This window comes from Paeniglutamicibacter sulfureus, from assembly GCF_039535115.1.
GTDB classification, from domain to species: Bacteria; Actinomycetota; Actinomycetes; order Actinomycetales; family Micrococcaceae; genus Paeniglutamicibacter; species Paeniglutamicibacter sulfureus.
The window spans coordinates 4,173,102-4,286,174 of sequence record NZ_BAAAWO010000001.1 but is presented as its reverse complement, the minus strand read 5'-3'; the positions used below and the strand labels follow the sequence as shown (position 1 = coordinate 4,286,174).

Annotated in this window: 105 protein-coding genes, 3 tRNA genes, 1 pseudogene and 1 riboswitch (1 of these 110 cut by a window edge); of the genes and pseudogenes, 32 read left to right on the top strand and 77 right to left on the bottom strand. The window is 64.7% G+C overall.

The features are described from left to right. Window positions 1-4: 4 nt before the first annotated feature. From ABD687_RS19405 to rpsB, 5 genes are all read right to left on the bottom strand, one after another. Entirely contained in the window at window positions 5-937 is a 933-nt protein-coding gene (locus ABD687_RS19405; protein WP_377700367.1) for a phosphatidate cytidylyltransferase, read from the bottom strand. Beyond that, the gene (gene frr, locus ABD687_RS19400) at window positions 937-1,494 is read right to left on the bottom strand and encodes a ribosome recycling factor (RefSeq protein ID WP_264268109.1); all 558 of its coding nucleotides are present in this window, start codon (window positions 1,492-1,494) and stop codon (window positions 937-939) included. Before frr ends, ABD687_RS19405 begins: the two co-directional genes overlap by 1 nt. 97 nt (window positions 1,495-1,591) lie before the next feature. Beyond that, window positions 1,592-2,335: a UMP kinase gene (pyrH, locus tag ABD687_RS19395; protein ID WP_310288787.1), complete on the bottom strand. Its 744-nt coding sequence runs from the start codon at window positions 2,333-2,335 to the stop codon at window positions 1,592-1,594. 206 nt (window positions 2,336-2,541) lie between these two features. After that, window positions 2,542-3,381 (bottom strand): translation elongation factor Ts, encoded by an 840-nt coding sequence (gene tsf / locus ABD687_RS19390; RefSeq protein WP_264268111.1) that lies wholly within the window; start codon window positions 3,379-3,381, stop codon window positions 2,542-2,544. Window positions 3,382-3,521: 140 nt separating this feature from the next. Then, on the bottom strand, window positions 3,522-4,406 hold the full coding sequence (gene rpsB, locus ABD687_RS19385) for a 30S ribosomal protein S2 (protein ID WP_264268112.1): 885 nt from the start codon (window positions 4,404-4,406) through the stop codon (window positions 3,522-3,524). Between the two features lie 465 nt (window positions 4,407-4,871). On the opposite strand from rpsB, the gene ABD687_RS19380 reads away from it, so the two are divergent. Then, complete coding sequence (locus tag ABD687_RS19380) at window positions 4,872-5,363, top strand: M23 family metallopeptidase (RefSeq protein WP_302262688.1); 492 nt, start codon at window positions 4,872-4,874, stop codon at window positions 5,361-5,363. Here ABD687_RS19380 and ABD687_RS19375 read toward each other — a convergent pair. The 13 genes from ABD687_RS19375 to dusB all read right to left on the bottom strand — a co-directional run bounded on the left by ABD687_RS19375 (window position 5,360) and on the right by dusB (window position 19,318). Next, window positions 5,360-6,550 (bottom strand): glycosyltransferase, encoded by a 1,191-nt coding sequence (locus ABD687_RS19375; protein WP_310288790.1) that lies wholly within the window; start codon window positions 6,548-6,550, stop codon window positions 5,360-5,362. The genes ABD687_RS19380 and ABD687_RS19375 overlap by 4 nt on opposite strands. Window positions 6,551-6,824: 274 nt before the next feature. Continuing rightward, window positions 6,825-6,898, bottom strand: a tRNA-Ile gene (locus ABD687_RS19370). Between the two features lie 124 nt (window positions 6,899-7,022). Further along, a complete protein-coding gene (locus ABD687_RS19365) occupies window positions 7,023-8,210 on the bottom strand; it encodes a glycosyltransferase (RefSeq protein WP_302262690.1) in 1,188 nt (395 codons plus the stop codon). 90 nt (window positions 8,211-8,300) lie between these two features. Beyond that, a complete protein-coding gene (locus ABD687_RS19360; protein WP_310288793.1) occupies window positions 8,301-9,212 on the bottom strand; it encodes a DMT family transporter in 912 nt (303 codons plus the stop codon). Beyond that, the gene (locus ABD687_RS19355) at window positions 9,200-9,853 is read right to left on the bottom strand and encodes a CDP-alcohol phosphatidyltransferase family protein (protein WP_310288794.1); all 654 of its coding nucleotides are present in this window, start codon (window positions 9,851-9,853) and stop codon (window positions 9,200-9,202) included. Before ABD687_RS19355 ends, ABD687_RS19360 begins: the two co-directional genes overlap by 13 nt. 129 nt (window positions 9,854-9,982) lie before the next feature. Further along, a complete protein-coding gene (locus ABD687_RS19350) occupies window positions 9,983-10,864 on the bottom strand; it encodes a phage holin family protein (protein WP_264268117.1) in 882 nt (293 codons plus the stop codon). Between the two features lie 162 nt (window positions 10,865-11,026). Beyond that, window positions 11,027-11,099, bottom strand: a tRNA-Asn gene (locus ABD687_RS19345). Between the two features lie 89 nt (window positions 11,100-11,188). Continuing rightward, window positions 11,189-12,871 (bottom strand): ABC-F family ATP-binding cassette domain-containing protein, encoded by a 1,683-nt coding sequence (locus ABD687_RS19340; protein ID WP_264268118.1) that lies wholly within the window; start codon window positions 12,869-12,871, stop codon window positions 11,189-11,191. 202 nt (window positions 12,872-13,073) lie between these two features. Further along, the gene (locus tag ABD687_RS19335; protein WP_310288801.1) at window positions 13,074-14,498 is read right to left on the bottom strand and encodes a lipase maturation factor family protein; all 1,425 of its coding nucleotides are present in this window, start codon (window positions 14,496-14,498) and stop codon (window positions 13,074-13,076) included. Between the two features lie 238 nt (window positions 14,499-14,736). Next, window positions 14,737-14,812, bottom strand: a tRNA-Asn gene (locus ABD687_RS19330). Window positions 14,813-14,879: 67 nt separating this feature from the next. Further along, window positions 14,880-16,757 carry a DNA primase gene (dnaG, locus tag ABD687_RS19325; protein WP_264268120.1) on the bottom strand — a complete coding sequence of 626 codons (1,878 nt, stop codon included), beginning with the start codon at window positions 16,755-16,757 and terminating at the stop codon, window positions 14,880-14,882. 72 nt (window positions 16,758-16,829) lie between these two features. Then, a complete protein-coding gene (locus ABD687_RS19320; protein ID WP_310288806.1) occupies window positions 16,830-18,113 on the bottom strand; it encodes a deoxyguanosinetriphosphate triphosphohydrolase in 1,284 nt (427 codons plus the stop codon). Window positions 18,114-18,121: 8 nt separating this feature from the next. Next, the gene (gene dusB / locus ABD687_RS19315) at window positions 18,122-19,318 is read right to left on the bottom strand and encodes a tRNA dihydrouridine synthase DusB (RefSeq protein WP_302262695.1); all 1,197 of its coding nucleotides are present in this window, start codon (window positions 19,316-19,318) and stop codon (window positions 18,122-18,124) included. Between the two features lie 129 nt (window positions 19,319-19,447). On the opposite strand from dusB, the gene ABD687_RS19310 reads away from it, so the two are divergent. Beyond that, window positions 19,448-20,461 carry an LLM class flavin-dependent oxidoreductase gene (locus ABD687_RS19310; protein WP_310288809.1) on the top strand — a complete coding sequence of 338 codons (1,014 nt, stop codon included), beginning with the start codon at window positions 19,448-19,450 and terminating at the stop codon, window positions 20,459-20,461. A 79-nt stretch (window positions 20,462-20,540) separates the two neighbouring features. Here the strand turns inward: ABD687_RS19310 and ABD687_RS19305 are convergent, their stop codons facing one another. From ABD687_RS19305 to ABD687_RS19275, 7 genes are all read right to left on the bottom strand, one after another. Next, window positions 20,541-21,785, bottom strand: coding sequence for a hypothetical protein (locus tag ABD687_RS19305; RefSeq protein ID WP_310288812.1), 1,245 nt, complete (start codon window positions 21,783-21,785; stop codon window positions 20,541-20,543). 124 nt (window positions 21,786-21,909) lie between these two features. Next, window positions 21,910-22,344 (bottom strand): GntR family transcriptional regulator, encoded by a 435-nt coding sequence (locus tag ABD687_RS19300; protein ID WP_310288814.1) that lies wholly within the window; start codon window positions 22,342-22,344, stop codon window positions 21,910-21,912. A gap of 207 nt (window positions 22,345-22,551) precedes the next feature. Continuing rightward, on the bottom strand, window positions 22,552-23,469 hold the full coding sequence (locus tag ABD687_RS19295; protein ID WP_264268126.1) for a GNAT family N-acetyltransferase: 918 nt from the start codon (window positions 23,467-23,469) through the stop codon (window positions 22,552-22,554). Window positions 23,470-23,473: 4 nt separating this feature from the next. Beyond that, window positions 23,474-24,859: a glycine--tRNA ligase gene (locus ABD687_RS19290; RefSeq protein WP_264268127.1), complete on the bottom strand. Its 1,386-nt coding sequence runs from the start codon at window positions 24,857-24,859 to the stop codon at window positions 23,474-23,476. Between the two features lie 237 nt (window positions 24,860-25,096). After that, window positions 25,097-25,690, bottom strand: a complete 594-nt coding sequence (locus tag ABD687_RS19285; protein WP_310288817.1) for a carboxymuconolactone decarboxylase family protein — start codon at window positions 25,688-25,690, stop codon at window positions 25,097-25,099. 177 nt (window positions 25,691-25,867) lie between these two features. Next, a complete protein-coding gene (locus tag ABD687_RS19280; RefSeq protein ID WP_377700369.1) occupies window positions 25,868-26,857 on the bottom strand; it encodes a DMT family transporter in 990 nt (329 codons plus the stop codon). Beyond that, on the bottom strand, window positions 26,854-27,834 hold the full coding sequence (locus tag ABD687_RS19275; RefSeq protein WP_310288822.1) for a DMT family transporter: 981 nt from the start codon (window positions 27,832-27,834) through the stop codon (window positions 26,854-26,856). The genes ABD687_RS19280 and ABD687_RS19275 overlap by 4 nt, the downstream gene beginning before the upstream one ends. 144 nt (window positions 27,835-27,978) lie before the next feature. Between ABD687_RS19275 and ABD687_RS19270 the strand changes: the two genes are divergently transcribed. Next, a complete protein-coding gene (locus ABD687_RS19270) occupies window positions 27,979-28,206 on the top strand; it encodes an RNA-binding S4 domain-containing protein (protein ID WP_264268130.1) in 228 nt (75 codons plus the stop codon). Between the two features lie 34 nt (window positions 28,207-28,240). Here ABD687_RS19270 and ABD687_RS19265 read toward each other — a convergent pair whose 3' ends face one another. The 3 genes from ABD687_RS19265 to ABD687_RS19255 form a co-directional block, all read right to left on the bottom strand. After that, the gene (locus ABD687_RS19265) at window positions 28,241-28,591 is read right to left on the bottom strand and encodes a GntR family transcriptional regulator (RefSeq protein WP_310288825.1); all 351 of its coding nucleotides are present in this window, start codon (window positions 28,589-28,591) and stop codon (window positions 28,241-28,243) included. Next, complete coding sequence (locus ABD687_RS19260) at window positions 28,588-29,649, bottom strand: hypothetical protein (protein WP_310288829.1); 1,062 nt, start codon at window positions 29,647-29,649, stop codon at window positions 28,588-28,590. Before ABD687_RS19260 ends, ABD687_RS19265 begins: the two co-directional genes overlap by 4 nt. Before the next feature lie 106 nt (window positions 29,650-29,755). Further along, on the bottom strand, window positions 29,756-30,412 hold the full coding sequence (locus ABD687_RS19255; protein ID WP_310288832.1) for an alpha/beta hydrolase: 657 nt from the start codon (window positions 30,410-30,412) through the stop codon (window positions 29,756-29,758). 92 nt (window positions 30,413-30,504) lie between these two features. Between ABD687_RS19255 and ABD687_RS19250 the strand changes: the two genes are divergently transcribed. Then, entirely contained in the window at window positions 30,505-31,365 is an 861-nt protein-coding gene (locus ABD687_RS19250; protein WP_310288834.1) for an SGNH/GDSL hydrolase family protein, read from the top strand. Between the two features lie 140 nt (window positions 31,366-31,505). Here the strand turns inward: ABD687_RS19250 and metX are convergent, their stop codons facing one another. Both metX and ABD687_RS19240 read right to left on the bottom strand, forming a co-directional pair. Further along, window positions 31,506-32,678, bottom strand: coding sequence for a homoserine O-acetyltransferase MetX (metX, locus tag ABD687_RS19245; RefSeq protein WP_264268598.1), 1,173 nt, complete (start codon window positions 32,676-32,678; stop codon window positions 31,506-31,508). Window positions 32,679-32,680: 2 nt separating this feature from the next. Continuing rightward, entirely contained in the window at window positions 32,681-34,024 is a 1,344-nt protein-coding gene (locus ABD687_RS19240; RefSeq protein ID WP_302262706.1) for a bifunctional o-acetylhomoserine/o-acetylserine sulfhydrylase, read from the bottom strand. A 74-nt stretch (window positions 34,025-34,098) separates the two neighbouring features. Continuing rightward, window positions 34,099-34,214: riboswitch (SAM riboswitch) on the bottom strand. A gap of 165 nt (window positions 34,215-34,379) precedes the next feature. On the opposite strand from ABD687_RS19240, the gene ABD687_RS19235 reads away from it, so the two are divergent. Beyond that, window positions 34,380-35,024, top strand: a complete 645-nt coding sequence (locus tag ABD687_RS19235; protein ID WP_264268137.1) for a VOC family protein — start codon at window positions 34,380-34,382, stop codon at window positions 35,022-35,024. Window positions 35,025-35,125: 101 nt separating this feature from the next. Here ABD687_RS19235 and ABD687_RS19230 read toward each other — a convergent pair whose 3' ends face one another. Together ABD687_RS19230 and ABD687_RS19225 are read right to left on the bottom strand one after the other, a co-directional pair. After that, on the bottom strand, window positions 35,126-36,880 hold the full coding sequence (locus tag ABD687_RS19230) for an IS1634 family transposase (RefSeq protein WP_302262431.1): 1,755 nt from the start codon (window positions 36,878-36,880) through the stop codon (window positions 35,126-35,128). Between the two features lie 324 nt (window positions 36,881-37,204). Then, window positions 37,205-37,963, bottom strand: a complete 759-nt coding sequence (locus tag ABD687_RS19225) for a CPBP family intramembrane glutamic endopeptidase (protein ID WP_310288838.1) — start codon at window positions 37,961-37,963, stop codon at window positions 37,205-37,207. 118 nt (window positions 37,964-38,081) lie between these two features. On the opposite strand from ABD687_RS19225, the gene ABD687_RS19220 reads away from it, so the two are divergent. Next, entirely contained in the window at window positions 38,082-38,927 is an 846-nt protein-coding gene (locus tag ABD687_RS19220; RefSeq protein ID WP_310288840.1) for a phosphotransferase family protein, read from the top strand. Window positions 38,928-39,038: 111 nt separating this feature from the next. Here ABD687_RS19220 and arfB read toward each other — a convergent pair whose 3' ends face one another. From arfB to ABD687_RS19180, 8 genes are all read right to left on the bottom strand, one after another. Next, entirely contained in the window at window positions 39,039-39,461 is a 423-nt protein-coding gene (arfB, locus tag ABD687_RS19215) for an alternative ribosome rescue aminoacyl-tRNA hydrolase ArfB (RefSeq protein WP_264268140.1), read from the bottom strand. Between the two features lie 157 nt (window positions 39,462-39,618). Beyond that, window positions 39,619-40,119, bottom strand: coding sequence for a thiol peroxidase (gene tpx / locus ABD687_RS19210; RefSeq protein ID WP_264268141.1), 501 nt, complete (start codon window positions 40,117-40,119; stop codon window positions 39,619-39,621). Window positions 40,120-40,164: 45 nt separating this feature from the next. Continuing rightward, a complete protein-coding gene (gene hutI, locus ABD687_RS19205; RefSeq protein WP_310288843.1) occupies window positions 40,165-41,364 on the bottom strand; it encodes an imidazolonepropionase in 1,200 nt (399 codons plus the stop codon). Beyond that, complete coding sequence (locus tag ABD687_RS19200) at window positions 41,361-42,608, bottom strand: formimidoylglutamate deiminase (RefSeq protein ID WP_310288845.1); 1,248 nt, start codon at window positions 42,606-42,608, stop codon at window positions 41,361-41,363. The genes hutI and ABD687_RS19200 overlap by 4 nt, the downstream gene beginning before the upstream one ends. Next, on the bottom strand, window positions 42,605-43,888 hold the full coding sequence (locus tag ABD687_RS19195; RefSeq protein WP_310288849.1) for an allantoate amidohydrolase: 1,284 nt from the start codon (window positions 43,886-43,888) through the stop codon (window positions 42,605-42,607). Before ABD687_RS19195 ends, ABD687_RS19200 begins: the two co-directional genes overlap by 4 nt. 5 nt (window positions 43,889-43,893) lie before the next feature. Then, the gene (locus ABD687_RS19190) at window positions 43,894-45,237 is read right to left on the bottom strand and encodes a YjiH family protein (RefSeq protein WP_264268145.1); all 1,344 of its coding nucleotides are present in this window, start codon (window positions 45,235-45,237) and stop codon (window positions 43,894-43,896) included. A gap of 35 nt (window positions 45,238-45,272) precedes the next feature. Further along, complete coding sequence (gene hutU / locus ABD687_RS19185) at window positions 45,273-46,952, bottom strand: urocanate hydratase (RefSeq protein ID WP_310288852.1); 1,680 nt, start codon at window positions 46,950-46,952, stop codon at window positions 45,273-45,275. 94 nt (window positions 46,953-47,046) lie between these two features. After that, entirely contained in the window at window positions 47,047-47,733 is a 687-nt protein-coding gene (locus ABD687_RS19180) for an IclR family transcriptional regulator (RefSeq protein WP_310288854.1), read from the bottom strand. 213 nt (window positions 47,734-47,946) lie between these two features. On the opposite strand from ABD687_RS19180, the gene hutH reads away from it, so the two are divergent. Continuing rightward, window positions 47,947-49,530, top strand: a complete 1,584-nt coding sequence (gene hutH, locus ABD687_RS19175; protein ID WP_264268148.1) for a histidine ammonia-lyase — start codon at window positions 47,947-47,949, stop codon at window positions 49,528-49,530. A gap of 338 nt (window positions 49,531-49,868) precedes the next feature. On the opposite strand, the gene ABD687_RS19170 is transcribed toward hutH, so the two are convergent. From ABD687_RS19170 to ABD687_RS19160, 3 genes are all read right to left on the bottom strand, one after another. Further along, the gene (locus tag ABD687_RS19170; protein ID WP_264268149.1) at window positions 49,869-50,147 is read right to left on the bottom strand and encodes a hypothetical protein; all 279 of its coding nucleotides are present in this window, start codon (window positions 50,145-50,147) and stop codon (window positions 49,869-49,871) included. A 124-nt stretch (window positions 50,148-50,271) separates the two neighbouring features. Then, window positions 50,272-50,907 (bottom strand): HpcH/HpaI aldolase family protein, encoded by a 636-nt coding sequence (locus ABD687_RS19165; protein WP_310293376.1) that lies wholly within the window; start codon window positions 50,905-50,907, stop codon window positions 50,272-50,274. A 31-nt stretch (window positions 50,908-50,938) separates the two neighbouring features. Beyond that, window positions 50,939-51,226 (bottom strand): hypothetical protein, encoded by a 288-nt coding sequence (locus tag ABD687_RS19160; RefSeq protein ID WP_264268151.1) that lies wholly within the window; start codon window positions 51,224-51,226, stop codon window positions 50,939-50,941. On the opposite strand from ABD687_RS19160, the gene ABD687_RS19155 reads away from it, so the two are divergent. Both ABD687_RS19155 and ABD687_RS19150 read left to right on the top strand, forming a co-directional pair. Beyond that, window positions 51,225-51,881, top strand: coding sequence for a LysE family translocator (locus tag ABD687_RS19155; RefSeq protein WP_264268152.1), 657 nt, complete (start codon window positions 51,225-51,227; stop codon window positions 51,879-51,881). The genes ABD687_RS19160 and ABD687_RS19155 overlap by 2 nt on opposite strands. Before the next feature lie 20 nt (window positions 51,882-51,901). Next, window positions 51,902-52,507 carry a HutD/Ves family protein gene (locus ABD687_RS19150; protein WP_264268153.1) on the top strand — a complete coding sequence of 202 codons (606 nt, stop codon included), beginning with the start codon at window positions 51,902-51,904 and terminating at the stop codon, window positions 52,505-52,507. A gap of 32 nt (window positions 52,508-52,539) precedes the next feature. Here ABD687_RS19150 and ABD687_RS19145 read toward each other — a convergent pair whose 3' ends face one another. Both ABD687_RS19145 and ABD687_RS19140 read right to left on the bottom strand, forming a co-directional pair. Then, on the bottom strand, window positions 52,540-52,803 hold the full coding sequence (locus tag ABD687_RS19145; protein ID WP_264268154.1) for a hypothetical protein: 264 nt from the start codon (window positions 52,801-52,803) through the stop codon (window positions 52,540-52,542). A 117-nt stretch (window positions 52,804-52,920) separates the two neighbouring features. Then, window positions 52,921-53,823, bottom strand: a complete 903-nt coding sequence (locus ABD687_RS19140; RefSeq protein ID WP_310288860.1) for an N-acetylglucosamine kinase — start codon at window positions 53,821-53,823, stop codon at window positions 52,921-52,923. Between the two features lie 241 nt (window positions 53,824-54,064). Between ABD687_RS19140 and ABD687_RS19135 the strand changes: the two genes are divergently transcribed. Both ABD687_RS19135 and ABD687_RS19130 read left to right on the top strand, forming a co-directional pair. Beyond that, the gene (locus ABD687_RS19135) at window positions 54,065-54,469 is read left to right on the top strand and encodes a hypothetical protein (protein WP_264268156.1); all 405 of its coding nucleotides are present in this window, start codon (window positions 54,065-54,067) and stop codon (window positions 54,467-54,469) included. 70 nt (window positions 54,470-54,539) lie between these two features. Continuing rightward, window positions 54,540-54,773 (top strand): peroxiredoxin family protein, encoded by a 234-nt coding sequence (locus tag ABD687_RS19130; protein WP_310288864.1) that lies wholly within the window; start codon window positions 54,540-54,542, stop codon window positions 54,771-54,773. A gap of 903 nt (window positions 54,774-55,676) precedes the next feature. On the opposite strand, the gene ABD687_RS19125 is transcribed toward ABD687_RS19130, so the two are convergent. Further along, the gene (locus ABD687_RS19125) at window positions 55,677-56,063 is read right to left on the bottom strand and encodes a hypothetical protein (RefSeq protein ID WP_264268158.1); all 387 of its coding nucleotides are present in this window, start codon (window positions 56,061-56,063) and stop codon (window positions 55,677-55,679) included. On the opposite strand from ABD687_RS19125, the gene ABD687_RS19120 reads away from it, so the two are divergent. The 3 genes from ABD687_RS19120 to ABD687_RS19110 all read left to right on the top strand — a co-directional run bounded on the left by ABD687_RS19120 (window position 56,032) and on the right by ABD687_RS19110 (window position 62,479). After that, on the top strand, window positions 56,032-58,275 hold the full coding sequence (locus ABD687_RS19120; RefSeq protein ID WP_310288867.1) for a biotin carboxylase: 2,244 nt from the start codon (window positions 56,032-56,034) through the stop codon (window positions 58,273-58,275). The genes ABD687_RS19125 and ABD687_RS19120 overlap by 32 nt on opposite strands. A gap of 166 nt (window positions 58,276-58,441) precedes the next feature. Next, the gene (locus ABD687_RS19115) at window positions 58,442-59,668 is read left to right on the top strand and encodes a serine hydrolase domain-containing protein (RefSeq protein ID WP_302262718.1); all 1,227 of its coding nucleotides are present in this window, start codon (window positions 58,442-58,444) and stop codon (window positions 59,666-59,668) included. Window positions 59,669-59,713: 45 nt separating this feature from the next. After that, a complete protein-coding gene (locus ABD687_RS19110) occupies window positions 59,714-62,479 on the top strand; it encodes an aminotransferase class I/II-fold pyridoxal phosphate-dependent enzyme (RefSeq protein ID WP_302262719.1) in 2,766 nt (921 codons plus the stop codon). 51 nt (window positions 62,480-62,530) lie between these two features. Here ABD687_RS19110 and ABD687_RS19105 read toward each other — a convergent pair whose 3' ends face one another. The 5 genes from ABD687_RS19105 to ABD687_RS19085 all read right to left on the bottom strand — a co-directional run bounded on the left by ABD687_RS19105 (window position 62,531) and on the right by ABD687_RS19085 (window position 66,620). Beyond that, a complete protein-coding gene (locus ABD687_RS19105; protein ID WP_264268162.1) occupies window positions 62,531-63,019 on the bottom strand; it encodes a universal stress protein in 489 nt (162 codons plus the stop codon). A gap of 60 nt (window positions 63,020-63,079) precedes the next feature. After that, on the bottom strand, window positions 63,080-64,261 hold the full coding sequence (locus ABD687_RS19100; RefSeq protein ID WP_264268163.1) for a TerC family protein: 1,182 nt from the start codon (window positions 64,259-64,261) through the stop codon (window positions 63,080-63,082). 242 nt (window positions 64,262-64,503) lie between these two features. Then, window positions 64,504-65,046, bottom strand: coding sequence for a ferritin (locus tag ABD687_RS19095; protein WP_264268164.1), 543 nt, complete (start codon window positions 65,044-65,046; stop codon window positions 64,504-64,506). Between the two features lie 253 nt (window positions 65,047-65,299). Further along, the gene (locus tag ABD687_RS19090) at window positions 65,300-66,151 is read right to left on the bottom strand and encodes an alpha/beta fold hydrolase (RefSeq protein WP_264268165.1); all 852 of its coding nucleotides are present in this window, start codon (window positions 66,149-66,151) and stop codon (window positions 65,300-65,302) included. Between the two features lie 244 nt (window positions 66,152-66,395). Further along, window positions 66,396-66,620 carry a helix-turn-helix domain-containing protein gene (locus ABD687_RS19085; RefSeq protein ID WP_264268599.1) on the bottom strand — a complete coding sequence of 75 codons (225 nt, stop codon included), beginning with the start codon at window positions 66,618-66,620 and terminating at the stop codon, window positions 66,396-66,398. Between the two features lie 265 nt (window positions 66,621-66,885). Here ABD687_RS19085 and ABD687_RS19080 point away from each other — a divergent pair, with 265 nt between their 5' ends. Continuing rightward, window positions 66,886-68,256 carry an NAD(P)-binding protein gene (locus ABD687_RS19080; RefSeq protein ID WP_310288875.1) on the top strand — a complete coding sequence of 457 codons (1,371 nt, stop codon included), beginning with the start codon at window positions 66,886-66,888 and terminating at the stop codon, window positions 68,254-68,256. Between the two features lie 136 nt (window positions 68,257-68,392). Here the strand turns inward: ABD687_RS19080 and ABD687_RS19075 are convergent, their stop codons facing one another. Continuing rightward, window positions 68,393-69,634 carry a serine hydrolase domain-containing protein gene (locus ABD687_RS19075; RefSeq protein ID WP_310288877.1) on the bottom strand — a complete coding sequence of 414 codons (1,242 nt, stop codon included), beginning with the start codon at window positions 69,632-69,634 and terminating at the stop codon, window positions 68,393-68,395. Between the two features lie 375 nt (window positions 69,635-70,009). On the opposite strand from ABD687_RS19075, the gene ABD687_RS19070 reads away from it, so the two are divergent. The 3 genes from ABD687_RS19070 to ABD687_RS19060 all read left to right on the top strand — a co-directional run bounded on the left by ABD687_RS19070 (window position 70,010) and on the right by ABD687_RS19060 (window position 71,646). Then, window positions 70,010-70,270: a GlsB/YeaQ/YmgE family stress response membrane protein gene (locus ABD687_RS19070; protein WP_264268168.1), complete on the top strand. Its 261-nt coding sequence runs from the start codon at window positions 70,010-70,012 to the stop codon at window positions 70,268-70,270. A gap of 155 nt (window positions 70,271-70,425) precedes the next feature. Beyond that, window positions 70,426-71,325, top strand: a complete 900-nt coding sequence (locus tag ABD687_RS19065) for a diacylglycerol/lipid kinase family protein (RefSeq protein ID WP_302262724.1) — start codon at window positions 70,426-70,428, stop codon at window positions 71,323-71,325. Between the two features lie 45 nt (window positions 71,326-71,370). Then, window positions 71,371-71,646 (top strand): carbohydrate-binding protein, encoded by a 276-nt coding sequence (locus tag ABD687_RS19060; protein ID WP_310288882.1) that lies wholly within the window; start codon window positions 71,371-71,373, stop codon window positions 71,644-71,646. Window positions 71,647-71,846: 200 nt separating this feature from the next. Here the strand turns inward: ABD687_RS19060 and ABD687_RS19055 are convergent, their stop codons facing one another. The 4 genes from ABD687_RS19055 to ABD687_RS19040 form a co-directional block, all read right to left on the bottom strand. Then, window positions 71,847-72,509, bottom strand: coding sequence for a GntR family transcriptional regulator (locus ABD687_RS19055; RefSeq protein ID WP_264268172.1), 663 nt, complete (start codon window positions 72,507-72,509; stop codon window positions 71,847-71,849). A 106-nt stretch (window positions 72,510-72,615) separates the two neighbouring features. Then, entirely contained in the window at window positions 72,616-73,608 is a 993-nt protein-coding gene (locus ABD687_RS19050) for a transketolase family protein (RefSeq protein WP_264268173.1), read from the bottom strand. Next, window positions 73,605-74,411, bottom strand: coding sequence for a transketolase (locus ABD687_RS19045; protein WP_310293378.1), 807 nt, complete (start codon window positions 74,409-74,411; stop codon window positions 73,605-73,607). The genes ABD687_RS19050 and ABD687_RS19045 overlap by 4 nt, the downstream gene beginning before the upstream one ends. 119 nt (window positions 74,412-74,530) lie before the next feature. Next, window positions 74,531-75,871 (bottom strand): MFS transporter, encoded by a 1,341-nt coding sequence (locus tag ABD687_RS19040; RefSeq protein WP_310288890.1) that lies wholly within the window; start codon window positions 75,869-75,871, stop codon window positions 74,531-74,533. Window positions 75,872-76,099: 228 nt separating this feature from the next. Between ABD687_RS19040 and ABD687_RS19035 the strand changes: the two genes are divergently transcribed. After that, the gene (locus ABD687_RS19035; RefSeq protein WP_310288892.1) at window positions 76,100-76,873 is read left to right on the top strand and encodes an SDR family NAD(P)-dependent oxidoreductase; all 774 of its coding nucleotides are present in this window, start codon (window positions 76,100-76,102) and stop codon (window positions 76,871-76,873) included. A 135-nt stretch (window positions 76,874-77,008) separates the two neighbouring features. Here the strand turns inward: ABD687_RS19035 and ABD687_RS19030 are convergent. The 3 genes and pseudogenes from ABD687_RS19030 to ABD687_RS19020 all read right to left on the bottom strand — a co-directional run. Next, window positions 77,009-77,149 (bottom strand): annotated as a pseudogene (locus tag ABD687_RS19030) (glycine C-acetyltransferase); the annotation flags it as partial. Then, window positions 77,137-78,177: a class II fructose-bisphosphate aldolase gene (gene fbaA / locus ABD687_RS19025; protein WP_310288895.1), complete on the bottom strand. Its 1,041-nt coding sequence runs from the start codon at window positions 78,175-78,177 to the stop codon at window positions 77,137-77,139. The pseudogene ABD687_RS19030 and the gene fbaA, both read right to left, overlap by 13 nt. 30 nt (window positions 78,178-78,207) lie before the next feature. Then, window positions 78,208-79,284: a LacI family DNA-binding transcriptional regulator gene (locus ABD687_RS19020; RefSeq protein WP_344761011.1), complete on the bottom strand. Its 1,077-nt coding sequence runs from the start codon at window positions 79,282-79,284 to the stop codon at window positions 78,208-78,210. Between the two features lie 114 nt (window positions 79,285-79,398). On the opposite strand from ABD687_RS19020, the gene ABD687_RS19015 reads away from it, so the two are divergent. The 5 genes from ABD687_RS19015 to ABD687_RS18995 all read left to right on the top strand — a co-directional run bounded on the left by ABD687_RS19015 (window position 79,399) and on the right by ABD687_RS18995 (window position 83,926). Beyond that, window positions 79,399-80,421, top strand: a complete 1,023-nt coding sequence (locus ABD687_RS19015; RefSeq protein WP_310288899.1) for a substrate-binding domain-containing protein — start codon at window positions 79,399-79,401, stop codon at window positions 80,419-80,421. 78 nt (window positions 80,422-80,499) lie between these two features. Next, complete coding sequence (locus ABD687_RS19010) at window positions 80,500-81,495, top strand: ABC transporter permease (protein ID WP_310288901.1); 996 nt, start codon at window positions 80,500-80,502, stop codon at window positions 81,493-81,495. Continuing rightward, on the top strand, window positions 81,492-82,292 hold the full coding sequence (locus ABD687_RS19005) for an ATP-binding cassette domain-containing protein (protein WP_310288904.1): 801 nt from the start codon (window positions 81,492-81,494) through the stop codon (window positions 82,290-82,292). Before ABD687_RS19010 ends, ABD687_RS19005 begins: the two co-directional genes overlap by 4 nt. Beyond that, window positions 82,289-83,215 (top strand): PfkB family carbohydrate kinase, encoded by a 927-nt coding sequence (locus ABD687_RS19000; protein ID WP_310288907.1) that lies wholly within the window; start codon window positions 82,289-82,291, stop codon window positions 83,213-83,215. The genes ABD687_RS19005 and ABD687_RS19000 overlap by 4 nt, the downstream gene beginning before the upstream one ends. A 9-nt stretch (window positions 83,216-83,224) precedes the next feature. Continuing rightward, window positions 83,225-83,926 carry a nucleoside/nucleotide kinase family protein gene (locus ABD687_RS18995; protein ID WP_310288911.1) on the top strand — a complete coding sequence of 234 codons (702 nt, stop codon included), beginning with the start codon at window positions 83,225-83,227 and terminating at the stop codon, window positions 83,924-83,926. A gap of 159 nt (window positions 83,927-84,085) precedes the next feature. Here the strand turns inward: ABD687_RS18995 and ABD687_RS18990 are convergent, their stop codons facing one another. Together ABD687_RS18990 and tdh are read right to left on the bottom strand one after the other, a co-directional pair. Continuing rightward, window positions 84,086-85,285 carry a glycine C-acetyltransferase gene (locus ABD687_RS18990; protein WP_310288914.1) on the bottom strand — a complete coding sequence of 400 codons (1,200 nt, stop codon included), beginning with the start codon at window positions 85,283-85,285 and terminating at the stop codon, window positions 84,086-84,088. 49 nt (window positions 85,286-85,334) lie between these two features. Further along, complete coding sequence (gene tdh, locus ABD687_RS18985) at window positions 85,335-86,381, bottom strand: L-threonine 3-dehydrogenase (protein ID WP_310288917.1); 1,047 nt, start codon at window positions 86,379-86,381, stop codon at window positions 85,335-85,337. A gap of 130 nt (window positions 86,382-86,511) precedes the next feature. Between tdh and ABD687_RS18980 the strand changes: the two genes are divergently transcribed. Then, window positions 86,512-87,420 carry a LysR family transcriptional regulator gene (locus ABD687_RS18980; RefSeq protein ID WP_302262727.1) on the top strand — a complete coding sequence of 303 codons (909 nt, stop codon included), beginning with the start codon at window positions 86,512-86,514 and terminating at the stop codon, window positions 87,418-87,420. A 75-nt stretch (window positions 87,421-87,495) separates the two neighbouring features. Here ABD687_RS18980 and ABD687_RS18975 read toward each other — a convergent pair whose 3' ends face one another. The 3 genes from ABD687_RS18975 to ABD687_RS18965 are packed head-to-tail and all read right to left on the bottom strand — an operon-like array spanning window position 87,496 to window position 89,260. Continuing rightward, window positions 87,496-88,440, bottom strand: coding sequence for an aminoglycoside phosphotransferase family protein (locus ABD687_RS18975; RefSeq protein WP_310288919.1), 945 nt, complete (start codon window positions 88,438-88,440; stop codon window positions 87,496-87,498). After that, on the bottom strand, window positions 88,437-88,832 hold the full coding sequence (locus tag ABD687_RS18970; protein WP_310288922.1) for a VOC family protein: 396 nt from the start codon (window positions 88,830-88,832) through the stop codon (window positions 88,437-88,439). The genes ABD687_RS18975 and ABD687_RS18970 overlap by 4 nt, the downstream gene beginning before the upstream one ends. Continuing rightward, the gene (locus ABD687_RS18965) at window positions 88,829-89,260 is read right to left on the bottom strand and encodes an ArsR/SmtB family transcription factor (RefSeq protein WP_310288925.1); all 432 of its coding nucleotides are present in this window, start codon (window positions 89,258-89,260) and stop codon (window positions 88,829-88,831) included. Before ABD687_RS18965 ends, ABD687_RS18970 begins: the two co-directional genes overlap by 4 nt. Before the next feature lie 201 nt (window positions 89,261-89,461). Between ABD687_RS18965 and ABD687_RS18960 the strand changes: the two genes are divergently transcribed. Continuing rightward, entirely contained in the window at window positions 89,462-90,517 is a 1,056-nt protein-coding gene (locus ABD687_RS18960) for an SH3 domain-containing protein (protein ID WP_310288927.1), read from the top strand. A 125-nt stretch (window positions 90,518-90,642) separates the two neighbouring features. Continuing rightward, window positions 90,643-92,427 (top strand): HNH endonuclease signature motif containing protein, encoded by a 1,785-nt coding sequence (locus tag ABD687_RS18955; RefSeq protein WP_310288930.1) that lies wholly within the window; start codon window positions 90,643-90,645, stop codon window positions 92,425-92,427. A 159-nt stretch (window positions 92,428-92,586) separates the two neighbouring features. On the opposite strand, the gene gatB is transcribed toward ABD687_RS18955, so the two are convergent. From gatB to gatC, 3 genes are read right to left on the bottom strand one after another with little or no spacing between them, the layout of a single operon-like run. Next, on the bottom strand, window positions 92,587-94,101 hold the full coding sequence (gatB, locus tag ABD687_RS18950; protein ID WP_264268184.1) for an Asp-tRNA(Asn)/Glu-tRNA(Gln) amidotransferase subunit GatB: 1,515 nt from the start codon (window positions 94,099-94,101) through the stop codon (window positions 92,587-92,589). A gap of 2 nt (window positions 94,102-94,103) precedes the next feature. After that, the gene (gatA, locus tag ABD687_RS18945; protein WP_302262733.1) at window positions 94,104-95,651 is read right to left on the bottom strand and encodes an Asp-tRNA(Asn)/Glu-tRNA(Gln) amidotransferase subunit GatA; all 1,548 of its coding nucleotides are present in this window, start codon (window positions 95,649-95,651) and stop codon (window positions 94,104-94,106) included. 3 nt (window positions 95,652-95,654) lie between these two features. Next, window positions 95,655-95,951: an Asp-tRNA(Asn)/Glu-tRNA(Gln) amidotransferase subunit GatC gene (gatC, locus tag ABD687_RS18940; protein ID WP_217389748.1), complete on the bottom strand. Its 297-nt coding sequence runs from the start codon at window positions 95,949-95,951 to the stop codon at window positions 95,655-95,657. A 20-nt stretch (window positions 95,952-95,971) separates the two neighbouring features. Between gatC and ABD687_RS18935 the strand changes: the two genes are divergently transcribed. After that, window positions 95,972-96,391, top strand: coding sequence for a hypothetical protein (locus ABD687_RS18935; protein ID WP_310288937.1), 420 nt, complete (start codon window positions 95,972-95,974; stop codon window positions 96,389-96,391). 406 nt (window positions 96,392-96,797) lie between these two features. On the opposite strand, the gene ABD687_RS18930 is transcribed toward ABD687_RS18935, so the two are convergent. Next, complete coding sequence (locus ABD687_RS18930; protein WP_302262734.1) at window positions 96,798-97,436, bottom strand: HD domain-containing protein; 639 nt, start codon at window positions 97,434-97,436, stop codon at window positions 96,798-96,800. Window positions 97,437-97,548: 112 nt separating this feature from the next. On the opposite strand from ABD687_RS18930, the gene ABD687_RS18925 reads away from it, so the two are divergent. Continuing rightward, window positions 97,549-98,574 carry a GlxA family transcriptional regulator gene (locus tag ABD687_RS18925; protein WP_302262736.1) on the top strand — a complete coding sequence of 342 codons (1,026 nt, stop codon included), beginning with the start codon at window positions 97,549-97,551 and terminating at the stop codon, window positions 98,572-98,574. Window positions 98,575-98,880: 306 nt separating this feature from the next. Here the strand turns inward: ABD687_RS18925 and ABD687_RS18920 are convergent, their stop codons facing one another. Then, window positions 98,881-99,405, bottom strand: a complete 525-nt coding sequence (locus ABD687_RS18920; RefSeq protein WP_302262737.1) for a GNAT family N-acetyltransferase — start codon at window positions 99,403-99,405, stop codon at window positions 98,881-98,883. Window positions 99,406-99,764: 359 nt separating this feature from the next. Here ABD687_RS18920 and ABD687_RS18915 point away from each other — a divergent pair, with 359 nt between their 5' ends. Continuing rightward, complete coding sequence (locus tag ABD687_RS18915; RefSeq protein WP_302262738.1) at window positions 99,765-100,553, top strand: glucosamine-6-phosphate deaminase; 789 nt, start codon at window positions 99,765-99,767, stop codon at window positions 100,551-100,553. A gap of 110 nt (window positions 100,554-100,663) precedes the next feature. Here the strand turns inward: ABD687_RS18915 and ABD687_RS18910 are convergent, their stop codons facing one another. From ABD687_RS18910 to ABD687_RS18875, 8 genes are all read right to left on the bottom strand, one after another. Next, the gene (locus tag ABD687_RS18910; RefSeq protein ID WP_425566788.1) at window positions 100,664-101,875 is read right to left on the bottom strand and encodes an IS30 family transposase; all 1,212 of its coding nucleotides are present in this window, start codon (window positions 101,873-101,875) and stop codon (window positions 100,664-100,666) included. 490 nt (window positions 101,876-102,365) lie between these two features. Beyond that, window positions 102,366-103,415 carry an inositol monophosphatase family protein gene (locus ABD687_RS18905; protein WP_409373468.1) on the bottom strand — a complete coding sequence of 350 codons (1,050 nt, stop codon included), beginning with the start codon at window positions 103,413-103,415 and terminating at the stop codon, window positions 102,366-102,368. A 142-nt stretch (window positions 103,416-103,557) separates the two neighbouring features. After that, complete coding sequence (gene ligA, locus ABD687_RS18900; RefSeq protein WP_377700311.1) at window positions 103,558-105,912, bottom strand: NAD-dependent DNA ligase LigA; 2,355 nt, start codon at window positions 105,910-105,912, stop codon at window positions 103,558-103,560. Window positions 105,913-105,998: 86 nt separating this feature from the next. Next, the gene (locus ABD687_RS18895) at window positions 105,999-107,087 is read right to left on the bottom strand and encodes a PP2C family protein-serine/threonine phosphatase (protein WP_310288946.1); all 1,089 of its coding nucleotides are present in this window, start codon (window positions 107,085-107,087) and stop codon (window positions 105,999-106,001) included. Next, window positions 107,088-108,371: an adenylate/guanylate cyclase domain-containing protein gene (locus tag ABD687_RS18890; RefSeq protein WP_377700312.1), complete on the bottom strand. Its 1,284-nt coding sequence runs from the start codon at window positions 108,369-108,371 to the stop codon at window positions 107,088-107,090. Further along, a complete protein-coding gene (locus tag ABD687_RS18885) occupies window positions 108,364-108,978 on the bottom strand; it encodes a hypothetical protein (RefSeq protein ID WP_310288948.1) in 615 nt (204 codons plus the stop codon). The genes ABD687_RS18890 and ABD687_RS18885 overlap by 8 nt, the downstream gene beginning before the upstream one ends. Before the next feature lie 162 nt (window positions 108,979-109,140). Continuing rightward, complete coding sequence (locus ABD687_RS18880) at window positions 109,141-110,091, bottom strand: biotin--[acetyl-CoA-carboxylase] ligase (protein WP_310288949.1); 951 nt, start codon at window positions 110,089-110,091, stop codon at window positions 109,141-109,143. Between the two features lie 98 nt (window positions 110,092-110,189). Next, on the bottom strand, window positions 110,190-111,050 hold the full coding sequence (locus ABD687_RS18875; protein WP_310288951.1) for an SDR family oxidoreductase: 861 nt from the start codon (window positions 111,048-111,050) through the stop codon (window positions 110,190-110,192). A gap of 195 nt (window positions 111,051-111,245) precedes the next feature. Here ABD687_RS18875 and ABD687_RS18870 point away from each other — a divergent pair, with 195 nt between their 5' ends. Both ABD687_RS18870 and ABD687_RS18865 read left to right on the top strand, forming a co-directional pair. Continuing rightward, a complete protein-coding gene (locus ABD687_RS18870; protein WP_310288953.1) occupies window positions 111,246-112,859 on the top strand; it encodes an acyl-CoA carboxylase subunit beta in 1,614 nt (537 codons plus the stop codon). After that, on the top strand, window positions 112,856-113,073 hold the 5' portion of the coding sequence (locus ABD687_RS18865; RefSeq protein ID WP_310288956.1) for an acyl-CoA carboxylase epsilon subunit. Its footprint extends 19 nt past the window's final position; 218 of the gene's 237 nt are visible here — the first part of the coding sequence; it begins with the start codon at window positions 112,856-112,858; its stop codon lies beyond the right edge, outside the window. The genes ABD687_RS18870 and ABD687_RS18865 overlap by 4 nt, the downstream gene beginning before the upstream one ends.

Sequence of the window (113,073 nt, the reverse complement as noted above, 5' to 3'; positions counted from 1 at the left end):
CGGCCTACAGCGCGCCGGGCATCAGCAAAATGGTGAGGATATACGTCACCGGGATGGCGAAGAGCACCGAATCCAGCCGGTCCATGACCCCGCCGTGGCCCGGCAGGATGTTGCTCATGTCCTTGATGCCCAGTTCCCGCTTGACCATCGACTCGGCCAGGTCCCCGGCCGTTGCGGCGACAACCGTCGCAACCGCCAGCGGGATGCCCACCCCCCAAGGGGCATCCAGCAGGAACACCGCCGCAGCGATGCCCACCACCGTGGCCCCGGCAACCGACCCGGCAAAGCCCTCCCAGGACTTTTTGGGGCTGATCTTCGGAGCCATCGGGCGCTTTCCGAACAGCACGCCCACCAGATACCCGAACGTATCGTTGGAGACCACCAGCAACAACATCGTTGTCACCAGCAAGTGCCCGTCCGGTTCGTTCAGCAGCAGCACGGCAAAGCTCAGCAGCAGCGGCACCCACGTCAAGACGAAGATGCTTGCAACGATCGAGGGCACGGATTTGGCCGGCCCCTCGATGATGCGCCACAGGAAGACCAGCAGGGCGCTGGCGGTAAACGCCATGCCCAAGGCCTCGAGACCGCCGTAGTAGGCGGAGAACGGCAGGGCCACCCCGGCCACGGCCAGGGGAACCAGCGGGGTGTCGATTCCCCCGCCGATCAGTGCCCGTGAAACTTCCCAGCTGCCCACGACTCCGAAGATCGCCACCGTGGCGACGAACGCCAGCGGCAACCAAAACAGCCCGGTCAGCACCACGGCCAACAGCACCAGCCCGACGACGATTGCCGCGGGGAGGTCGCGTCCTGCCCGCGAGGGCTGGGTGCGCGTCGACTTGCGGCTTCGCCGGGTCATGGCATCAAGCCCTCCGGGATCCGGCGTCGGCTCCGGAGGGGAACCTGCGGCTCCTTCGCTCGGCTCGGTGGGATTGGCCATTAGACTTCCAGCAGCTCGGCTTCCTTGCGCTTGAGCAAGTCGTCGATGCTTTCGGCGTGCGACTTGGTCAGTGCGTCAAGTTCCTTTTCGGCGCGGGCGCCTTCGTCCTCGCCGACTTCGCCGTCCTTGACCAGCTTGTCAATGCCGTCCTTGGCCTTCCGGCGCAGGTTGCGCAGGGCCACCTTGGCGTCTTCGCCCTTGCCGCGAACGACCTTGACGTATTCCTTGCGGCGTTCCTGGGTCAACACCGGCATGATCACGCGGATGGTCTTGCCGTCGTTGGACGGGTTCGCGCCAACCTCGGAGTCGCCGAGCGCCTTTTCGATTTCACGCAGGGCGGTCACGTCGTAGGGGCTGATCAGGATGGTGCGGGCATCCGGGGTGGCGAAGGATGCCAGCTGCTGCAGCGGGGTCGGGGAACCGTAGTAGTCCACCATGACCTTGGCGTACATTCCCGGGTGCGCACGGCCGGTGCGGATCGCGGAGAAGTCTTCCTTCGCGTTCTCGATGGTGCTGTCCATCTTGTCGGATACCTCGAAGAGGATTTCCTCAATCACGGTCTACTCCTTTGAATCGGCTCCCAATCGATGGGTGGCCGGGTAATTTTGGGCTTGTGAACAATCCTATGCCACGGGAGGGCATGGCGCGGGGCACCTAGATGGTGACGCGGGTGCCGATCTTCTCGCCGAGGATGGCGCGGGTGACGTTTCCGTCGCCTTCCATGCCGAAGACCATCATTTCCAGCTTGTTGTCCTTGCACATGGTCATGGCGGTCTGGTCCATGACGCGGATGTCCTTGATGAGGGCCTCTTCGTAGGTGAGGTGCTCAAGCTTGGTGGCGGTCGGGTCCTTCTTCGGGTCCGCGGTGTACACGCCGTCGACACCGCTCTTGGCCATCAAGACCACGTCGGCGTCGACCTCGAGGGCGCGCTGGGCTGCCACGGTGTCGGTGGAAAAGTACGGCAGGCCTGCCCCGGCGCCGAAGATTACGACGCGGTCCTTTTCCATATGGCGGATGGCGCGGCGCGGAATATAGGTCTCGGCGACCTGGGCCATGGAGATCGCGGACTGGACGCGGGTGTCAACGCCGGCCTGTTCCAGGAAATCCTGCAGGGCCAGGCAGTTCATGACGGTGCCGAGCATGCCCATGTAGTCGGCGCGCGAGCGGTCCATGCCCGAGGCCGAAAGTTCGGCGCCGCGGAAGAAGTTGCCGCCGCCAACCACGATGGCGACCTCCACCTTGCCCACGGTTGCGGCGATCTGCTCGGCAATGCCACGCACGGTGACCGGGTCGACGCCCAGCTTGCCGCCGCCGAAGACCTCTCCGGAAAGCTTCAGCAAGACCCTGCGGCGACGCGGGGCCTGGGTGTGATCATGCGATTCGGGGGTTGCGTCCATGGGTGTCATTCCTCCTGCGTGCGGGTCGGTGCGGGCCCACGTTGTAGCTGTTGGGGGTGTGGCCGGCCCTCGGTCCTCGATGGCCCGGGAGCTGGCAGGAAAAAGGGGCGGCCACGTTGAAGTGGCCACCCCCTCTACCTTGGTGTGAAGCAAATGGTTACCGGTGCCGGGGCGCCGAGAACCAATTTACCTGCTGTTGAAGCTAATTAGGCTCCGACGCGGAAACGTGCGAAGGCGGTGGCGTTGACGCCGGCTTCTTCCAGCACCTTGCCCACGGTCTTCTTGGCGTCCTTGGCGAATGCCTGGTCGACCAGCACCTGCTCCTTGAAGAAGCCGGTCAGGCGGCCTTCAACGATCTTGGTCATGGCGGCTTCCGGCTTGCCCTCGGCGACAGCGGTCTCCTGGGCAATGCGGCGCTCGGACTCGACGATCTCGGCGTCGATGTCATCGCGGGAAAGCACGGTCGGTGCCATTGCAGCGGTGTGCACTGCAACGTCGTGTGCAACGGTGGCTGCGGCTTCGCCGGCGCCGTCCACTGCAACGAGAACGCCAACCTGGGCCGGGAGGTCCTTGGAGGTCTTGTGCAGGTAGGCATCAACCGATGCACCCTCGATACGGGACAGACGGCGAACGATGACCTTCTCGCCCAAGACTGCGCCCTCTTCGGTGACGACGTCGGCAAGGGTCTTGCCCTCGACGTCGACTGCCAGCAGGGTCTCCAGGTCGGCTGCGCCGGAGGACACGGCAATGTCCAGGACCTTGGCGGCCAGGGCGATGAACTTGTCGTTCTTGGCGACGAAGTCGGTCTCGCAGGAAAGCTCGATCATGACGCCGACGGTGCCCTCGACAACCTTGGCGGCAACGAGGCCTTCCGAGGTCGAGCGGCCTTCGCGCTTGGTCGCGCCCTTCAGGCCCTTGATGCGGATGAGCTCCATGGCCTTCTCGGCGTCGCCGTTGGCCTCGTCGAGCGCCTTCTTGACGTCCATCATGCCAGCGCCGGTGCGCTCGCGCAGTGCCTTAATGTCAGCAGCGGTGTAGTTTGCCACGTGCAACCCCATTCATAAGTGGTTTTGAGCTTTTTCGCCGAAGGACGGGCCGAATGTGGCCCGTCCCGCGGTTTGTCTCCGGTTGTCGGCGCTCCCCCGCAAAAGGGGAGCGCCGACAACAAGGGACCTTGGTTTTGTGACTACTCGGCCGAAGCGGCCGGTGCTTCCTCGGCTGCCGGAGCAGCTTCAGCGGCGGGTGCTTCCTCGGCTGCCGGAGCAGCTTCGGCGGCGGGTGCTTCAGCAGCGGGTGCCTCGGCCTTGCCGGCCTCGAGCAGTTCGCGCTCCCACTCGGCCAACGGCTCGGCCGGAGCTTCGGTGTTGCCTGCAGCCTTGTTGTTGCGGGCGATCAGGCCAGCGGCAACGGCGTCGGCAACGACGCGGGTGAGCAGGTTGACGGAGCGGATGGCGTCGTCGTTGCCCGGGATCGGGTACTGGACTTCGTCCGGGTCGCAGTTGGTGTCGAGGATGGCAACAACCGGGATGCCCAGCTTGCGTGCCTCATCGATGGCCAGGTGCTCCTTCTTGGTGTCGACAACCCAGAGGACCGAAGGGGTCTTCGTCAGGTTGCGGATACCGCCAAGGTTGGTCTGAAGCTTGGTCAGCTCGCGCTTGAGCAGCAGCAGCTCCTTCTTGGTGTGGCCCGAACCGGCAACATCCTCGAAGTTGATCTCTTCCAGTTCCTTCATGCGCGAGATGCGCTTGGAAACGGTCTGGAAGTTGGTGAGCATGCCACCGAGCCAGCGCTGGTTGACGAAGGGCTGGCCAACGCGGGTAGCCTGCTCCGAAATTGCTTCCTGAGCCTGCTTCTTGGTGCCAACGAACAGAACGGTGCCGCCGTGGGCAACGGTCTGCTTGACGAACTCGTAGGCGCGGTCGATGTACGACAGCGACTGCTGCAAGTCAATGATGTAGATGCCGTTGCGCTCCGTGAAGATGAAACGCTTCATCTTCGGGTTCCAACGACGGGTCTGGTGTCCAAAGTGAACGCCGCTGTCGAGCAGCTGGCGCATGGTTACGACTGGCATGTCGCAACTCCTTCCGGCAGTAGCTGGCCGGCCCATCACTGGGCCGCGGTAACTGCCATTGTTATCGGTTGATGGTGCGCATCCGGTATTGGACGCGACCCCTGGCATGAGCAGAACGGCAAACCGTTCCTGGCCTGGCCCCTCCCGAATGTATTCGGACCGCGGGCCTGCCAGTCGCACACGCAACAGATCGCCACGGAAGTGGGATTTTCAGGTGTGGATGACTCATACGCGAAGTCGGTTTCTTGTAGTCCCTCAATCAGCGCATGCTTCAAGAGGGCACAGGGAACCGCATGCTCAAGTGTACTACAGGCAGGTGGCGCCAAAATTGACACATCCGCACAAGGACAAGGGACGTGCATCACACGCCGGAAACCTCCACAAAGCGGTGAAGATCGGGCCGGGGGCCATCCGTACGGACCCATGCTTGGGGTCATGAAAATGGTTTCGTCCCTGGCAGGCTTAATGATTGGCACCGCCGTGCTGTTGGCCCCGGCCAGTGCTTCCCCGCCCGCCCCTCGCCCTGCAAGCCAAGGCCTGGTCCCGGCCGGTGCATGGAGTTGGCCATTGCCCCCGGTGCCGCGACTCGTGCGCGGATTCGACCCTCCGGCCCAACGCTGGCTCAGCGGCCATCGGGGCGCCGACCTTCAGGCAGCCCCCGGTGACACCGTCCGCGCACCTTCCGGAGGCATAGTCTCCTTCGCGGGGCACATCGTGGACCGGCCGGTCATTGTCATCAACCACGGCTCCGGTTTGCTCTCCAGCTTCGAGCCGGTGCGAAGCACCTTGGAGGTCGGCGCCATCGTCTCGGAGGGCGACGAGATCGGCATGGTCGGGGCCGGTGCGCACTGTGACGCGCTCTGCCTGCACTGGGGCTTGCGGCTGGACGGTGAATACATCGACCCGCTGCTCACCATCATCGACACCCGCCCCTCGATTCTCTTGCCGCTGGACTAGCCGCTCGGCAGGCTTCGGGACCTGAATTCGCGATCCGCGTCCTCGTAGACCTTGATCATGAGTTGGGTCTGCCGGCTTTGCAGGAATGATGCAGGGTCGAAGGACGATGTCAACGGACCGTGGCCCGCCTTGACCTGGTCGACACAATCTTCCAGGGCCGTGGCGAGCGCGGCAACCGTATCGTCCTCGGTGAGCCAGTAGACGCCCTTGGGCAAGTCCTCGGCAATATTCCGGTCACTGAGCAGCGAAGGTGTGCCCAGGGCTGCCGCCTCGTAGACCGTCATGCCCTGGGTCTCGAATCCCTGGGACGTCTGGACCAGTGCATCGGCCTGCCGGAGCTCCGTAAGCATTTGCCCGTAGGGGACCTTGCCGCGGATGACCACTGTTGGCCTATCCATGGCCTGGGCCTTGGCTTCGGCTTTGGCCCGGTCCGCTCCGTCGCCAAAAACGTGGATCTCCGCGTCGATATTGGAGAGTGCCACGGCGTCGAGGAAGGGAAGCAGTCGCTTCTCCGCACTAAACCTTCCCACCCAGGCCAGCCTCGGCCGCGTGTTGGGTTTTGCGGATGGCTGGGCCAGCAAATCCGACGCGAGGCCATCGTCCATTCCGTTGGGAACGACGTCGACTCGCGCAAAAACGCGTTCGTCCTCCAGCAGGCGGGCGAAATGGCTGGAGGGCGCGGTCACGCGTTGGGCGTGATCGGTGAACCGCTGCAGATATGTCCAGGCATCGGCAGCCACCGGCTTGCCCGTGCCCAGGAATGCCTTCTGGGCAAGGCCGAACCCGCGCTGGACCAGACCCGGCAGCGGCATAGTCGCGGCAATCCCCACATCGAGGCGGTTGTGCATGGTGTGGACGACGGGAAGGTTGTTGTCTTTGGCGAACCGATAGCCAATGATGGCCTGCCAGAAGTCTGCCTGGACGTGCACCACGTCGACCGGTCCGCGCTCGGTCATTGCCTTGGCCAACAACTTGTCGCTGACCTTGCCGGGGATGGATATGGAGTACTCCCCCGGTCCCAGGGGCAAGGAAGGCAGCTCGATGACGGCCTGGTCGGGGATGTGCTTGCCGCGGTACTTGGGTGAAACGATCGTCACCCGGTGTCCTGCCAGCTCAAGAAACCGCCGCTGCAGCCGGACGGAGGTCTGCATGCCACCCAGGGTGTCGGGGTGCTGGTCGACAAACATAACGCAATGCATTGACCGGGCTCGTCCTTTCTGCGGTCGGGCGTGAAGCTGAAGGTGCGGCAGGCAGAGCATGCCCACGCGAGAGGCGCCAGGTTTCCTGACGATCAGGTAATTCGAGCCTAATAGATAAGGGACGGCCACCACCCAAAGACGTGGCGGGGCGTCTCGCGGGAATCTGGTTGTCTGCTGACTTCTCCCGCAACTACCACCCCGAATGCGAAAAACGGCCTAGCCAGAATCCCTGCAAGGATTTTCTGACTAGGCCGTTGACGTGTAGGGCGGGTGGGGCTTGAACCCACGACCAAGGGATTATGAGTCCCCTGCTCTGACCAACTGAGCTACCGCCCCAACATGGATGTTCGATCGAATCACCGCCAACTGCGGCAATTGGCCAAACATCCCCAGCTATCCTAATGGATTCCGTCGCAGGTTTTCATCTTCCCTTGCCGGGAAACTCTGACTGGCGTCAGTATCAGGGAAGAAAATCCTCCGCGACGGCACCGCGATAGATCGCCTCGAAGGTGTCCATGGTCTTGCTGTGGCTGTGCAGGGCTGCCTTGGCATGCCCTGCTTTGCCCATCACCGCCTGCTCCGCAGCTGTCATGCCCAGGATCGAATCCAGCTTGCCAGCCAGTCCAGCCAGGTCCCCCGGCTCGAATAGGTAACCGTTGACTCCGTCATCAACAAGGTGCGGCAAGGCCATCGCATTGGCCAACACCACGGGCTTGGACGCCGAGAGCGCCTCCAGGGTCACAAGGGATTGGAGCTCAGCGGTTCCGGGCTGGCAGAACACATCGCAGCGCAGGTACGCTCTGCGCAGTTCTTCGTCGTCGACATGGCCCAGGAAGTGCACGCGGCTCGCAACCCCCTTTTCACGGGCAAGCTTTTCCAACGGCGCGCGCTGCTCGCCACCGCCGATGACCTCAAGGTGGGCATCGGGGACCGTCTTCATCAAAGTCAGCGCCTCGATGAGTTCGTTGACGTTCTTCTCAACCGCCAGCCTGCCCACGAATAGGATCGTGGGATATGGATTCCGGTCGATCGACTCCGCTGCGCCAAGCTCATAGTTGCTGGAGTCGATCCCGTTGGACAGCGGCAAGACCTTGTCCAAGCGCGCATACTGGGTCATCGCGCGGGCAGCCAGCGGCGTCGGCGTGGTGACAACATTCGCCTTGCCCATGATCTTGCCCATGTCGCGCCAAGAGTTCCGCGCCACGATCTTCTTGAACCACTGGGGAAAAGGCAGGAACGGGTCCAGGTTTTCCGGCATGAAGTGGTTCGTTGCCACGGTTCGGCTACCGCGTTTATTGGCAAAGGCCAGGGCGCCTTGGCCGATCATATAGTGGCATTGAGCGTGGACCACATCCGGCTTGATCTCGTCGAGCAGCTGCTTGATCTCCGGGTTGACTTCCCAGGGGAAGCAAATACGGAAGTATTCGTGCGTCGGCACGGCATGCGACCGCAGCCGGTGAACGGTGGCTTCGGGCAGGACCTCGGTGACAGTGGGCCCCTTGTCCGGCCGGGTGGCCATGACGTGCACCTCGTGCCCGCGCTCTGTCATGGCCGTGGCCAGTCGATAGCAAAAGACTGCTGCGCCGTTGACGTCCGGATGATAGGTATCCGCCGCAATCACGATTTTCAATGGTTTCTCGCCCGTCACGTGGTGCGTTCACTCCTTGACATGACCGCTATCGAGGCCACGGTTGTCGTTTCATTGTCTTGTTGGGCAATTGCAGGACTACGGCAAGCTCTATTTGCCATCGGTGACCTTGGTCCGCCGTCTGGCTTCGGCCTTGCGTTCAAGCACGTCCGGGTGATGTCGCGACAAGGCGATCACCCCTACGATAGCAATGCAACCGGCACCGACCATGCTTAGCGCGATGGCGGGTTGGACATTGGGATCCAGCTCACCCAGGATCGCGATGCCGATGGAGATGCCGACGATGGGGTCGATCACCGTCAGTCCGGCAATGACCAGGTCCGGCGGGCCCTTCGAATATGCGTTCTGCACGAAGTAGGAACCGAGCAGGCCGGCAACCACCACCGCCAGGATTGAGTACCACGAAACGTTGGCCAGGAACCGCCCGTTTGGATCGAGCAGCGACACGGAAATGGTGCGCACCAGCACCGCCACGAACCCGAAGAGGACCCCGGCACCCAGAATGTAGAAGAACGCGCCGAGTCTATGTGGGAAGACCACAACGGCCCCGCCGAAAACGGCAACGGCGATCGCCAGGATCAGGATGGTCAGCAGTTCCTGCCCGCTCGTGATCTTGTGCTCCTCGGCACTGACCTCGATGGCCAGAAAGACGAAGGCCGCACTTCCCACCATGCAGGCAATGATCGCCAGGATCGTGGGCCGATTCATCTTGATGTGGTGCTCGCGGGCATTGACCACCGTGGTGATGACCAGCGCAATTGCACCGATGGGCTGGACCACGGTCAATGGAGCGCTCGCCAAGGCATAGACATTCAGGCTCATCCCCATGGCGAGCAGGACCAAGCCCAGGACCCAGCGGGGAGTCCTAAAAAGACGAAGCATCCCCCATCCGGTCACGTCCAGTCCGCCGGCGCTGGCGCGCACCACACTGGATTGTCGCTGCGTGCCAAAGGCCAGAAAGAATGCCCCGGCAATCGCCGCCGTGACCGCTAGCCAGACCATTCAGTTCCCGACCTCAGTGCCCTGGCCTTGCTCCGCGCCTGTACAAAATACTGCATCGCAGCAATCACGTGAAGTACGCAGGCCAGCGCCAGTGCCCAAGTCGCGATGTCCCCCAGAATGCTTCCCTTGCCCCAATCCGTGTTTCCCAGCAGCAGCAACGGAGTCCCGACCAAAAGCAACGCGGTACGGAACTTTCCGAGGTTGCTCACCGGCAGATTGGGATTGCCCCGAAAGAGCACCCATGCGTTGATGATCAAGACGGCGTCGGGAACCACGATGGAAAAAACCAGCCATGCCGGGGCTATTCCTGTCGACACAAAGGTCGTGGCGACAACAATCAGCGCCAGCCTGTCAGCCACGGGATCCAGCCACTTGCCAACGGTTGAGATCTGATCGAGGCGGCGGGCCGCAAATCCATCGATCCAGTCGGAGGAACCCAGGATTGCCAACGTGAGCGTAGCCCAGCCGTAATGCATGGTGAGCGTCTGCCAGACGAACACCGGCACCAGAAGGAACCTGAGAACAGTTATCAGGTTCGGCACCGTCCAGAAGGTGGCGAGCTCGCGGTATTCAAAGTTGTCGCGTGTCCCCGCTCCAAAAATGCGCATGCCCTCCTCTTTCATGGTCTGTTCCGTGCTCATGGACTGGTGGGACTATTCACGTGGCATGTGGTTCGCGCTTCCCCGTCCCCTGATCGGGTTGATCGACGGGAGTCGTGACCGGTGGTGCGGCGGTTCAGGGTTTTCAGCCTGGCCGCACCGGGTTATTGATTACTTGCTCAGTAGCTTGCGCAGGAAGATAAAGAACATCGTCACCGAGCCGGCCATGATCGCCAAGGGTTGCCACCGCTCGCGCAGGGCCTCCTTGGTGTTTTCGCCTTCAAAACCGCTGAGGGATCCCACCTTTTCGGTTGCCCGCTCCATGCCTTCGGAAAACTTCCCCGATGCGGTGTCCGCCAGGTGCCTGGCCTGGCCGGCGGCCTTGGACACCGCGTCGCCGGCGGCTTGTCCCGCGCCGGAGAATTTTTCTCCAAGGTGGAGTGGCACCTCGAGTTTTTGTCCCAGGCCGTCGCGGTGCAAGGCAATCTTTTCGCGACGTTCCCGGGTGCGGATGATCAGTTCGTTGTGCGTAAGCTTCTCGGCTTTTGCCTCGTGATCGTCCTTCTTGGCTTCCTTCTCGTCCTGCTCGTCCTTCTTCTTGGACGGTTTCGGCTCGTCAAGCGTCGAAACATCGAAGGCGCTGCCGTCCTTGACCACGCCAAGGTCGTGCCGGATCCCGCGAATCGCTTCGTCAGGCAGCAGCGGCATGGTCTTCTTGAACTTGAAGAAGGCGAATGCGGCAAGGATCAGTGCCAGAACGAGGAATCCGGCAGCGACAAGCAGTGCTGCCAGCCAAGGTTCAATGACCGTTCCGATTCCCATGATCAGGGCCACGACCAAGGCAATTATCATGAAGGCCAGCAAGGCCAGGGCCACGATACCGGCACCTGCAGCAATGCCAACGCCAATGCCCTTTGACTTCAGGACGATGGCGGCGATGCGTGCTTCGTCAGCCACCTGGTTCGGGATCAGGTGGCTAAGTCCGCTTACCTGTCCCTTGATGGTTAGTGGCGTTGACTGGTATTGGTTTCCAGTCGATTCCGATCCAGACATGGTCTCTCCGTTTCATGCGGCCTAGGCCCGGGCCGCTCAACCCAAAACTATCACCCGGACGTGCCTAAACGGCTCAACCTGCAGGGGTACACCCAGGGTATGAGATCGACTTGAGACAAGAAATCCCCGCCCTCCAATGGAGAACGGGGTTTCCTACGTGCGCTCCTCCGACTGGACTTGAACCAGTAACCCTTCGATTAACAGTCGAATGCTCTGCCAATTGAGCTACGGAGGAATGAAGCAGGTAAAACACTACCAGAGCGCCGATTGGAACCCCAAATCGAAAGCTGGTTGATCAGCCCGCACGCCCGGAGCAGGTCCCCACTACCGCTGGCGCTGTACCCGCTTCTCGTCCCAGACCGGTTCCGCTGACTCGTAGACCTTTCCATCGGAACCGAAGACCAGGAACCGGTCGAATGACCTGGCGAACCAGCGGTCGTGGGTCACCGCCAGCACGGTACCGACGAACGATTCGATGGCCCTCTCCAGCGCCTCCCCCGAATGCAGGTCAAGGTTGTCGGTCGGCTCGTCAAGCAGCAGCAAGGTTGCCCCGGAAAGCTGCAACAGAAGGATCTGGAATCGTGCCTGCTGTCCGCCGGAGAGGGAATCGTATTTCTGCTCCGCTTGGCCGGCCAGGCCGTAACCGTCAAGCGCTCCGGAGGCCGCTTCCCTGGCCATGCCCGAGCGGTGTTCGTCGCCTCGATGCAGGATGTCCAGCAACGTCCTGCCCAGGAGGTCGGGTCGGCTGTGGGTCTGGGCAAAGAACCCGGGACGGATGCGTGCCCCAAGCTTCACCGTTCCGTTGTGCGGGACCTCGGCAATCTCGACCTCCGAGACCGGCAGGTGTTCGCGTTCCGGGTCGGTTCCGCCCGAGGCCAACAGCCGCAGGAAGTGGGACTTGCCCGAACCGTTCGAGCCCAGGATCGCCACGCGGTCCCCGAACCAGATCTCGTTGCTGAAGGGTTTCATCAGCCCGGTGAGCTCAAGCTTCTCAGCGACAATGGCGCGCTTGGCCGTTCGCCCGCCCTTGAGCCGCATGTTGACGTTTTGTTCAAGAGGGATGGCCTGGGGCGGACCGGCCTCGAGAAACTTGGCAAGGCGCGTTTGGGCGGCGTGGTACCGGTTGGCCATGTCCGAGCGGAAGGCGGCCTTGTTCTTGTACATGTTCACCAGCTCCTTGAGCTTGGCGTGCTCCTCGTCCCACCGCTTGCGCAGTTCCTCGAAGCGTTCGTTGCGTTCGCGCCGTGCGTCGACGTAGGAACCGAACGCGCCGCCGTGGATCCAGGCCGTGGCGCCGGAGTGGCCGGGTTCGAGGGTGACGATGCGGTTGGCTGCGTTGTTCAACAGTTCGCGGTCGTGACTGATGAACAGGACGGTCTTCGGCGAGGCGTTGAGCATGGCTTCGAGCCAGCGCTTGCCCGGGACGTCGAGGTAGTTGTCGGGCTCGTCAAGCAGCAACAGCTCGTCGGGGCCTTCGAAGAGGGCCTCAAGGACCAGCCGCTTTTGCTCGCCGCCGGAAAGTGTTGATGCCAGGCGGTGGGCGGCGCGGTCGAAGGGCACGCCGAGCGCCGCCATGCAGACCTTGTCCCACGCGGTTTCCAGTTCGTAGCCGCCGGCATCTCCCCAGTCGATGATGGCCTGGGCATAGCGCATCTGGATTTTCTCGTCGTCGGATTCCATCATGAGCAGCTCGGTTTCATCCACGGCCTTCGCGGCTGCCGCCAGGTCCGCCGAAGCCGTGGAAACCAGCAAGTCGCGCACGGTGGACTCGTCGCGCACCTGGCCAACAAACTGCCGCATGATGCCCATGCCCCCGGATCGACTGACAGCGCCCTCATCCGATTTCAGGTCCCCGGCAATGATCTTGAAGAGCGTCGTCTTTCCCGCGCCGTTGGGGCCGATCAGAGCGGTCTTTGATCCCGAGGTGACCTTGAAGGTCACGCCGCCCAGGAGTTGGGTTCCGTCGGAGAGGAAGTAATGGATGTCGGATACGTCGATATGAGCCACCTTCCCATCCTACTGATGTCCCGGCCTGGAGCCCCACCGGGGTCACCCCGAGACCCCGGCAAGGTCCCCCGGTGTAGTCCAGCGTGTTCCCCGTAGTCGTGCACCGGGCGGATGCCGGCCACTTGTACCCGGTGTCGCGCACCGAACTTTGTCGGATCCGTGGCGCGAGTTGTCAGTGAAGTCGCGAACCGGTTGCGGCCGGTTATTGAAGTTCGAGCGGACCGAACTCCAGCTGCCGCCTATCGCGCACCCAATGGACTCCGGTGTCCCTGCGCTGGGCATCGGTGGCGAAACGATAGCGATAGGTCAGTATTCGGATGAAGCGCGGCTTCCTGCCGGAAAACGGGTCATGGCCCAACAGTGCCAGTGTCCGGGCATCGGCCTCCAGCAACCTGACCAAGAGCGCATGGAACCAGCGCTGGTTCAAGGATCCCAGCGGCAGGAACCACATCATCCAGTCCAAGCGCAGATGATAGGGCGCGAATTGGCGCGGCCTCTTGGAAACGTCCCCCGGTTTCCCCTTGAACCCGTACTCTAGCCAGGTGGCCTCGACAGGTGATTCGTCCTCGGTGCCCTCGATGACGACTTCGATCCGCTCCCTGGTGACCGAGCCGAAGGCACCGTAGGCGTTGCCCAATTGCCATCGGTTGAAGGCCGCATTCATGCGCTGATCGGATGAGAACAGGTTGCGCAGCGCCGGAACGGAGAGCACGGCCAACAACAGCGTGCCGATCAGCACGGTCACGGTCCACCAGACGGGTGCCTCCGCTCGCGCGCTGCTTTCGGGTGGCAGCCAGGGGATGAGCCGTCGCAGCACCGGGTCGCTGACCCGGCAGAAAGCCAGCACGATGGTGATCCAGTTCAGCCACGCGAAGTTGCCGGTGGCCACCAGCCACAGCTGGGTGGCAATGATGATGCCCGCCGCGATGGAGGCCAGTGGCTGGGGCGCAAACAGCAGGAACGGGATCGCCAGTTGGGCGCCGTGGTTGCCCGCCGCCTCGCAGCGGTGCCACCATTTTGGGGCCAGGTGGGCCCGGCGGCTGAACGGCCCGGGCATCGGCTGTGTTTGGTGGTGGTAGTACATGGCCGTGAGGTTTCTCCAGGCCGGGTCCCCACGCCACTTGATCATGCCCGCTCCAAACTCCAGCCGGAACACCAGCCAGGCGATCAGCAACAGAATGGTCAGCGGTGGCGGGACCTGCCGGGAACCGAGCAGGCCCACCGTGAACCCGGCCTCCAACAGCAGCATTTCCCAGCCAAAACCGTAGAAAATCTGCCCCACGTTTACGATCGACATGTACAAGCCCCAGAGGGCAAGGAAGGCGAAGAGCGGCAGCCACGGAGGTCCAGCCTGGGGAAGCCCGACGACCAGTACCCCGGAAATGGCACACCCTGCGGCGCACACCGCCACCAGTTTCCGGTCCGAGTACCCGATCCTGCTAAATATCGTAGGACGGCGGGCGCCGGGTCCGCCAAGTAGCCGGGGCGCGGGCAGCAGGCCGCGTTCGCCGGCAAGGGCCCGGAACTGGTTCAGGGTGGAAATGAAGGCAATCAGGTAGATCAGCGCAACCCCGCGTTGCAGGATTTCGCGGGCCAGGCCGTAGTCGTACGCCGCCAGCCATTCCATGGCATCAGCTTAGATTCATCGGGACACGGCGGCCATGCCCTGCCAACGGGGCCATAGGCGAGAAGCGCCTGCCTGTCTGCTTGCCAGACTGAGCCGGGCCAAATCCGGTGCAACGCACTGGGTCGTTATCCTCGCCAACGCCGCCTTGGAGCGCTCCTCAATGGCACCCTCCCGGCCATGGTGGGTTAACGCAAAAGAATCCGCATTTTCTGTGAAGAAAATGCGGATTCTTTTGTTTTGGCTCCTCCGACTGGACTTGAACCAGTAACCCTTCGATTAACAGTCGAATGCTCTGCCAATTGAGCTACGGAGGAATGCAACGAGAAATACTCTACACAAGGTTTCGGGAAAACAAAAATCGTCGCCCACACCCGGCTGCAACTAGTCCTGGCGCAGTGCCCTGCGGCGCAATTCCAGCTCCAACAGCTCGCGATTGATGCGCTGGAAGCCCTCCGGATCCCCCGCGGGATCCATGCGTTGCAGCTCACCCATCTTCTCCGCCTTCAAGTGTGTGATTTGCAGCTCAAAGAGACGATTGATGATGTCATTGCAATAGCGCAGCAATGCCTCGCTGGTGCTTGCGGGCAACGGAGTCACTGCCAGTTCGGAGACAAAAGATCGCAAGGGTTCCGGGACTTCCTGCCGGATGGCCTCGACCCATTGCGACGGGGTGGCACCTGCCATTCCGGCAGCGCGCACGGCATCGTGCACCGCGGCATGGGCAGGGGCCATGAAGCGGGCGTCATAGAACGCCTGCCATTGCTCCGGTGTCAGCTGCGCCGGCTGCTGCAGCACGACTTCCAGTGCCTCGCGTTCCATCCGGGATACCGGATCGCGCGGATCGGGTCGGGAGTAGACCGGGGCGGCAGGTTGCTCCGGTGCCGCATGGCCGGCGCCTCCGCGGACCGGTTCCTCCGCCTTGGGCATCCGGTTGCGTCGCACCGAGGCCCCCACGGCCCGGTTGACGTCCTCCATGTCCATGCCGAGCCAACCGGCAAGTTCACGTGCGTAGGCCGGGCGAATGGCCGAATCACGGATCTCGGCAACAATCGGGGCACTGACGCGCAGCGCCTGCACCCGGCCCTCGACGGTATTCAGGTTGTAGTTCTTCAATCCCGCCTTGATGGCGAATTCGAAGAGCGGGCGCTTGGAATCGATGAGTTCGCGCACCGCCTCCGGGCCGCGCTTCTGCCGCAGGTCGCACGGGTCCGCTCCGGTCGGCTCGACGGCGACGTAGGTCTGGGCGATGAATTTCTGGTCTTCCTCGAAGGCGCGCAGGGCGGCCTTCTGGCCGGCGGCGTCGCCGTCGAAGGTGAAGACCACTTCGCCGCCGGATCCGTCGTCACGCAAGAGCCGCCGGGCAATCTTGATGTGGTCGGTGCCAAAGGCGGTGCCGCAGGTGGCAACCGCGGTGCCGATGCCCGAAAGATGGCAGGCCATCACGTCGGTGTAGCCCTCGACCACGACCAATTGGCGGGTCTTGGTGATTTCCTTCTTGGCCAAGTCGACACCGTAGAGGACCTGGGACTTCTTGTAGAGCTGGGTTTCGGGGGTGTTGAGGTACTTGGGCCCCTGGTCGTCCTCGTAGAGCTTGCGCGCTCCGAAGCCGATGGTGGCTCCGGTGAGATCGCGGATGGGCCAGATCAGGCGGCCGCGGAACCTGTCGTAGATGCCACGGTTGCCCTCGGAAAAGATGCCGGTGAGCTTGAGTTCCTCGTCCTGGAAGCCACGCCCACGCAGGTGCTTGAGCAGCGCGTCCCAGCCCTGGGGCGCGTAGCCGACGCCAAAGTGCGCTGCGGCCTCCGCGTCGAAGTCGCGTTCGGACAGGAATTTCTGCCCGGCCGCGGCTCCGGGGGTGGTGAGTTGTTCGCGGAAGAACTCCTCGGAGATCTTGTGGGCGTCGAGCAGTCGCTGGCGGCGGCCGGTTTCCTCGCGGCGCGGGCCGGTGCCCCCGTCCTCGTAGTGCAGTTCGATGCCGACGCGGCCGGCCAACTGCTCCACGGTCTCGGAGAAGGTGCCGTGGTTCATCTTCTGCAGGAAGGCGATCACGTCGCCGGACTCGCCGCAGCCAAAGCAGTGGAAGGAACCGACCTGCGGGCGCACGTGGAAAGACGGGGAACGTTCGTCGTGGAAGGGGCACAGGCCCTTCCAGGAGCCGACACCGGCGGACTTCAGCGTCACATATCCGTCGATGACTTCCTTGATGTCCGTGCGGTTGCGGACTTCGTCGATATCTTCACGCTTAATCAGGCCTGCCATACACCCAGTCTAGTGACGATTCGAGGATGGAATGCGCCGTTCCGCTGCGGGCTGTGGATCGGGCTTGCCGGCCTAGAAGAGCCGTTCGTTGAAGCTCTTGCCCAACACCAGGGTGGCGTGCCATTCGATGGCCGAGGCGTCGGTGAGCGAGGCCACCTGGTCGATGACTACGCGCAGCCGGCCCGCGTCGTCGGCGGCGTCGCGCCAGTCGGCCGCAAAGAGCGGCTCGAGGTACTTGTCGCCGGTCTCGGCCAGGAGGGCCACCAGCTCGGTGAGGATTTCGCTTTGCCGCGCGTAGATGGGCTTGCGTTCGTCGCTGGTCATCACATAGGCGGTGGCCAGGCCCTTCATCGCGGCAATCTCGTGTTCGGTGGATTCGGGGACGATGAGCGCGGCGTTGAAGCGGGTCAGCTCCCCCGGCCCGAACTGCTCGCGGGTGGCGTCGATGGCCGACTGGCAGAAGCGCCCGATGAACTGGCTGGTCATGTCCTTCAGTGCCGCCATGGAACGGCGCGAGCCATCGGCGTGCGGCACCCATTCATTGGTGGCCTCGAGCCGGGCGAAGGCGGCATCGATGACGCCGTCCTCGACGTGCGGCAAATACCATTGCCGGGTGAAGGTGATCGCCCGGGCCCGCTGGTCCTTGTCCTTGATCCAGCGCAGCTGGAAGCGTCCGGCGTTGATGGCGTCCTCGACGTCGTGCACCGAGTAGGAGATGTCATCGGCCAGGTCCATGACCTGTGCCTCGATGCAGGTTTGCCGAGGTTGGGCGCCGGAGCCGGAGCGCAGCCAGTCGAAGACCGGGGCATCGTCGACGTACGCCCCGAACTTGGAGGTCTTCTTGCCGTTCTTCTCCGGGGCGTCTTCGCGCAGCCACGGGTACTTGCACGCGGCATCCAGCGAGGCGCGGGTGAGGTTCAGCCCGGCGGAGGCACCGGTGTGCCTGAAGGTCTTGGTCTCGATCCGGGTGAGCAGTCGCAGGGTCTGCGCGTTGCCCTCAAAGCCGCCGATGTCGCCGGCCAGCTCGTTCAGCGCCTTCTCCCCGTTGTGGCCAAAGGGCGGGTGGCCCAGGTCGTGGGCCAGACAGGCGGTGTCCACCACGTCCGGGTCGCAGCCGAGGGTGGCGCCGAGCTCGCGGCCCACCTGGGCCACTTCGAGGGAGTGGGTCAGCCGGGTGCGGACAAAGTCGTCGGAGGAGGGCGCCACGACCTGGGTCTTGGCCCCCAGCCGGCGCAGCGCCGAGGAGTGCAGTACCCGGGCGCGGTCGCGCTCAAACGCCGTCCGGTACGCCTTCTTGGGCGGTTCGGGTACCCATCGATCCTCGTCCGCCTCGGTGTAGCCGCGAATCTGCAACATTGGGCTCCTTAGCCGCCGGAAACGTCTAGTTCGGCCGCGGAAATCATGGCCTTGTGCTTCTCGTCCATCTCACGCGTGGCAAGCCAGCCGTCGGGCAGGTGGGTCTTCTTCGGGGATCCGGCGCGTCCGCGCTGGCCCTCGGCGTCCTTGCCGGGGTACGGCATGGACAGATCCAGCTGGTCCAGCAGTTCGCGCAGCACCTCGAGGGTGGGCACCTGGGCCAGGGCGGAGCGGATGTCCCCGCCGACCGGGTAGCCCTTGAAGTACCAGGCCATGTGCTTGCGGATGTCGCGCAGGCCCTTGAACTCGTCCTCGAAGTACTCGGTGAGCAGTTCCGCGTGGCGGTAGACGGTCTCGGCGACCTTGGCCAGGCCCGGGGTGTAGCGCTTGTCGGTGCCCTCGAAGGCTGCCTGCAGGTCCCCGAAGAGCCAGGGGCGGCCCATGCAGCCGCGGCCCACGACGATGCCGTCGATGCCGGTCTGCTTGACCATGGCCACCGCGTCCTCGGCGCTCCAGATGTCGCCGTTGCCCAGCACCGGCATGTCCGGGAGGGATTCACGCAGGCGCGCGATGGCGTCCCAGTCGGCCTTGCCGGAGTAGTACTGGCTGGCGGTGCGCCCGTGCAGGGCGACCGCGGCAACGCCGTGGTCTCGGGCGATCTTGCCCGATTCGATGTAGGTGAGGTGGTCCTCGTTGATGCCCTTGCGCATCTTGATGGTCAAGGGCACGTCCCCGCGGGCGGCCTCGGTGGTGGCCGCCTTGATGATGGAGGTGAACAGGTCGGTCTTCCACGGAAGGGCCGCTCCCCCGCCCTTGCGGGTGACCTTGGGAACCGGGCAGCCGAAGTTCAGGTCGATGTGGTCGGCGCGGTCTTCCTCAACGATCAGGCGCACGGCGGCGCCGACGGTCTTGGGATCCACGCCGTAGAGCTGCACCGAGCGCAGTTCCTCGTCCGGGTCGTGGGAGATGATGCGCATGGACTCGGCATTGCGTTCCACCAGCGCGCGGGAGGTGACCATTTCGGTGACGTACACGCCACCACCGTATTCACGGCAAAGCCGGCGGAAGGCCTTGTTGGTGATGCCGGCCATGGGGGCCAGGATCACCGGAGTGTCAATGGTGTGTTTTCCCAGCTGGAGCGGGGGCAGCTCAAGTTTCGCTGTCGAGGGCGCGCCGGTCTGGGTTACGTCGGAAATTGCAGTCACTAACCCATTCTCTCAAATAGATCCAAATCCGTGGGCGCCGGGCGCCAACTTGTGCATCACACCGGGAATAATGGGTGGCCTCGCAAGGATGTACCCATTACACATACGTTTGCATGCAAAGGACGAGGCGTGAAAAAGATTGGGTTCCTGACCTTCGGCCACTCGGGAGGTTCCAGCAACTCCCCGGTGCCCACCGGTGCCGATGCCGTGCGCCAGATGGTCGACTTGGCGGTCGCGGCCGAGGAATCCGGGTTCGACGGGGCCTGGATGCGGGTGCACCACTTCGGCAATTCGCTCTCCACCCCGTTCCCGCTGCTGGCGGCCATGGCGGCGAAGACCACCACGCTCGAGGTCGGCACCGGGGTGATCGACATGCGCTACGAGAACCCGCTCTACATGGCCGAAATGGCCGGGGCCACCGACGCAATCAGCAATGGGCGCCTGCAGCTGGGCATCAGCCGTGGTTCGCCCGAATCCGCCCGCGACGGGCAGCACCAGTTCGGCTACGACCTGGAACCGGGGAACAACTGGGCGAATGAAACGCGCCGACGGGCGGCTCGCTTTCGTGCAGCCATCGCCGGGGAAGGCATGGCCCACCCGATGCCCGAACGCCACCACGACCAGGACCAATTGCTCCCGATCAACCCGGTCTCCCCGGGCCTGGAAAACCGGATCTGGTGGGGTGCCGCGACCATCGGATCGGGGCTGTGGACCGGCGAAGTCGGCATGAACCTGCTCTCTTCCACGCTGCTGCTTCAGGACGACGGGCGGCCCTTCCACGTGCTGCAGGCCGACCAGCTGCGCCAATACAAGGACGCCTATGCCGCCAGCGGACACAGCACCGGCGGGCTGACCGCGGTGACCCGCAGCGCGTTCCCCATCACCACCGACACGGACGAGATCTACTTCGGGCGCCGCGAGCGCGGGGATTCCGTGGGTGTGCTGGACGGATCGGTGGCCCGCTCGGGCCCCACCTATGCCGGCTCCCCCGAGGAGGTCGCGCAGCAGTTCTTGGACGACGACGCGATCACCGAGGCCGACTACGTGCTCTTCGCCCTGCCGAACCAGCTCGGCGTTGACTACAACGCGCACGTGATGACCGAGATCGCGAACATCGCGCGCGAGCTGGGCTGGAAGAAGTAGTCGACCTGTCCCATGCCGTTGGCGTCCCGCCCCCCATATCTGGGGACCGGAACGCCAAGCGCACTTGCTGCTCGAAGGCCTATCGGAATTCCGGACCCGAGCCCTGTTTTTCCTCGTCCAGGGCAAGTGCCACGGCCAGTTTTCGCGCAGCGACCAGCTCAACGGCCGCCCCAACAGACAGCACCAGCATGAGGATGGCCAGGGCAGTGAACAGCAGTCCGGCGACGTAGCTGTAGGCGCCGCTGAGCATGGTGTCGTGGTAAAAGAATTCGACGTTCTCCCCGACCGCGCGCACGTCGCCGGCCACGGTGAGCATGGCACCACCGGTGTGGACTGCCACCGGGGCAAGCGCCGCGAGCATTCCCGCACCTGCCACACCGGCAACGAATTTTGCCTTCAGCTTCCGGGCCAGGTCATCGACCCCGAACAGGCTCGGATCCCTGGGCCGCGGGGCTTGGGCCAACGAACGCAGCAACAGCACGGCAATCACCAGCAGAATTAGCGCCGCGGCAATCACGGGAACCCCGAAAAACCAGCCGTGGATATCGACCGATTGCGGCCCGGGGGTCAGCGGCAGGGCATAACCAACCTCGGGGTCGTCTGCGGCAGAGTTTCGCTGGACGACAAGTCTGGTGAAGCGACCGTAGGCATCCTTGCTCGAGGCCAGCCCCGTGGCCACCAGCCATCCGCAGAGCAACAATGCGGCGGCCGCGGGAATTGCCATGGCCCAGCGCGGCCCGAAGCTCAGGAATCCACGGGGTTGCACGTGCGCCGATGCCGCCGTGGCGCCCGCAGCTTCGGGGTTCTTCCTCCGGGCGACCAGCAGGGCCAGCAATCCCAGGGTCACCATCACCGCAACCAACGGCACCAGCAACCCCAGCAAGAGCGGCCACGCGTCATTGGCCTGCGGCGGAGCGAGGGGCGCTTCACCCAACGCGTCGTAGCATCTTTCCACGTCCGCCTCGGTGGCCCCCGGACTCGACTCCGGCAAACGTTGACATGCCATGAATCCCTGGAAGTGTTCTTCGGTTTCCTCGAAATACGGCGCATGCGCTGCCGTTGCCACCCCGCGGGTCCACACTTCCATGCCCACGCGGAGCACCAGATAGACGGCAATGCCGGCCGCCAGCGCCCAGCCGGCGGCGGTGCCCCATCCGGCCAGGAGCGTTGCCGCCACTCTCCGGGAGGGAACATCGAGCCGAGAGGTTTCCGCCCGCAGCTTCCCGCGGGTGCGCGGCACCGCGCGGATCAGGACCCAGAGGAGGGCCACCAACAGGATTGTTGCCGCAACCAGAATAAGAACCGTCGTCGTTGAGAGTTCCATCGTTCATCCGACCTTCTGCAGGGACCCTCAGGGGTCCGTCATCCGCAGCCTTCGACGCTGTGTCGATGTCCCGACACCTGGCGTGCGGACGCCGGCAGGTGGTGGCGGAGATGATGCGAAATCCTCAATTGGCCGTGCGATCCCACCCCACGGCCAGCAATCCCTGGGCCTGCTCGAGGCTCAGGCCCGCGGTGCGGGCAGCCCGGGCAAAGACCTGTGCCTCGGCGAGTGCCGGTTCGGCCAGGCCCCGGCCCGGATTGACCCGGGTTCCGGCGGCCCGGCCGGTGCGGACCAACCCCGCTGATTCCAATTCCTTGTAGGCCTTGGCCACCGTGCCGGCGGCCAAACGCAGGTCCCCCGCGAGCTGGCGCACGGTGGGCAGCTTCGCGTTGGCAGGCAGCACACCACTTTGAATCAATGCGGTGAGTTGGCTGCGGACTTGTTCGGCCGGCCCCGTGGGGCTGGCCGGGTCAACGGCAACTGTGCCGATATCCAGTTGACCCGCCGACGGCGAAATCGCGGGTTCGAGGGAACCACGGCCTTCATGTGCAATCGCCACGTCTGTTCCCCACCTTTCACCCCAAGCATCCGGGACGGGCAACTCCCCGTCCACTTGTACCACTGGGACAATACAACAGGGGGGTTGCATCTTGTGTCAAGGTCCTGACACAAGATGCAACCAAACTTCTCCCGAACGTGACAATGGCGCCAGATGCTCCCCCCTCAAGGGGACGCATCCGACGCCATCGACGTTGCTGCGGTGAAGCTACGCGGTGGCCACGATGTGCGTGGTTGCGGTGACCGTTGCATGGTCGGCTCGAACCAGCGCGTCAACCAGCGAGGAGAGCACCACCATCGAACCGTCGACCTCCAACTTCACCGGGTACTGGTGCGCCAGCATGGCGAGCATCCCGCGGATCGGCTCCGCGGACTCGTCCAGGCCCAGCTCCGGGTTCCAGCCCAGCAGCACGTCCGCGGGCGCATCGGCGCGCGCCGGGGTGTAGCTGATGGCAAAGGTGAGGATCTTCCCGCCCTTGGCCTTGGGCTTGTCGCGGAACACGATCACGCCCTGGGCGCCGGTCGCGTCGTCCAGCAGCATCTTCTGCGCACTGCCCAGCGTCATGTTTGCCGGGTCCCAGTGATGGGTCGCGTTGTAGAACTTGACGACGAGCTGGGTCAGCTCGACGCTGCCGGTGGCGATGTCGTCCAGGGTCAGCCCGTCGTCCTCGAACAACGGCAGCTTCAACCCGCCTGGCTCGACGACCACGTCGCGGGCGACCTGGATTTCCTTCATGCCCAGCGACGCGCAGAACCCGGCCGCAGCCACGGCGTCGGTCCCGGCGGTCCGGGTGTAGCGGGCCTTGAGCTCGGCCGGGTGCCCCGGCGGCAGCAGGGCGCGCAGGCGCGCCACCAGCTCGGTGCCCACCCCGGTGCGCCGGTGTTCGCGCGCCACCTCGACGTAGAGCCACAGGCGCGTCGGGTGCAGCGTCGAGGCGAAGACCACGCCCGCCGCGACCGCGATCCCTTCGTCGGTGGCCACCAGCGCCCGGCTGAACGGCGCGTCGGAATCGGCCCGGAACATGGTCCGGTCCTGGTGGGCATGCGGGGATGCCGGGTCGCCGAAGATCTCCAGCAGCGCCAGGTCGTCCCCGTCACGCCAAGGCCGGAATTGGAGTGTCGACATGGTCCTAGGCTCCGTTGAGGCGCTCGGACAGGTAGGTGCGCACCTTGTCCAGGGCGACGCGTTCCTGGGTCATGGTGTCGCGGTCGCGGATGGTCACCGCCTGGTCCTCGAGGGTGTCGAAGTCCACGGTGATGCAGAACGGGGTGCCGATCTCATCCTGGCGGCGGTAGCGGCGGCCAATGGCACCCGCATCGTCGAAGTCGATGTTCCAGGTCTTGCGCAGCTCGGCGGCCAGCGCCTTGGCCTTCGGGGACAGGTCCTCGTTGCGCGAGAGCGGCAGCACCGCGGCCTTGACCGGGGCCAGGCGCGGATCGAGCTTGAGCACGGTGCGCTTGTCCACCCCGCCCTTGGCGTTCGGGGCCTCGTCCTCGACGTAGGCATCGACCAGGAAGGCCATCATCGAACGGGTCAGGCCGAAGGACGGCTCGATCACGTACGGGGTGTAGCGTTCGCCGGTGGCCTGGTTGAAGTAGCTCAGCTCGGTGCCCGAGCCCTTGGAGTGGCTGGTCAGGTCGTAGTCGGTGCGGTTGGCGACACCCATGAGCTCGCCCCATTCCGAACCCTGGAAGCCGAAGCGGTACTCGAAGTCGATGGTGCCGGCCGAGTAGTGGGCGCGCTCGTCCTCGGGGACGTCGAAGCGGCGCAGGTTCTCCTCGTTGATGCCCAAATCCAGGAACCAGGCCCAGCAGTCCTCGACCCACTTGTCGAAGAACGCCGGGGCGTCCTCGGGGGCGGTGAAGAACTCGATTTCCATCTGCTCGAACTCGCGGGTGCGGAAGATGAAGTTTCCGGGCGTGATCTCGTTGCGGAAGGCCTTGCCGATCTGGCCGATGCCAAACGGCGGCTTCTTGCGCGAAGCGGTGAGCACGTTGTTGAAGTTCACGAAGATGCCCTGGGCGGTTTCCGGGCGCATGAAGTGCATGCCGGCGGCCGAGTCGACCGGGCCCAGGAACGTCTTGACCAGGCCGGAGAAGAGCTGGGGTTCGGTGAACTGGCCCTTGGTGCCGCAATCGGGGCAGGCGATTTCGCTCATGCCGTCGACCGGCTGGCGCTTCTTCTTGGCCACGAAGGCCTCGATGAGGTGGTCCTCGCGGTGGCGCTTGTGGCAGGAGGTGCACTCGACCAGCGGGTCGGTGAAGGTGGCGACGTGGCCGGAGGCTTCCCAGACGGCCTTGGGCAGGATGATGGAGGAATCCAGGCCCACCATGTCCTCGCGCCCGCGCACAAAGGTCTGCCACCATTCGCGCTTGATGTTTTCCTTCAGTTCGGTGCCCAGGGGTCCGTAGTCCCATGCGGAGCGGGATCCGCCGTAGATTTCACCGGCCTGGAAGACGAAGCCGCGCCGTTTGGCGAGGGAGATGACTTGATCGAGCTTGGACTGAGGCGCCATAACAACTCCAATGGTTCACGAGGCCGCTGGTTGCGGTCCGTTGGGCGAAAACATACTCGCCCAGCCTAACGTGTTTGGGTTGCGAAGTTCGAGCGTCCCGATGGCCGACGGCCCATGATGCGGGCCACCCCTGCACTCCCGCACCGGATGAGGTCCGGGACCCCTTCGGCCGCGGGGTGCACATAGCGAATCACCGCCGCGGATTCCCCGACATCGAGGTCCCCGTCGGGGGCAGAATCAGTCGGCAACAGGCAGTCGAGTATCCAGCGGGTCCAGCAGGGCGCCGCGCATTTCCTTGCTGAGTGTCGGCGGCACGTCGACGTCCACGTCCAGGGCCTGCAGGATCCGGCTGAGGTAGTTCCGGGCCGCCGCCGCCAGCGTGATGTCAACGATTTCCCGGTCGGAGAAGCCGAGATCGCGCAGTCGCCGGCTGTCGACTTCCCCCATGGCGGCCGAATCGGTACTCAGCTTCACGGCGAAGTCCATCATGGCGACCTCGGCGTCCTCCAGGCCGGCGGTGCGGTAGTCCCTGGCGATGCGCAGCAGTTCCTGCTCATCGAAGTACTTCAGTGACTTGTTTCCGTGGGCCAGACGGCAATGCCGAGATCCGATGCCCAGCGCCGCGGCCAGGGTCACCAGTTCGTAGCGGCGCATGCCCATGGATTTCGCGATCGACCCCTGCAGGGCTTTCCATGCCTCGAAGGCCTCGGGATTAATGGCCAGGACCTTGGTGTGGCTGGGGACGTACCCCAAGGCGGAGCGATCGGCGGCATACGCAGCGGCGACGGCGCCCTGCACTTCGTCCTCGCCGGCTGTGTGAAGAATACTCATGGCGTGGTGCCTCCCGGTTCCCAACGACAGGGATTCGGCCGCGCTTCCATGCCCGTTCCGTTTTCCCTGTTGGCGCGATCCTAGAACGGTCGGCCCCGCAGGCACATGGGGCCGATGCCCCAAGTTTCCGGGCATCCCCTGTCGGGTCCCTCGCCGCCAGGGTGACGGCGGGTGCGGTTATTTCCGCGCCCGGAGCATTCTGCCAAAGGGGATCGAGGCCAGCGCGACGGCTGCAAGCGTCAACAGCGTCCCGGCGATCGTCGCGCCGTTGATCACGGCTCCGGGCGCGGGAACGAGAACGTCGATGAGCAGCGATCCCACGAGTTGGCCGCAGATCATGCCAAGTCCGGTCAGCAGCACGCCCAGGTGCCTGACCAGGAACGCCGAAAGTCCGATGAACACGCATCCCAGCGGGCCGCCCAGGTAGTACCACCACTGGGCGGGCAGGGACTCCGGAAGCCCGACCAGCGGCATGCGCACCAGCAGCAGGAGCGCAAGCATGGCCCCGCCGACGAAGAAGTTCACCAGCGTTGCCGCCACCGGTGTCCCGTAGGCCTGCGCCTGGACGCCATTGGCCGCGGACTGGAACCCCATGAGGAAGCCGACCACCAGCGGTATGGCCATCGGAAGCAGCAAGGAGGCGATGGACCCGGCCGACCCCATCCTGGGGCTCACGGCCCAGATGACTCCGACAATGGTCAATCCGGCGCCGAGCGCGCGGAGCATGCTGATGCGCCGCCGCCCGCCTGGCCCGAAGCCGATGCCGTCAACCAGCAATGAACCCATGGTCTGGCCCGTGACAATGGAGACAGTGAACAGGGCGACGCCCAGCAGCGGCACCGTCAGCGTCTGGGAGATCACCACGAACGCGCCGACACAGCCGGCGGCCAGGTACCAGAGGGGGAAGCGCTTCTCGCGCAGGGCGCGCGGGATCGCCATGGCCCCGGCGCGCGCACCGGGCAACAGCAGCGAGGCGATGGCCAGCACGATGAGTCCGGTGGTGAAGCTGACCAGCGAGGCGGCCACCGGATCCCCCAGCCGGAGCCCCAGGGCGCCGTTGATGCGGCTCTGGATTGGCATCGCCAACCCGGCCACCACGGCGGTCGCCACATAGAGCGGCGCCAGGGAGCGTTCCTTGCGCGGTGCGTGAGCCGGCGATGAAATCATGATGACTTCAGTGTCTTCCAGCGTGGTCGCCCGTTGGGTTGCCACGAGGCCACCAGGACAGCCAGCAGCGTGACCAGGGTTCCGACGATTTCGTTGGCGCCAACCAATTCGGGCGATATGACCAGGTCCATGACGAGGGAACCGACCAATTGCCCCGTCACCAGCCCCATGCCCAAAAGCAGGGCACCGAGCCGGGGAACCAAGGTGACACCTGTGACAACGAAGAGGATGCCCAGCGGCCCGGCAAAGTACATCCACCACAGCGGCGCATGGGAGAACCCGAATGATTCAATCTGAAGAACGGCCGCGAGTGCCATGGCCACCAGCAACCCGGCAGCGGCTGCCAAGTAGTTGATTGCCGTCGCGGTGGTGGTGGAGCCATAGGCCTTCCCGGCACGGCCATTCATGGATTGCTGGAAGCTGACCAGGAGTCCTGCCCCGGCAGCGACGGCCAGGGCAATAAGTGCCTGGGGCGATTCGGCCGCCTGCGCTCCCGTACCCCAGGCGGCAATCACCGCGCCAATGACCAAGAGCCCCGCGCCAAGGAGTCGGATGCGGGTCACCGGCTGCTTCCCCGCCGGGCTGAACCCGATCATGTCGATGACGATGCTCGACAGTGTCCTGGCTCCGACAACCGCGACGGCGAATAGGGCCAAGCCGATGCTGCCCACGCTCATGGCCTGGGCAACCATGTAATACGAGCCGACCAGTCCGGCAAGCAGGAACCAACTCGGGATGGTGCGGTCGCGCCACACGGAACCGAATTTTCTCCACCCCGCACGGGCCCCGGGAATCGCCACGCTCGCCACCAAGAGGCAGGCCAGGGACGTGAGCGCGCTGAGTAGAGCCGCTGAAAGGTACCCGCCGAGGAACCCTGCGCCCTCGGAAGTGATCAAGGCCTGCAGGGGCATCAGCATCCCGGCCGACGCGGCCAGCGCCAAGGGGACTGCATGTGCTTGCGATTCGGGGCGTGCCACTGATCTCCTTGGGGACGGGTTTCCTACTAGTGCAACCTACTGCGAAGCCCCCGAGACAGCGCCATTATGTCGCCAACACCACAAAACCCGCCTGCCACCCTCTCCTCGTGCATATGCGGTCGAACGATGCGCCATGATGGATACATGGCAAATTCCGAAACATTCCCCATCCAAATCCGCGACGAGTCGATTCGACTGGGTCAACTGCTGAAACTGGCATCGTTGGCCGACGACGGATTACACGCCAAGCAGCTGATCGAGGATGGCTTGGTGAAGGTCAACGGCGAAATCGAGACGCGCCGCGGCGCCCAGATCCGCAATGGCGACACCGTAACCGTCAACGGCGAGTCCGTCCGCGTGGAGTCCGCCTAGCAACAGTCTGCCCCGGGCGGGCGGGCGACCGGAATCATGCGTTCCAGGTAACCGCCACGATTCCCTGCACATCATCCAAACTCATGCCCGCATTCCGCGCGGCTGCCACAAGACGCCGAACTTCTTTTAAAGCCGGGGCGTCGAGCAACTGGCCGGGATTCACGCGAGTACCGTTGGCGCGTCCCGTGCGCACCAGTCCTGCGGCCTCCAGTTCCTTGTAGGCCTTGGCCACCGTTCCAGCCGCCACCCGCAGGTCACCGGCCAACTGGCGCACCGACGGCAACCGTTCGTCCGCATCCAGCTCCCCCGACTGGATCAGCGCCGCTATTTGCGCACGGACCTGTTCGGCGGGTCCGCTGGGATGCGATGCGTCCAGGGTGATCATGCAATGGCCCCGGCCGTCGCGGGGAACCGCAGCGGGCGCACGGTAGCCCCCACCCACCCCAGCAACCGCACCAGCAGGACGGCGCCAACAATCAGCAGCAACAACGCGACCACAGCCATGGCCATCGCCAGCGCGCTCAGCAATGGATCCGCAGTCATGCCGGGCACGCGGCCTTCGTCGAGGACCTGGCCCACGACGTAGGGCGCGTTCATTCCGGATCCGTGCAGGGCCGAGGCCGCGAACAGCAGCAAGGGCGCGACCTGGAAGCAGAGCATCGCGCTGAAGCCCGTGCTGATGACGTAGCCGACATTGGTCCGCACCGCATCGTCGAAGGCACGCAGTCGCAGCCCGCGCATCCGCGGGCGACGGGCATTGGAACTCAGTGCCCACAGGCCCAGCCCGGCTCCCAACAACAGCAGCGCCAGCACCGGGAGTCCGTAGTACCACCCCGGAAAGGGCCCAATCGATCCGGCTCCCAGCTGGACTTGGGCCACGACCATGTTCTGGTCAAGTTCCGCGCCACCGGCCGATACATACGGGAGGTTGCGGAAGCGCCCCCGTTCGTCCGGTCCCGACAGGATCCCTGCAAGGATGAGACCCGCGGCCGATGCCCCGAGCAGCACAGCCGGCATCACGATCCCCCATGCCGGGCCGAACATTCCAGTCGAACGCGGCGTCAGTTCGGCGCTGGTGTGCAGCGACGATTCCGGGGAGATGTCCGAGAACTCGTGCGGGAGGCGCCAGGCCACGAAGACCAAGGAGGCCAGGATCCACATGCATGCGGGGGCGGCGGCCAGGGGCAGCCCGGCCGCACCAGGGTATTCCGCGTGAAGGACCAACGCCGCGGCGCCGCCCAAGGCCATCACCGCCAGTGCAGCGACGGTGCGTGCCCGCAGGCTCCGCAGCACCCTGCCTGCGTTGGCCCGCTCGACGAAGGTGCCGGCGGCGGCAAGCGATAGCAAGTCGGAGCGTTTCTGGCTGACGATGTTTCGTCTGACCAGCAGGACGATGCCGACCGAGAAGCCAAGGAGCAGCAGTAGGGCGAATCCGTTGATCATGGTGGCTCCCGTTGTTGGACCGGGAGCCAAACAGCCACCCGCTTGTATCAATAAAGTAATACAAACAGGTGGCCGCTTCTTGTGTCAATGGGAAGGTACAAAAAACCTAGATTTTTGCCCCTTTGAGCACGACATGGCTCAGGAACTCGTGCACATGGGACATTTCCTGCGCGTTCACCGAGTGGAACATGTTGGTATAAAGCACCTTGGTGACGTGGACGTCACTAGTCGCCCAGGCATGCGTGTATTCGATCTTGTCCTGGGTGATGACCGGATCGGCCTGGTCCCTGCCCCAGAACACCGGCTTCCGCATTTCCTTGAGCTTCTCGTCGTGGAAGAATCCCTCGCCCTCTTCCGGCACGGCAAAACCGGAAAGGCCGATGACCGTGGAGATCGCATCGGGTCGGTGCCGTAGCAGGGACGTGGCCACGGCCATGCCCATGGAGAATCCCAGTAGGCTCACCGATGAATGCTGCTTGCTGACCGGCTCAAGCCAAGACCACAAGTCGGAGATGGAGTTCTTGACGGCATTAAATGAATAATCCAGGTCCTGCATCAGCGGGAACCAGGTGTATCCCGGACCCAAGGACTGCGGGGCCCGAACCGAGACAATGGTGAATTCCTCGGGCAACATGGGGGCCAACCCCATGAGGTCCTCTTCATTGGAGAGGTAGCCGTGCAAAAGCACCAGCAGCGGGGTGCCGGCGCGTTCGGATTCCGGACGGGACCAAATGACAGTGGGGTTCCAACTTGTTTCGCTCACCAGACCAGTCAAGCAGAAGATAGCAGCATTCGGCGATCCACCAAGAAATCTACGCTTAGGTAACTTACGTATTCTTTGATAAGAAGATCTTCGTGAACAACGTGATTGAAACACCTTCCGCAGCTTCGACCCCACCGAGCACCGGAAGGCATCCGTGGAGTCGCTACGTCGCCCTGGGGGATTCCTTCACGGAAGGCGTTGGCGATGACGACCCCCGCAGCCCCGGGAACTACCGCGGCTGGGCTGACAGGGTTGCCGAACAGCTCAGCGAGGGTGTCAATGATTTTGCCTATGCCAACCTGGCCATTCGGGGACGACTCATCACCCAGATCTTTGACGAGCAGGCGGGGCCCGCACTGGAGCTGAAGCCGGACCTCATCAGCCTGTGCGCCGGCGGCAACGACGTGATTCGCCCGGGCGGCGACCCTGATGCCATCGCCGACAAGCTCGACGCGCTCATGCGCGTATTGGCCACCTCTAATGCCACGATCCTGCTTTTCACCGGACCCGATATCCGAGACACCCCCGTATTGGGCGGAATCCGGGGCAAGGTCGCCATCTACAACGAAAACGTGCGCACGATCGCGGCCCGCTACGATGCGGTGGTGGCGGACATGTGGTCGCTGCGCGAGTTGCACCAACCGCGCATGTGGGCGGATGACCGATTGCATTTCTCGCCTCTGGGCCACCACACCATCGCGGCAATGGCCTTGGATGCACTGAACGTCCCGCACCAGCTGAAACCGCTCGAACCGTCCGAGGCCGAGATCAAGAACTGGCGCGATGCCCGTCGCGACGACCTGATCTGGGCGCGCACGCATCTGGCGCCATGGGTACTGCGCCGCCTCCGCCACCAGTCCTCCGGTGACGGCGTCCTGCCGAAACGACCGCTCGCCACTCCCTTTACCGAGCAGCCGCCCAACTCGTCCCTCGGCAACGGTCCCGCGATCTGAGCCCCTCGGCGACAGGGTCCGCGTGTTGCCACGGCTATACCCTGCGAGATGAAAATTCGCAGGCGCGCCTGAAGTCCCTTACCGACCAGGATCCGCGCACAGCCTGACTTGCATCTCCCAACCGGACCATGCCCCTTGAGCTACCCGGCGTCGGCCTGAATGTCGGGTTCCCGGACGAAAACGCGCTCGCCCAGGGCATCGCCAAGTTGCTCGATGTCGGTGAGGAAGCCATCGTGGCCAATCGGCGAGGTGATGTACTGGACCTTGCAGGGATTCGGCAGCAACGCGGCAAGTCGCTCAGACTGCTCGGGCCAATACAGGCGGTCCGAATCCACGGCAGCCACCAGGACATTTACCTCTGCCAGTCGCGCAAGGGCGGCCTCGATGGACTCGTGGCCCCTGGCAATGTCATGGCTCATGAGGGCCTCGGTCAGCACCAAATAGCTGTTGGCGTCGAAGCGGCCCACCAACTTGCTTGCCTGGTGGTCCAGGTAGCTTTCCACCTGGTATCGACCGCGGTCAAGACCGGGACTTGAGACAGGCAGTTCGTCGCCCTGCGGCATCCGCCCGAACCGAACGTCGAGTTCCGTCGCTGTCCGGTAGGTGATGTGGGCAATCCGCCGGGCAATCCCCAACCCGGCCGACGGAATGAGCTCGTTGGCGTAGTAATCGCCGCCGGCGAACTCCGGGTCCAACTTGATGGCGGCGGTCTGCGCCTGTGCGAAGGCGATCTGCTCGGCCGAGGACTCGGCCGAAGCCGCCACCACCACGCAGTTCCTGACGCGTTCGGGGAATTCGACGGCCCACTCCAGGGCACGGGCACCGCCCATGGATCCACCCAGCACCGTGTGCCACGCAGCGATACCCAGCTCGTCGGCCAGGCGTGCCTCCAGCCGCACCGAATCCTTGATGGTCGTGAAGGGGAACCGTGATCCCCAGGGGACCCCGTCCGGGTCAAGGCTGGCCGGGCCGGTGCTGCCGGAGCAACCGCCGACCATGTTGGCTGCAACCACGAAATATTTATCGGTGTCCACCGTCTTGCCCGGTCCCACAAATCCGTCCCACCAGCCGGGTTCCGTCGAGGCTCCACGGGCGACATGGCTATCGCCTGTCAGTGCATGGGCGATGAGGACGGCGTTGGAGGCATCTGCATTCAACGTGCCCCAGGTCTCGTATCCCAGTACGATTTCCGGCAGCGTCGCACCGGTCTCGAACGTATAGGAACCGGTTTTCAGGTGCTGCAGGATGCCGTCGGGGGCGTAGTCCAACGCCGCTGCCGTTTCTGCGTCATAAAGGACCACGTTTGTCTCCACACTCACCGGGTACCCTGAAATTCAACATCGGCAGAGGTGGCCACTGATTCGAAGCCAACCTTCAGGTCGCCGATGATGTCGGCAATATTCTCAATGCCGACGCTCAAGCGGACAAGTCCCGGGGACACGCCTGCGGCAACCTGCTCCTCCTCGGTGAGTTGCGCGTGGGTCGTCGACGCCGGGTGGATAACCAGCGAACGCACGTCGCCCAGGTTGGCGACATGGGAGTGCAGCGTCAGCGCATCGACAAAGCCCTGGCCCGCTTCGCTCCCGCCGGAAATCTCGAACGAAACAATGGCGCCAATGCCCTTGGGTCCATACTTGCGCCCGCGCTCGAACCACGCGCTGGATTCGATCCCCGCGTAGTGGACGCGCTGCACCTGTGGTTGTGTCTCCAGCCATTGTGCAACTTCCACGGCATTGGAGACGTGGCGCTCCATGCGCAGCGACAGCGTTTCCAGCCCCTGGGCAATCAGGAATGCATTGAACGGGGAAACTGCCGACCCGAGGTCGCGCAACAGTTGCACGCGTGCCTTGAGGACGTAGGCAAGGTTGGCGCCTAGTGCACCGTTGACGCCGAGGTCCCGGGCGAAGACCAGGCCGTTGTACGACTCGTCGGGGGTGTTGAAGCCGGGGAATTTCTGCGGGTCGGCGGCAAAGTCGAAATTGCCCGAGTCAACAATGACACCGGCGATTGCCGTTCCGTGTCCACCGAGGTACTTGGTGGCGGAATGGACCACGATGTCGGCTCCCCACTCGATCGGGCGGATCAGGAACGGCGTGGCCAAGGTGTTGTCAACGATCAGCGGCACACCTGCCTCATGCGCAATGGCGGAAACGGCTTCGATGTCCAGCACGTCCTGGCGCGGGTTGGAAACCACTTCGCCGAAGAACGCCTTGGTGTTGGGTTGGACGGCTGATCGCCAGCCTTCCAGGTCATCCGGGTCCGAAACAAAGGTGACTTCGATGCCCAGCTTGCGCAGCGAGTGCTTGAACAGGTTTTGGGTTCCGCCGTAGAGGCTCGGGCTGGCCACGATGTGGTCTCCGGCCTCGGCAAGGTTCAGGATCGAATAGGTGGTGGCAGCTTGTCCCGAGGCCAACAGCAGTGCGCCAACTCCACCTTCGAGGCTGGCAATGCGCTGCTCAACGGCGTCCTGCGTGGGATTTCCGATACGCGTGTAGATCGGCTCGAGCTCGGCCAGTGCAAAACGTGCAGCGGCGCTTTCGGCGCTCGGAAACACGAATGACGACGTCTGGTAGATGGGCAGTGCTCGTGCACCGGTTGCGGAGTCGGGCTCCTGTCCCACGTGGATCTGGCGGGTTTCAAAGGACCAGTTGTTAGACATATCTTCCCCTTCAAGGATTCTAGGGGGTATGCCCGAAGCCGACTCCGGCGGTGGCCGTGTCTTGGCTAGGGGCATTCCCGCGCTTGTCCCACGTCGTTTTGACGTGGGGCCTGGTCTTCACCCGGGGCACCCCACCGCGGCGGAGGGTTGCCGTTCAGCAAGCCGGGGCTTTCTGCTGAAACTCATGACCTTGTCAATAAGTCTGGCCCAGGGCTTCACATGTTCGCAACCACATCTCAAATTGTGACAAGTTGGCGGCAATCGCACTAGCCGCAGACGTTTAAAACGACCAACTGAAACGCAAGTTAGGTCAACCTAAGTCGAGAGCCAGATCACAAAGTGCCATGATGGGCACATGATGAGGCTCGACCATGTAACTTACGCTTGTGGACCCGACGGTCTAGCGGCAACTGCCGCTAGGATCGGCGCGGTTCTTGGACTCGAATCAGTAAAGGGCGGTGTGCACCCACGTTTTGGTACGCGCAATGTCATCTTCCCGCTGAAGAACAACCAGTACCTGGAAGTTGTCGAAGTACTCAACCACCCGTCGTCTGACAAGGCACCGTTTGGCCAGGCCGTTCGCGCCCGCTCCGAACTCGGAGGTGGCTGGATGGGGTGGTGCGTCGCTGTTGACGACTTGGCTCCTGCCGAGGCACGCCTGGGCCGCGGCTCGGTACCGGGAAACCGGAAATTCCCCGATGGACGGGAACTGACCTGGCGCCAGATCGGCATCAACGGCCTGATTGCGGACCCGCAGGTTCCCTACATGCTTCGCTGGGATGAGGGCACCGAGGATCTGCACCCCTCGAAGGCACTGGATCCTGTGGGGAAAATTTCCTCAATCTGCATCGCCGGCTCCAGCGAACGGGTCGCCGACTGGCTCGGACAACCCGAGCAGTTGCCCGTTGGCGACGTTGTTGTCGATTGGCAAGCGCCGAACGGGACGCCGGGAATCCTTTCGGTAACGTTTGAAACTCCCACGGGTCCCATCACGCTGTAACAAAGCAGTCATGGGAAGCACTAGCCTGAAGTTACGGCAGACAGAACGCCAGGATCCCCGGATTGTCGGGGATCCTGGCGTTTTTGGTTCCGGTTCTCTGGCTACTTTCTGTGGTTTTTGATGTGGTGGTCGATGAGGTCCATGGCCCTTTGTTGGCGGGGCGTGGGCAGGGAAAGCAGTTCGAAGGTCCGCTCGGTGCCCGGGACGCTGGTGGTGTTCCTGGTCCGGGTTCCCAGGTGGGTCAGGAGGTCTTGGTAGCTGGTGGCGGTGGTCCCGTCGTCGAGTTTCCGGGTGCTGGCCTTGGATGCCGCGGCGGCGGAGCGTTCGACCTTGGCGACGGGTTCCTCGGGCACGGGTCGGTTCTCGTCGGTGAAGGTCAGTGGTGCGAGGGCGGTGCGCAGGTGCCAGGTGAGGTGGGCGGCGAGCATGCAGAGGAAGACGTGGGCTCGGGTCCGGTTTTCGGTGTAGTGGCGGATGGGGCGGATGCCCAGGTCGCGGGTTTTGAGGGTCTTGAAGATCTTTTCCACGTTGGCCAGGGACTTGTAGGTGCGCACCGCCTCGGGGGCGTCCATGGTGTCGGCGGGGAGGTTGGTGCGGATGACGTAGATGCCGTCCAGGTCGGCCTCGCGGGCAATGGATCCGGTGTTGCGGGTGTAGGTGAAGGCGGTGTCTTCGATGATGAGGTTGAAGTGCTTTTGCATGTTGTATTTGCCGGCGACCTTGCCGACCTTCACCCCGATCTTTCCGGCGCCCTTGAGGCGGCCGGCCTCCACCGCTTTCTTGATGGTTTCCAGCTTTTCCTCGGTGGCCTCGAGCAGGTTGGTGCGTTTGTGGGCGCGCTTGGCGGCCAGGGCGGGGTTGCGGCAGGCGATGAGCCGTTCGCCGGGGTATTTCGGGTGGGTGATCTCGGCGAGGTTTTGTTGGTCGAACAGGCTCATCTGCAGGGGGCCGTTGTCCTCGGCGAGGTGCTGGATGTCGGTGTTGCGCAGCGCGGTGACCCAGGAGAAGTCGGTGTCTTTTTTGAGGTCTTCGACCCGTGCGTTGGTGATCATGCCGCGGTCTCCGACCATGGCCAGGTCATGGACGCCGGAGAGGGCGTGGATCTCCTTGGCAATCTGGATGAATGCGGTCGGGTCGGCGGTGTTCCCGGGGAACACTCGCACGGCGATGGGCAGTCCGGCGCGGGTGGCGAGCATGCCGTATTCGATTTGTTCGCAGCCGCGTTTCTTGTCCCTGGAATACCCGAATTTTGCCAGCGGGTTGTGGGTTCCGGTGACCCAGGAGGAGGACAGGTCAAAGAGCGCGAGGCCCTCGGGGTTGTGTTCGGGTCCGAGGTGGGTGCGGGCGAGCTGCTTTTCGATGCGGGGTTGTTGTTCCAGGAGCCAGTCCATGGCGGCGTAGAGCTCGTCGGTGGTGGCCGGTCCGAGGTCGGTGCCCAGGGTGGTGTCGGCGAACCAGTTCAGGGTGGCGAGCTTGGAGGTCGGCTTGCAGATCCGGGCCGCCAGCAGGGCCATGATGAGGTCCCGGTTCCGGCAGGCGGGGCCCAACAGGGATTCGAAGCGCAGGCCGCGGGCCATGGCGTAGATCGCGTCGATGTGTCCGTGGGGCAGGGTGCGCAGGATCTGCATCCGGGCATCGGCGTCCACCATTCTCTTGCCGTTCAGGGACGCCTTCAGGTCCAGGATGGCGCGTTCGGGCAGGTAGGAAATGTTGCCCAGGGTCTCGTGCTTGACCTTGCCGCCCTCGCGGTAGGTCCGGCGCACCAGGGCGGACCGGTATTCGACCTCCACACCGGCCTTGTTGACCCTGCGGGATGTGTTGATGGCTACATGCATGGCCTTGGTGCCTTGTTCCATGGCAACAAATTACACCTTGCTCGCGGAGATTGGAAGGCTTTTCGTGAAAACTTTAGTGGCTACAGTTTTCGGCCAAAAGAGGGGAATTGCCCCGGAACCATGCGGTTCCGAGGCAATTCCTTAACGTAACCTCAGACTAGCAACGTGGGGGTGTCCGGAGGTGATCCGGACACCCCCGCATTGATTAATTCCTGGTCTGCTCCGCCGACGGTTACGGCGCCACGCCAAGCGGGGCGTGAGGGATGCCGGTGGGCCTGATTTCCTCGAGACTATCAATCCGGCCGGAAACCGGCAGTCATCGGCGAAAAGTAATCAAACCGTGCTTCAGGAACCCAACCCGATTGCTGTACCCACCAGCGCATAACCGACGAATCCCGCAACGTCCAGGAACGCGTGGGCGATAACCAGCGGCATGACCCTGCCTTTCCTGGAATACACGTAGCCGAACACCACACCCATGGCGACGTTCCCGATGAACGGGCCAACGCCTTGGTACAGGTGGTAGCTGCCCCGAAGCACGGCACTGGCGCAAATGATGTGCCATTTGCCCCAGCCCAGTCGCCCGAGGCGCTCAAAGAGGTACCCGACGACGATGACTTCTTCCAGGATGCCGTGGCGGATCGCGGAGAAGACCAGAATCGGGACAGTCCACCAATAATCGTCCAATGCTGCCGGCACGATGATCGTGGTCAAGCCGAGCGCACGGCCCACCGCATAGACGCCAAGGGTTCCGATGCCCATGACCAGGAACAACCCGATTCCCCACCCCAGGTCGCGTACCGGCCGCACCAGGTCAAAGCCAAGCCTGCCAAACGGATTTCCTCCGGGAATCCGCCAGAGCAGGTAGAACACCAGCATCACCGGCACCAGGGCAAAAAAGATGTCCAGCAGCTGGTAAGTCAGGTCGAAGTACTGGCGTTGGTTCAATGAGTTGTTCAGCGACGTCGTCTGTGAGCCCAGGGGCGCCCGAGTCATCTTGTCGATGAGGTTCACGATGGCGTAGATACCCGATCGGCCGAGGGACAAACCCAGAACAATAAGCAGCTCGATCTTCAGTCCACGGCGCGTAACGGCGTCAGTCATCGATCTCCCCAACACTTCGCCGAACCGGGTGTTTCCCGACGCTTCCAAACCCATGCGTTCGATCCTACGTGTTGATCCTGTGTACCCACACACCTGTTGACCTGCAAGGATGGTTGGTGTGACCCGAGAAGCGCTGCCCCACGAATACGAACTGGCCAACGCCCTTTTCCCGGGCCCGGATTGGAAGGCAGCACGAGTCGATGAGGGCGGACAATTCCACCTCGTGCTGGTGGCCCGCGACCAGGCGGTCATGCGTATGAGTCGCACCGCCGGGGCCGCCGCGGACATGCAACGACGGATGGACCTGGTTCAGGCGCTGTCGGGCACGTTCAGTTTCCAGTTGCCGACCGCCTTGAGCCAGGTGTGGCACGGAAAGGATTTCTCCGCCGTCATCCAGCGCTACGTCCCGGGTGCCGCGTACCCGCCACACACGGGTGATGTCGTGCGCCTGCGCTCGGTTCTCGAGGAACTCGCTGCCGTCGATGTGCGCCCGTTGGCCAACCTGCTGGCACCGCCGTTTTCCTATCGGGGGCCATGGACCACACAGAAGATTGACGCTACCTTGAAGGCCTTGCCCCCGGACCTCGTCGATGCCGCGCGGCGGGTGCTGGACACCATCCCTGCCTTTGAAACGGTTCCGGCGTCCCTGGTGCACGGGGACCTCACCGGGCACAACATGCGCTGGCACGACGGCGAACTTCTCGGCGTCCTGGACTGGGACCTGGCCGCCGCCTGGGACCCTGCATTGAACGCCGCATATCTGGCCTCATGGCACGGCGCGGACGTCCTTGATGCCATTGCCCCGAACCAGGAAGAGGCATGGCGGGTCCGCATGTGGCTCGGAGCCATGGCTCTGGAGAGCGTCTTCGATGCGTCGCTGAATCCGAACCGGGACATCGGTGCGTTGATTGACAAGATCAGGCCGCGCCTCGTCGCAGCGGCAGCGGCAGCCGGCCACGGTTAGACGGCGTTCGGCCTCAGGTCACCGACATAGTCAGGGGCCATTCGCGGGAATGCCGCCCGATCAGGGATGCCGTCCGTGTGGGCGTGCGGCCACGGGAAACGGGTCAGGGATCTACTCGGCGGTAGGCCGTCGCCGCTGCCGTTTCGTTTCCGAGCGCTGGCCCTTCGCTGCCAGACGCCGCTGCTTCGAACCGCGGGTGGGCTTGGTCGCTCGTCGGCGGGCCGGTTCGGGGGCCAGGCCGGAGGCCACCAGTTCTGCGAGTTTGCGCAGGGCGGTATCACGATTGCGAAGCTGGGAGCGCTGCTCCGAGGCCGACACGGTGATCACCCCGTCAATGAGGCGACGCTCCAGGCGGGTGGCCAGCAACATCCGCTGGGTTTCGGTGAGCACCAACGAATCGGTGACGTTCCAGAAGAGTTCGACGCGGCTGTCGGAGGTGTTGACGTGTTGGCCGCCGGGCCCCGAGGAACGTGAGAACCGCCAGCCCAATTCCGCTGCGGGAATCGTGAGCGCGGGCGACACCAACAGATCCATGACTTAAGTGTTGCACGGTGTGACAACGGCCGATGCAACCAGCTCGGTGCCGCCCTCCGGTTTCCTGCCACCGTGTCGCGCGTCCGGACACGAAAAAGGAGGCCGGGCGCGAACCCAAGAATTCCTGGGTTCGCGCCCGGCCTCCCCGGCCTACGCGTTAGTTGGACAGTGCCGCGACGGCTGCGTCGTAGTTCGGCTCGGTGGTGATCTCGGGAACGACCTCGGTGTGCAGGACCGCGCCCTTCTCGTCCAGGACGACGATCGCGCGGGCCAGCAGACCCTGCATCGGGCCGTCGCCCAGGGTGAGGCCGAATTCGGCGCCGAAATCGGAGCGGAAGGTCGAGGTCGGAACAACGTTTTCGATGCCCTCGGCACCGCAGAAGCGGCCCAGCGCGAACGGCAGGTCGGCCGAGGCGCAAACCACGGCGGTGTTCTCGAGTCCTGCGGCCAGTTCGTTGAACTTGCGGACCGAGGAAGCGCAGACGCCGGTGTCGATGGACGGGAAGATGTTCAGCACGACGCGCTTGCCGCGCAGCTCGGAGCTCGTCACGTTGCCGAGGTCGGCACCGGTGAGCGTGAAGTCAGGAGCGGTTTCGCCAACGGCGGGCAGTTCGCCAACGGTCTGGACAGGGGTACCTTTGAGTGCAGTAATAGCCATGCTCCTTGTTTATCACGAAGGTGCCTCCCATCACGAAGCGTTTCGCTAGAGGCGTCCCGCCGCCAACGTTCCCGCACGGAACACCGGACCGGTGAGGTTCATGCCCGGGCGGTAGGCCAGGTGCGCCACCGAGGGCGCGTTGAGCAACTGGATGTCCGCCCGCTTGCCCACCTCGAGGGAGCCCACCAGGTCCTGTACGCCCAGGGCCAGTGCTCCCCCGTAGGTTGCTGCGACAATGGCCTCTTCGATGCCCAGGTGCATCTGCAATACCGCGGTGGCCACGCAAAACGCCATCGACGAGGTGTAGGAGGTCCCGGGGTTGCAGTTCGACGCCAGGGCGATCTGCACCCCGGCATCGAGCAGTTCGCGGCCCGGTGCCAGGGGCTGGCGGGTCGAGAGGTCGCAGGCCGGCAGGCAGGTCGCCACGGTTCCGGCCGTGCCGCTCCGGGAGCCGGCATCCCAATTTTTCCAGGATCCGGCGAGCGCCGTCACATCCGCTTCATCTAGGTAGTTCACGTGGTCCACGCTGGCGGCTCCGAACTCCACCGCCAGCTGCACCCCGGGGCCGGGGCCCAGCTGGTTGCCGTGGACGCGCAGCCCCAAGCCTGCATCCCGGGACGCTGTGAGGACCTGGCGTGACTGGGCCTCGCTGAAGGCCCCGCGCTCGCAAAAGACATCGGCGAACTGCACGTAGGGCCGCACCCGCTCCAGCATCTCGCCGCAGACCAGGTCCGTGTAGTCCTGCGCGTCCATGTCGGCAGGCACCAGATGGGCGCCCAGGAACGTCACCTGGTCCACCACGGTGGAGGCGATCCGGGCGTGCCGGGCCTCCTCCTCGACGCCGAGTCCGTAGCCGGTCTTGGTCTCCAGGTAGGTGGTGCCCCCGGCCAGCGCCTCTGCCGCCCGGCCCAGCAGCAGCCGGGTGAGGTCATAGTCGCTGGCGGCCCGGGTGGCGGCGGTGGTCACGGCGATGCCGCCGGCCGCGTAGTCCTGCCCGGCCATGCGGGCGACGAACTCCTGGCTGCGGTCCCCCGCGAAGACCAGGTGCGTGTGCGAGTCGACCCAGCCCGGCAACGCCGCCCGGTGGCCGGCGTCGATGGTTTCGTCGGCCTCGGGTGCTTCGGCGGCTTCCCCGATCCAGACGATCTTTTCACCGTCAATGAGGATTGCAGCGTCCTTGATGACGGTCTGGGTGGCGTCCGCGGTGAAGATCTCGGACAGGTTGGTGATCAGCGTGGTGCTCATGAAAACTCCGGGTAGGTCTCGAAGAAGGCGGCGTAGAGTTCGGCGGGGTCGCCGAGTCGGGTGTGGATGCCGTTGCCGGCGACCAGTTCCCCGTTGATGTGTACCTCGGCGACGTCGGCGGCCGTGGCGGTGAGCGGAAGCTGGCTGGTGCGCGATCCGGCGGTGCGGACCGAGTCGGTGGCCACGACCAGGTGGTCGTGGTTCTCCGGAAGGCCCAGCGAACGCAATCCTCCTTCCCGTGCGGCGGCGGCTATCTCCGCGGGAGAGAACCTCCCGCGCTCTCCGCTGCGCAGCCGCTCCCCGTGTTCGAGGGCGCGCTGTTCCAGGTAGGGATCGAGCACCGCGTGCTGGTCGCTGCCCAGGGCGATGTGGGCGCCCGCATCGGCGAGCTCGCGGGCCGGGCCGATGCCGTCTCCCAGATCCGCCTCCGTGGTGGGGCACATGACGATGTTTGCCATTCCCCAACCGAGCGCCTCGATGTCAGCCGCGCTCAGGTGGGTTGCGTGCACTGCGGAGAGCCGTGGCTTGATCAGCCCTGTTTTTTCAAGCAACCCGGTGGGGCTGAGCCCGTAGGCGGCCTGGCAGGCTTGGTTCTCCGCGGGTTGTTCGGACAGGTGGATGTGCAGTGGTTCTTCGCGGTCCAGATGGTGGCGAATGAACTCGAGGTCATCCGGTGCCACTGCCCGCACCGAGTGGATCGCCGCACCCAGGGTGAGCAGCCCGGCGCCCGCATCAAGGTCCTTCAATGCGGTGCCCAGGCGCCCGTGGCGTTCGAGCCACCCGGCGGCGGTCCCGTCACTGAAGCGCCGCTGGGTCTCATCGAGTTCCAGCACGGATCCGTCGGGCCCCAGGCCCCCTTGCAGGTAGCAGGTGTCGAGCAGCACCAGGCGGATGCCCGCGGCCAGGGCTGCCCTCCCCAGTGCGAGTTCCATGGCATGCGGCTCGGAATCCGGGCCGGACGCACCGTAGGGTGTCCCGTCGTTGCGATGGTGCAAGTAGTGGAATTCCCCCACGGCGCTGTACCCGGCGCATGCCATCTCCGCGAAGACGGCGGTGGCAAGCTGCTGGTAGGCGGCCGGGGTCAGCGAGTGCGCGGAGGCGTACATGTGCTCGCGCCAGGTCCAGAAGGTCCCCGCTCCCCCGTGTTCGCCCTCGTGCGTGCGGCCTCGCAGGATCCGGTGGAAGGCGTGGGAGTGCGCGTTCACCGGTGCCGGCACGCGCACGGTGTTCGATGGCAGGCTCACAGCAGGTCCTCCAGCACGTCGGCGAGCGCCGCGACGCCGGCAGCCGCGTCGTCGTGCTCCACGTATTCCTCCGGCGAGTGGCTGATGCCCGAGGGGTTGCGCACGTAGATCATTCCGGAGGGAACCTCGGCGGCGAGAACGCCGGCATCGTGTCCGGCCCCGGTGGGCAGCAGGGGCGCGTTGGGGATGAGCCGGTGCACGGATTTTTCCAGCGCACGGGTCAGCGCCGGGTCGAAGTTCACTGTCCCGGAGAGGGATTCCTCGGTGAGCGCCACCGAGCAGCCCTCGAAGGCGGCGATCTTCTGGGCCTGGCCGTGGATCTTTTCCACCAGCATCGCGGTGACCGCGTCATCGGGGTGGCGCACATCGAGCCAGAGGTCCACCCGCGAGGCAATCACGTTGGTGCCCCCGGGGACAGGTTCGAGCCGGCCCACGGTGGCCCGGGCATCGGCCTGGGCGCGCGCGAACTCGCGGACCTTCACCACCAGCTGCGCGGCGGCGACCATGGGGTCGGCGCGGTCCACCATCAGCGTGGTGCCGGCGTGGTTTCCCTGCCCGGAGAAGCTCAACCGCCAGCGCCCGTGCCCCAGGATGGAGCTGCCGATGGCCACCGCCGGTCCGCGCCCGGCGGCGTCGGTGTGTTCCTCGGTGTTCAGCCCGCGCCCCTGCTCCACGTGCAGCTCGATGAAGTCGCCGATGCTAGCCAGCGCCGCCTCGTCCCTGCCCATGCGTGCGGGGTCAAGGCCGTTGGAGGAGGCAACGTCGGCGAAGGTGTTCCCGTCGGCGTCGCGCAGGTTCAGCGCCTTGGAGGGGTCGATGGCCCCGGTGAGCAGCCTCGAGCCCAGGCAGGCCACGCCGAAGCGCGAGCCCTCCTCTTCCGGGAAGACGGTCAGGGCCAGGGCCCGGTTCCGCTGCAGCGAGCCATCCGACTCGCGCGCCGCCAGCACGTCGAAGGCGGCCAAGGCGCTGGCCACCCCAAGCGGGCCGTCAAACGCCCCGCCCCCGGGCACCGAGTCCAGGTGGGAGCCGGTGACCAGGGCGCCGCGGCGAGAGGCCTCGTCCTTGGGCGAGCCGGGCGTATCCCACCAGGCCCAGATGATGCCGTTGGCGTCGGTGGAAACCTCCAGGGACCGGGCTTGGGCCTCGGCCATGAACCATTCGCGCAGCGTGATCTCGGAGTCCGAATACACGGGGCGCGAGTAGCCCCCGCGGGTGTTGTCGCGACCGATGTCGTTGATGGCCGCCAGCAGCGAGTTGACGGTGTGGGTTTGCACGTTCATGATTCCTATCTGCCGACCATGAGGAAGGCAACGGGGCTGGCGATGAGCAGGGTCAGGGCGACGCGCTGGGCCCAGATGACGACCAGGTGCCAGACCTTCAGCGGGATCCGGGTGGCGAGGATGCACGGCACCACGGCCGAGAAGAAGATGATGGCAGAGACACACACTACCCCGATGACCAGGCGCAGGTGCTCGGATTCGTGGCCCGCCACCACGGTGGCCGGCAGGAACATCTCGGCGATGCCCACGGCGGAGGCCTTGGCTGCCAGCACCGGATCGGGCAGGCCCACGGCCCAGGTGATCGGCACGAAGATGTAGCCCAGCCAGTCGAAGATCGGGGTGAAGCGGGCCAGCAGCAACCCGATCAGCCCCACCGAGAGGATCGAGGGCAGGATCGCCATGGCCATGAGCAGCCCGTCGCGGAAGTTCACCCAGATGTTGCGCCCCAGCGAGGGAGCGTCAGCGAGCGTGCCCATGGCCTCGTTCCACGCGGTGGCCAGGCGGCGGGTGGTGACCTTCTCCTCCGGGGAGGCGACGGCCTGCGGGTAGTAGTCGTCCTTGATGCGGCTGAGCGGGGGAAGCCGCACGCAGATGGCGGTGACCAGGAAGGTGACGCCGAAGGAGAGGAAGAAGTAGGGCAGCCACAGGTGCATGATGTCCAGCGTCTTGGCCACGATCACCATGAAGGTGACCGAGACGGTGGAGAACCCGGTGGCAATGATGGCCGACTCCCGGGCGGTGTAGCGCCCGGACTGGTACATCCTGTCGGTGATCAGCAGGCCCAGTGAGTAGCTGCCCACGAAGGAGGCGACGGCGTCGACGGCCGAGCGGCCCGGGGTGCGCCAGATCGGGCGCATGACCCGCTGGACCAGCACGCCGACGAATTCCATCAGCCCGTAGCCCACCAGCAGCGCCAGGAAGATGGCCCCCACCGGAACGATCATGCCCACGGGGATCACGAGCTTGTCGAAGAGGAAGGGTCCCAGGTCCGGTTCAAAAAGCAGCGCCGGGCCGGCCTTGAACACCAGCATGGTGCCGACCACCAGGCCGATGATGTTCAGGAACGCGAACACCTTCTTGATGCCCGACTCGCGCCACCGCCCGGAGGCGAAGGGGTAGATCGTCCCGGCAAGGATGAGCGCCAGGGCCACGAAGCGCACCGCGTCGCCGAGGCCCGCGATGATCCAGCCGACCAGATGGTCCAGCGGGATCGTCTCCTTGCCGCCGATGGTGATCGGGATGAAGAACATGAACACGCCGATGAGGCTGTAGACGAAGAATCGCCACTTGCCCCGCGGCTGCGCGGAGGTGCGTTGGACATCGAGCTCGGTGTTGTTCGTTCCAGACATGGGAGTTGTCCTTTTTCGGGTGGGAGGGGGGAATTCTATTGGGCCATCGGGATGCGCACGCCGCGCTCCTGCGCGACCTCGATGGCGCGTTCGTAGCCGGCATCCACGTGGCGGATCACGCCCATGCCGGGGTCATTGGTCAGCAGCGCCTCCAGCTTGGCCGCGGCCAGCTCGGAGCCGTCGGCGAGCGAGACCTGTCCGGCGTGGATGGAGCGGCCGATGCCGACCCCGCCGCCGTGATGGATCGAGACCCAGGTGGCACCGGAGGACGTGGCGGTCAGGGCGTTGAGCAGCGGCCAGTCGGCGATGGCGTCCGAACCGTCCTTCATGGATTCGGTTTCGCGGTACGGGGATGCCACGGAACCGGAGTCGAGGTGGTCGCGGCCGATCACGATCGGCGCTGAGACCTTGCCCTCGGCGACCAGCCTGTTGAACAGCACCCCGGCCTTCGCGCGGTCGCCGTAGCCCAGCCAGCAGATGCGCGCCGGCAGGCCCTCGAATTCGACATGTTCCTGGGCCGCATTGAGCCAGCGGTGCAGGTGCTCGTTTTCCGGGAAGAGTTCCTTGAGCGCCTCGTCGGTGACGCGGATGTCCCCCGGATCCCCGGAGAGCGCCACCCAGCGGAACGGGCCAAGGCCCTCGCAGAAGAGCGGGCGGATATAGGCCGGGACGAAGCCCGGGAACTCGAATGCCCGGTCGTAGCCACCTTGGCGAGCCTCGTCGCGGATGGAATTGCCGTAGTCGAAGACCTCGGCTCCGAGGTCCTGGAAGCCGACCATCGCCTCCACGTGGCGGGCCATGGAGGCCTGGGCCTTCTTGGTGAAGCCCTCCGGATCGGCCGTGGCCTCGGCGTCCCACTGCTCCAGGGTGTATTCCACCGGCAGGTAGGACAGCGGGTCGTGGGCGCTGGTCTGGTCGGTGACGATGTCGAAGGAGACCTCGCCGGCCTGCTGGCGGCGCAGCAGCTCCGGGAAGACCTGCGCGGCGTTGCCGACGTAGCCCACCGAGAGGCCCCGGCCCTCGCTCTTCGCGGCGGTGACCTTGGCGATGGCCGCGTCCAGGTCCAGCTCGACGTCGTCAAGGTAGCGCTTGCCCAGGCGGCGGCGCAGGCGCTCCTCGGACACGTCGACGATCAGCACTGCTCCGCCGTTCAGCGTGACGGCCAGCGGCTGGGCCCCGCCCATGCCGCCGCAGCCGCCGGTCAACGTCAGGGTATTGGCCAGCGTGCCGCCGAAGCGCTTGGCACCGATGGCCGCAAAGGTCTCATAGGTTCCCTGCAGGATGCCCTGGGTGCCGATGTAGATCCAGGACCCTGCGGTCATCTGCCCGTACATCATCAGGCCCTCGGCCTCCAGCTTGCGGAACTCGGGCCAGGTGGCCCAGTCCCCCACCAGGTTGGAGTTGGCGATCAGCACCCGCGGCGCCCACTTGTTGGTGCGGAAGACCCCGACCGGCTTGCCGGACTGGATCAGCAGTGTTTCGTCCTCTTCCAGGTCCGTCAGCGTCTTGATGATCGCGTCGTAGGCTTCCCAGGAACGGGCGGCGCGTCCGGTGCCGCCGTAGACGACCAGGTCCTCGGGGCGCTCGGCGACCTCCGGGTCCAGGTTGTTCATCAGCATGCGCAGCGGGGCCTCGGTGGCCCAGGACTTGGCGGTCAGCGTGGTGCCGCGCGGGGCGCGAATCACGCGGGAGGGATCGTGTTGGGTGAAGGTCATGGAATGGTTCTCCTTGTCGGTGGTGCTAAATCTGGTGGTGCCCTGTGGGTTGTCGCGGGGTCGCTCGAGGGGCAGGGTGGGGTTGGTGCTCCGGCTAGCTGCCGACTGCGGTGCCCAGCAGCGCATGGGCCTCGGCGGCAACCAGCTGCCCGATGCGTTGAATCTCCTCCGGGTTCATCCGGTAGCTGGGTGCCACCACGGATATCGCGGCAACGGGTCCGCCGTCCAGGGCAGCTCCCGGTGCCCCGAGCTGCCGCAGCGGAGCGGCGATGGCCGTGACGTCTGCCTCGACTCCCTTGTCGGAAACCACGTACCCGGCATCCGGGGTGTTTCCGGCGAACACGACTCCCAGGCTTGAGCCGGCCAGCGGGACGCTGCGGCCCACCCAGGAAGCATGGCGCACCGAGTGGGTGCCCTCGGCGATGGCCAGGTAGACGGCGTGGTCGCTTCCCGTGCCCTGGTGTCCGCGCACCGAAAGGTAGGCGGATTCGCCGGTCGCGTCGACCAGTCGCTGCAGTGCCGGTGCTGCCAGGTGGATCAGCGATTCGTGGCTCAGCGCCTGGGCGCCAAGCTGCACGAGGCGAAGGCCGGGCCGGTATTCGCCGTCCGCGTCCTTGCGCACGAAACCGCTGTTCTCCAGGGTGCGCAGCAGGCGCAGGGCCGTGGAGGCCGAGAGTTCGGTGCCGCGGGAGACATCGGCCAGCGATACGGCCCCGGCATCGCAAACCGCCCCCAGAAGTTGCAGGGCTCGTTCCACTGTTCGGGTTGCCGGTTCTGCCACGGTTTTCCTCCATGTTGGTGATTCGGTGTGTGGAACCGCTCTCAGGAGGGTGCCGTTGGGCGCTCCCGGGCAAAATTCCCGTCCCCAGGGCTTGCCCCGGGACCACGTGATGCGTTTCACTTATTGAAACGCTAATTTCATCCCTTGGCAAGTGTTTGCGAGAGCCGGATCACACGGCATCTCAAAAGCCCCGCCTGTCAGAAGGAAAAATCCATGAATCCCAACGCCACCATTTCCACGGGCGCCGTCACCGTCTCCACCGGGGCATTGCTCCCGCACGATGTCGTCAAGGTCGCCCGCCATCTGGCCCCGGTCGAGCTTTCCTCCGAGTCGCTCGACGCCATGGCTGAATCCCGTACCGTCATCGACGCGCTGGTCACCGACACGGTCCCGCACTACGGCGTTTCCACCGGGTTCGGCGCACTGGCCACCAAGCAGATCCCGATCGAGCTGCGCGCCCAGCTGCAGCGCTCGCTCATCCGCTCGCACGCCGCCTCCTCCGGCGCGGAGGTGCCCCGCGAGGTCATCCGCGGGCTCATGCTCAACCGCCTCTCCACCATGGCCACCGGCCGCACCGGCGTGCGCCCGGTCGTCGCCCGGACCTACGCGGCGCTGTTGAACGCACAGATCACCCCGGTCATTGGCGAATACGGCTCGCTGGGCTGCTCCGGGGACCTGGCTCCGCTCTCGCACTGCGCCCTGGCCGTCATGGGCGAGGGCAAGGTCCGCAATGCCGCCGGCGAACTCGTCGATGCCTCCGCGGCCCTGGCAGCGGCCGGCATCGAGCCGGTCGTGCTGGCCGAGAAGGAAGGCCTGGCGCTGATCAACGGCACCGACGGCATGCTTGGCATGCTGCTCATGGCCGCCGCCGACCTGCGCGACCTGGTGACCATCGCGGACCTTTCCGCCGCCATGAGCGTCGAGGGCCTGTTGGGCACCGACGATGTCTTCGCCGCCGACCTGCATGCGCTGCGCCCGCACCCGGGACAGATCGACTCCGCCGCCAACATGCGCGCAGTGCTCGCCGGCTCCGCGCTGCTGGCCGAACAGAAGGCCGGGGCGCACAAGTTCACCCGCGTGCAGGACGCCTACTCGCTGCGCTGCGCCCCGCAGGTCCACGGCGCGGTGCGCGCCACCCTGGCCCACGCCGAATCCGTCGCGTCCATCGAGTTGGCTTCGGCCATCGACAACCCGGTGGTCACCATGGACGGCCGCGTCGAGTCCAACGGAAACTTCCACGGCGCACCGATGGGCTACGTGCTGGACTTCCTGGCCATCGCCGTTGCGGACCTGGCCTCGATCTCCGAGCGCCGCACCGACCGCTTCCTGGACACCGCCCGCAGCCACGGCCTGAACGCCTTCTTGGCCGACGACCCGGGGGTCGACTCCGGGCACATGATCGCCCAGTACACCGCGGCCGGCATCGTCTCCGAGCTCAAGCGCCTGGCCGTTCCCGCCTCGGTGGACTCCATCCCGTCCTCCGCCATGCAGGAGGACCATGTCTCCATGGGCTGGCACGCCGGGCTCAAGCTGCGCAAGGGCATCGACGGGCTCGCACGCGTGCTGGCCATCGAATTGCTCACCAGCTCCCGCGCCCTGGACATGCGTGACGGAGGCCTGGCCACCACCAAGTCCTCTCCCGTCATCACCGCGGTGCGCGAGGCGATCCGCACCAAGGTCGAGGGCCCGGGCACGGACCGCTTCATCTCCCCGGAAATCGAGTCCGTATTCCAGCTGATCACCGACGGCTCGTTGCTGGCCGCCGCGAACTCGGCCGCCGGCAGCCCACTGGTCTAGCTAGCTCCCCCGCCGCCGAACAAATGGATCATTTGATGGAAAAGGAACGGAACCGGGCATTGCTCCCCGGCAGCGTCGTGGCCTACTCCAGACTGCGTCCGGCGCCTTGGCGCAACGGCGGCGGGGTGACCCGACTGTCATTTTTCGAAGGCGACTGCGCTGGTGTCCGAAGTTCTCTGCACTGAGCTGGTGCGCCCGCCGAGGGAACCTGTACCGGGACGGTTCCCCCGGCGTGGGTAGTGATTACTTCTCAGGGCTGCCTAACATCGATCTCTCCACGACCAATTGTTGAGGATACCCCCCGCATGGCGGTGTCGGCGATCAACTGTGGTGCGGCGCTATGGTTGAGTCGCGTTGCGTTCAAGATGCAAACGGAGACTTTCGGCTTTTTCTTCGAGACCGTCGCGCCACGTTCCAAGCCAATGACTGACCTGCATGTGAAGTATTGCGTGGCAGCCAGACTCCCCGATATCAAGCAGCTCGGCGAGGCGAGTTAGCGCCGTTGATTCGTCCGGTGCCTCATCAATGATTTGGAATACCTCTTCTCGACGTTCCAAGGCTTCTCGGATGGCGTTGAGGAGGTCCAGCTGTTCATGGGCTTGCCCGTTGTCATTCATGGGCTGAGTCTTCCAGATTTCATGGCAAGTGATTGCCGCCTGGGCTCCGCCTAAGCCGTCCCATCTGAGGAACGCTGAGCGGGTCAGTGGATAATGTGCACAGGCAGACTCCTCGGCGGCAGAATCAGCCATCCAGGGCTTGTGCGGCACCGGCCTTCAGGAGTCCCATGTCCGTATCGGTGGCCACCCAGTCGTAGCCGAGTGCTTCGAAGGCGCTGGCCCTGACTGACGAGCCGGCGAAAGCCCCAACTTCAATATGGCGGTCATGGCACGCTTTTGCGATGTATCCAAGGGGGGACTCCTTGGCGGCGAGCAACGAATCGACGTCTGTTTCGAGGCTCATTGCCAAGTCGACGGGGCCCACGAATATGGAGTTGATGCCCGGGGTGCCAAGGATTGCGTCCAGGTTTTCCAGTCCTTCGGCGGATTCAATCATCGCCGACAGGTGAATTCGAGAGTTCGCTTCCTGCGGGTTAAGCACGGGTGCCCCGAACAGCGCACTCATCGGTCCCCAGCTTCTCCCGCCCTGTGGAGCGTACCTTGCCGCGTGGGCCACCCCTTGGGCTTCTTCAGCCGTATTGACCATGGGAACCATGATGTGGGTGGCACCTGCATCGAGGGCGAACCCAATATCTGCGTAGCTTCCGCTTCGCAGCCGCACGGCGATGTTGCCACGTGGCGCGGCAGCAAGAGCGGAAACTATTTGGGGTTCACTCCACAGGCCATGCTGCATGTCCAACCCGTGCCAACCGAAACCCATCTTTGAGGTTGTTGCCAGAATTGCCGGTGAGTCAAGAAAATGCCACAGTCCACGGCCTGCATACCTTGCCAAGTTGTCCTCCTAGAATCCTGCCTGCGAACAGCAGGCAGTCCATGGAAAATTTACAGCTTTTCCGTGCGCAAGACGATTCAGTATGGGTTGTGACCTTCATCCTTTCGGCATTTATACTGTTCATTTTCAAGCTCGCCGGTTTTGGTTTCCGGTCCACGGCGCCAGCAACCCGGATTCCAATAACCCTCATGGATTCGGCGAATCCGGTTTCACGCCGGGGCAGGCCAAGCCAGATAATGGTGTCCATGCTGTCTTCTTCTCTCCTTGGCTTCGCAGGGGTCGCGCTTGTCGTGGTGTTGGCCCCGGGCCCAGACACCTTCCTGGCCCTGCGCTATGCCCTGAATCGCCCCCGCAATGGAATCGCCGCCGCGCTGGGCATGATGACATCCATCATGGGTTGGGCGGCCCTGGCCGGTCTGGGTGTTGCGGCGCTGCTGCAGACCTACCCGGCCATCCACCAGGGAATCGCCCTCGTCGGCGGCGCATACCTGCTCTACCTCGGGATAGGTTCGCTGATCAAGGCCCAGTTCCTGGCCCGCGCGGCGGCAGCCACCGCCCGCACCACCACCCGGTCGGCCACCGCCTCCGCTACCGAATACACCTTCTTCCAGTCGGTTCGGGCGGGGATGATTTCCGCGGCCTTGAACCCGAAGCTGGGATTGCTTTTCCTTGCGCTGATGCCGCAGTTCATTCCCGTCGGATCCAACATGCTGGGTTCGGCGATGCTCCTCGGCGGGATATTCGCACTCATGGGATTTGCCTACCTGTCGTTGCTGACCGCCATCGCGGCCCGGGCCATGGCCTGGTTCAAGAGCCCCACCGTGGGCATCTGGCTGGAAGGCGTTTCATCTGCGGCGTTGGCCATCATGGGCGCGGTGGTGTTCATCGGGGCATTCCGCTAGTTCCCACTAGACTTCATGTCATGACGACGACGAACCGGTCCTTGGCAACCGGCACAATTCTGCATTTGGCCGACTCCACCAAGCGGAAATGGGCCCAGGGGGAAGTCCGGGAAATCGCCGCCGGAAAACTGGGACCCGACTCGAACCTGTTGCCGGCAGAGGGCAAGGAATGGGATTGGCGCCTGAGTGTGGCTTCCATCGAGGCCGCCGGGGACTTCACCCCCTATGGGGGATTCGACCGGACGCTGACGGTCATTGCCGGTGAACTGCTCGAACTGACCATCGACGGCACAGCGCATGCGATGGAGGCCCTTCGCCCCTTGAAGTTCGCCGGCGGCAGCACCGCGGCCGCGGCACTGCCCACGGGAGACGTTCTGGCACTGAACCTGATCACGCGCACCGGTGCGGTGCGCGGCAACGTGCGCATCGTGGAGCTGTCGAAGAAGCGCGAACAGCATCTCTTCGGTGCCCAGTTCGGCGTTCTGTTGCAGGGAAAGGCAACCGTGCTGCGCGGGGAATCGGAGGATCCGCTCGAGCTGCGCGACACCGTGATCGGCGGGGAGGAGGGCTCCCCGCGCATCAGCGGTCGGGGCTTCATGGCCGTGGTGTCCCTCGACCTGCCGTGATGACACGGACCGAGGGCCGTTGAAGCCCTCGGCTAGGTGTTCAGGCCGGGCTTGACCGGAACGAATCCGACGGCGTTCTTGCGGTGGATGGCCTTCGGCGAGCGCTTGAAGCCCTTGGCATCCATCTTGTTCTGCAACCGGAATTCGGCCAGGGCCGCGTCATAGATCTCGTTCATCCGGCGCCCGCTGACCTCTTCCTGCGTCCCGTCAGCGAAGGTGACGCAGATCGTGAGGCTCTCCGGATAGTGCCGGCTCATCCGGACGTTTCCGTCCGAATCCTGCTTGAGATTGATCATTTGCTGCCTTCTTTCGTGAATGGATTCCCCCAGTCTCCACCAGGCACACCCACTTTGGGCACTCGCCACCGCCTGCGGCAGCAATTTTCTCGCCAAGTTCCCGCAAATTCCTGCGATTTAGGAGCGTGGCGCTTGGGCAATGAAGAGCGCCCCAAGGACCGGATCCACGTCCAGGAAGCGAATGCCCTCCAGGCCCATGGCCGAGAGTGCCGTGCGAATGCGTTGCTGGTAAACCGGCTGGTGCATCCCCAGTCCACCGCCGATGATCACCGGGCCCCGGATCCCGAGGACGGTCGAGACATCCCCGAGGTTCCCGGCCACGTAGGCGACAGCATCGTCGATGATCCGGGCGGCGGCAGGGTCCCCCGACTCGAGCGCCCTGAAGACCACGTCGGACTGCTGAGCCCAATAGCGCCTGTCGGTATCTCCGTGGAACAGCCCAATGAGCTCGTCGGGCGATGCCACACCGTTGGCCTGGAGCACGAGCCGGGCCAACATGCCTGGCTGCTGGTTCCGGTTGAACTCTCGAAGGGTGTGCCGCACCGCTTCGCGGCCCATCCAATAACCACTTGCCTCATCCCCCAGCAGATAGCCCCACCCGCCGGCGCGCGCTTCCCGGGCCTCGGCGTTGATCCCCCAGAATGCCGAGCCCGTGCCCAGGATGACTGCCATGCCAGTGGCCGTCTCGCCGGCTGCAAGAATGAGCCGTGAATCGTGCACCACCTGGATGGCGGCCCCTGGCGCATGCACCTCGATCATCGCCCTCAGCCGCCGTGCATCCTTGGCGGTGTCTACGCCTCCGGCCCCGGCCACGACTCGGTCGATGCGCCCCGACCCAAGCTCCTCAAATATCCGCCCAATGTTCCTGGTGGCCACTTCCACGCTGACGTTCTGGACATTGCCGCTGCCTGCCATAGCCTCGGCGACGATGTGTCCATTGAACCAACGCACGCCATGGGTCTTGGTGCCCCCGATGTCCAAGCCCACCAATGCCAGATTCTCGGCGTTCGCGGGTGTCATGTTTTCCTTCCGACTGGCACGGTTCCGCCCGGGTTGCGGTTGCTCGTCCTGCCTTCATTACATCACCGACCAGCAAGCCGCAGTCGAGTTGACCCATGAGTCGGAGCCTTCGGTCGATGGCCAGGCTTTAGCCCACGGCATCAAGGATTGGCTACTCCTTGGCAATCGAGTCGCAGGTCCCCAGACGGCCAAGCCGATAGACTGGCTGCTTCATTGCCAATAGAGGGCGGGCATTTGCCCCATGGACTACAACGACTACGACTACGACCTCATCGGCTTCTGGGTGCTGACGTCCGCTGCAGCACTGGTGTCGATCACAGTTGGCAGCCTCGTGCACATGCGCGGAGGCAGCAGGGCTCCGGGACTGTACCTGGTGCTGGGAGTCGCTGCCTCGATCGTTTACGGGATCTTCGCCGGGATCGTTGTCGGCGCGATCTTCGAGCCGCCGTATGTCCCGGGACTCTCAGAGGGCCGTGGGCTGGATTTGCGTGGGATCGGCTTGATAATCGGTTCCTGGGTTGGCGGCGCGCTCGGAGTGCTGGCGACCGTCCTAATGTGGACAATTTCGACTTTCATTCGCTGGCGTCTGAAGCGGAGAACCACGGAGCCCGTGGTTGGTCCGGATCGGCAGGTCCTTCCGGATTAGTGCCCCGCCCGCATCAAAATCGACGCCCGCCTCGTGCGAGTTCCGCGATCTTGCAGCCGACTGCGCGGCCATGGGATACCGTTTTTACGGTCTCTCCAACCGGGATTCCGACTACCAGCCCGAGGCCGTCGAGCGTTTGCACTTGACCTACCCGCTACTATCGGATCCCGGCTTTTCCGCGGCCACCGAACTGGTGCGCAGCACCCTGATCGTGGTTGCGGGAAATATCGCCCATGCCAATCTTGGCATCACCGACACGGACGCCCAACCGCGTCGTCTTCTCGCGCAACTTCGGGATCCCTAGCCGACTAAAGTTTCATATCACCGCTGACGCCCGATCTTTGCTCTTTGCGCGTGTTTTCAGGATGCCTGCAACATTCGCTCGATCGAGGCCGGATGATGCATGACCCGTTCGGCCAATGGCGCTTGGCACCGTCGTTCCAAGCGGTGGATTGAGGGACTCCCGCCGAGCCGCGGTGCCCGAGAACCGGGTGAACTTCTATCGATGCCTGATCGACTGTTGTCGCGCTGGAGGGGGTTGAACCACCCGTCTGAAATATCGATCGATTTGCCTCTGGTTCCCTGCGCATTCGGGCCATCACCGGAAGGCCAAGTGACTTCAAATCATACGTCATAGGTAACATTCGGAAATCTTTCAGCCGCCACTAAAACCTCAATCAACGGCCCCTATTGCATGCCTTGGATTCCATTCAAATATCTCGGTGAAGCCGAAAATGCGCCAAAAAATAAACTCATCGGTAACCTACATCACAGCATGTCGATTCAGGATCCGGAAATCCCAATCCCTTACGCGGGGTTTCATTATTTTCTGTTTCGTTCTGCCCCCCGGGAACGACCCGGAAACCGCTCCTCTACGGCGGATTCATGGCGATGCCCCCGGCCCGGCGTGCCTTTCAACACCTGCCGTTTAGGCAGTGTTCACTTCTCCCAACTACGTTTACTGGACTAGCAGATGGAAATGAAGAATCCCCATGGGTCGGTCTACCGCGCCTGCGGTTGTCCGACCATGGGGAGGCGGCGAACACTCATGTTGCAGGGACCCAGTGCACACCGTGTTCACACGAAATGCGCGGCCCCGACGGCCAGAGTCAACTACCTCCCCAGGATTCGGCTATCTCCCCGATGAAAGGAGTTGGACAATGACCGCACACGCGAACAAGACCGGTAAGAAGATCGGCCAGCCGAGTCAGCTCAACAAAGTGGTGGCCAAACCGACGACAGACAAAAAATCGGTTGATGAAAAGGCTGCACCCGTGAAGAACGCTGCACCCGCAAAAACCACAGCGAGCTCAAATTCGTCGACTGCAACCGCTGCGAAAACCGCCTCTCGACAGCCTGCCGCTTCAAAGTCCGTACCGGTAAAGACCACGGCTGCTCCGTCTGCTCGAGAGACCGCCGTGATCCCGGCCAAGATTGCGAGTGAAAAGCCCTCAGCCGCAGCTTCCAAAACCACTCCGACGACTGACGCGTCGCCGGCGGCAAAGCCTGCAACCGCGGTGAAGACCCCCGCAACCAAGTCCGCAGCAGCGGCAAAGGCCTCGGTGTCAAAGCCCGCCACCGCCGCAAAATCCACGTCTGCCACTCCGGCCCAGACCGCCGCCGCAAAATCCACGTCTGCCACTCCGGCCCAGGCCACCGCAGCCAAGTCGGCCGCGAAGAAGCCCGAGACAGCTGCTACCCGGAGCGTTGCGCCCGCGGCAGCCACATCTTCCGCCGCTGCCACCTCGATCGCGGCAAAGCCGGCCACCGCCACCCAGACCACTGCCGCGAAGACGAATGACGCCGCGCCCAAGTCCCTCGGAACGGCGACGACACCGTCCCCGATCGCCAAGTCCTCCGCCGCCACCTCCAAGACCGCCCCTGCAGCAGTCAAGGCCGGCGTCGAGGCGAAGTCCACGGCCACGAAGCCAGCGGCTGCCGTTGCCACGGCAAGCCCTTCTGTTGCCCCGGTTGCGCCCCCGAAGTCCGCCGCACCCAAGACCACCGCCGATCCAAAGCCCGTCAAGTCCTCTGACAAGCCAGCAGCCGTGACCGCTCCGTCCACCCAGCCGGCCGACACGAAGTCATCCGCCAACACAACGGGCACCACCGAAGCCAAGCTGGCAACCAAGGCTGAGCCCGCCGTTGCAACCTCGATTGCAGCCGCCAAGACCCCCGTCACGGACAAGCCTGACTCCAAGGCCACAGCCTCGACCGTTGCGACTCCGGCAGCCGACCCGATGCCGCGCGCCACCCCGTCCGGCCCCGAGGCACCCGAGGCAACCGTCGGAACCGACGCCGCCTTCGCCTCCACCGTGCCGGCCGAGACGGTCCTGCACACGGTGCGCAACATCTCCGAGGTCCGCCACTTCTTCCGCACCAACGACGTGCCGATCTTCTTCATCGGCGCCACCCCTTTCAACCTGCTGGGCCTTGACCGCTGGGTGCGTAACTTCACCTACATCAGCTACTACGATGCCTGGGACGGCGCCCACCCGCGGATCTTCACCCCCGTGCACAAGCCGTACCGCGAATTCGGCTCCGGCGAGGAGATCAACAACTGGCTGTTGCTCAACGCCGAGGTCCGCGCCCGCATGACCAAGGACCTGCGTCCCGGCACGCGGCCCAAGGTCGCCATGGTCTTCTTCGACGAGGAAACCGAGCAGATCTGCGACGAGTTGGGCTACGACCTGATCCTGCCGTCGGCCGAGCTGCGCTCCCGCTTGGATTCCAAGATCGTGACCACCGAGTTGGGCAACGAGGCAGGGGTCGCTTCGGTCCCGAACGTCCTGACCACGGGTTCGGACTGGAAGGCCCTGCGCAAGGCCGCCGACGAGGCCGGACTCGGGGACGAATTGGTCGTCCAGACTCCATACGGCGACTCGGGCAAGACCACCTTCTTCATCAACAACGAGGCTGACTGGAACAAGCACAGCGCCGAGATCGTCGACGAGGAAATCAAGATCATGCGCCGGATCAACAACCTGCCGGTAGCTGTCGAGGCAGTGCTCACGCGCTCGGGCACCCTGGTCGGGCCGTTCCTCACCGAACTGGCCGGCCACAACGACCTGACCCCGTACAAGGGCGGCTGGTGCGGCAACGAAATGCACCCGGACGTGCTCTCCGACAACCAGCGGGCGCAGGCCACCGACCTGGTCAAGCGCATGGGCGACAGGCTTTCCAAAGAAGGCTACCGCGGCTTCTTCGAGGTCGACGTGCTCGTGGACACCGACACCGACAAGGTCTACCTGGGCGAATTGAACCCGCGTATTTCCGGGGCATCGGCCATCACCAACGTGACCGCCGGCGCTTACGCGGACGTCCCATTGTTCCTATTCCACCTGCTCGAATACATGGACGTGGAATTCGACCTGGACATCGACGAGATCAACGCGCGCTGGGAAGCACTCTCGGGTGCCGACGTGTGGAGCCAGATGATCATCAAGGAGACTTCCGAGACGGTCGAGCTGCTCACCGCCACCCCGGCAACGGGCCAGTACTACCTTGACGCCAACGGCGCGCTGGTCTTCAGCCGCCCCGCCATGGACTGGCACATGCTGCAAAACGAGTCCGAGGCATTCTTCCTGCGCATCTACGGTCCCGGCGACTACCGCTGGAAGGGTGCCGACCTGGGCATCCTGGTCACCAAGGGACGACTTCAGCTTGAGCGCAACGGCTCGCCCAAGCTGACCATCCGGGCCAAGCACTTCATCGACTCCATCAGGGCAGGCTTTGCCGGCATACCGGTGGGTGGGGAATCGGCAGTGGATGCGACGGCCGGCATCGGAGTCAAAACACAGTGGTAGCTCGGCAATAGAACCAGGGCGCAAGCCCTGGCCGTTACCAAAAGCTGCACCGATGCAGCAATGACAACGCCGCATTATGCGGCAACAGAACGCTGCAATGGTGCAGCCATGGAAGGAACCAGCGTTGGACGGCACGAACCTTGATCACCACCCATCCAGGGTGGACATGCAAAATTGGCAACTGCCGCAAAACCTGCGCTGGTCCTTCCAGCACATGGCCGAGTTCCTGCCCACCGCGGTGATCTCGCGGGGGCTGGAACCGGCCTCCAAACTGCCGGCCGCCCACCGCGACCTGGACTCGATCATGCTGGCCCCGGCCGGTCCCGAGGAAGCGCCGATGAGCGTGGGCTCGGTCATGGGCATGAGCGACACCGACGGGTGGATGCTTCTGCACCGCGGCTCGGTGCTTACCGAACAGTACTTCGGGGAGATGACCGCCGACACCGAGCACCTGCTGATGTCGGTGAGCAAGTCGCTGGTCGGCGCCGTCGCCGGGGCGCTGTATGACGCGGGGATGCTGGATCCCGAGGCGCTGTTGACCGACTATGTGCCCACCCTGGCCGATTCCGGCTACGCAGGGGCCACGGTCCGCCAACTGCTGGACATGCGCTCGGGCATCGAGTTCTCCGAGGACTACCTGGATGCCGACGCCGAGGTGCGGAAGCTGGAGGAGGCGATCGGCTGGGCTCCCCCGGCGGTTCCCGGTCCCACCGGCATGTACCCGTACCTGTCGACTCTTCGACAGAAGACCGCGCACGGCGGGGTCTTCGAATACCGATCCTGCGAAACCGACATGCTCGGCTGGATCTGCGAGGCGGTCTCCGGATCGACCATGCCCACGCTGATGTCCCACCTCTTGTGGGGCAAGATCGGCGCCGAGGCGGACGCCGTGATCGGGATCGACCAGTACGGCACCGGCATGTTCGACGGCGGGATCAACGCCACGCTGCGCGACATGGCACGCTTCGGCTCGCTCTTCCTGAACGACGGGCACTCGGTGGGCGGAAAGCGCGTGCTGTCGGCCGACTGGATCGCGCAGACACTGGCCGGGGCACCAGACTCCCGCGAGGCCTTTGCCAACAGCCCCGGCGACAACCGGATGCCCGGAGGCATGTACCGGAACCAGATGTGGTTCCCCTACGAGGGCAACGATGTGTTGCTCTGCCTGGGCATCCACGGGCAAATGGTCTACATCAACCGCCCCGCCCAAGTGGTGGGTGTGAAGCTTTCCAGCTGGCCGCTGCCGCAGGACGCCTCCAAGCTCTTCCCCACGCTGCGCGCCTTTGACGCGATTGCCGCGGAGCTGGGCTCCCAGCCGCCGGTGCCGCTCCAGGAATTCCTTCCCCTGTTCATCCGGCCGGCACGCACCCACCCCGTGGCCGAGGACGCCTAATTTCCCCCCCTGATTTGTGACGCCCCGCAAGGGCAGTTGCCCCCTATGAATGGACCAGAAGTGAAAGCGGTACTGTCGAAGGTCGACACCGAACAATACGCGACACCTTCCAACGTGTGGAGACTTCGCACCGACGCCTGGGAATATCTGGGCTATGCGGCCAAGCAGCTTCCGGGCATGGCCGATGCCGCCAACGGCGCACGCACCGTGGAGAAGGGCCTGAAAGAGGAAGTCGGCCGACAGTTGCGCTTCCTCGAGGCCGTGGAGACCTACTGGGCAGTGCCCGGCAAGGCGCACGTGCTCGAGCTTCGCACCCGCCTGCGGGAAGGCGACTACGCTGCGGCGCTGACGATGATCGAGACCGTGACGCGCGGGTTCGCGCGCTTCCGCCACGAGCTCGACGACAAGCTCGTCGAGCCGGACCCCCACGCCGAGGCGCTCGACGCGGCGGGCTTGGCCATCGCCGACCGCCGCCCGCGCTTCGAGGTGCTGGTCGTCGACGACGTATCGGCGACTGTGCGTGAGGAGTTCATCGCCGAGATGACCGGCCAGCGCCGGGAAACCGACGCCTTCATCTACCAGGTCAACGTGGTGCCTTCGCTGGAGGACGCGCTGATCGCGGTGCTGCTGAACCCCACCATCCAGGCCTGCATCGTGCGCCCGGGCTTCACCGTGCCTGCCCGGCAGCGGCCCAGCGACGACCTGCGCCGCTACCTGGACGGCGTCGTCGATCCCGGCGTAGCCTCCCAGACCCCCAGACAGCGCATCCTGACCATGGCCGACAAGCTCAAGAAGCTGCGCCCGGAACTGGACTTGTACCTGGTGGCCGACGTGTCCATCGAGGACCTCGCCGGTGCGGCGAACCGGCGCTTCGCCCGGCTCTTCCGCCGCGAGGAGTCCATGGAACTGCACCTCTCTCTGCTGGCCGGGGTCGCGGCGCGCTACCAGACCCCGTTCTTTGACGCCGTGCAGCAGCACAGCCGCAAGCCGGCCGCGGTCTTCCACGCGCTGCCCATTTCCCGCGGCGGCTCGGTGGTGAACTCCCGTTGGATCAAGGACATGGGAGAGTTCTACGGGATGAACCTGCTCCACGCCGAGACCTCGGCGACCTCCGGCGGGCTGGACTCGCTGCTTGATCCGCGCAGCACCATCCGCGACGCCCAGGTGCTGGCGGCCCGCGCCTTCGGCGCGCGGCGCTCCTACTTCGTCACCAACGGGACCTCCACGGCCAACAAGATCGTGCACCAGTCGATCCTGGCCCCGGGCGACGTGGTTATTGCCGACCGCAACTGCCACAAGTCCCACCACTATGCGCTGATGCTCGCCGGGGCGCAGGTCGCCTACGTGGACGCCTACCCGCTGAACGAGTACTCGTTCTACGGCGCCGTGCCGCTGAAGGCACTCAAGGGCATGCTGCTTGACTACCGCCGCGCCGGCCGCCTTGACGAGGTCAAGATGATCACGCTGACCAACTGCACCTTCGACGGGATCGTCTATGACGTCGAACGCGTCATGGCCGAATGCCTGGCCATCAAGCCGGACCTGGTCTTCCTCTGGGACGAGGCGTGGTTCGCCTTCGCCGGGTTCCACCCGATCTACCGCCGGCGCACCGCCATGGCTGCGGCGGCCGCGCTTGAGGAAAGCTTCAGGGACCCGGAGTACGCGGCGCGCGCCGACGCCCAGCGGGCCTCGCTCTTCGACCCGGTGACCGGGGAACCGGCCGACGACGAGGTGTGGCTGGCCACGCGGCTGCTGCCGGATCCGCGCATCGCCAGGTTGCGCGTGTACGCGACGCAGTCAACGCACAAGACGCTGACCGCGCTGCGACAGGGGTCGATGATCCATGTCTACGACCAGGACTTCAGCCACCTTAACGAGGTGACCTTCAAGGCCGCGTACATGACCCACACCTCCACCTCGCCGAACTACCAGATCCTGGCCTCGCTGGACATCGGACGGCGCCAGGCGGTGCTGGAAGGCTACGAGCTGGTCCAGCGCCAGGCCTACCTGGCGCAGTCGGTGGCCCAGGCGGTGGCGCGCCACCCCTTGCTGAAGAAGTACTTCCGCGTGCTGAGCACCTGCGACCTCATCCCGGCCGAGTACCGCCAGACCGACCGGCCGATGCCGCTGCGCGACGGGATCGCGGCGATGGACGAGGCCTGGCGCACCGACGAGTTCGTCATGGACCCCAGCAGGCTGACCCTGCACATCGGGAACACCGGAGTGGACGGGGACACGTTCAAGCACCAGTACCTGATGGACCTGCACGGGATCCAGGTCAACAAGACCTCCCGGAACACGGTGCTCTTCATGACCAACATCGGCACCTCGCGCAGCGCCGTCGCCTACCTCATCGACGTGCTGGTCAAGCTCGCGGAGCACTTCGACGCCGAGCGCGAGGACATGTCGCCCGCCGCGCTGGGGGCCCGCAAGGCCCGCGTCGCCGAGCTGGTTTCCTCCCCGCCGCCGCTGCCGGACTTCAGCCGCTTTGCCCAGCGCTTCCGCAGCGGGGAAGACACCGTCGACGGGGATTTGCGCACCGCGTACTTCACCACCTACAAGACCGAGAAATGCGGTTATTTGATGCCGCGGGAGCTAGCGGACCGGGTGCGCGCCGGGGAGGAGATCGTCTCCGCCGGTTTCGTTACCCCCTACCCGCCGGGGTTTCCGATCCTGGTGCCCGGACAGGTCGTCACCGAGGAGATCCTCTCCTTCATGGAGGCCCTGGACACTCGCGAGATCCACGGATTCGACGCGGCCCTGGGCTACCGGATCATCAACGAGGAACCGGACCCCGCCCTCGGGGTCTAGCGCAGATTGCCGGTCACCGGCCGGATGGCCGGTGACCTTTCGCGCGCCGCATCAGTCGCGCGGTCGCACCACCAGGACCGGGCAGGCGGCGTGACGCACGCACTGCTCGCTCACCGAGCCCAGCAGCATGCCCTTCAAGCCGCCGCGCCCGCGGGTTCCCACCACCATCATCAGGGCGTCGTGCGAGATCGCGATGAGGCTTTTGGCCGGCGGCGCGTGCACCGGTTCATAGGTGATCTGGACCCCGGGAAACTTTTCGGCAACAGGGTGGGCATCGCGTTCCAGTTCCTCGCGCACGGCTGCGGTGAACTCGTCCATGGCCGGGACGTAGCCGAATTCCCACCCGGCCGGCCGCGGTGCGGTGGCGATGGACCACGCCCGTGAAACGACGACCGGTGCCGACAGCTTCCGGGCCAGCTCCAGGGCCATGGCCAACGCGTCTTCCGCTCCCTTGGACCCGTCGTGTCCCACCACGATGCTGCCGGCCGGGGCGGGTTCCGGTGTATGGATCGGTATGTTGAATGTTCCTTCGGTGCTCATTGCCGTTTCTCCTTGGGTCGTGCGGAATGGTTCGAGGGGGGCTCAGGGCCGCGGCCGAGGCTAGGTGTATTCGTCGTGGAGCCGATGCGCCTCGGCCACCTGCGCACGGATCTTGTCGACGTCCTTGGCCTTGTTGCGGTACTTCGGTTCCATGGCCATGATCTGGGCTTCTTCCATCGTCAGCAGCCGGTAGACACGTTCGCGTTCGGCGGGGTCTGCAGTGTAGCCGAGGTCGATGTAGTCCACCGCGTGCCGCCGGGCACTGTTGATCGCTGTCTGTGCCTTTCCCGCCTTGCTCAGCAGCGAGACGACAATGGTGATGACAAGCACCCCGATGATGAAGCCCAGGGACAGTCCGGTGGAAATTTCGATGACGGGGACGGGTTCGCCGTCGTTGATGAATGGAAGGTTGTTTTCGTGCAGCGCATGGAGCACCAGCTTGACGCCGATGAAGGCCAGGATGGCTGCCAGTCCATAGGAGAGGTAGATGAGCCGGTCAAGCAGTCCGTCCAACAGGAAGTAGAGCTGGCGCAGTCCCATCAGCGAAAACGCGGTGGCGGTGAAAACAATGTACACATTCTGCGTCAAGCCGAAGATCGCGGGAATGGAGTCCAGCGCGAACAAGATGTCGGTGCCGCCGATCGACACCATGACCAGCAGCATAGGCGTCAGCGCGCGCTTGCCGTTGTGCATGGTAAAGAGCTTGTCTCCATCGAAGTGGTCGGTCGTGTGGAGGAACCTCTTGGCCAGGCGCATCATGAAGTTGTCTGATTGCCCCGTCGCGTGGTCCCCGGGCTTGAGCAGGTTGCCGGCCGTGATCAGCAGGATCAGGCCGAAGAGGTAGAACACCCAGGCGAACGAGTTGATCAGCGCCGCACCCAGGAAAATGAACCCGGTCCGGGCCAGCAGCGAGAACACGATGCCGAAAAGCAGCACCTTCTGCTGGTCCTCGCGGGGAACCCTGAAACTGGCAATGATGATTAGGAAGACGAACAGGTTGTCGACCGAAAGGGCCTTCTCCGTGATGTAGCCGGCGAAGTATTCCGACCCCATGGTCGCACCGCCGAAAACGAACACCAGGATCCCGAAGATGATGGCAATCCCCACATAGATCGATGACCAGATGGCGGCTTCCTTGAGCGCGGGGACGTGCGCCTTGCGGATGTGGAAGAAATAGTCGAAGGCGAGCAAGGCCAGGATAACGACGATGGTGATGCCCCAAATCAAGGGGGAAACTGTCATGTGTTCCTTCTTTCGGACGGCGGTGGCGGCGGTCCCGGGACCTTGCCTGGTTTTGGCATACCGCTGCCGGAGGCGCCCTCAGAGGGGCCGTCTACGGCGTCGTCGAATGCCAGCAACCAAGCAAAGCCTGTGTGTCGAAACTAGCACCTCGCTAGGCTGTTTGATACCCCTCCCTGCACGGACGATGGGAACCGTCGTTGGCAGACCGACGTTTTGGTCCGGACCGCCGTCCGCGCCACTTTTTAGAGCGTTCCCCCGGCGGCCTCGGGCGCGCCGGCTCCCCCGTCCGCACCGGGCTGCCCGGCATCTCCCACCGATTCGCGGGCCAGGAATGTCTCGATCTCGAAGAGACTGCTGGCCCTGCGCGCGATATTCAACAACGTGGACATCGACGCCACCTCCTCGACCTGCTCCTTGAGGAACCACAGCATGAACTGCTCTCCCAGCGGATCGTTTTCGGCCCGGGCTGCGGCGAACAACTCCTTGATCTGCTCGGTGACCTCGATCTCCTGGGCAAGCGCAAGCACCAGCGGATCTTCCGCCGTCGCAAAGTCGTTTCGGACCTCGCCAATGCCGGGGATGACGAACTTGATGCCTCGGTCCAGCATGTACTGCACCATCATCATGGCGTGGTTCCGCTCCTCCAAGGCCTGGCGGTAGAAGTGCTTCGCCAGCCGGGGCAGGTCCTGTCCATCGAACCAGGCCGCGATGGCAATGTACTGCTGGGACGCCGCGAACTCGTTGCCCAGTTGGCGGGTCAGTAACTCATTGAACTGATGGCTCATGATGCTCTCCTGAAGTGGGTGTGCACGCGTGCGGACCCGGCGTGCCGCGAACTGGTCGGGCCGTGGTGGCGAAGGACCTGTATCGAGCGTCCCCCGTCCTTGATACCAACGTCAAGGGCGGGCGAGGTACCGGTCGGAGAACCGGTTGCAGTTCTTCGTTTTCCCTGACCGCGGAGTGCTCCTGGCCTGCGCGGATCCGCCGGCGAGGGAAGGGACGCAAGCCAAATACAGGACGGGATTGGCCGCCCCCGGGCTACCTCCGCGCGTTCCCCACGAAGGCGAGCAGTGCCGCGTTGACCTCAGCGGCGTGTGTCCAGAGCAGGCCGTGGGGTGCCCCGTCGATTTCCACGTAGTCGGCTTCCGGCAGCAATTTCCGGAACCGCCGCGCCGTGGCATCGATGGGCAGGATATTGTCGGCCGTGCCGTGCAGGATGAGCGCCGGCTTGCCGCTGGCAGCCACCGCTGCGACGTCCGCGCGAAAATCCTCGATCCAGGAGGAAACGACCGCGTAGGCGGCCACCGGCGCGCTCGAAACAGCGGTGTTCCAGTTCGCTGTGACGACTTCCTGGCTGATCCGCGACCCCAAGGTGTCATCGAGGTTGTAGAAATCGGAGAAGAAGCTCGTGAACCAGGCGAAGCGGTCACCCTGGGCCGTCTCGACGATACCGTCGAAGACTTCTTGCGGCACGCCCTCGGGATTGTCATCCCTCTGCACGAGGAATGGTTCAAGCGAAGCCAGGAAGGCGAGCTTCGCGACGCGCTTGTGCCCGAACGTGGACACATAGCGTGCCAGTTCGCCGGTGCCCATGGAGAAGCCAACCAGGATCACGTCGTTCAGGTCGAGGGTTTCGAGCACCGTGTTGAGGTCGGAGGCGAAGGTGTCGTAGTCGTACCCCGTGCCGACTTTGCTCGATTGGCCGAACCCGCGGCGGTCGTAGGTGATGACGCGGAAGCCCGCGTCGAGCAGGACACGGGTCTGGCGCTCCCAGCTATGTCCGTTGAGTGGGTACCCGTGGATGAGGACCACCGGCTGTCCCTGGCCCTGGTCCTCGTAGTAGAGGTCGATTGACGTGCTGTTCTCGTTGCCAACGCTGATGAAGCCCATGGAGGTTTGCCTTCCGTTCGGTGGTGCGTGCGATCGCTATCCCGGTCTCCCACTCACGCTAAGGAACCGCACCCCGCATTTCAAGCATCCGTGGCGACATGACCCGGTGCGAAGCCCACGGGCGCAAACGCAAGACGACGGACCCTGCCGGTGGCGTGCGGGTATGCTGCATCGAACTGGACGCGCCCACATCGGTTGCCCTACGCCCATTGAGCGCTTCCGCATCCCCGGCCGGATGGCTCGCTTAGTGGGTTTCGGGACGGTGCTCCGATGCCGCCGCGTGTTGCTCGGCGATCAGGTATTCCTTCACTGCCTGGGCAGGCACGCGGTAGGAGCGGCCGAATCGCACGGCGGGCAATTCCCCTGAATGCACCAGCCGGTAAACGGTCATGTTGGATACCCTCATGGCCTCGGCGACCTCTGCCACGGTCATGTAGTGGGCATCCTCGAACCCCTTGAGATCCACCATGGTGTTTCTTCCCCCAATCATGTTGTATTTCATCCCCAAATGAAACTCCCAATGCCGTGCACCACTCCAACCACTTGTGCAACGTGGTTACCATGCTAGTCACAAGGCACCGACGGCACCATGGAAACGACATTGCATTTGGGCCACGGTTCCCACCTCAGGGAAGCAGCGTCTGCGCAACGACCGCGCGGGGACTCCGTTGCCGGATTAACCGGCCTCACTGCCGCTATGGATACACCCTGCACTGCGGTGCTTCAATGGGTCCATGACGCACAAGGTGCAAGCCGACTACCTAGTGGTCGGGGCCGGCGCGATGGGCATGGCATTCGCGGATGCGTTGATCGACCATGCCGACGCGCGCGTGGCCATTGTCGACAGACGCCACGGTTCCGGCGGGCATTGGCTCGACGCCTATCCCTTCGCGCGCCTGCACCAGGCCTCCGCATTTTATGGTGTCGCCTCCACGCTGCTCGGCGATTCCCGGGTGCAACAGCACGGTCCGGAAGCCGGCCTTCACGAACGGGCCGATGTCTCGGAGATCTGCGCCTACTACGCCCACATCCTGTCCGACCGGATGCTGGGCACCGACAAGGTCGAGTTCTTCAACAACTGCGAGTATGTTGCCGACGGGCAGATCGTCTCGCATATCTCCGGCCGGCGGACCGAGGTGCCATCGCAGTGCCGGATCGTCGACGCACGGTATCTTGCACCGGACATCCCGTTGATCACCCCGCCGCGCTTCGACGTCGCGGACGATGTCCGCGTGATTCCGGTCAACAGCCTCGCCCGCACCATGGAGGCGCCGAGCCAGTATGTGATCGTGGGATCGGGCAAGACCGCAACCGATGCCTGCATCTGGCTCCTGGCCCACGGCGTGGACCCCAACGCGATCTGCTGGGTGAGGCCGCGCGATCCCTGGATGCTCAACCGCGCTGTCGTCCAGCCGGAACCGGCGGTGTTCCTCGGCATGGCCGCCGACACCATGGAGGCATCCGCCGCCGCGACATCGCTCGAGGACCTGTTTTTCCGGCTGGAAGACGCCGGCATCATGCTCCGCATCGACCGGTCGGTCACCCCGACGATGGCCAAGACTCCGACGCTGGCGACCTGGGAACTGGAGAAACTGCGCACCATTGAGCACGTCGTGCGGCTCGGACATGTCCGGGCGGTGGAACGGCGGCGCATTTCGCTCGAGGACGGCACGGTCTCGATGGCCAAGGACGCGCTCGTGGTGCACTGTGCCGCCTCTGGCCTGCGCTACCCGCCGACCATCCCGATCTGGGGACGGTCGGCGATCACGCTGCAGCCGATCCGGGCCGGATTCCCGTGCTTCGGTGCAGCGCTGGCAGGCTACGTGGAAGCGACCCGCGACGACGACGCGGAAAAGAACCGGCTCTGCCCATCGACCCCGTATCCCAACACACTTGCCAGTTGGGCAACCATGCAGATCATGGGCACCCGTGCGGCGAAATCCTTTGGGTCGGAACCGGACATCAAGGCCTGGGCCGACGCCGTGGCGCTGAATCCGGCACGGGTTCCACCCGAGGAGGGCAGGCTGGCGGAGGTGGATGATGCGCTCTCCCGCCTGAAGACCCAGGTTCCCTTGGGCGTTGCCCGGCTGGCGGAACTGGTCTGAACCCCGGCGCTCATCCCCCCGCTCGCCGAAGACCCTGAGCGAAGGGACCTGTCCGGGGTGAGGGGCGACTCCCTCACCCCGGATTCCCGTCTCGTTGTAGCTGGCGTCGGCTATTGCCTGAACACCGTACGGCGCACTACTTCGACGGTTCCGGTTCCGAAGGCGTCGGCGCCGAGGCGGTCTCGACTTCCACCAACAGTGCCGCTGCGATGGCGTCGAAGGCGCGCAAGGTGGGGAACAGCCTGGCGGGATCCTGCGGGACCGGCCAGGTCGACAGCTTCACTGCCACCACTTGGGCGGGGCGGTTGATGTAGACCATTTGTCCGTGGATGCCAAGGCAAAGCACGACGTCGCTGCCCTCGTAGGGGAACCACATCTGGTTCCGGTACATCCCGCCGGGCATGAGGTTGTCGACAGGGCTGTCAGCGAAAGCGTCTCGGGAGTCCGGTGCCCCGGCCAGTGTCTGCTCAATCCACTCGGACGAGAGCACGCGCTCACCGGTCAGGGAGAGCCCATCGTTGAGGAAAAGCGAACCAAAGCGGGCCATGTCGCGCAGCGTGGCGTTGATCCCGCCGTCAAAGACAGCGGTGCCGAACTGGTCGATGCCGACGGACGCATCGGATTCGGCACCGAGCTTGCCCCACACCAGATCCGACAGCAAGGCGTCCATCGATGAGCCGGATGCGGCCTCGCAGATCCAGCCGAGCATGTCCGTTTCGCAAGAACGGTATTCGAAAACGCCGCCGTGGGCGGTCTTTCGTTCCAAGGTCCGCAGGTACGGGTACATTCCCGTGGGCCCGGGCGCCTTGGCGGGCGCCCAGCCGATGGCTTCCTCCAGCTTCCGGATTCCGGCGGCAGGGTCCAGGTAGTTCTCGGAAAAGTCGATTCCGGAACGCATGTCCAGCAGCTCTCGCACCGTGGCCCCGGCATATCCGGTTTCAGTGAGTTCGGGGAGGTAGTCGGTCAGCTGCCCTTCAGGATCCAGGATTCCGGAGTCACACAGCGCCCCGGCCACCGCTCCGACCAGTGACTTGCTCATCGACATCAGCAGGTGCTGGGTCCCGGCGCCCATCCCACCGAAGTACTGCTCGGTGAGCACCTGGCCGCGGTGCAACAGCATCCATCCATCGGTCTCCGTGGTGGCCATCACCGAGCCCACGCTCATGGGCACTTCTCCGGCAAAGACCGGCGGCAGAATGACGGAATCCAGGTCGCGGTGCCCTTCCGGAAGCTGCGCCACCTGGCCATCCCCCCGGGAAATTGTCGCCGTAGGCAGGATCTCGGCCATGTGCTGGAAGGCCCACCGCTGGTTCTCGGGCAGCCGCCAGCTGTTCATGTCCACGGGCTGCGTCTGGAATTCCAAATTCATGTTGTTCATGGGGAAATACCCTTCAGTTGCTACACCGTTTGTTCATTTGGACATTACCACCGGGGGTTCTCACCGTCCCGATTTGTGCATCCCTTGGTCGCGTAGACAGTCAATGTGACGCGGGGGTCCGGAGGCACCGTTGTCCCATCGACCCCGGTCAGACGCAGGCGATTGGCTGTTCACCGTCGTGCCGACGGAATTACCGACGTCACGGGCGGCAGGCCAGGAGGCCTGCCGCCCGCTAAAAGGGACACTGGATCGGCCTACAGGAAAAAACGAAGGGTTCCGTGCAGATTGGGTGCACGCCAAAGCGGCATGCCATAGGCTCATAAACAACGTCGCTGCCAGCTAGCGGCAAGTCAACCAAGAGATAAGGCCAGAAAAATGATCGGATTCATCGTCGCGGGACTAGTCATCGGTGCCCTCGCGAGACTCATCAAGCCCGGCAAGCAAAATCTGAGCCTGATTGTGACTCTCCTGCTCGGACTCGCCGGTTCGGTCATCGGCGGGGTCATCGCGAACCTGCTCGGCACAGGCGACATCTTTGAGCTCAATGTGGTCGGATTTATCGTCGCCGTCGTCGCATCCGTGCTCCTCGTCGGCGTTGCCGAAGGCCTGTCGGGGCGCCGCAGCTCAGTTCGCTGAGCGGAAACAGCGTTGGAAAGAGGCATCTGCCCCCCTGAGCAAGGCGGTGCAGGTGTCTTTTTCATATCGCAACCGATTTCCCGGTCGATAGGATGTCGGCGTCAGTCACGGGGAACACACTGTCATCATTCACCGCCTATCTGGGGGAGCACTCCATGGAATCCGCGCGCATTTTCGAGTCAATCGTGATCATTTTCAACCCGAACAGCACGGGGAATGCCCCCAAATTGGCCGAAGAGTTGAGGGACCGGTTGGCAGACCGGCTCCCTTACCGAGCGGACATCAGCCTGCAGCCCACCGAACATGCAGGCCATGCCGTCGAGCTGGCCCGGGAAGCCGCCGCCAACCACGCCAACGTGCTGGTCGTCTCCGTCAGCGGGGACGGGGGCTACAACGAAGTCGTCAACGGGGTCATGCAGAGCGGCAACCGGGAGGCCGTTTGTGCTGTCATGGCCGCCGGCAACGCCAACGACCACCGCTCCAGCATCGGCACCAAGCCCCTCGATGAGGCCATTGCCGAAGGCCATGTGCGGAGGATCGACCTGCTGAACATCGCCACGGGAGAGGGAGGTGACCTTACCGGGGAGTACGCGCACTCCTACATCGGCTTCGGACTCACTCCGGTGGTGGCCATCGACCTGGAAAAGGGCAGCAAGGGAGCGCTGAAGGAAATGGTCTCCGTGGTGCGCACGTTCTCGAAGTTCACGCCCTTTGAAATGCAGCATTCGAACGGCCAGCACCTGAAGCTGGACAGCTTGGTCTTCGCGAACATCCCCGAAATGGCCAAGTACGCCACGCTCAGCGAGGCCGATGACCAGCCCCGCGACGGGAAGTTCGAGGTCATCATTCTGCCCCACCAGCCCAAGTGGCGTGTCCTGCTGACCGCCGCACGCGCCGCAACGAAAGGGCTGGGAGACCAGCCGAGCACCGACCACTACGAGTTCACCACGCTCAAGCCGATACCGTACCAAATCGACGGCGAAGTCAGGAGTGCCGCAGCCAATACCGTGGTCCGCGTGACCAGCGTGCCGCGCGCCCTGCCGATCGTCGGCTAGCGGCGCGGCCGGTGCCGGGCATCCTGGCTTATGGCGCCGGACAGTTTGACCTACGAAGTCGACATCACCACGCCGGGCCTCTACGCCGTTTCAGGACGCGTTTCCTCCCACGTCGAACCTGCCGGCACTGTCACGCTGGACTGGGGATCCACCCGGGAGGAACCGGTCGCCATCAAGAACACGACGCATAACCGGAACTTCGAACGCCAGGAATGGGACCAGCGCTACCTTGAGCGCGGAACCCACCGCTTCACCGTGCACTTCACGGCCCAGGATTACGTCTCCTTGGACTACATCCAGTTTGACCGCGTCATCGGTTAACGTCACCCGAAACCACAAGGACGCGAGACGATGCTCGTGGGCGTGCTGCCCGCAGGCGTCGGGATCCATCCGCAGGTCCATCACGGGCTAAGGCGGCGGCCACCGGGTTGATCCCGGTTGCCGCCGCCTTAGCCCGATTGTCCGGCGAGGAGCCTGTCCGGCTCTCGTCCGTACTATGGATTGTTCCGGTCTCGGAGCGCCTAGCTGGTGACCAACACGTCGGCCGCCGTATCCATGTGCTCCTTGATGACCTTGGCAGCAAGGGCCGCGTCGGCGGAAGCGATGGCGTCGACGATCTCTGCATGCCGCTCGACGTTCATGTTCCTGATGCCGCGTTCCTTGCCGCCCCACATGATGGACATGCGGATGCTGCCCTCGAGCTGCTCCCAGGAGAGCAACAGGGGCTCGTTGCCGGTGAGCCGGCACAGGACACGGTGGAATTCCAGGTCGGCCTCGATCCCGCGTTCGATCCCGTGTCCGGCTTCGACCCCCATGTGCTTCAAGGCGGCCTGCAGCTGGGCGACTGCGTCACTGCGGTCCTCGAGGGTGCACAGCCGCTGCGCGGCGAGGGTCTCCAGTGCGGCCCGGACGGCAAAGATGTCCCGGATCTCCTTGGCGTCGAGGTTCCGGACAGAGAGCCGGCCCCGCGCTCCGGCGGAGACCAGACCCTCCTGCTGAAGCTGACGCAGCGCCTCGCGCAGGGTGCCGCGGCTGATGTTGAGCATGTCGGACAGCTCGGTTTCGACCAAGTGCTTCCCCGGCGGGATCTCACCGGTGGTGATCGCCCGGCGCAGGGCCGTGAGCGCTTGCTGCCGAAGGCTGGTCTTTTCGAGCCCCAGCAAGGACATTGCTTCCACGGCCATGGTTTTCCGCTTTCTTTTCGTTGTCGACGGTCAACATTTACACGTTCTCCACCGATCCTAGCCCCTCATGAGGCATCAGCGGCATGCCCCGCCGCCTGAACCGAGCCTAAAGTTCGCCCAAGACCTTCTCCACGATGCGCGCAACCGACAGTCCGTATCGGTCGTGAAGAGTGGGCAGTGCTCCGGCCTGCAGGAATTCATCCGGCAGGGCGATGGGCACCACGCGCTTGCTGACGCCCGACTGCACCACGGCGGAGGCCACGGTCTCGAACAATCCGCCGACGACCGAATGGTTTTCCAAGGTCACGGCCAGTCTGTCGGTGTTCAGTTCGCGCAATACGGTTTCGGTGTCGAACGGCTTGATCGTGGGGGCGTGGACGACCGCGACATCCACGTGGTGCTTGGCCAGTTCCTTCGCGGCAGCAAGTGCCCTCATGGTCATCAGTCCGCTGGAGACGAAGACAACGTCGGCGCCGCCGCGCAGCACCTTCGCCTTGCCCAGTTCGAAGGTGTAGTCGTATTCGTCAAGGACGGTGGGCACGTTGCCGCGTAACAGCCGCAGGTAGGTGGGCCCTTCACTGGCTGCCAGCTGCGGCACCGCCTGTTCGATGTCCAAGGAGTCGCAGGGGTCCACGATGGTCAGGTTGGGCATGCCGCGGAAGATCGCCATGTCCTCGGTGGCCTGGTGGCTGGGGCCGTAGCCGGTGGTGAGTCCGGGAAGGCCGCCGACCACATTGACGTTGAGGTTCGGCTCGGCGGCGTCCAGGGCGAGGAAGTCGTAGGCGCGTCGGGCCGCAAAGACTGAATACGTGGAAGCGAATGGCACCAGCCCGGTCTGGGCCATGCCTGCGGCGGCACCCAGGAGGAGCTGTTCGGCCATGCCCATCTGGAAGAACCTCTCGGGGAAGGCATTGGCGAAGATATGCATGTCGGTGTATTTGCCGAGGTCGGCCGTGAGTCCGACGATCGCGGGGTTTTCCTCGGCCGCCTTGACCAGGGCGTGCCCGAACGGGGCGGGTGCCGTCTTTTGGCCGGGGTCGGCGAAGGAGGCGATCATGGCCGAGGTTTTCAGGCGGGCCTTCACTGGGGTGGTGGTCATTTGGTTGCTCCTTCATGGCCCGCGGTGAGTTGCTCACGGCAGGTTTTCCATTCGTGTTCTTCAATGCGCATGAAGTGCGCCTTTTCGCGCTCTTCCAGCAGCGGGACGCCGCAGCCAACGCGGGTGTCGCACAGAATGACCGATGGCCGGGCGTCGGGCCCCGCGTCTTGCGCGACGGCGTCGAATGCAGCCAGGAGCTGGCCGACATCGTTGCCGTCCACACGCTGGACGTGCCAGCCGCTGGCGGCCCATTTGTCGGCCACAGGTTCGGTTCGCATGACGGTGTCGGTCTTGCCGTCGGCTTGGAGCGCATTGATGTCCACCAAGACGGTGAGGTTCCCCAGTCCGTGGTGGTGGGCGCCCATGGCGGCCTCCCAGGTGGATCCCTCGTCGAGCTCGCCGTCGGACATGAAGTTGATGACCCGAGACGGGGATCCCTGGTGCCGGAGGCCCAATGCGGTGCCGATGGCGATCGGCAGCCCGTGTCCGAGCGATCCCCCGGAGATCTCCATGCCCGGCGTGTAGGTGGACATTCCCGACATGGGAAGCCGTGAGTCGTCGGATCCGTAGGTCTCGAGTTCTTCGATCGGGACGATGCCGGCCTGCGCGAGGGCGGCATAGTGCCCGATGGCGTAGTGCCCGGTGGAGAGCAGGAACCGGTCACGCCCGTCCCAGTCCGGGTCCTCGGGCCGGTAGACAAGCTGGTCGGCGTAGACCGCGGCGAACATGTCGGCGGAGCCCAGGGCCTGACCGACATATCCCTGCCCCTGAACCTCTCCCATGTTCAGGGCATGGTGCCGCATCCGGTAGGCGAAGTCTTCGACCAGGCGGCGGCGCTCAGCCGCGCCGGTCCCCGCGGTGGCGGTGGATGTTGTGGTGGTGGTCATCGTTGCTGGTCCTTTGGTTGCTGGAGTGGCTCGGTTCATGCGTGCACGTGGTTGGCCGTAGTGGAATCCTCGGCTTCGGTGGCGAACTTGCGCTCGGCCGGGCCCCAGGTCTCGCGTGTGGCGAGTGCCGCCCACAGTCCTATGGCTCCGTAGAAGCTGAAGAGCAGCGCCGGGCCCAACCAGCCGAAGCTGATGAACAGCAGGGTGGTGACGAAGGGGGTAAAACCGGAAACCATCGCCGAGATCTGGTAAGCCAGTGAAGCCCCGGAGGAGCGCGTATTCGCTTGGAAGAGCTCGGGGAACCAGGCGCCCTGGGCGCCGGCCAGCGAATTCTGGCAAACAGCATAGGAAATCACGACGGTCGCAATAATCAAGACGAACAAGCCGGTGTTCACGAGCAGGAACATGGGAATTCCAAAGAGCACAGCGAAGGCAGTCGAAGCAATGTAAGCCGGCCGGCGGCCGATCTTGTCCGTCAGTGAACCCCACGCCATCGTGGCGAAGATGCCGATGGCGGAGGCGACGCACAGGGCGATGAGGGTCTGGGTCTTGTCGGCCAGCTCGCTGGTGTGGAGGTAGGAGATCATGTAGGTGATCGAGACGGCGTAGCCGGCAGTCTCGGCGATGCGCAGGCCGATGCCGCGCACGATGTTGCGCCAGTCCTCGCGGATGACCTTGGCGATCGGATTGCGGACGATCTGCCCCGAGCTCTTGACCTCTTCGAATACCGGGGATTCGGGGACCTTCGACCGGATGATCAACCCGACGGCCACCAGCACGATGCTGGCCAGGAACGGGACACGCCAGGCCCAGTCGCCATCGAGGTTAACGCTGTAGAGGAACACCACGTTGGCCAGCAGCAGGCCGACGGGGAAGCCGGCCTGGACGATGCCGGTGTACTTGCCCTTCTTCTTCCACGGGGCGTGTTCGTAGCTCATCAGGATCGCCCCACCCCACTCGGCACCGAAGGCCAGGCCCTGGATGATACGAACGAGCACCAGCAGCACGGGGGCAACGACGCCGATCTGCTCGTAGGTCGGCAGCAGGCCGATAACGAATGTCGCCAGGCCCATGAGGATCAACGAGGCCACGAGCACGGGCTTGCGGCCCAACTTGTCGCCCAGGTGCCCACCGAGGATTCCACCGAGCGGGCGTGCGGCGAAGCCCACGCCCAAGGTGGCGAACGCGGCCAGCGTCCCGGTGACCGAATCGGCCCCCGGGAAGAACGCCGTCCCGAAATAGAGCGCGGCCGCGGTCCCGAAGCCAATGAAGTCATAGGTCTCGATCACGGCCCCTACACTGGAGCCGACGGCGACGCGCTTGGCGTCCTTCGTGCCGTGGACGTGTCCACGCATCGCAAGGCTTTGGTTCGTCATGTCTTTACCTTTCGGACAAACCGGCGAGTCCTACTTTGGAAGCGCCAGTGTCAACAGTCAACAGGTTACGCCCTCTACTGTGATGCACGCCACCGACAATTGTCAACAGTCAACTGTTATCCAAATTATTTGGTTGACTGTTGACAGTTAACGGGAATAGGGTGTTGGGAGTCACATCAATTCGCTTGGCCTGAGGCGGCCCCGCCGCGGCCCACTAAGGAGCACACCATGAGCAATATCCCCCGCACCGCTGTCGTCACCGGCGCCGCATCGTCCAAGGGCATCGGCATGGCAGTCGCCGAACGGTACGCCCGCCTCGGCTGGGCCGTTGTCGTGCTGGACCTGGATAGCGAAAAATCCGCAAAGGTCGCCGCGGAAATCGGTTCCACTCACGATGTGGCCGCGTTCGGCCATGCCGTGGATGTGGCGGACGAGGCATCCGTTGACGCGGCGTACCGCGCGGTGCGCGATGAGGTGGCTGCCGGCAATCTCCCACCGGTGGGGGCACTGGCCAATATCGCCGGCATCACCTCCCCCGTCCCCTTCCTGGAAACCACGCGGGAACTCTGGGACAAGGTCATGGCCGTCAACGCTACGGGGACCTACCTCGTCACCAAGGCGTTTCTTCCCGACATGCTTGAAAACGGCTGGGGACGCATCGTGAACATGTCGTCCGTCTCCGCGCAGCGCGGCGGTGGCGTATTCGGCAAGGTTCCTTATTCGGCGGCCAAGGCAGCGATTCTTGGATTCACCAAGGCACTGGCTCGTGAACTCGAGGACAGCGGGGTGACGGTCAACGCCGTGACACCAGGAGCGGTCGACACCAATATCCGCGTCGGATCGACCGCCGAAACCGAGGCAGCCATCACCCGTGACATCCCGCTGGGACGCACGGCAACCACCGAGGAAGTCGCCGCGGTCATAACGTTTCTTTCCAGCGAGGACGCTTCGTACCTCACCGGCGGAACCCTGGACATCAACGGCGGCAGCCACCTGCACTAAACCGGGTGATACTTCGTTCCACACCGTCCAGACATGGAGCCTGAACACGCATTCGCTGGCTGTAACCTCTCGTAAAAAAGATCGCCTGCACTCTCCCGAATTTTGGGGAAGTGCAGGCGATCCTTTGATTTACGCTTAGCGGCTGGCGATGAACGCCTGCACGCAGGCCTCGATGTCCTCGATGTCCTCGGCCGAGTGTGCGGCCGAAAGCTGGACACGGATGCGCGCGGCGCCCTTGGCCACCACGGGGAAGCTGAAGGCGGTCACAAAGACGCTGTACTCCATTTTAAGGCTTGCCCTGCTGATCCAAGTTGTTGCGCGGCTTCGACAACGCGCGCTGACATGGCTTGTTCGGCTGGCTTGCCCCAGCTGCGCGGATCATAGTATTTCTTGTTGCCGACTTCACCGTCGAGCTTGAGAACCGAATCATAATGGGAAAGCATGTGCCCCGCCAGTGAACGGGTGAATACGTACTGAGTGTCCGTATCGATATTCATTTTGACTACCCCGTGTGACACAGCCAAGGCTATGTCTTCAGCCGAGGACCCTGACCCCCCGTGAAAAACTAGATTGAATGGCTTATCAACTCCGCTTTCGGCGCCGATGGTTTCCTGGATCTCTCGCAACAACTCAGGACGCAGATGCACTCCCCCCGGCTTGTATACACCATGTACATTGCCAAAGGTCAATGCCGTCAAGTATTCCTCGGAACAGTCCACACCAAGGCGCCGGACGACCTCCCGGGCGTCGCCAACGGTGGAGTACAGCTTTTCGTCGATTGCACCAACGATGCCGTCTTCTTCGCCGCCAACAACGCCGACCTCTATTTCCAAAATTGTTCTTGCCGCACGGGATTTTTCGAGCAATTCCTCCGCGATGTCCAAGTTTCGCCCGAGCGGGACCGACGACCCATCCCACATATGAGATTGCACCAATGGGTTCAGTCCGCGCGCCACGCGTTCGGTCGAATGAGCAAGCAGTGGTCGGACCCAGTCATCCAGGTTTTCTTCCGGGCAGTGGTCGGTATGGATGGCCACCGATATTGAATATTTCGCCGCTACCTCATGGGCATAGGCGGCCAGCGCTAATGTCCCCGTAACGCGGTCTTGCACGCGTTGGCCCGAAAGATAAAGTGCCGTCCCTAGCGAGATCTGGATAATCCCATCGCTCTCTGCCTCGGCAAAACCATCCAGTGCGGCATTAAGCGTTTGGGAGGAGGTTACGTTGATGGCGGGCAGCGCGTAGCCCTCGTTCTTGGCGTTGCGGATTAGCGCGGTGTACTGCTCCGGAGTTGCGACCGGCATGGCATTCCTCGGGTTGGTAGGGATGGAGAATTAGTCGGCGCATCCACAAGAGTTGCGGTGACGCATGAAGGGTGCAATGCTATGGCGCGCGAACGGGGCATCCGATCCCACGATGCGATCAAGCAGCATCTGAACGGCCTCCGCCCCCATGGTTTCAACGTCCTGCGCCATAGTGGTCAGACGCGGTTCGAAGGAATCGGCCCATTCGAAGTCGTCGAATCCGACAAGGGCCACGTCTCGTGGCACCCTCAGTCCCGCATCGCGCAGCGCCTTCATTACCCCGATGGTCATGGCATTATTCATGCTCACTATGGCCGTAGGGGGCTCGACGCTCTGCAGAAGTCGAGCCATCGCTGCATGGCCTCCTTCAGCGGTAGAATGTCCCTCTTCAAATAGAACCTGGCTGCGCTCAACTCCCGCCTCAGCCACGGCGGCGTAGAAACCGTCCCTTCGTTCAACTGTTGTGCTCAATCCTCTGGCACCGATGATGGCCGCAATCTTACGATGGCCGAGTTCAAGAAGATGGGCGGTGAGTCGTTTGACCGGTTCGTAGTTTTCCGGTGCGTATTGGTCGCAGGGGAAGTCTAGGAACCTGTCGATCAACACCATGGGCGTTCGCGATGCGCGCACCATTTCTAAGGTGTCATGGCGGCCGTGTGAACCGCCTGCAGGGGCGAGGATCAGCCCGTCGATTTGACGATCGAGCAGCGTGCCAATGGTCCGGGACTCTCGTTCAGGATCATCGTGTGTGTCAGCCAGAACGATGTTGTACCCAGCGGTCGTCGCAACTTTTTCGATGGTATTCACGAGACTGCCAAAGTATGGATTACTCAAGACTGATATTGCCAGACCCAGCGTTTGGGTTCGCTGCATGGCCAAGGAGCGGGCAAGTCCATTGCGACGGTACCCAGTGCTTTCAATGGCCGCCAGAACCTTGATCCGAGTGGTTTCCCTGACCGCTCTGGTTCCGTTCAGGACATGTGAAACCGTGGACCCGGAGACGCCTGCAATCCGAGCCACATCGTTCATCGTCGTCACGATTTCACCTCTCTCGTTTCCGGTCATTTCCTGTTGATAGCAACTATAGATCACTGTGACCAATTTCATACAAGCGCTTGCGCAAGCGCTTGTACAGGCCTAGTCTCGACTCACGGCCAAGGAGATTTGGGGCACACCGCCTGCATGGCCATCCAGCGACAAGGAAGTCAAAAGGAATTCATCATGAAGAAATTCAGCAAGTTCTTGGGTGTCGTTTCAGTCGGCACGCTTGCGATAACTTTGGCCGCTTGCGGTTCGAACGGCGGGGCGGAAGCCGGGAACAACAGCGCGAGTAGCGATGCCGCGACCCCCGTCAAGATCGGGCTGGTAACCAAGACGGACACCAACCCCTTCTTCGTAAAGCTCCGCGAAGCCGCGAAAGAGGCAGCTGCGGAAGAAGGTGCGGAAGTCGTGGCGCTGGCAGGAAAATTCGACGGTGACAACGAGGGCCAGGTCGCCGCCATCGAGAATCTCGTAGCCCAAGGCGTAAAGGGAATCCTGATCACCCCGAACTCCTCAACTGGCATCCTTTCAGCCATCAAGAAAGCGCGCGATTCAGGTGTCGTCGTCGTAGCCTTGGACACGGCAACGGAGCCTGCCGACGCGGTTGATGCAACATTCGCGACGGACAACTTGAAGGCCGGTGTCCTGCAGGGCACTTGGGTTAAGGCGACACTTGGCAGCAAGGCACCTTCGCTGATCATGCTCGATGGCACGCCGGGCGGCACTGTCGATACCTTCCGCCACGACGGATTCCTCGAAGGCATGGGCTTGGCCGAAGGTGCCCCCGAGATCAGCGGCCAAGAGAACACCAATGGCGATCAAACCAAAGCCCAAACGGCCATGGAAAATCTGCTCCAACGTGTCCCCAACGCAAACTCGCTATACACAATCAACGAGCCAGCCGCCGCTGGAGCTTACCAAGCCATCAAGGCGGCCGGAAAACAGGACCAAATCACCATCGGATCAATTGATGGCAGTTGCACCGGCGTCGACAACGTCAAGAAGGGCATCATCGGCGCCACCGTTATGCAGTTCCCTGGCACGATGGCCGCCGAAGGAGTCAAATCCGTCGTCGAATACGCCAAGTCCGGAACTAAGCCAACCGGTTTCACCGACACCGGAACTGTCATCATCACCGACACGCCGGTCTCCGGAGTCGATTCCAAGGACACTGCGTGGGGTCTGGAGAACTGCTGGGGCTAATCACCCGGTCATGACCAATACCCGACCAAAATCGGGGGTGGGGGCCTCTAAGCCTCCACCCCCCACTGGGAGAAGAACTTGAGTTCACCACTAACTGATTCCGTTCCGGCATCACCAATCCGCGGCGCCCGACTGCTGGAAATCATTCGCCAGCCATTGCTTGGCCCCCTAGCGGCACTCGTTATTGCCGTCATCGTCTTCAGCTTTATTTCCGATAACTTCCTTTCCACCGCCAATTTGTCACTGCTCCTACAGCAATCAGTGGTCATTGGCATTCTGGCCGTTGGACAGACCCTGATCATCCTCACTGGCGGAATCGATCTGTCCATTGGAGCCGTCGCCATCCTCGGCACCTTGGTCATGGCAAAGATCGGTGCCATTCATGGCCCTTGGGTTGGGCTTGCAGCCGCGGCGGGCGTATGCATTTTGGCCGGGCTGCTCAATGGGGCGCTGGTGGCCGTTTTGGGGCTGCCCCCATTCATTGTCACGCTGGGTACTTTCACTGTCTTCTTTGCAGCTACGCAGTTGTATGCAGGTTCCCAAACCTATGCCGCTATCGACGGCTTACAGACTTTCTTGGGTGATTCATTTAAAATCGGCACGTTCACCGTGACATACGGGATTCTGGCCATGTTCGTTGTCTATCTACTGGTTTGGTACATGCTCAAGCAGACTGCAACTGGCCAGCATATATACGCGGTGGGAGGGAACCCCGGCGCCGCCCAACTCGTGGGTATCAAGACTAAGAAAACTTTGCTGTATGTATACGGTATTGCAGGGCTCATTGCCGCGGTGGCTGCATGGGCGGCAATGGGCCGCATCCCGGTGGCAGATCCCAACGCGTTTCAACAGGCGAACCTCGAAACAATCACAGCCGTGGTCATCGGCGGCACCAGTCTCTTCGGTGGCCGGGGCAGTGTATTCGGAACGTTATTCGGCATGCTCATCGTCAGTGTGCTTCGAAGCGGACTCACAGCCGCCGGCGTCGATGCCCTTTATCAAAATATTGCCACTGGAGTCCTGGTCATCGCTGCCGTCGCGTTGGACACCCTCGCACGAAGGAGAAGCTCATGAGTGAAAACATCGTGGAGAGACGTATGGTCCTCCAAGCTCGCGGTTTAGTCAAGCGGTATGGCAGTGTCACGGCAATCAACGGCGCCGACTTCGATCTGCACGATGGCGAGGTGCTGGCCGTCATCGGAGACAACGGCGCGGGCAAGTCAAGTTTGATTCGAGCACTGACAGGGGCATTGGTTCCGGACCAAGGCACAATCGCTTTGGACGGGAAGGAAATCCATTTCAAGAACACCTTGGATGCGAGGGCCCACGGAATTGAGACCGTCTATCAGGATCTGGCCGTGATTCCAGCGCTGGATATAGCAACCAACGTTTTCCTGGGCCGTGAGCTGCGTAAGCCCGGCATCCTCGGCTCGGTGTTCCGACAATTGGACATGAAGCGGATGCGTGAGGAATCAGCAATGCACCTGGCCGATCTGAAGATCGGCATCAAATCAGTGCGCCAGCCGGTCGAAAAACTCTCCGGCGGACAGCGCCAGGGCGTGGCGGTGGTCCGAACCGCGGCGTTCGGCAAACAGGTGATCGTCATGGACGAACCCACCGCTGCACTTGGCGTGCGTGAGACTGGCATGGTGATCGAACTGATCCGCAAGATCCGAGACAGAGGAATTCCTGTGGTTCTTATCAGCCACGACATGCCCAACGTCTTCGAAGTTGCTGACCGAATTCACGTCCATCGGCTGGGCAAGCGGGCAGCCGTCGTAGATCCTAAAAAGCGCAATATGGCCGAGGTCGTGGCCATGATGACCGGCGCATTGGAGCCGACGGACCGGGAAATATCAGGTACAGCATGACAGACCAGGAATCGCGGGACATCCTCAATAGCGAACCATGGATTTGGTTTGTCGGACTCGCGACGATGGACGTAATCCAAAGGGTCGAAAATTGGCCCAGCCCAAACGACAAGGTGACTTCCACTTGGCAAGAGGTCGCACCGGGAGGGCCTGCTACCAACGCTGCCCTTGCCTGCTCCGCCCTGGGCGGCAAGTCCCGGCTGGGTACTGGGCTCGGTCTCGGAACTGTGGGTGCCACGATTTTCAACACCCTAGAAACACGAGACGTGACAGTTGACGATTGGGCTCCGAAGGAGGCCATGCCGTCACTCTCAAGCATCATTCTCACCGGGGACACCGGCGCCCGGGCCATCGTTTCCTCCGATGCGACGGGAATGGATCTATCTCCGCCCGAGATTCCTCCAGACCTGGCTAACTGTGCGGCATTGCTCCTTGATGGCCACCATCCCCGGATCGCTCGCTGGGCTGCGGGTATGGCCCACGAAAAGGGCGTCCGAGTCATTCTCGACGCGGGGCGATGGAAACCCGTAATGGAAGTTCTGTTGCCCTTGGCCGACGACGTCGTGTGCTCTGCAGATTTCACCGTCCCAGGAACCACTGACCGTCAATCCATGATGGACGAAATCTTGCGCCGGGGCACGCGGCGGGTGGCAGTGACGGACGGTGCCGGCCCCATCGCATGGCGCGAACGTGGACAAAATGATGGTGAAATCACCGGTGGTGAAATACAGGTACCTACAGTGACGGCCGTCGACACGCTGGCCGCAGGCGATGTCTTTCACGGCGCATATGTTTATGCCGTGGCCCAGCTTCAGCTAGCGTTCGCTCCTGCCTTGGAATTGGCGTCCGAAGTGGCAGCATGCAAGGTGCAGCGTCTGGGTCAGCAAGAATGGCTCAAGGCTCTGGAAAACTACCCCATGTAGGCAACGGCCGTGGCCCACAAGGTTTCTTTTTACAACGACTCACGGGAGTACCGCAAAATGTCCGTTGAACAAGTGGGACTGGACGAGCTGGTGGGTCATGCCAAGCTACTTTCCAGACAATCGGGCCGGCACATCCTGGGCATCGTTGGCGCACCGGGATCGGGAAAGTCCACGTTGGCCGCGGAAATTGTCAGGGCACTTGGTCCAGATCTGTCCACGTTGCTGCCGATGGACGGGTTTCATCTGGCCAACGAGGTACTCAGAGCCCAAGGGAAATGTGACCGTAAGGGAGCCATAGACACCTTCGATGCAATGGGTTGCGCCCTGATGCTGGAGCGGATCAAATCTCAAACCCGAGAAGACCCCCTTATTTATGCCCCGATCTTCCGGCGGGAAATCGAAGAGCCGATAGCCTGTGCGGTGCAGGTGGATTACAGGACACCGTTGATCGTGGTCGAGGGGAACTACCTACTACATGACGACTCGGTCTGGGGTCGTGCGGCAGCATGCCTTGACACCTCGTGGTATCTGGAACCTGCCACCACGATTCGGCACGACCGCTTGGTTCGGCGGCATGCCGAGTTTGGGAAAAGTCTCGAAGATGCCAGGGCTTGGGCTTTGGGTTCCGATGAGATCAATGCCCGGCTCATTGCCTTGGGCGCGCCACGAGCGGACCGCAGGCTGCACTTGGTCACCAACTTGTCCGCATAGCTGCCATTCTCCATGGGCTCGCCGAAAGGAAAAGACCGCGGCGACCGTAGAGGTGTTTGTCACGCGTTTGGGCGATGATGCAGCGGGCGTCATTCGTTAACAAGACACATCATGGTGTGCTCTCTGTTGCCCAGGAGCACACCATGATGACCAGTGCATTTAGCGGCTGGCGATGAACGCTTGCACGCAGGCCTCGATGTCCTCGGCCGAGTGTGCTGCCGAAAGCTGGACGCGGATGCGCGCGGCACCCTTGGGCACCACCGGGAAGCTGAAGGCGGTGACGAAGACGCCGTGGTCCAGCATCTTGCCAGCGACCTCGGCGGCCTTCACTGCATCGCCGAACATCACCGGGATGATGGCGTGCTCGCCCTCGAGCAGGTCGAAGCCCTCCTCGGTCATGCGGGTGCGGAAGAGCGCCGCATTGGCGAAGAGCTTCTCGCGCAACTCGCCCGAGCCCTCGACCAGCTCCAGCGCCTTCAAGGTTGCCGCGACGATGGCCGGTGCCAGTGAGTTGGAGAACAGGTAGGGACGCGCCTTCTGGCGCAGCATCGCCACGATCTCCCCGCGGCCCGAGACGTATCCGCCCGAGGCTCCGCCCAGGGCCTTGCCGAAGGTGCCGGTGTAGATGTCCACGCGGTCCGAGACACCCGCGTGCTCGGGGGTTCCGGCACCGGTGGCGCCCATGAATCCCACCGCGTGCGAGTCATCGACCATGACCAGGGCGTCGTACTTGTCCGCCAGGTCGCAGATCGCCGCCAGCGGCGCCAGGTAACCGTCCATGGAGAAGACACCGTCGGTGACGATGATGGTGCGGCGTGCACCCGCCCCGTCGTTCAGCGCGGCGGCGGCCTGCAGCTGGGTTTCCAGGTCCGCCATGTCCTGGTTCGCGTAGCGGAAGCGCACGGCCTTGGACAGCCGGATGCCGTCGATGATCGAGGCGTGGTTCAGCGCGTCGGAGATAATGGCGTCACCCGGACCGAAGAGCGACTCGAAGACGCCCCCGTTGGCGTCGAAGCAGCTGCCGAACAGGATGGTGTCCTCGGTGCCCAGGAACCTGGAGACCGCCGCCTCCAGTTCCAGGTGCGCATCCTGGGTGCCGCAGATGAAGCGGACCGAGGCCATGCCGAAGCCGCGGGAATCCATGGCGTCCTTGGCCGCGGCGATGATGCGTTCATCGTCGGCCAGGCCCAGGTAGTTATTGGCGCAGAAGTTCAGCACCTGCTTGGCGCTGGAGCCGAGCTCGCCGGCGGAGATGCGGGCGGACTGGGCGGAGTCGATGTGGCGTTCGGACTTGAACAGGCCGTCGGTGCGCAGCTGCGCGAGTTCGGCTGCCAGCTCGTCTTTCATGGTGGTGTACATGTGCTTCTCCTGGAAGTCGCGTCGGAAGGTGGAAGAGGCTTGGGGAAGTTTAGAAGACGGTCCAGTCCAGGACGACCTTGCCGCCGTGGCCGGAGCGGGCGGCGTCGAAGCCCTTTTCCCATTGCGTGGCGGGCAGGTAGTCGGTGACCACCGAGGAGATGCGCTCGCGCAAAACCGGGTTGGAGGTGAGCATGGCGCTCATGGCGTACCAGGTCTCGAACATCTCGCGGCCGTAGATGCCCTTGAGCGTGAGCATGTGGGTGACGACCTTGCCCCAGTCGATGTCGATGGAGCTCGAGGGCAGGCCCAGCATCGAGATGTGCCCGCCGTGGTTCATGTTCTCGATCATTTCCGGCAGGGCCGTGGGGTGCCCGGACATTTCCATGCCGAAGTCGAAGCCCTCGACCATCCCGAGCTCGCGCTGGGCGTCCTTGATGCGGGTCTTGGACACGTCGATCGCCAGGTCCACGCCCATGCCGCGGGCCAGTTCCAGGCGCTCGGGCGACACGTCGGTGATGGCGATCTTGCGGGCCCCTGCGTGGCGGGCGACGGCGACGGCCATCAGCCCGATCGGCCCGGCGCCGGTGATCAGCACGTCCTCTCCGACCAGCGGGAAGGACAGTGCCGTGTGCACGGCGTTGCCGAAAGGGTCGAAGATCGCCCCGAGTTCAGGGGTGATCGAGGGATCCCGGTGCACCCAGACGTTGGCTTCGGGAATGACGACGTACTCGGCGAAGGCGCCGTCGCGCTGCACGCCCACCGAGACGGTGTTGATGCACATCTGGCGTCGGCCCGCCCGGCAGTTGCGGCACATTCCGCAGACCACGTGGCCCTCGCCGGAGACCCGGTCCCCGACCTGCACGTTGTGGACGTCGGACCCGACCTCCACGACCTCGCCGTAGAACTCGTGGCCCGGGATCATCGGCGCCTTGATCATGGCCTTTGCTGCGTCGTCGTAGGCCTGGATGTGCAGGTCGGTGCCGCAGATGCCGGCTGTCATCACGCGAATCTTCACGTCGTGGAAGCCGGCGACGGGTTCGGGGCGCTCAACGAGCTCGAATCCGGCGTGGGGTCCGGACTTGTACAGTGCCTTCATCGATGTTTCCTCACTTGCGCCGATCCAAGCGCGTTCTTGGACGATTCGACTCCAGTCTGGCATCTTGCGCCATCGGTGGATACCTTAGAAGATACGCAGGTTTCTCAATCAACGATTTAGGATTGTCTACATGGAAGTCCACCAGTTGCAGATCCTGCGCGAACTCGGCGACCTTGGCTCGGTCAAGGCCGTGGCGAGCGCCCTCTATGTCACCCCCTCTGCCGTGTCCCAGCAGCTGGCCCTGCTGCAGCGCAACATCCACGTGCCGCTGACCCGCAAGGAAGGCCGGAACCTGGTGCTCACCGAGGCCGGCGAGGTGCTGGCAGCCGCCGGGGCCTCGGTGGTCTCCTCGTTGGCGGCCGCGCGGGCCGCCATCGGCGAATTCCAGGAAAGCCCTGCCGCGCCGGTGACGGTCGCCGGGTTCCACTCCGTGGGACAGGCGCTCTTCGGCCCGCTGCTGGCCAAGCTCGAGGCCCCCGGCGCCCCGGTGCCGCAGTTCTTCGACGAGGATGTCGCACAGCAGGACTTCCCGGCGCTGACCGCCCGCTACGACCTGGTGCTGGCCCACCGGATGGACTACACCCCGCCCTGGCCCGCGGACCGGGTGGTTGTCTCCGCACTCGCACACGAACCGCTGGACATCGCCCTTCCCTCCCACCACCGGCTCGCGGCCCGTGCGACCCTGCTCCCTGCGGATCTCGTCGGCGAGCGCTGGGTTGTCAGTCGCGAAGGCTACTCCCCCGCCGACGTGCTCAAGGCCATCAGCGCTGTCTCCGGGGACGCACCGCGGGTCATCCACCGCATCAACGACTACGCCACCGTCGCGGCGCTGGTGGCCTGCGGAGACGTGCTGGGTATCATCCCGCGATATACCGCCGGATCCGCGCTGGGCACCTCCGTGGTGCTCCGTCCCCTGGAGGGCATCGCCAACCGGCGGCGCATCGACCTGCTGGCGCGGCCCGAATCCATGCACCGGCGCAGCGTGCAACTGGTGGCCGCCGCCATGGGCCAGGCCATGGCCGAGCTCAGCCTCGACTGACCATCCGGGCTCCAGTGCACCACGAAGCCACGCCACGGGGACCACACATCCCCTGGATATCGGGCAGGCAGGGGTTCACGTCGGGCCCAGCAAGTGTTCTATGCCGTGGGTGCCAACGGCATGCAACGGGTCACCGGACGGCAGCCCGGCCATCAGCACCGCGTAGTTCACTGCCCAGGCCCGGGCGCGAACCCATGTGCCGGGAGAATACAGGCCGTGGCCGGCCAGCCGCTCCCGGAATTCCTCCAGTCCCGAGGGTGTGAAGTGCAACCACGCAACAGCCAGGTCGCAGGCCGGGTCACCCGCCGTCAGGTCGCCGAAGTCGATCACCGCGCTGAGCCTGGCCGGCTCGTGCCCGGTGCCGGCAGCCGATTCCCCGGCACCCGCCGTGTCGTGGACGAGCATGTTGTGCGGGTGCGGATCCCCGTGCAGCCACAGGGGCGGGCCGACGTGTTCCAGTTCGGCCAGTCCCTGCTCCCACATGGCCAGCAGGGCCCCGCGCAGGGGTTTGGCCACGGCCTCTAGGCGCGACCGCACCGCGTCGTCCCGATCCCGCAGCGGCACCCCGCGCACCAGGTTCCGCGGGGCATCGGCCGGGGCAGGCACATGCAATGCCCTGAAGAACGCAGCCAGCGCCCCGGCATAGCCGTCGCGCGCCGCCGCCGGCACCGATGCAGCACTGCGTCCGGAAAACCAGGGCACGATCACCCAGTGGTACGGGTAGCCCTCCCCCGGCTTCCCGCGATGCACCGGCACCGGAACGGGCAGCGGCAGCCGGGGTGCCAGGAACGGCAGCCAGCGCATCTCGTTCAGCAGCAACCCATGGGCAGCCGCCCGGCGAGGCAGACGCACGGCAAGGTCAGGCCCCAGCCGGTAGATGGCATTGTCCCAGCCGTCATCGGCGAAACCCGGCTCCAGGTGGGCCAGCTCCGGGAATTGCGCGCGCACCAAGGTACCGACCATCTCCGGATCGACGCCTACGTCCGCCGCAGGCCGAGGCGTGGAGCCGGTGGGGCTCATGCGTCCTCGATCATCGCCGCAATCTGGATCAGGTTCCCGCAGGTGTCATCGAACACCGCCGTGGTGACGGGCCCCATGGCGGTCGGTGGCTGGGTGAATTCGACACCCAGGCCCACCAGCCGTTCGTACTCGGCCTGCACGTCGGCGACCGCGAAGGAGGTGAACGGGATCCCGTCGGCCACCAGCGCGTCCCGGAACGGTTTCACGGCCGGGTGGTTGGCCGGCTCAAGCACCAGCTCCACCCCGTCGGGTTCCTCGGGCGAGACGACCGTCAGCCAGGAGAACTCCCCCATCGGCACGTCGTTCTTTTTCACGAATCCCAGCTTCTTCGTGTAGAACTCCAGCGCCTTGGCCTGGTCGCTGACCAGCACGCTGGCAAGGTTGATTCTCATGATGCATTTCCTTTCGACGACGAAGCGCCGGCGCGCGGTGCGCCCGTACCCGTGGTTGGTGTGGTGGTGAGGGTGCCGGATTCCGTGCCGGGGGTCGGCGCGGCAGGTTTCCGCTCTGGCTGCGCGTTCCCCGGGCGGGCCGCCTCTGGCCCGGCGGGTGGCCAGCGCTCTGCGATCCGGCGCAACGGCGAGGTGTCAACGTAATGGAATTTATACCGGCCCGACCGTTCACTGTGGACCAGCCCCGCTGCCTCGAGCACCTGCAGGTGTTGCGAAATCGCCTGTCTGCTGGGGTTGATGCGGTGACGGGAGGCCAAACGGTTGCAGATTTCAAAGAGCGTCTGGCCGGTGCGATCCACCAGCTCGTCCAGGATCGCTGCCCTGGTCGGGTCCGCCAGCGCTTTCAGCAGCTCTTCCACATTCCCCATTAAGGCAAGTCGCTGCTTGCATGTCAAGGGGCGGCTGCTGCTCCGGGCACTGGCCGGCGTCGTGGCTGCGGGAGCCCCGGGGTCATCGACAGCGGGGCGTGAAGTCCCGCGTTCCCGAACCCCTTGTCCCGGTGGCAGCGGGGGGAGGAGAATATCCCGTTAGGGGATCGGTTGGGGCCGGTCGATATTGGGGGAAGCGTCATGGCTAAGCTGACGGGCATGTCCAGGACAATTTGCGGTGCGGCTTGTGGGATCCTTGCTGCAGCAATCGTGGCTTCCGGAGCCGGCGCCGCTCCGCCGACGGCCCACCAGGCATCCGCGGTGACGATCGCGCAGCCAGCTGCCGCGCTGCCCGCCGTCCCGGGCCCCGTGAAGGTGGCGACGGCGAAGCTGCCCGCGCTGCTGACTACCCAGGCCAACCTGAATCTTCGCACGGGCAGCAGCACCCGGACGCGGATTATCATCACCATCCCGAAGGGGACGAGCGTCAAGGTCCAGGCCCGTGCCTCCAGCGGCTGGTACAAGGTCACCTACAAGTCGCGCACCGGCTGGGCCAGCGGCCAATATCTTGCCGCCGGGAAACCCGTCAAATCCGGACCCAAGCTTCCTTCCATTCCGCTCGCCCACCAGAACCGCGGGCCCAACAAGACCTCGCGCGTGGTCTTGACCTACGACGACTGCCCACGCACCTTGTCCTCGTTCAAGTCCGTGATCAACTACGCGGGCAAGTCGAACATCGGCCTGGTGCTGGCACCCACGGGCGATTGCCTCGTCTCCTTCAAGCGCCGCTACGGCGTGGATCTTGCTGCCCTGGCCCGTTCCAAGGGGCAATGGGTCATCAACCACTCGGCAAACCACGTCGACCTGCGCAGGCTCAGCTGCACGCAGGGTGCCCGCGAGCTCCGCGGCACCGGCGTCCGCACCAACTACGGCCGGCCTCCCTACGGTGCGATCAATTCGAACGTGCGATGTGCCTATGCCCGGGCGGACATGAAGATCTGGACGTGGACCCACGACACCCTGGACTGGATGGTGCGCTCAAAGCAGACCACCGTCGCCCGGGCCGGGGCGGCACGGCGCGGCGACACCGTGCTGATGCACATGCAATGGGAAGGATTCACCCCGGATTCAATTCGGCAGATCCGCAACCGCCTTTCCGACAGCGGCATCGGCCTTTGCCGTGCCTATCACGGCAAGGACGGCCGGGGCGCCGTGGCCAAGACTCCTGTGTATCTCCCGTCCTCGTTGCCCTGTTGAATATTCGGGGTTCCTGGATTGGCCGCATATCCCCCGATTCTGGTGTTTCCGTCCCTCCTGCAACAGTTATCCACATGCCCGCGTATCGACCCGCGCAGCGGCATTCAGCGGCGCATGCTTGAACCATGACCACCGCAGCGGCCATCGCCCTGCTCGCGGGAGACCGCGAGGATCCGAGGTACCCAGCGACCCCGGACGATGAGCTGCGCGCCTACACCGCCCTGGCTCTGGCCCTCGAGGAACTGGCCCCGCGCATCGCCAAGCACACCAGCTCGCCCGCGGACGCTGCCTACTTCGTACAGGTGGTCGAACGAACCCACCGCAGCACCGGCTTCGCCCAGCTCTCTGCCACCGATCTGGCCCAGCGCACCCTGGTCCGCGAGCTGCCCGAAGACACTTTGCTGGGGATCAACCGGTGCCTCGCGGACCCGCCCGCCTACATCGAGGGAACCATTGACCTGCCCGAAGCGCCCGCCACCCCGCCGAAGGGACGGCCCACCTTCAAGGACACCACCGAGTTCCTGCAGTCCACGTTCCGCATCGGCTTCGTCGAGGCCCGCGATCGCGTACGCGCCGCCGCCCGTCTCTTCCCGAGCACGGATGTCCACGGCATCGAGCAGCCGCCGCAATTCCCGTTGCTGGCCCAAGCACTCGCGGACGGCAAGGCCTCGCCCCACCAGCTTGCCGATGCTGCCAAGAAGCTTGAGCGGATGCAGCCGGAGATCAGGCAATACCCGAACTCCGACGAGCTGGCCGCCCGGTTGGAGGCCCAGGTCGCCGAATCCGTGCGGGAACAAGATCCCCGCACCACCAACAAGCTGTTCAACGCCATCCAGGTCGCGCTCGATCACGGCGTCAAGGAGCCCTCCGAGGAAGTGCTGCGCACCAAACTCGGCGCTTTCTACCGCGGCACCAACGCAGGGATCGCCGAGTTTCTGTTGCGCGTCCGGGCGGCAGACGCCGAGCTTCTGCTCGCGCTGTTCGCCCAGTTGGACAACCCGCGGACCAAGGCCGGGGATCGCGACGCACTTGCCCAGCAGGCCGCCGGCTCTTCCAACGTCACCGGCGGCTCTAACGGCACCAAAGTTTCCGGGGTTTCCGCCGAAACACCAGAAGCCGTCGTCATGGACGCCGGGAACGGCACGCAAACCGGCACCGCCCCCTCGCTGCCGGACTTCCCCGACTTTCTGGTCGATCCCGCGACCGGCCTCCCGCTGACCGACCCCGCCGAAGCCAACAAACTCACCCTGGATCCATTGCCGACGGAGGCCGACATCCTCGAATCCATGAACAACACCACCTATGGCGCCGACGGCTTCACCCCGCCGCAACGACATCTCCAGGGACTGATGAACCTGATCAAGACCAATGGCAAACCAACCAAGGGCACCAAGACCGCGGGGCTTCCCTCACCGGAACTTGTCATCATCACCACGCTGGCCGAACTTGAGGGAAAGGCGGAACAATCGGGACTCACGGCACACGGTCAACGGTTCACGCCGGCGGAGTTGCGGCAGCAGCTGTGCAACGCCGGAGCCATCCCCATCACCATGAGCGGGAAATCCCAGATCCTGGACCTCGGCCGCGAGCAAAGACTCTTCCCCGACTACATGCGCGTGGCGATCCTCGGCATCTACGGCGGCTGCATCTTCCCCGGTTGCACTGTGCCCCCGGAGCATTGCGAGATCGACCATGACGACGAATGGGCCAAGGGCGGAACAACCAAGATCAATGACGGGCGGCCATTCTGTTCCGGGCATCACCATGCCAAACACACCGGGCTGATCGACGTCGTTCGGGACACCGACGGGCTCTTTTCCGTCATCCTGCCCAAATTTATGGATCCCGGGCAAAAGCCCCGACGCAACACCTTCTGGCGGCAATTCAACAGCAACCCGACGTTGTTCTAGTTTCCCGGCTTGCCAAACACAGAAGCGCCCGGGCGGGCACTCCCCGCCTCGTGGTCGACAGGTGTGCGAAGCATGAACCAGTCCGTCTCCCCAACGAAGTCGAGCCCCGGTCCCCCACACGAAGCGGGGATCCGGGGCTCGATGCCGTATATCGGGGAACTAGCCCTCGATGCCCAGCTTTTCAAGCACGATCTCGCGCACACGGCCGGCGTCGGCCTGTCCGCGGGTGGCCTTCATGACCGGACCCATGAGGGCGCCGATGGCCTGGAGCTTGCCGCCCTTGACCTTGGCAACGACATCCGGCATGGCTTCCATGGCGGCATCAACTGCAGCACCCAGTGCCGAATCGTCGTTCACCACGGCCAGCGAGCGCTTCTCGACGACCTCGGTCGGGGTACCCTCGCCGGCGACCACGAACTCGAGCACCTGGCGGGCGATCTTGTCGTTGATCTTCTTTCCCTCGATCAGAGAGTTCAGTTCGACGATGGTGGCCGGTTCGACGCCCAGATCCAGGATCTCGACATCGGCGTTCTTGGCCAGGCGGGCGATCTCGCCCATCCACCACTTGCGTGCCACCGCGGCGCTCGTGCCCGCGGCAATGGTTTCCTCGATCGCCTCGGTGACACCTGCGTTAACGACGTCGCGGAACTCGGCATCCGAGTAGCCCCAGTCGGCCTGCAGGCGCTTGCGGCGCTCGGCCGGCGGCTCGGGCAGGCGGGCGCGCAGCTCCTCGATCCACTCGGGAGTGGTGACGACCGGAACCAAGTCCGGCTCCGGGAAGTAGCGGTAGTCATCCGCGTCGGACTTCGGGCGGCCCGAGGTCGTCGTGCGGGTGTCCTCGTGCCAGTGGCGGGTTTCCTGCACGATGGCTGCACCGGAGTTCAGCACCGCTGCGTGGCGCTCGATCTCGAAGCGCACCGCGTGCTCCACGGCGCGCAACGAGTTCACGTTCTTGGTCTCGGTGCGGGTCCCGAACTTCTCGGCGCCCTTGGGCATCAGCGAGACGTTGGCGTCGCAACGCACGTTGCCGCGCTCCATCTTTGCGTCCGAGACATCCAGTGCCTTGACGATTTCGCGGATGGCAGCAACGTAGGCCTTGGCCAACTCGGGGGCGCGCTTGCCGGCGCCCTCGATGGTCTTGGTGACGATTTCGACCAGCGGCACGCCGGAGCGGTTGTAGTCGACCAGCGAGTAGTCGGCGCCCTGGATGCGGCCGGTGGCCCCGCCCATGTGAGTGAGCTTGCCGGCATCCTCTTCCATGTGGGCGCGTTCGATTTCGACGCGGAAGACCTCGCCGTCCTCAAGCTCGATGTCGATCCAGCCGTCGTAGGCGATCGGATCGTCGTACTGCGAGGTCTGGAAGTTCTTCGGGGTGTCCGGGTAAAAGTAGTTCTTCCGGGCGAATCCGCAGGTCTCGGCAATCTTGCAGTTCAGCGCCAGGCCGATCATGATCGCGTATTCCACCGCGGTCTTGTTGACCACCGGCAACACGCCGGGCAGGCCCAGGCAGACCGGGGTCACGTTGGTGTTGGGCGTATCGCCAAACACGTTCGGTGCCGAGGAGAACATCTTGGTCTTGGTGTTCAGCTCGACGTGGACCTCGAAGCCCAATACCGGGTCGTATTTTTCCAGTGCGACGTCGAAGTCGACCAGTTCATCGGTGTACGAAGCCATAGTTAGGCAACCCCTCCAGTGGTGGCGGCGGACAGCTCGGGAGCCTGGTCGATCAACCTGCCACCCCACTTGTCTTCCAGCAGTTTTTCAAGTGCCGCACCGGCACGGTACAGGCGGGCGTCTTCGCGGGCCGGGGCCAGGAACTGGATCCCGACCGGCAAGCCCTCGGACAGGCCACCGGGAACGGTGATGCCCGGGATCCCGGCCATGTTCGCCGGAATGGTGGCAACGTCGTTGAGGTACATCGCCAGCGGGTCGTCGGTCTTGGAGCCCAGCTCGAAGGCGACGGTCGGGGACGTCGGGGAGATCAGCACGTCGGCCTGCGCGAACGCGGCGTCGAAGTCTCGCTGGATCAGCGTGCGGACCTTCTGCGCCGAACCGTAGTAGGCGTCGTAGTACCCGGCGCTCAGCGCGTAGGTGCCCAGGATGATGCGGCGCTTGACCTCGTCGCCGAAGCCGGCTGCGCGTGTGGCACCCATGACGCGTTCGATGGTCAGCGGACCCTCCGTGGGAAGCACGCGGGTGCCAAAGCGCACGCCGTCGAACTTCGCCAGGTTGGAAGAAACCTCCGAGGGCATGATCAGGTAGTAGGCACCCAGCGCGTACTTGAAGTTGGGGCAGGAGACCTCGACGATTTCCGCACCGGCGGCACGCAGGGCCTCGAGCGATTCGTCGAAGCGTGCCTGAACGCCGGCTTCGTAGCCTTCGCCCTGCAGTTCCTTGATGACGCCGACGCGCACGCCGGCCATGTCGCCGGAGGCGCCAAGCTCGGCGGCCTCAACGAGGGCCGGAACCGGCTCGTTCAGCGAAGTGGAGTCGGCCGGGTCGTGTCCGCCGATCAACTCGTGCAGGTACGCGGAGTCAAGCACGGTCCGGGTGACCGGGCCGATCTGGTCCAACGAGGAGGCCATGGCGATGGCGCCGTAGCGCGAGACCCCGCCGTAGGTCGGCTTCACGCCGACGGTGCCGGTGACGGCGCCCGGCTGGCGGATCGAGCCGCCGGTGTCGGTGCCCAGTGCCAGCGGTGCCTCGAAGGCGGCAACCGCCGCGGCCGAGCCGCCGCCGGAACCACCCGGGATGCGATCCAGGTCCCACGGGTTGCGGGTCGGGCCATAGGCGGAGTGCTCGGTGGAGGAACCCATCGCGAACTCGTCCAGGTTGGTCTTGCCCAGCATCGGAAGCTTCGCGGCACGGACCTTCTGGATCACCGTGGCGTCGTAGGGGCTCATCCAGCCCTCGAGCATCTTCGAGGCGGCAGTGGTGGGCTGCCCCTTGGTGACAATGAGGTCCTTGATGGCGATCGGCACGCCGGCGAACGGGTGCAGCGCCTGCGCGTCTGCTCCGCCGGCGGCGCGGATGGCGTCGACCTCGGCGGCAACGGCCAGTGCTTCTTCCGTGTTCACGTGCAGGAACGCGTTGATTCCGCGGTCCCCGCCGTCAACTTCGGCAATGCGGTCCAAGTGCGCCTGCACGGCCTGTACGGAGGTGACTTCGCCGGCGCGCAGCTTGGCGGCCAGCTCGGTGGCGGAAAGATGGATGATCTCGTTCATGAATTACTCTCCATCCAAAATGGCCGGCACCTTGAAGCGGGTGTCGACGGAGTCCGGGGCGTTCATCAGCGCTTCCTCGGCGGTGAGCGTCGTTCCCACGACGTCCTCGCGGAACACGTTCGACAAGGCAATGGGGTGCGTGGTGGCCGGGATATCGGCAGAGGCGGCCTCCGAGACCGACGCGATTGAATCGACAATGACACCGAGTTCGCCGGTCATTTTGTCCAGCTCGGCATCGCTCATCTCGATGTGGGCCAGCTGCGCCAAATGCGCAACGTCCTCACGGCTGATGGCAGACATGTATCTCCCTAGGTGGGCGGATGGGTTTCCCCCCTAGTCTAGTACGCCCGGCCACCGCCACCGGCTTCGAGTGGCCCGCCCGCAGGGCCGTGCCCGGCCGCGGCGCCCGACGCGCCCGCGCCACCGGCCACGGGGCGGCGGATCATGGTGATCGCGCCGTTTCCGGTACCCGCACCGGAACCACCGACGGCGGCGCGATCCACGCCGACCAGCGGCTCGAGACTGTGCGACTCATTCTGGTGCTGTGCCTGGACCTAACCGGCCAGCAACGCGCGACCCTGCGCCTGCCGCACAGGCTCCCCGGTCCCGTCGTAGATCCAGCGCTTGCCAAGCACCCCGTTCCGGCGGGGGTGCCCTTCTCATTTACACCAGCACTTCTCGGGGTTCTTGCTACAACTCATTGGAAAGCCCTGAGCCGGTACTTCTTGGGCATGGCGTAGCGACCCGGTCCGGCTGGTGCGGATCGGACCGGGGAAGGTCGCCACGGCTAGCGAAGATGCAACGATTTCACCGAAGCCTCGCAGGTCTCGGCCGGGCCGGGCGTCGGCGGGGCTGGCGGACCGGTCCCGAAGCGCTTGGCCATCAGGTTCACCGCCGTTTTGTTCTCCGCGGACCAGGCTTTGGGCATCATCGCCGCGGGGTGGCGCCCGTCAAGCAGCCAGATCTCCGGACTGCCGAATGATGCATTCGGTCATCATCTACCGCTTGTTTTGCGGGAGAGATGCATAACCCGGGCGGGAACAGCCCGCATGACAGCCGGAAGCCGACCTTCGCCTACGGCGGCCCGCCTCGGTGAGGCAGGCCGCCACGTTCCCCGACTGCGTGGACCGGATGTCCTGCGTCGGCTTACTCGGGCCAGGCCGATCCCTGGATGACCTCAACGAAGTCGCCACGCTTGAACCCCGGGACAAAGTGGGCCAGCACGTCGGCCTTCACGTTGCCGAAGGTCGTGTCGGGCCGGTCCTTGAGACCGTTGGTGAAGGCTGCCAAGATCTGGTTTTTGAAGTCGGGGCGCGGGTGTGCTTCTACGACTGCATTGCGCTGCTCGTCAGTGATGGCGTCGTAGCCGATGCCCAGCACGTCGAGCTCGACACCGCGGGTGACCAACGCGATCTCTGGTGCCATGTGCAGCGGGATTTCCGGGGTGGTGTGCAGGGCGATGCCCGACCACACCTTGTCGGCGGCCTCGCCGGTGATGCCGTAGTCCCCCAGGAAGCGGCGTGCCTCGTCGGCTGCGTCGATCTCGAAGCGCTGGTCCGTCCGGGCGAACTTGTCCGTGAGTCCGAGGTCGTGGAACATCGCCCCGATGTACAGCAGCTCGGGATCGTAGTCGAGCCCTTGTTCCAGGCCGCGCAGCGCTCCGAAGACAAACACTCGTCGGGAATGGTTGTACACGAGCTCGGTGGCCACCTCGCGCAAGAGCTCGGTGGCGTCGCTGGCCATCTTGCTGTCGGGGATCCGGATACCTGCGATGGTTTCGGTCATGAGTGCTTTCCGCCTTCTAAAACTCGTTTTGCCAATGGTGCTTCTTCCATCCTGCCCGAGCGGGCTATGCTGGCGACATGTCTTTATTGCCTAGTTTCCCTCGATTTCGGACATGAGTCTTCGAATCGGCATGATGGTCTTCGACGGCATGACGATGCTTGATGCGAGCGGGCCAGCCGAAGTGTTCAATCTCGCCGACCCCGAACGGCAGCACTATGAGGTCGTATGCATCTCGCCCGCAGGAGGTCCGGTGGTTTCCTCCTCGGGGTTGGAGCTCTCGCGGACGATCCCTGCCGTCGATGCCGGAGTGTTGGACACTTTACTTGTTGTCGGAGGGGCATCCCTCCCGGACGGCGGGGTGCCCCCGGATCTCCTGGATGCCGTGGAGTCCCTGGCTCGCGGCGCGCGGCTCGTCGCCTCGGTGTGCACCGGGGCGTTCGTCCTGGCGGAGCTGGGATACCTCAATGACCGTCGGGCGACGACCCATTGGCGCCATGCACACACCCTGGCGGCACGGTATCCACGCATCACCGTCGAAGCGGACGTCATCCACATCCGGGACGGACGCTACCTAACCTCGGCGGGAATCAGTGCCGGCATCGACCTCGCGCTGGCCATGGTCGAAGAGGACCTCGGCGTCCAGACCGCCCGGGAGACTGCCCGCGAACTGGTGGTGTTCATGCACCGCCCCGGTGGCCAGGCGCAGTTCTCAACCGCACTGACCACCCCGCCGGTTCAGACCGGCAAGTTGCGGAGCATCATGGACTCGATCCTGGCCAATCCGGCTTACGAACACACCGTTGCCTCGATGGGAGCATCTGCAGGGGTGAGCGTACGCCACCTGAACCGGATGTTCCAAGCCGAAGCCGGCACGACGCCGGCACGCTGGCTCGAACGGGTGCGCGTCGATGCGGCCCGGTCGCTCATCCTTGATGGCCATCCCATCACCCTCGTGGCACAGCTGAGCGGATTCGGCAGCGACGAGACGCTGCGACGTGCGTTTGCCCGACAACTCGACACTACCCCCACCAGCTTCCGGGACCGCTTTGCCACAACTAGGAAGGCCCGGGCAGTCACCGGCGATCCCTCCACCCATGACAGCTCGTCAGCACGGCCCGGACCTGGCGCGAAACCTTGACGAGACTCTTCCCACCGGGCGGTCTTGGGTTCCACCCAGGCATCCGGCGGACCGCTATGCGCCCGTTGCCAGGTCGGCTGATATCGGGCCGTGGCCGTGGTGGGCCGAATCGAAACGACACAGTACCTTCGCGCCGGATTGGCACTTTCCGTGGGAGCACCGGGTCTCGAAAAACGAAGCTTCCTGGCGCACTTTAGAGAAACCAACGTACTTCCCCCAGGCTTCAGACACCTGCCTTCGAAAACAGCAAAAAACCCCGCCGAAAAGCTTCGACGAGGCTCTCTGCAGTAAAAACCAAAAGCGCTTTTAGAGTGTAAGCGTGTAGACGACCAGCACGATCTCGGTGTTCGGGACGTACCAGTCGCGTTCGGAGGCATGCACGAAGCCTTCGGCCTCGTAGAGCGCGCGGGCCGCAGCCCAGTGGCCGCCGGTGGTCAGCGAGACGGTGTGCACGTCCTCGATCTCGCGGGCACGGGCGATGACGGCGCCCAGCAGGGCGCGCCCGGCACCCGAACGCTGCACGGCAGGATCCACCACCAGCATGCGGAATTCCAGCTCGCCGTCGAGGGCGATGTCCGCGTACTCGGTGCCCTCGCGCACCAGAGTGACTGACCCGATGACGACGCCGTCGCGTTCGGCGACGAGGATCTCGGAGACGGCATGGCGCGCGGCAACCTGCTGCACGAACTGCAGGTACTCGTGGTCAGGGGTCTCAAAGTGCCCGGCGTGCAGGTAGGAGTCCACGGTGATCCGCGCAATGTGGGGGTAGTCGGATTCGGTGGCCGGCCGTATCAACAGGGTGCTGGAAGGTGCGAGCGTTGCTGTAGTCATTGCCTCCAAGTGTGGCATCCCCGGGGCCCGGGGCTTCAGGGCGCAGAACATATGTAGCCAACCTCACTCCCCCGCCGGCCCACACGGCCACGTCGGCGGCCCGGCGCTTGGACCCTGGCCGCTCGCTGTGGCCGGCAGCATGCCGCCGGGCAAATGCAACCGCAATCGGTTTAGGGGTCGGACAAGGGATCGGACTACGCTGTCCCTTATGCCGTGGCACCGCCGCGGCAGCAACCGTTGGCCACCTTGGGGCCTTCCAACGGTCCACGCCCGGGACCCGCCGTGGTTTCACCGGCCGCCCCCGGGCGTTGCCCCGCGACACCAGCAGGGCCTTCCTGCACCAGCGCAAAGGAACACACATGGAAGTACTGATCGCCGCCACCGCCGAGGAAGCCGCCACGTTCGCCGCCGAGGCGGTGCTCGACGGACTGCGAAGCCGCAGAAGCGGGGACAACGTCCTGGGCGTTGCCACCGGTTCCACCCCGCTGGGTCTCTACGCGGAGCTGGCCAAGGCCGTCGAGCGCGGCGAGGCCGACTTCAGCACGACCACCGCCTTCGCGCTGGATGAATACGTCGGTCTGGAGGGCACCCACGAGCAGTCCTACCGCCAGACCCTGGTCACCGAGCTGTGCAACGTGGTCGGCCTGCCGGAATCCAGGCTCAACACCCCCGACGGGTACGGCGATTCCGAGGCGCAGATCCGCGCACAGGCAGCAGCCTATGATGCTGCCATCATCGAGGCGGGCGTCGACGTGCAGATCCTGGGCATCGGCACCAACGGCCACATCGGCTTCAACGAACCGGGCTCTTCGCTGCGCAGCCGCACGCGCATCAAGCGCCTGTCAACGCAGACCCGCGTGGACAACGCCCGCTTCTTCGAGGGCCCGGACGCGGTCCCCACCCACTCCGTGACCCAGGGCCTGGGCACCATACTTGAGGCCCGCCGCATGGTGCTGGTCGCCACCGGCAGCAAGAAGGCGGCCGCGATTGCCGCCGCCCTCGAGGGTCCGCTGTCCGCCGCCTGCCCCGGCTCGGTCCTGCAGTTGCATCCGGACGCGGTGGTGGTGCTCGACGAGGCCGCCGCCGCCGGGCTCAAGAACCGCAGCTACTACGACGATTCGGCCGCCGGGCTGCAATTCGGCATCTAGCCCGAAGCGGTTTCGTCCCCCCTTTCCTCGCCCGGGGCCGACGACAAAGCCCGCCGCCGCCGTGGTCCCCTCCCCACTTGAATTCTAGGGATCGTTGCAACACCAGGTGGCTAGGCTGCCAACAGTAGTTCACGCAGGCGCTCGGTCGGGGTATCCCAGCCGAGCGTTTTGCGTGGACGTCCGTTGAGCAGGCGAGCGACCCGCTCGAGTTCCTCGGGACCATGGACGCCGAGGTCAGTTCCTTTAGGGAAGTATTGGCGCAGCAACCCGTTCGTGTTCTCGTTGGATCCGCGCTGCCAGGGGCTGGCTGGATCGCAGAAGTAGACATCCATGTCCGTGGCCATGGAGAAAGCCTTGTGCGTCGCCATCTCGGCGCCCTGGTCCCAGGTCAGGGACCCTCTCAGCAGCTCGGGCAGCCCACCCATGCTCTTGATCAGGCCGTCGCGAACGGTTGCGGCGGTGTGATCACCGTCGAGGTGAACGAGCATGACAAAACGGGTAGTTCGCTCGACCAGAGTCGCAATCGCGGACTGATTCAGCGTCCCCGTGATCAGGTCCCCTTCCCAGTGCCCTGGCACGGCACGGTCCTCAATTTCGGCGGGACGCTCGGAGATGTTGATCATCGGGTCCCGGAACCGGCTGGTGCGCTTCTCCGGATCGGTGCGTGGCTTGCGGCGAGTTCGGCCGGTCCTTAACGCTGTGGCCACCTCTCGCTTGAGACCGCCACGGGCCTGGAAGTAGAGAGCCTGATAGATCGTTTCAGCGCACACGTGAAACTCCAACCTGTCGGGGAGCATCTTCCTCAGCCTGTTACTGATTTGCTCCGGTGACCAGCCTAGAAGCAACTTGGCCCCCACGTATTTTCGTAAGGTTCCCTCGCAAGAGAGCTTGCTGGTCTTGGGTCGTGGTCGGCGTTTGGCCGCTGCACGGTGCGCAGCATAGGGCTGGTAGCCGTTGGGACCGGTGTTGCGGCGGATCTCCCGGCTCACCGTCGAGACCGGCCGTCCTAGCGCCCTGGCGATGGCACGCATCGAGGAGTCGACCGCGAGCAGGTCTCGGATCTGCTCGCGGTCGGAAAGGGAGAGGTAGCGGTCGCTGATTGGTTTCTCCAGCGCGGCAAGCCCTGGAAACGGAGCCATGAAGGACGAACCCTCGACTGGATTATAAGTAGTCACCCCTTGTTTGTAGTCGACAACCCGACCGTCCGGGTAATAGCGTCGGTCGCCGGTCTTGCGAATGCCGGCGTCCCATTCCTTTGACGTGGTTACGTGAACCCCAACGGACGTGGCAGCCTCCCGGCGAGATAGACCGGTGCCGCGCAGTCGCAGGAACTCTTCCCGTTTGCCGGCATGGGTCCCCTTCACGGCCGCTCCGGACTTGTATGCCCATTGGAAACAGGTGCCTGCGGGGATACCGACCTCGCGGGCGGCAACCGAAACGTTGCCAAGTCGCTCCAGCGCGGTGAAGAACTGGTCTTTCTGCTCCTGGGTGTATTTGGCCTTCTTCTTGCCGCGGGCGCCATGGACTGAGGATTTGATGCCTGGGGTGAGTTCGCGGGCCCACTGGTAGCACTTATTTGGATTGAACCCGAGCTCCGCGGCTGCAGCAGATACGTTCCGGGTCCGGTCCAAGACACTCAGGAATCGGTCGTGGTCCTCGGCCGAGTACTTCCGGGGCGTTGAAGGATTCTTATCGGTTGGTGATTTCTTCGTTAAAGACGACACGGTCGTTGCAACTCCCAAAGATCTGGGGTGTTGCAACGACCGCTAGAACTCGCCCCCACGGCCGCGGCGGGCTTTTGCATCACTGCCGCTACTTCGCCGCGGGCGCTCCGGATGCCGGTTGATCGGCCGCAGGCACCTCACCCAAGGATGATTCGGCGGGCAACGCGTCGAAGTCCAGGTATCCGGCTGCCTGCCACCCCGGATTGGTCCGTGGGCGCAGCACCGGCAGCCCGGCCTCGGCGGCAATCAGGGCGCCTGCCGCCCAGTCGAATTCCTGGGTGCCGTACTCCGCGTAGGCATCGAGCGTGCCGTCGGCCACCAGGCACAAATCCAGCGCGGCCGATCCGATGCGGCGGACATTGGCGAAGCCCGGCATCAGCCCCAGCAGCGCTGCGACCTGGAACTGCCGACGGTCAGCGTCGTAGCCGAAGCCCGTGGCCAGCAGCCGACCTGCCTCCTCCTTGTCGCCGCCCTGCAAGCGCTGCGCCCGGGTGGCGCTGCCCCCGCGTCGGGCATCGGACCCTGTCGCCAGCACCGAGTCGATGAGCCATGCCCCGTCCCCGGCGGCTGCGTAATACTCGACGCCCAGCGCCGGTGCGTTGATGGAGGCTGCAAGCCAGCCATGGGTTCCCGCATCCATGGCGGCGCCATCGGCGGCCAGCGTGTTGCCCTCGGGCGTCGCGGTGGACGAGGGTGCGGAGGTGGCGGAGGTGGCGGAGGTGGCGGAGGCGGCGGCCTCGTCGAGCGGCCCGAACACCGCCACCGAGGTGCAGTAGTAGACGATGCCGCGCACGAAGTTGGCGGTGCCGTCCAGCGGGTCGATCGACCAGCGATAGCCGGAGGGCTCCGCCGGGACGGTGCGCCCGTACTCCTCGCCGGTGATCGCGTCGTTGGGTCGCGCTGCGGCAATCACGTCGCGCACCGCTATTTCGGCACGGCGGTCAAAGTCGGTGACCCAGTCCCCCGCGGCGCTCTTGGTGTCTGCAGCCACCTTGCCGCGGCCCCGTTCGGCCAACACTGCGGCGCCGGCCGCCGCAGCCTCGCGCGCCACGGCCAACAGCTCGCGGCCCAACGCCGCGGCCCGGTCCACTGGCGATTCGGCGGCACCCTGTGCCGATTGCAGGTGCTTCGGGTTCATGCTCATGTGCTGCTCCTTGGTGGCTTGGGGGGACCGTGCTTGATGGCCGTGGAACCGGTTGTTGCCTTCCGGACGGCAAGGTTCCTTGCCGTGGTGGATGTCGAGACGCGCAGGGGATCCGGGCGCCGGCTCCCCCACGCGCCTAGGCCTCGGGGTTGGGGCGCCCCTGGACCGCGTCGGGCCCGCCGTCGAGCAGCAGCTTGAAGCCTTCCTCGTCGAGCACCTGGATACCCAGCGCCAGCGCCTTGTCCAACTTGGACCCGGCGGCCTCGCCGGCCACCACGTAGGCTGTGTTCTTGGAGACCGACCCGGCGGCCTTGCCGCCGCGGATGATGATCGCTTCCTTGGCCGCGTCGCGGCTGTAGGTCGGCAGCGAGCCGGTGACCACGATGCTCATCCCCTCCAGGTGCTTCACGATGGATGCGTCCTGCTCGTCCTCCATCAAGACCCCCGCCGCCTTCCAGGCCGCAATGATGTCCCGGTGCCAGTCCACGGAGAACCACTCGATCAGCGCGTCGGCGATGATCGCGCCGACCCCGTCGACCTCGGCCAGGGCCTCGCGGGCGCCCTCGGCCTCAAGCGCCTCGATGATCCTGTCCATCGACCCGTACCGGGTTGCCAGCGAGCGCGAGGCGGTGGGGCCCACGTGCCGGATGGACAGCCCGACCAGCACCCGCCACAGGGGCCTGGTCTTGGCCTTTTCCAGCTCCTCGAAGAGCTTTTCGGTGGTCCGGGTCGGGCCCGAGGGCTTCTTGGCGGTGGCCTTGGTGTAGAAGTACGGAACCAACTGGAATTTTCCGGTGCCCGCGCCCTTTGAGCGGATCTCCCGCCACACCTGCACGTCGGCCAGGGTCTCGCGCAGCGCTGGATCCGGGTTGCCGGACGCCAGATCAAAGATCGCCGCCTCGTTGCGCAGCGGGCCCGGGCCGGCCGGGACGATGACCCCGCCGTTCTGTTCCGGGTCCTCGCCGGGTCCGATGGTCAGCGCCTGCGCGGCCTCGTAGCCCAGCGCCTCGATGTCAAAGGCGCCGCGTCCGCCCAGGTGGGCGACGCGCTCGGTGAGCTGCACCGGGCAGGACTCGGCGTTGGGGCAGCGGATGTCCACGTCGCCCTCCTTGGCCGGGGCCAGTGCCGTCCCGCAGGACGGGCAGTGCGTGGGCATCGTGAACTCGCGCAGCTCGTCCTCGCGGCCCTCGCGCAGGGCCAGCACCGGGCCGACGACCTCCGGGATCACGTCACCGGCCTTGCGCAGGATCACGGTGTCCCCGATCAGCACGCCCTTGGCCTTGACCACGTCCTGGTTGTGCAGGGTGGCGAAACTGACAGTGGAACCGGCGACGAGCACCGGTTCCATCACCGCGTACGGGGTCACCCGGCCGGTGCGGCCCACCTGCACCCGGATGTCCAAAAGCCTGGTGTTGACCTCCTCCGGCGGGTATTTGTACGCCACCGCCCAGCGCGGGACCCGGGAGGTGAAACCGAGGTTGCGTTGGATCTCGAAGGCGTCGGTCTTCACCACGATCCCGTCGATCTCGTGGAGCAGGTCGTGGCGGTGTTCGCCGTTCTGGGCGATGAACCCCAGGACCTCTTCAAGGGTGTCGACCACGCGCGAGTACGGGGAAACCGGCAGGCCCCAGGAAGCCATGAGCGCGTAGGTCTCGGACTGGGTGGCGGCGGCCAGCCCGGGCCGCACCCCCAGGCCGTGCACGAACATCTGCAGCGGACGCTTCGCGGTCTCCGCCGGGTCCTTCTGCCGGATGGATCCGGCCGCGGCGTTGCGCGGGTTGGCCAGCGGTGCCTTGCCAGCTTCAATGAGCGCCGCGTTGTAGGCGGCGAAGTCGGCCGAGGGGATGAAGATCTCCCCGCGCACCTCGACTTCCGCAGGCCAGTTCTCCCCTTCCAGCTGTGTGGGGATCGACTTGATGGTCAGCACGTTGTGCGTGACGTCCTCCCCGGTGGTGCCGTCGCCGCGGGTGGCGGCGCGCACCAGCTTGCCGTCGCGGTAGAGCAGGTTCACCGCCAGACCGTCGATCTTGACCTCGCAGAGCCACTTGAGCTCGTGCGCGGAGGCGCGCAGTGCCGCATTCGCCTGGGTCTTTTCGCCCCAGGCGATGACTTCCTCCAGGGAGAAGACGTCCTCGAGGGAGTACATTCGCGAGAGGTGGACAACGGGGGCAAAGGCCGCGGAGACCTCGCCGCCGACCTCCTGGGTGGGCGAGTCGTTGGCGACGATCTCCGGGTGCTCCGCCTCCAGGCGCTGCAGCCGGGAGTAGAGCGCGTCGAACTCGGCGTCGGAGATCAGCGGGGCGTCCTCGTTGTAGTACGCAGCCCGGTGCTTGCGCACCTCGTCAACGAGCTGCTCGTATTCGGTGCGCAGCGACTCGCCGGGGACGACCGCCTCGGCCTCAAGGGCCTGCGCCATGGCCCCGGAGTCCTCGGGTGCGCGGGCGGCAACGGGCTGGCTGGTTTCTGGCTGCGGGGTCGGCTCTTGGGGCATCACCCCTCCATTTTGCCCCAGAACAGCCCCGAGTTGGTGTCCGGGCACGGTGCGCGTGTGGCGCGTCGGTCCGGCGGTGCGCCCGCCTACGCGCCGGGGCCCTCGATATCGATGATGACCACCGAGATGTTGTCCCGCCCGCCGCTGGCCAGGGCCGCGTCGATGAGCCTGCCCACTGCCTCGGTGCGGTCGGGGGTCCGGGCGAGGATCTCCTCCATGGCCGCGTGCTCGACCTCGCCGGTGAGCCCGTCGGTGCACAGCAGGTAGCGGTCCCCGGGGCGCGGCAGGTGGAACTGGGTGTCCGGCACGGAGTTTCCGCCGGCCCCCAGCGCCCGGGTGATCAGGTTGCGCTGCGGGTGGATGCGCGCCTCGGCCTCGGAAATGATGCCGCCGTCGATGAGCTCCTGGACCGCCGAGTGGTCGCGGGTCAGCTGGGTCAGGACGCCGTCGCGCAATCGATAGCCGCGCGAGTCGCCCACGTTCAGCAGCATCAGCCGCACGTGGTCCCCGGCCATCCCGCCGGGCACGCCGCCGTCGGCGCCGGGGATCGGGGTGACCTTGGCCGAGGTCCCGGCGATCGTCATCGCCGCGGAACCCTTCGGTGCCGCGGGCACCGCGCCGGCCTTCGCGCGCGGCAGCACGTCGGTGGTGGGTTCGGGATCGGCCCGGTGGCCGGCCCTCGGGTCGGCGTCGCCGGATTCCAGGGTGCTGCCCAGGTAGCGCGCTTCCCCCACCGCGGGCAGCGGCAGGCGCGGTGCCTGGGCCGAGGGTGGCACGGCGGGCAATTGCGCGGTGACCGGCGGGCCTGCCGGCTCCCCCGGCCATGCCCCGCCATCCTCCTCGACGCGGACCAGGGCCAGCGCGCACAGGGTGGTGCCGCCGCGGGCGCCGGTGGCCTTGCGGATGCGGGCATCGGCGGCGGTGACCACGGCCAGGACGTCCCGGGCGCGGGGCAACTCGTGCGGGATTTCCCCGGTGCCGCCGGATCCGGCGGCGATTTCGTTCAGCGTCTCGATGCCCAGGCGGGAGGCCAGGTCGCCGGCCTCGTGCCCGCCCATGCCGTCGGCCACGGCAAATATGGTTCCGGCTTCCAGCACGCTGTCCTCGTTGACGGCGCGGCGCAGCCCGATGTCGGTTGCCGCCGCCGCACGCACCTGCCCGAATCCGAAGTCCATCTAGTCCAGCACCAGTCCCGATCCGGTGCCCGGGGCCAGCCGCACCGGGGTGAGATCCCCGAAGCCGCGGATGGCGGTGACTTCCTGGGGCTCAAGCACGAACCTGTCGTCCCCGGCCAGGGTGGAGGCGGTGAGCTCGTCGGTGAGGACCGTGCCGGGCTCGGCCAGCGAGGTCAGCCGGGCGGCCAGATTGACCGTCGGCCCGTAGATGTCGCCCAGCCGGGAGAGGACCCGTCCCCAGACCACGGCAACGCGCGTGTTGGGCAGCAGCTCGTCGGCGGCGAATTCCCTGGACATGGCCAGGGAGATCTGCGCGCCGGCCTGCGGCGTCTCGGCCACGAAGAGCACCTCGTCGCCGATGGTCTTGACCAGCCGGCCGCCGCCGATGGAGATGATCTCCGCGCACTTGGATTCGAAGCGCTGCACCAGCTGGGCCAGCGTGCGCTCGTTCATCCGGCGCGAGAGCGAGGTGTAGGAGACCAGGTCGGCGAAGCCGACGGCGCGTGCCAGTGGCAGCGGGGCGTCGTCCTCGGAGCCGTCGCGGCCCTCGGCGGAGGCCGCCAGTCCTGTCTCGGCACGCAGCACCAGCCGGTGCACGGCCGCGTTCAGCTGCCGGCGCCAGGAATAGACCAACAAGTCCTCGAGCGGCTCGATGATCTCCGGCAGCAGGCTCACCAGGTTGCGGCGGGCCTCTGGATCATTCATCTTCTGGTTCTGCACCATGTCCTCGACCAGCGCCTCGACCTGCCAGACCACCATGCGGTCTGTCATCTGGCCGACGGACCTGGTCAGCGAGATCGCCGTTTCCTCGGTCAGGACTCCCTCCCGGACCATCTCAAGAATGGATTTGAGCGCGTCCTGGTCGACGGTGGTGAAGAAGACTTCTTCGTCGCCCAGATTCGGGAAGCCCAGGGCGCGCCAGATCTTGCGGGCGGAAAGCAGCGAGACGCCTGCCCCTGCGGCCATTTCGCGCCGGCGCATGGTGCGATCGGCGCCGAGCAGCCTGCGCTCCAGGTCGCGAACCGCTTCGCGGGCGGGCCCGGGCGTGATCCGACCGACCTGCTCGGGTCGTTTCATGGCCTCGACCAGGTCCCCGAGGGGGTCGGCGAGCGCCGGTGCCAGCTCCACTGCCGGCGCGGGCTCCGGATGCAGCGCGCCGTTGGCCTCGGGTGCCGGTGCGTCCGTGACATCGGAGGGGTGGCGTTGGGCCTGTGCACGTGCCGCGTCGCGGGCAGCGGTGGGCGCGACGGGTTGGGTTCCCGTCGCCGGCGACCGCTCACTCATGCTCAGTCCATTCTCTTTGTTGCTGCTCTGGGTGGTGCGATTCGTTCATTGGCCTCGTTGGCGGATCCCCGTCAACGCGTTCTTCCATGTTTACACCATCAACCCGTGGGAAGTTCGGCAGGGCAGTGATGGCCCCGATGCAGTAGTTGCGCATGCGCGCCACGGCCGGGACGTGCGGGATGTTGAAGCGTTGCTCGGCCAATACGACGGACAGCGTCCCGGGGGCGTTCTCCGGCGCGTTGGGCCTTACCACCGCAACAATATCGTGGATTGCGTACAACCCGATGGAATGTTGCCCGGCGGCCCGGCGTCCGCGCTTGGTGACGATGCGTTCGCTGGTCAGGTAGGTGTAGGTATTGGCCCAGCGGATCCAGGGCCGCAGGCACCAGATGACCAACAGGGCGCCGGACACCACGGCCAGCAACGCCGCCAGCAACGGCCGTCCCTCTTGGACCCATGGGGGCAGGTCGTTGCGAAGCAGCAGGCCCAGCAGATAGCAGGAACCCGCCAGCAGGAGCAGGAAGCGGAGGAACGGGCCACGCAGCACGCGCCGGTGCGCGCGGGTCTTGACGATGACCCGCTCGCGTTTCTCCAATGTCAACTTCACGTCCCGGCTCCTTCAACCCACACACCGGTTGTGCGCGCCGGTCTTGCTCCTTCAATGGTAGAGCCAGTGCACCCACGCTTTGGGTGGGCAGCCGCAAATCGTTGCGTGATCTGCCCTGCACGGTCCCCGGTTCCCCGGTTCCCCGGTTCCCCGGCCCGGCGGCTAGGCGTAGGAGCCGTCGCTGCGCCGCAGGTGGTAGACGTCCCCGGCCAGCACGCTGTGCACCTTGCCGCCGGCTTCGCGCACGCTCAGGGAGCCTTCGGCATCCAGGTCGATGGCCGTGCCGCGCAACACCGTGCCGTTGGGCAGGTGCGCGTCGACCTCGTGCCCGATCGTCACCATGACCGAGCGCACCAGCTCGCGCAGCGTCATGGGTTCCGGGGAGTTGGCGTCGGCCGGGGCCTCAGGTGCCGCCTGCGCATACGCCGCGCGCGTCGCGGCATTTCCGCCGGCCCCTTCGAAGGTCCGGAACAGGTGCACCACCCGGCGCAGGTAGCCGCCCAGCAACTCGGTCCGGTCAAGGGTGCCGGCCCCCAGCGTCGCCAGGCTGGCGGCGGTGTCCACCGGAAGCTCGTCGGCGGTGAGGGACACGTTGAGGCCTGCGCCGACGACGACCACCGGGCCTTGGGCCGTCATGACCAATTGCGCCAGCACGCCACAGACCTTCCGGCCGCCCGCGACCACGTCGTTGGGCCATTTCAGGCCCGCTGCCATCCCGGCATCCTCCCGCAACGTCTGCACCATGGCGGTGGAGCACAGCATGGACAGCCAGGCCAGCCCCGACTGCAGGAATCCGGGTGCCGGGCGGAAGTAGATGCTGGTGGCCAGCGCACTGCGCGCCGGTGTTTGCCAGCCGCGTCCCAGCCTCCCGTGGCCGGCCTTTTGGTGTTCGGTGGTTTCCACGCTCAGGTTCGCCAGCGGGGCGTTGTGGGCGCGCGCCGCGAGGTCGTCGTTGGTCGACCCCGTATGTTCACTGATCCACAGCTCCCCTGCGTCCAGCTCCCCCATGATCCGGCGCAGCGTTGCCGCGTCCAGCGCCGCACGCCCAACTTCGGACGCGCCCGCGGAGGCGTCGGGTTCGGAGGTATGGCCGGGGTTCGGTTCAATGCTCATCCCCCAAGACTATCGACTCCCGCCGCCCCCCGCCCGATGCCCCGAACCACTCGGGGCCCGGCGGCAGCCTCTACCGGCAGCCAAGTTCGGATGCGGTCTTACAGGAAGATGTCGGGGACCAGATCGGCTTCGGCGGCGCCCATGGAATAGCCGGAGAAGTCGCTGACGCCCGCGGCGGCCAGCACTTCCTCGTCGGTGAAGAAGTTGCCGCTGCAGGCTCGGGCGTCACTGGTGAGGATCGCATGGGCTGCGTCGGCGACGATGCGCGCCGAGCGCGCGGCGCTGGCCATTTGGACGCCGTGGGGCATGTTGCGGATCGCGGCGGTGTCGATCAGCGTGGCGGGCCACAACGAATTCACCCCGATGCCGGTGTCGCGAAGTTCCTCGGCCAGGCCCAAGGTCGTCATGCTCATCCCGTACTTGGCCATGGTGTAGGCCAGGTGTCGCCCCGCCCACTGCGGCGCCAGGTTCAAAGGCGGGGAGAGCGTGAGGATGTGCCCGTTTTCGCTGGCCCGCAAGTGTGGAAGTGCCATCTTGGAGAGCAGGAAGGTGCCGCGTACATTGATGTCCATCATCAGGTCGTACTTCTTCATCGACACCTCCTCGGTCTTCGACAGGTCGATGGCCGAAGCATTGTTGACCACCACGTCGATCCCGCCGAACCGCTCCTGTGTCTGGGTGACGGCCGCCATCACGTCCTCGTCGTTGCGCACGTCCCCCACGATGGCAAGGGAATGCCCGCCGGCGGCGGTGATTTCCTGCGCCGCGGTGAATACCGTGCCTTCGAGGTTCGCCTGCGCGGTGGCGGTCTTGGCCATGATGGCCACGTTCGCCCCATCGGCCGCAGCACGCAGTGCGATGGCCAGCCCAATGCCTCGGCTGCCGCCGCTCATGAGAATTGTCTTGCCCTTCAGGGGCTTGGCGTTGGCGGCGATGGCGGCGCGGGTCGATTCACTCATGTGAGCCACATTACGTGAACTGTCGCCGCGAAAGCTACTAGCGAGTAACTTGTTTTATGGACGACTTGGCCCCCAACACGTCGCGATTTTGTAGCTTTCCTACACACAATTCGGTCCAGAGCCTCACTAGACTGGCCAAGGTGGCATTGTTGTTGTGCCTTTCCTACTATTTTTCTACTTCAAGGGAGCCATGGGATGACCCAGAGCCGCATCGCCGACGCAACGGATTCGATCGACCTGTCGACCACGGCAGGCAAGATCGCCGAATTCCGTCGCCGCGAAGCCCTCGCCCAGGCCCCCTCGGGTGCCGCGGCCATCGAAAAACAGCATGCGCGGGGCAAGCACACGGCCCGCGAGCGCATCGAAATGCTGATGGACGAGGGTTCATTCGTCGAATTCGACGCCCTCGCGGTGCACCGCACTTCGGCCTTCGGCATGGACAAGAAGCGCCCCCTCGGTGATGGCTTGGTCTCCGGCTACGGCACCGTCGACGGCCGCCAGGTCGCCGTCTACTCCCAGGACTTCACCGTCTACGGCGGCTCGCTGAGCCAGGTCAATGGCGAGAAGATCGTCAAGGTCCAGGAGTTCGCGCTGCGCAACGGCTGCCCGGTCGTCGGCATCCTTGACGGCGGCGGAGCCCGCATTCAGGAGGGCGTGGCCTCCCTGGCCATGTTCGCCGACATTTTCCGCAACAACGTCCACGCCTCGGGCGTGGTCCCGCAGATCTCGCTGATCATGGGCCCGAGCGCCGGCGGCGCCGCCTACTCCCCCGCCCTGACCGACTACGTGATCATGGTCGACAAGACCAGCCACATGTTCATCACCGGCCCCGACGTGATCAAGACCGTCACCGGCGAGGAAGTCGACATGGAGACGCTGGGCGGGGCGCGCCAGCACAACGCCAACACCGGCACCGCCACCTACCTGGCCACCGACGAGTCCGACGCCATCGAGTTCTGCAAGGAACTGCTCGAGTTCCTGCCCTCGAACAACATCTCCGAGGCCCCGGCCGTGGAGTTCGACGAGGAGCTGGAGCTCACCGCCGCGGACCTCGAGCTGGACACGCTGATCCCGGACTCGGCCAACCAGCCCTACGACATGCGCAAGGTCATCGAGCACATCGTGGACGACGGCATCTTCCTGGAGATGCAGTCGCTCTACGCCCCGAACGTGATGATCGGCTATGCCCGCGTCGAGGGCGCAACCATCGGCATCGTCGCCAACCAGCCGATGCAGTTCGCCGGCACCCTGGACATTGCCGCTTCCGAGAAGGCAGCCCGCTTTGTGCGCAACTGCGACGCCTTCAACATCCCGATCCTCACGCTCGTGGACGTCCCTGGCTTCCTTCCGGGCAAGGACCAGGAATTCCAGGGCATCATCCGCCGCGGCGCCAAGCTGCTCTACGCCTACGCCGAGGCCACCGTGCCGAAGCTGACGGTCATCACCCGCAAGGCCTACGGCGGAGCGTACATCGTGATGGGCTCCAAGAAGCTTGGCGCGGACATCAACGTGGCCTGGCCGACGGCACAGATCGGCGTCATGGGCGCCCAGGGCGCGGTCAACATCCTCTACCGCCGCGACCTGGCCGCGGTCGAGGCCGAGGGCGGGGACGTGGAGGCACGGCGCACCGAGATCATCGAGGGCTACGAGGCCGAACTGCTCAACCCCTACCAGGCCGCTGAGCTTGGCTACGTCGATGCGGTCATCGCTCCCTCCGACACCCGCCTGCAGATCGTGCGCGGGCTGCGTGCCACGCGCGACAAGCACGCAGCACTGCCGGCCAAGAAGCACGGGAACATCCCGCTGTGACCGGCAACCAGAACACCCTGGCCGTCGCGCAGGCCACGGCGACGCAGCTATTCGTCACCCGCGGCAATCCCACGGCGGAGGAAGTCGCGGCATTGGCCGCCGTCGTTTCCGCGCTGGCAATCCAGGACTCCGCCGCTCCGGCGCCGACAGGCACCGAGCTGCGTCGCGGCCGACTCCGCCGCCGCCGGGCACTGAGCGCCTCCCCGCTGCCCTG

Excerpts from the sequence above, each read along its gene's own strand:
- ABD687_RS18895 (WP_310288946.1), bottom strand. The coding sequence starts at position 107,087 with ATGGACTTCGGATTCGGGCAGGTGCGTGCGGCGGCGGCAACCGACATC.
- ABD687_RS19055 (WP_264268172.1), bottom strand. The coding sequence starts at position 72,509 with ATGGCCGTGGAAGCAATGTCCTTGCTGGGGCTCGAAAAGACCAGCCTT.
- ABD687_RS18920 (WP_302262737.1), bottom strand. The coding sequence starts at position 99,405 with ATGACTACAGCAACGCTCGCACCTTCCAGCACCCTGTTGATACGGCCG.
- ABD687_RS19380 (WP_302262688.1), top strand. The coding sequence starts at position 4,872 with ATGATTGGCACCGCCGTGCTGTTGGCCCCGGCCAGTGCTTCCCCGCCC.
- ABD687_RS19095 (WP_264268164.1), bottom strand. The coding sequence starts at position 65,046 with ATGAGCCATCAGTTCAATGAGTTACTGACCCGCCAACTGGGCAACGAG.
- ABD687_RS18915 (WP_302262738.1), top strand. The coding sequence starts at position 99,765 with ATGGAAGTACTGATCGCCGCCACCGCCGAGGAAGCCGCCACGTTCGCC.
- ABD687_RS18960 (WP_310288927.1), top strand. The coding sequence starts at position 89,462 with ATGGCTAAGCTGACGGGCATGTCCAGGACAATTTGCGGTGCGGCTTGT.
- ABD687_RS19000 (WP_310288907.1), top strand. The coding sequence starts at position 82,289 with ATGACAGACCAGGAATCGCGGGACATCCTCAATAGCGAACCATGGATT.
- ABD687_RS19350 (WP_264268117.1), bottom strand. The coding sequence starts at position 10,864 with ATGTCTGGATCGGAATCGACTGGAAACCAATACCAGTCAACGCCACTA.
- ABD687_RS19280 (WP_377700369.1), bottom strand. The coding sequence starts at position 26,857 with ATGATTTCATCGCCGGCTCACGCACCGCGCAAGGAACGCTCCCTGGCG.
- ABD687_RS19015 (WP_310288899.1), top strand. The coding sequence starts at position 79,399 with ATGAAGAAATTCAGCAAGTTCTTGGGTGTCGTTTCAGTCGGCACGCTT.
- ABD687_RS19035 (WP_310288892.1), top strand. The coding sequence starts at position 76,100 with ATGAGCAATATCCCCCGCACCGCTGTCGTCACCGGCGCCGCATCGTCC.
- ABD687_RS18965 (WP_310288925.1), bottom strand. The coding sequence starts at position 89,260 with ATGGGGAATGTGGAAGAGCTGCTGAAAGCGCTGGCGGACCCGACCAGG.
- pyrH (WP_310288787.1), bottom strand. The coding sequence starts at position 2,335 with ATGGACGCAACCCCCGAATCGCATGATCACACCCAGGCCCCGCGTCGC.
- ABD687_RS19320 (WP_310288806.1), bottom strand. The coding sequence starts at position 18,113 with ATGTTGCAGATTCGCGGCTACACCGAGGCGGACGAGGATCGATGGGTA.
- hutI (WP_310288843.1), bottom strand. The coding sequence starts at position 41,364 with ATGAGCACCACGCTGATCACCAACCTGTCCGAGATCTTCACCGCGGAC.
- ligA (WP_377700311.1), bottom strand. The coding sequence starts at position 105,912 with ATGCCCCAAGAGCCGACCCCGCAGCCAGAAACCAGCCAGCCCGTTGCC.
- ABD687_RS18925 (WP_302262736.1), top strand. The coding sequence starts at position 97,549 with ATGAGTCTTCGAATCGGCATGATGGTCTTCGACGGCATGACGATGCTT.
- ABD687_RS19305 (WP_310288812.1), bottom strand. The coding sequence starts at position 21,785 with ATGGAACTCTCAACGACGACGGTTCTTATTCTGGTTGCGGCAACAATC.
- ABD687_RS19150 (WP_264268153.1), top strand. The coding sequence starts at position 51,902 with ATGACGACGACGAACCGGTCCTTGGCAACCGGCACAATTCTGCATTTG.
- ABD687_RS19405 (WP_377700367.1), bottom strand. The coding sequence starts at position 937 with ATGGCCAATCCCACCGAGCCGAGCGAAGGAGCCGCAGGTTCCCCTCCG.
- ABD687_RS19335 (WP_310288801.1), bottom strand. The coding sequence starts at position 14,498 with ATGGAATGGCTGGCGGCGTACGACTACGGCCTGGCCCGCGAAATCCTG.
- ABD687_RS18935 (WP_310288937.1), top strand. The coding sequence starts at position 95,972 with ATGGGTTTCCCCCCTAGTCTAGTACGCCCGGCCACCGCCACCGGCTTC.
- ABD687_RS19155 (WP_264268152.1), top strand. The coding sequence starts at position 51,225 with ATGCTGTCTTCTTCTCTCCTTGGCTTCGCAGGGGTCGCGCTTGTCGTG.
- ABD687_RS19130 (WP_310288864.1), top strand. The coding sequence starts at position 54,540 with ATGGGATACCGTTTTTACGGTCTCTCCAACCGGGATTCCGACTACCAG.
- arfB (WP_264268140.1), bottom strand. The coding sequence starts at position 39,461 with ATGGATCTGTTGGTGTCGCCCGCGCTCACGATTCCCGCAGCGGAATTG.
- ABD687_RS19225 (WP_310288838.1), bottom strand. The coding sequence starts at position 37,963 with ATGACTGACGCCGTTACGCGCCGTGGACTGAAGATCGAGCTGCTTATT.
- ABD687_RS19145 (WP_264268154.1), bottom strand. The coding sequence starts at position 52,803 with ATGATCAATCTCAAGCAGGATTCGGACGGAAACGTCCGGATGAGCCGG.
- ABD687_RS19230 (WP_302262431.1), bottom strand. The coding sequence starts at position 36,880 with ATGGAACAAGGCACCAAGGCCATGCATGTAGCCATCAACACATCCCGC.
- ABD687_RS19080 (WP_310288875.1), top strand. The coding sequence starts at position 66,886 with ATGACGCACAAGGTGCAAGCCGACTACCTAGTGGTCGGGGCCGGCGCG.
- ABD687_RS18930 (WP_302262734.1), bottom strand. The coding sequence starts at position 97,436 with ATGACCGAAACCATCGCAGGTATCCGGATCCCCGACAGCAAGATGGCC.
- ABD687_RS19115 (WP_302262718.1), top strand. The coding sequence starts at position 58,442 with ATGCAAAATTGGCAACTGCCGCAAAACCTGCGCTGGTCCTTCCAGCAC.
- ABD687_RS19085 (WP_264268599.1), bottom strand. The coding sequence starts at position 66,620 with ATGGTGGATCTCAAGGGGTTCGAGGATGCCCACTACATGACCGTGGCA.
- tpx (WP_264268141.1), bottom strand. The coding sequence starts at position 40,119 with ATGGCTATTACTGCACTCAAAGGTACCCCTGTCCAGACCGTTGGCGAA.
- ABD687_RS19140 (WP_310288860.1), bottom strand. The coding sequence starts at position 53,823 with ATGACACCCGCGAACGCCGAGAATCTGGCATTGGTGGGCTTGGACATC.
- ABD687_RS19090 (WP_264268165.1), bottom strand. The coding sequence starts at position 66,151 with ATGGGCTTCATCAGCGTTGGCAACGAGAACAGCACGTCAATCGACCTC.
- ABD687_RS18905 (WP_409373468.1), bottom strand. The coding sequence starts at position 103,415 with ATGAACCCGAAGCACCTGCAATCGGCACAGGGTGCCGCCGAATCGCCA.
- ABD687_RS18870 (WP_310288953.1), top strand. The coding sequence starts at position 111,246 with ATGACCCAGAGCCGCATCGCCGACGCAACGGATTCGATCGACCTGTCG.
- ABD687_RS18955 (WP_310288930.1), top strand. The coding sequence starts at position 90,643 with ATGACCACCGCAGCGGCCATCGCCCTGCTCGCGGGAGACCGCGAGGAT.
- ABD687_RS18975 (WP_310288919.1), bottom strand. The coding sequence starts at position 88,440 with ATGAGCCCCACCGGCTCCACGCCTCGGCCTGCGGCGGACGTAGGCGTC.
- gatB (WP_264268184.1), bottom strand. The coding sequence starts at position 94,101 with ATGGCTTCGTACACCGATGAACTGGTCGACTTCGACGTCGCACTGGAA.
- ABD687_RS19100 (WP_264268163.1), bottom strand. The coding sequence starts at position 64,261 with ATGACAGTTTCCCCCTTGATTTGGGGCATCACCATCGTCGTTATCCTG.
- ABD687_RS19285 (WP_310288817.1), bottom strand. The coding sequence starts at position 25,690 with ATGAGTATTCTTCACACAGCCGGCGAGGACGAAGTGCAGGGCGCCGTC.
- ABD687_RS19040 (WP_310288890.1), bottom strand. The coding sequence starts at position 75,871 with ATGACGAACCAAAGCCTTGCGATGCGTGGACACGTCCACGGCACGAAG.
- ABD687_RS19240 (WP_302262706.1), bottom strand. The coding sequence starts at position 34,024 with ATGTCTAACAACTGGTCCTTTGAAACCCGCCAGATCCACGTGGGACAG.
- tdh (WP_310288917.1), bottom strand. The coding sequence starts at position 86,381 with ATGAAGGCACTGTACAAGTCCGGACCCCACGCCGGATTCGAGCTCGTT.
- fbaA (WP_310288895.1), bottom strand. The coding sequence starts at position 78,177 with ATGCCGGTCGCAACTCCGGAGCAGTACACCGCGCTAATCCGCAACGCC.
- ABD687_RS19160 (WP_264268151.1), bottom strand. The coding sequence starts at position 51,226 with ATGGACACCATTATCTGGCTTGGCCTGCCCCGGCGTGAAACCGGATTC.
- ABD687_RS19190 (WP_264268145.1), bottom strand. The coding sequence starts at position 45,237 with ATGTCTGGAACGAACAACACCGAGCTCGATGTCCAACGCACCTCCGCG.
- ABD687_RS19170 (WP_264268149.1), bottom strand. The coding sequence starts at position 50,147 with ATGAATGACAACGGGCAAGCCCATGAACAGCTGGACCTCCTCAACGCC.
- ABD687_RS19105 (WP_264268162.1), bottom strand. The coding sequence starts at position 63,019 with ATGAGCACCGAAGGAACATTCAACATACCGATCCATACACCGGAACCC.
- ABD687_RS19360 (WP_310288793.1), bottom strand. The coding sequence starts at position 9,212 with ATGGTCTGGCTAGCGGTCACGGCGGCGATTGCCGGGGCATTCTTTCTG.
- ABD687_RS19020 (WP_344761011.1), bottom strand. The coding sequence starts at position 79,284 with ATGAAATTGGTCACAGTGATCTATAGTTGCTATCAACAGGAAATGACC.
- ABD687_RS18980 (WP_302262727.1), top strand. The coding sequence starts at position 86,512 with ATGGAAGTCCACCAGTTGCAGATCCTGCGCGAACTCGGCGACCTTGGC.
- ABD687_RS19355 (WP_310288794.1), bottom strand. The coding sequence starts at position 9,853 with ATGAGCACGGAACAGACCATGAAAGAGGAGGGCATGCGCATTTTTGGA.
- ABD687_RS19295 (WP_264268126.1), bottom strand. The coding sequence starts at position 23,469 with ATGTCGACACTCCAATTCCGGCCTTGGCGTGACGGGGACGACCTGGCG.
- gatC (WP_217389748.1), bottom strand. The coding sequence starts at position 95,951 with ATGTCTGCCATCAGCCGTGAGGACGTTGCGCATTTGGCGCAGCTGGCC.
- rpsB (WP_264268112.1), bottom strand. The coding sequence starts at position 4,406 with ATGCCAGTCGTAACCATGCGCCAGCTGCTCGACAGCGGCGTTCACTTT.
- ABD687_RS18970 (WP_310288922.1), bottom strand. The coding sequence starts at position 88,832 with ATGAGAATCAACCTTGCCAGCGTGCTGGTCAGCGACCAGGCCAAGGCG.
- hutH (WP_264268148.1), top strand. The coding sequence starts at position 47,947 with ATGAATCCCAACGCCACCATTTCCACGGGCGCCGTCACCGTCTCCACC.
- ABD687_RS19265 (WP_310288825.1), bottom strand. The coding sequence starts at position 28,591 with ATGATCACCCTGGACGCATCGCATCCCAGCGGACCCGCCGAACAGGTC.
- ABD687_RS19045 (WP_310293378.1), bottom strand. The coding sequence starts at position 74,411 with ATGCGGCACCATGCCCTGAACATGGGAGAGGTTCAGGGGCAGGGATAT.
- ABD687_RS19290 (WP_264268127.1), bottom strand. The coding sequence starts at position 24,859 with ATGGCGCCTCAGTCCAAGCTCGATCAAGTCATCTCCCTCGCCAAACGG.
- ABD687_RS18875 (WP_310288951.1), bottom strand. The coding sequence starts at position 111,050 with ATGAGTGAATCGACCCGCGCCGCCATCGCCGCCAACGCCAAGCCCCTG.
- ABD687_RS19195 (WP_310288849.1), bottom strand. The coding sequence starts at position 43,888 with ATGAACGTGCAAACCCACACCGTCAACTCGCTGCTGGCGGCCATCAAC.
- ABD687_RS19065 (WP_302262724.1), top strand. The coding sequence starts at position 70,426 with ATGGAATCCGCGCGCATTTTCGAGTCAATCGTGATCATTTTCAACCCG.
- dnaG (WP_264268120.1), bottom strand. The coding sequence starts at position 16,757 with ATGGCAGGCCTGATTAAGCGTGAAGATATCGACGAAGTCCGCAACCGC.
- ABD687_RS18990 (WP_310288914.1), bottom strand. The coding sequence starts at position 85,285 with ATGTACACCACCATGAAAGACGAGCTGGCAGCCGAACTCGCGCAGCTG.
- ABD687_RS19270 (WP_264268130.1), top strand. The coding sequence starts at position 27,979 with ATGGCAAATTCCGAAACATTCCCCATCCAAATCCGCGACGAGTCGATT.
- gatA (WP_302262733.1), bottom strand. The coding sequence starts at position 95,651 with ATGAACGAGATCATCCATCTTTCCGCCACCGAGCTGGCCGCCAAGCTG.
- ABD687_RS19110 (WP_302262719.1), top strand. The coding sequence starts at position 59,714 with ATGAATGGACCAGAAGTGAAAGCGGTACTGTCGAAGGTCGACACCGAA.
- ABD687_RS18890 (WP_377700312.1), bottom strand. The coding sequence starts at position 108,371 with ATGAGTGAGCGGTCGCCGGCGACGGGAACCCAACCCGTCGCGCCCACC.
- ABD687_RS19005 (WP_310288904.1), top strand. The coding sequence starts at position 81,492 with ATGAGTGAAAACATCGTGGAGAGACGTATGGTCCTCCAAGCTCGCGGT.
- ABD687_RS19375 (WP_310288790.1), bottom strand. The coding sequence starts at position 6,550 with ATGTTTGTCGACCAGCACCCCGACACCCTGGGTGGCATGCAGACCTCC.
- ABD687_RS19235 (WP_264268137.1), top strand. The coding sequence starts at position 34,380 with ATGATGAGGCTCGACCATGTAACTTACGCTTGTGGACCCGACGGTCTA.
- ABD687_RS19165 (WP_310293376.1), bottom strand. The coding sequence starts at position 50,907 with ATGGGTTTCGGTTGGCACGGGTTGGACATGCAGCATGGCCTGTGGAGT.
- ABD687_RS19050 (WP_264268173.1), bottom strand. The coding sequence starts at position 73,608 with ATGACCACCACCCCAGTGAAGGCCCGCCTGAAAACCTCGGCCATGATC.
- ABD687_RS19075 (WP_310288877.1), bottom strand. The coding sequence starts at position 69,634 with ATGAACAACATGAATTTGGAATTCCAGACGCAGCCCGTGGACATGAAC.
- ABD687_RS19135 (WP_264268156.1), top strand. The coding sequence starts at position 54,065 with ATGGACTACAACGACTACGACTACGACCTCATCGGCTTCTGGGTGCTG.
- ABD687_RS19260 (WP_310288829.1), bottom strand. The coding sequence starts at position 29,649 with ATGATCAACGGATTCGCCCTACTGCTGCTCCTTGGCTTCTCGGTCGGC.
- hutU (WP_310288852.1), bottom strand. The coding sequence starts at position 46,952 with ATGACCTTCACCCAACACGATCCCTCCCGCGTGATTCGCGCCCCGCGC.
- ABD687_RS18880 (WP_310288949.1), bottom strand. The coding sequence starts at position 110,091 with ATGAGCATTGAACCGAACCCCGGCCATACCTCCGAACCCGACGCCTCC.
- ABD687_RS19070 (WP_264268168.1), top strand. The coding sequence starts at position 70,010 with ATGATCGGATTCATCGTCGCGGGACTAGTCATCGGTGCCCTCGCGAGA.